We start from the raw sequence: 112,454 nt of genomic DNA, 5'->3' as shown, positions 1-112,454 counted from the left end.
GTCCGGCTCCAGCACGCGGCCTTCCTGAGCTACCGCCGGCTGGACGGCTGGGGCCGGACCACGCGGAACGCGGCGCGGGCGCTCCTGCGCACGGTCTTCACCAGACGTTCGAGGACCAGGCGTTCGAGGAGGACGACCATCACCACGAAACGAGCGTGACATGCCAGGCGAGAAGGGCCGCCCGTCTCGCAGGCGCCGCCGTCGATTACTGCCCGCGACCCAGATCGTCGCGGCCGCGCTGGGGGTCCTCGGCGCCGAGCTGGCCGTGCTGGCCGGCTGGGTGGAGGACCCGCGGCTGCGCATCGTCCTGGCCGTCGTCACGCTGCTCATCCTGAGCGTCGCGGCCGTCCTGGGCCTCCTGGTACGCCAGAGCCTGCGCCCGGCCGACCGGTTCGCGCTGCCCCTGTTCGCCGGCCGGCAGAAGGAGCTGGACGACCTGGTCACCATGTACGACCAGCACCGGGCCCGCCTCCGCGGCGAACGGCCCGGCCGCCCCCTCGTCATCCTCATCCACGGCCGGCCGGGCATCGGGAAGACCGCGCTGGCGCACCGGTTCGCCGCCGAGATCGAGGAGCAGTATCCCGACGGCCGGCTCTACCAGAACCTGGGCACGGCGGGCGAGGCCAGGGCGCCCAGGGACATCCTGCTCTCTTTCCTGCGGGAGCTGGGCTGGAACGACGAGAACGTGCACGCCCAGAGCGCCGACGAGCTGGCCGGGGTGTTCCGCGCGAAGACGGCCGAGAAGCAGATGCTCATCGTGCTGGACGCCGCCCGCAGCGCGGAGCAGATCAAGGCGGTGCTGCCCAGCGGCGAGCAGTGCACCGTGCTCATCACCAGCCGGGCGAACTACCTCCTGGGTGACAACGAGGACTCCCCGCAGACGCGGTCGTACCGGCTCGGACCGATGCGGGAGGACGACGCGTGGCTGACCTTCCGCTCGGTCTGCCCCGTCGGGTTGCCCGCGGAGATGCTCGCCGAGATCACGGAGCTGTGCGACGGCCAGCCCAACGCGCTGCTCGCCGTGGGGGAGCGGGCCCGCGACGTGCTCACCTTCAGCGGCCGCCCGCCCGCGGCGGCGCTCCAGCCGCTCATGGCCGAGCTGCGCGATGGCCGCACCCGGCTGGCCGCGCTCAAGCACGGCGGGCGCGACGTCGCCGATCGTTTCGAGAGCGAGTACGCCGTCCTCGAACCCGAGGTGAGGAAGGCGTTCGTGTTCCTGACCCTGTCGCAGTCGGACACGTTCACGCCCTGGGTGCTGCAGCCGATGCTCGACATCGGCACCGTCGAGGCGTCGAATCTGATGGACCGCCTGTGCCGCGTGGGCCTGCTGGACGGCAAGGGCCGCGACCCCTCCGGCTTCGTCCGCTACCGGATGAGCCCGCTGATCAGGCTGTTCGCCGAGCAGCAGCGACGCGAGCCGGCCTGGGAGGAGGAGATCGGCGCGGCGCGGTCCCGGTTCCGGCTCGCCTATCTGGCGGGCACGGCGCAGGTGCTGTCGGTCCTGTACGGGGGCCGCCGGCTCGCGCTCGACCAGGAGGTCCCGGCGGAATGGCTGCCCCAGTTGCCCGGCTGGGAGCGGCAGGTGGCGGCCAACGTCGGCTTCTGGCTGCGGGCCGAGTTCGGCAACCAGGTCGAGACCGTGCTGGAGGCCGAACGGCAGCGGCAGCCGGTGGTCTGCTGGCGGCTCGCGGCCATGCTCGGTGACTGCTATACGCCGCCCGTGCGCCACGACACCGTGCGGCACGCGTTCGACCTGGCCACCAAGGCCGCCGCCCGCGACGTGAACGACCCTACGGCCGTGATCCGGGTCCGCCTGGCCAAGAGCGGCTACCTGGCCGCGGTGCAGGACTACGCGGACGCGATCGGCGAGCTCCGGCTCGTCCAGCACTCCCCGGGGACGGGCCACGCGGCGCCGCTGCGCGCCGAAGGGCTGTTCCGGCTGGCGTTCGCGCTGCACGAGATCGGGCACCACGAGGAGGCGAAGAAGGTCCTGAGCGAGGTCGACGGCCGCCCGCCACCGGCCGGGAACACGGTCGGAAACATGGCCGGGAGTACGGTCGGGAGTATGGTCGGGGGCACAGCCGGGATCGGGAGCACGGCCGAGAGCGCGGCGGAGCACTGGCCGGTGGCGTGCGCGCCCCTGCTGCTGGCCGAGAGCGCGGCGCTGAGCACGGCGGAGGGCTGGTCGGCGGCGTGCGCGGCGCGGCGGCTGCCCGGTCAGGCCCCGCCGCACGCCCGGTTCGTCGAGTCGCTGCTGCGCGCCCGCCGCGACTGCCGGCGCCGCGCCGGTGAGCGCTGCGAGACGGCGCTCGGCAGGGCGGGCGAGATCGCCGACGGCAGCCTCGCCGGGGTGGCCGCCGTCCAGCGCGAACGCCTGGCGTACCTGCTGCACTGCGGCACGGGACGCGAGGATGTCGTGTCGCGGGCGGCGCGCGGTGTCGTGACGAATGTGCGGGTCGGGCGACCGTACGGGCTGGCCCAGGCCCGCTGCGACCTCGGGCAGGCGCTGCTGCGCACCGGGGACGTGCCGGGCTGCCTGGACCAGCTCGACCTGGCCGAGTCACAGTTGCGCGGCAACCCGATGGACGGGCGGCCGGAGACGGGGCGCCTGCTCGCCCGCCTGTGGCGGTTGCGCGGGCAGGCGCGGCTGGCCGCCGGGGACCACGCCGAGGCGCTGGAGTCGCTGGGGGACGCCGACGTGTGGTTTGCCGGCCACGAGCCGTGGGCGCACGCGGAGATCCTGCTGCTGACCGGCAACGCCCAGCGCGCGGCCGGGCGGCTGGTCGCGGCGCTGGCGGCGCACGCGACGGCCCTCGACCTCTTCTGCCGCCACGGCGACCAGGCCATGGAGGAGCTCGCCCGCCAGGAGCTCACCCTCACCCTGGGGGAGATGAACGGCCGTCCCGTACGGCGCCGCCTCGTGCGCGCCCTGGCCTGCCGCCGCCCCTAGCGAACACCGTGCTCCTTCAGGTACGCCCGCAGGTTGCCCAGCTCGTAGCCACGCCGCTTGATCTTGTTCACCAGGATGCGGAAGTCTCTGGCCAGGTTGGGCCGGAAGTGCAGGAGCAGGATGTCGCCAGGGCGCAGCTTCTTGTCGGGCACCTGGTAGGCGATCTTGCCGCCCGGCTGGACGGTGGCGGTCCAGAGGAGCACGGCGTTCATGCCGCAGCTCTTGGCGGCCCTGAGCGTGTCGGTGTTGTAGTTGCCGAACGGGGGCCTGAACAGGGTCGGCCGGCCGCCCAGCTCCTTCTTGATGAGGCTCGACGAGCCGCAGATCTCACGGCGCTGGGCGTCGTAGCCGAGCAGGCTGAGGTTGGGATGGGTGAGGGTGTGGTTCTCGATGGGGACGCCGGCGTCGCGAAGCTGCCGGAAATATCCCCATTTACCAGCTCCAACGAACCGGGCCGGGCCGCCCGACTCGTCCGGCGTGCCCTTGGCCTCCACGGCGTCGCGCATCGCGAAGGCCGTGATGGGAATGCGCCGCTCCCGGATCTGCCGGACGAACCCCGGATCCTGCTCCCAGCCGTCGTCGATGGTCAGGAAGACGACCTTGCGCTTGGTCGGGATCGAGCTGATGACCGGCGGGAGCGCGCCGGGACGGGGGAGCCGGCGGACCTCGCCGTCGCGCGGCAGCGCTCCCGGCGGGCCCTGCGGGGTCGTCACCGGAGCCGGGGCCGGGGCGGACGTGGCCGGCGCGGTGGCGGGGCCGACGCTCGCCGTCCCGGCCGGGGTGCAGGCGGTCAGCGCCAGCAGGCCGGCCACGAAGGTCACGCGTCGTCTCTCGTTCCGCCCCCTGCGCATGGGGCACCATCTTGCCAGCCTTGGTCAGGTGTTGCCCTTATCCACCTGATCCGGCGCGCCTAAAGTGACGTTATGAAAGTGGCGGGCAGCGCCGTGATCGGCGTGCAGAGAGATCGGGTGTGGGCCGCGCTCCAGGACCCGGCGGTGCTGGTGCGCACCATTCCGGGGTGCGAGCGGCTGGAGGAGATCGGGCCGGACACGTACCGCATGACGGTCAACGCGGGAGTGGCCTCGATCAAGGGCGTCTACCAGGGGGAGGTGGCGCTGACCGATCCGCTTCCGCCCGAGCGCTTCACGCTCAAGGCCAGGGGGCAGGGCGCGCCGGGGACCGTGGACGCGACCGTCCAGGTACGCCTGAGCGAGGACGGCGGCGGGACCCGCGTCGACTACGACGCCGAGGCGGTGATCGGCGGGATGATCGGCGGAGTCGGGCAGCGCATGCTGGGCTCGGTTGCCAAGCGCACGGCGGGCGAGTTCTTCGCGGCCGTCGAAGAGCACCTGCGCGCACCCACGACCGTGGCCGAGCAGCCGGTCGAAGTGGGCGCCCCCGTCTATGAGCGGCCCGCCCAGCGGCAGGCGGCCGAGACACGGCCGTGGGTGATGCTGGCGTCGTTCGGCATGGGGGCCGGGGTGGCGGTCACCGGGGTCGTGGTGGGGTGGTTGCTCGGCCGGGGCCGGCGGCGTTCATGAGCGGCGGTCATTAGCGGGGCTTTGACCATAAGGGGAGGCGGCAGGGTGTCGGTGGCTCTCGCGGAAAAGGATCTCCGGGCGTAGCGTGGCGGTATGCGGCAGGCACATGCTGAAGACGCACGGACAGAAGCCAGGCGAGTCGTACGCAACCTGCTGGGTGAGGAGCGTCCGACAGCCGAGCTGCTGATCGCCGACGTGCGCCCGGTGCTCGGGGACGACCGGACCGACCGTACGCTCGGGCTCGCGCTCGGCGCCTCCCTCACCAGACGTTCGGCGGAGCTGGCCGCCATCGCCGCGCTGCTGGTCGGCACCCGCGAGCTGGGCGACGACTGGTGGAGCAGGCCCAGGGGCGGCAAGCTGCCGCCCCCCGACGAGGTGGTGCGCACGGCCGTCGCCATCGAGCCGTGGACCGACCTGACCGCACTCGAGATGCTGGCCGCCTGGATGGCCGACGACGCCGCCGACGAGATGTGGGGCCGGCCCGTCGCGCAGGTCGACCTCAACTCCTGGCAGGCCGAAGACCGCTTCGACCTGCCGCCGGGCGCCAAACCGGGCGAACGGCTCGTCGTGCACTTCGACGCCGGAGGGCGGCTCGACGCGGTCGTCGCCCGGCGGCCCGACGAGGATCTCGGATCCAACCTGGACTTCCAGTCGCTGCGCTACTCCCGTCCCGCCGAGGCGCAGTGGAGCTGGGGCGTGGCGGCCGGGCTCGGGCCGCACCGGCTGCCGGGTGAGGACCCCGACCCCTACGCCCGTGAGGTCCCCTCGGCCGCCACCGGCATCCTGCGGGCGTGGGCGCTGCGGCACGGCGCCTCCCGCGAGCAGCTCGGCGAGCGGTGGGAGACGGTCGGCGACGTGGTGGCCGCCATCGAGCGGGTCGACTGGATGTGGCGCAGCGGCGAATGGTTCGGATGGTGGCGGGGCGCCTCCGCGCTGGTGGACGACTCGGCCTATCTGCCGTACCGGCTGGAGGAGCTCGCAGCGGGGTGAGGCCGCCGAGCCAGCCCCCGCGAGGTTCGGCGTGCCTCCCCCCGGCAGCATTCTGCTGGCCGGGCCCGCGCCCGCTGAAGCCCTTGCGTCTACATGCAAACCCTTGCGGCCGGCGCGCGGAAGGGTTAGAACCTGCCTAGCCCAGCTCGCCCTTGAACAGCGCCTCGCCCAGCCTGCTCCGGATGTGCAGCACGTGCCGCCCGTGCCTGGTGGTGTGGATCAGCCCGGCGCGCCGCAGCGCCGTCGCGTGCCTGCTGGCCGCCGACACGCTCACCCCGAGCGCCTTCGCCAGCGCCGTGGTGGTGAGCCCGTCGCCCACCAGGTGCAGGGCGGCGGCCCTGGTGGGCCCGAGCAGTTCCGACAGCGCGTCCATGTGGTCCGTCCGGCCCTCCGATAACTCCCAGAACGGCGCGCGCTCGACCGGGTAGACCAGCGTCGGGCTCAGGCTCTCGTCGGCCAGCGTGATCGGGCCGTGCACGCCGAAGAAGACCGGGATGAGCAGCAGCCCCCTGCCGTCCAGGTAGAGGTCGCGGTCGACCACGTAGTCCACGCTCAGCACGGGCGGGTCCCAGCGGGCCGCCGGGTGCAGGCCGCTCAGCAGCCGGTCCACCCCGCCCATGGCCATGGCCTGCGAGCGCCGGGACAGGTCGGCGTCCACGGCCGCGGTGAGCTGGCGCGTGTAGGGGGCCAGCACCGTGTCGTGGTAGCCGCGGACGGCGTCGCCGAACCGGTCGAGCACCTCCGCCTCGCCGCCGGCCAGGGTGGCGAACCACGACGGCGGCCGCCGGTAGTCGGCCGACAGCCGTCCGAGGTCGATGCGCAGCCGCGTGACCGGCGTGGCCAGCACGGTTTCGAGGCCCTCCTCGAACAGCGGCCGCTGCCCGGCGGGGGTGAGGAAGTCAGGGAAATACGGGGTCGCGGGCATGAGCTGGGCCAGCCGCCGCACCGTGGCCTCCAGGCCCGTCTCGGTGACCGCGGCGACGGCCCGGCGCCGCCAGGTGGTGAAGAAGGGGACATATTGGTCGGGAAAGGCGAGCTGGTGCACGCTGAGCACGAACTCCCACATGGCGTCGTGCCCCGCCGCCAGTCTCACCCGCGTCAGATCCTCGCGTCCGAAGTGGATGCGCAGAGTCTTCACACGCTCACCTCCGTCACCCCCGAGCCTAGGTCCGCGAGATTGCGGTCGGATTTATGGCGTATCACCTCATGCGGAATCGGACGGGTGCGCCGGGGGTTGACCACATACATGAAGGTTGAAGTTTTTTCTGATGTCGTGTGCCCCTGGTGCTACATCGGGCACGTCAGGTTCGCGCGGGCCGCGGAGCGGTTCCGGGCCAAGGGCGGCACGATCGAGGTGACGATGCGGCCGTTCCAGCTCAACCCGGACGCCCCGGCGGAGGCCGAGCCGCTGCTCCCGGCGCTGGAGCGCAAGTTCGGGCCGAACGCCGGGCAGATGATCCAGCGGGTGATCGACACCGCCGCGGCCGAGGGGCTGGAGCTGGACTACGACCACGCGGTCAGCGCGAACACGCTGGAGGCGCACCGCCTCATCGAGGTCGCTACGCGGCAGGGGCTCGGCGAGGAGATGGCCGGCCGGTTGTTTCTGGCCTATTTCAGCCAGGGCCAGAACGTGGCCGACCCCGCCGTCCTGGCCAAGCTGGCCGCCGAGACGGGCGTCCAGGACACCGGCGAGGGCGCCGAGGAGGTGCGCGAGCAGCTCGGCAGGGCGCGGGCGCTCGGGATCAGCGGGGTGCCGCTGTTCCTGTTCGAGGGCCAGTACGCCGTGTCGGGCGCGCAGCCGGAGGAGACCTTCACCGCCGCGATCGACGAGGTGGCCGAGCGCACGGGGCAGACCCCGATCACGCAGCTCGCCGCGCCCGCCGACGGGTGCGACGACGACGGCTACTGCGCCGTCTGAGCATTTCAGGATGGGACAATCGTCGGGTGTCGAGACGCCGACTTGGTTACCTGCTCAAGCATGCCGGGCTGCGCCTGGGGGAGTTGACGGGCCCGGCGCTGGAGCCGTACGGGATCGACGGGCGTGAGTTCGCTGTGCTGTCGGTGCTGGGCGCGCGCGAGCCGCTGTCGCAGCTCGAAGCGGCCCAGCGCCTGGGGATCGACCGCACGACCATGGTCGCCATGGTCGACGCGCTGGAGCGTAAAGGGCTGGTCGGGCGCCGGCCGCACCCCGGCGACCGGCGCAAGAACATCGTGGAGCCGACCGAGCGCGGCCGCGAGGTCCTCGGCGCGGCCACGCGGGCCGTGGAGGAGGCCGAGGAGGCGTTCCTGGCCGTCCTGCCGGACCAGGACGCCCAGCGCCTCAGAGAGGCCCTGGACCGGCTGGTATGAACCTTTCAGCGGCTTTTCAGGCCATCTGCTGCGAGCCCTCGCCGAGGCGGCCCGCGCGGTGGTGGCGGCGGCACAGCACCTGATAGCGCACGTGCGCGGCGTCGGTGTCGCCGATCACCACCTGCGCCCCCGTACGCGCCATCGACCCGCCCACGACCCTGGCGTTGAGCTGCCCCGGCCGCCCGCACCAGCACAGCACCTCGACCTGCAGCCGGCAGACCTCGTCGGCCAGCTCGAACAGCCGCTGCGCCGCGGGGAACATCACCGACCTGAAGTCCGAGGCCAGCCCGAACGCGTAGACGTCCACGGCGTGCTCGTCCACCAGGTCGGCCAGTTGCTCGATCTGCTCGACCGTGTAGAAGCACGCCTCGTCGCAGATCAGATAGTCGATCCGCTCGTGCGCGGTGACCAGCCGGACGAGATCGAGGGAGTCCTCCACCTCGATCGCCTCAAGCCCGAGCCCGATCCTGCTGGTCACCTTGGGCCCGCCGGAGCGGTCGTGCTTGGTGAGCACCAGACCCCGGCGGCCCTGACGGCCGTGGTTGTAGTTCATCTGGAGCGCCAGCGTGGACTTTCCGCAATCCATGGGGCCGAAGTAGAACTTCAGTACGGCATCCCTGGCGCCAGACGGTACGGCAGACAAGGCAGACAGTTCGGTCACGGGGGGCCAGCTTAGTGGCTTGGCTTGTTCTATGACCTCGTGGGACATTTCTCCCCTGGAGTTACAGGAGGAATCTGTGGTCACCGACAATCCACCGTCCCGGCCGTCTGAGCTCGACGCGATGATGACGCAGGACGAAATCACGGCGGCCCAGGCCGACGCGACGCGCTGGCGCTACGGCTTCTTCGTCGTCGTGGCCGGCATCGTCGCGATTCTCATCGCCTTCGGCGCCGCCGTCTTCGCCACCGGAGAGTTCGCCCCGCTTTTCGCCGGTGTGGCGGGGGTGATCGGTACCATAATCGGGGCTTACTTCGGGGTGCAGGCGGGGCAGTCCGGTAAGGCCAGAGTCGAGGCGGAGCTGGCCAGGTCGCAGGAGATGGTGGTGCGGCTGGCGGCCTACGTCGGCACACAGAACGCGCCAAGAGTCATCGACGAAGTGCTCGGCCGTCGCCGAAGCTGAGGAGCCCATGCGTAGCGTCCGTATAGGTGTGGACACCGGAGGAACGTTCACCGACATCGTGGCGGTGGACGAGGAGACCGGTGAGATCCTCACCACGAAGACACCCTCGACCCCCGCGAACCCGGCGGACGGGTTCGTCGCGGGCATCGAGAAGCTGGGTCCCCTCGACGTGAGCGCCGTGGTCCACGGCACCACGGTGGCCACGAACCAGCTGCTGGAAGACCGCATCGCCAACCTCGGTTTCATCACGACCGAGGGCTTCGAGTACATCCTGGAGATCGCCAGGCAGAGCGTGCCCGATGGCTACGGCAACTCCTACTTCTGGGTGAAACCGCCCAGGATCGTTCCCGTGCACCTGGTCAAGACCGTCGGCGGGCGGCTCGACCATCGGGGCGCGGAGGTGTGGCCGTTCTCGGAGGAGCAGGCCGTCGAGGTGGCCCGCTGGTTCAAGTCCAAGGGCGTCACCGCGATCGGGGTGTGCTTCCTGCACTCCTACGCCAACCCCGAGCACGAGCGCCGGATGCGCGAGGTGCTGTGGCGCGAGCACCCGGAGGCGGTGATCTCGCTGTCGAGCGACGTGCTGCGCGAATACCGCGAGTACGAGCGCTCGGTCACCACCCTCGTCGACGCCGCCGTCAAGCCGGCCATGCGCAGCTACCTCGCGACCCTGTCCAACCGGCTCGGCATGCCGTTCTCCGTCATGAAGTCCAACGGCGGCGTCCTGTCGGCCCGCGAGGTCGTCAACCAGCCGATCACCACCGTCCTGTCGGGACCGGCGGCCGGCGCGCTGGGCGCGGCGCTCATCGCCGCCACGGCGGGCCACGAGTCGGTGATCACGCTGGACGGCGGCGGCACCTCGACGGACGTGGCCGTGGTGATCGACGGCCAGCCCTCCATCACCACCGAGGGCTCCATCGGCCGCTACCCGTGCAAGATCCCGATGATCGACATCATCACGGTCGGCGCGGGCGGCGGCTCGATCGCCTGGATCTCGCCCGAGGGCACGCTCAAGGTCGGCCCCAAGTCCGCCGGCGCCGACCCCGGCCCCCTCTGCTACGGCAAGGGCGGGACCGAGGTCACGGTGACGGACGCGCACGTGTTCCTCGGCCGGATCCCGCCGCACCTGCTCGGCGGTGAGATCCCGCTGGACGCCGACGCGGCGCGGACCGGCATCCAGGCGCTGGCCGGCAAGCTCGGGCTCACCCCCGAGCGCACGGCGACCGGCATCCTGGAGATCAGCGCGTTCAACCAGAGCAACGCGATCCGGCAGCTCACCGTCAAGCGCGGGCTGGACGTGCGGGACTTCCCGCTGGTGACGTTCGGCGGGTCGGGGCCGCTGCTGGCGTGCCGGCTGATCGACATCCTCGGCCTGCCGGCCGTCGTCGTCCCGCGCGACCCGGGCAACGTGTCGGCGTTCGGGCTGCTCACCGTGGACGTCAAGAACGACTACGTCCGTACGTACGTCACCCGCGACCTCTCCCTCGGCAAGGCCGTCGAGATCTTCCACGACCTGGAGCATCAGGCGGGCGAGGCCCTGCGCCGCGAGGGCTTCGACGACCCGGTCTACCTGCGCAGCGCCGACCTGCGCTACTACGGCCAGGCGTACGAGGTCCGCGTCACCGCGCCCGCCGGCGAGATCGACGAGGACTGGCAGGCCGACGTGGTCGGCCGCTTCCACGACGCCCACGAGAAGCTGTACGGCTACGCCTACCGCGACGATCCCCGCCACGGCGTCGAATGGGTCAACCTGCGCGTCTCCGGCATCGGCCCCATCAACCGCCCCTCCCTCCGCCGCCTGGACAAGGCCGGCGAGGGTGCCACCTCCGTGCGTCCCGTGCACTTCGACGAGACTCGCGACACCCCCATCCACCAGCGCGCCGCGCTCGGCCCCGGGGCCAAGATCGAGGGCCCGGCGGTGATCGAGGAGTACGGCTCGACGATCCCCATCCATCCGGGCTTCACCGCGACGGTGGATGAGTATGGAAATGTGGAGGTACGCCGTGACTGATCCCATCCTCGTGGAGATCGTCGAGGGCACGCTCGCGTCCGTCGAGCGGGAGGTCGAGACGGCCATCGCCCGTACGGCCCGCTCCCCGATGATCCGCGACGCGCACGACTTCCGCGCGGGCATCCACGACGTGCGGATGCGCAAGCTCACCGGCCGCTCCTACAGCGCGCTCGTCCAGCCCGTCGTGCGCGACTTCCCGATCGAGACGATGCGGCCCGGCGACGTCTACTTCCACAACGACGTCTACCTGTCGGAGGGCGGCATCGGCCACCTGCCCGACCTGTGCGTCACCGTGCCGGTCTTCCACGACGGCGCCGTCGTCGCCTTCGTCCAGGCGTTCGGCCACCACGACGACATCGGCGGGGCGGTGCCCGGCTCCATGCCCTCGCACGCCCGCTCGGTCTTCGAAGAGGGCCTGATGGTGCCGCCGATCAAGCTGTGGGACCAGGGCGTGCCCAACGAGGCGGCGCTGCGGATCATGACCCGCAACTCCCGCATGCCCGACTCGCTGGCCGGCGACCTGGACGCCGAGTGCTCGGCCTGCCTGATGGGCGCGCGGCGGCTCGGCGAGCTGTTCGATCGGTACGGCAGGCAGGCCGTCGAGGAGTGCTTCGACGCGATCATCGGCAAGACGACCGAGACGTTCCGCAGGGAGCTGCTGGCCAAGATCCCCGAGGGGACGTACGTGTGGGAGGACTACGCCGAGCACGACGGCGTGGACGAGCCCCGCCTGCACGCCCAGCGCATCACGCTCACCGTGGACCACGCGCTCGACGCGCCGCTGACCATCGACTTCACCGGCACCTCGCCGCAGGCCAAGGGCCCGATCAACCACGCGGGCGACTACGCCGACGGGGTGTTCCTGAAGAAGTGGCTGGCCCCCGTGCTCCGCAACCTGGCCGACACGCCGGAGCGGATGGCCGAGCTGGACGTCAACGAGGGCGTCGTGCCGCTCATCAAGATGGTCTTCCCGGAGAAGGGCACCCTGCTCACCCCGGTCTTCCCGGCCCCCACCAACGCCCGCACGTTCGTCATCCTGCGCCTGCTCGGTGTCCTGGCGGGCGTCCTGGCCAAGGCCACCGGCGGTCGCATGCCGGCCGACCAGGAGACGATCCGCTACACCGGTGTGTACGGCACGGACGCCGACGGCGTTCCCTACCTGATGCGCGAGGTGCTCGGCGGCGGCTCCGGCGGGCGCCGGTACGCCGACGGCGAGGACACCATCCACGTGGTGCCCGACTCGCGCAACATCCCGGTGGAGTTCGCCGAGGCGCGCTGGCCGTTCCGCGTCGAGCGCCTCGGGCTGGCCTGCGACTCCGGCGGGCCGGGGATGTTCAGGGGCGGGCTCGGCTACGACAAGCACATCAGGATGCTGCGCGACGCGTCGTACATGTCCATCGCCGACCGCTCGATCCTGTCCTGCTGGGGCGTCAACGGCGGCCTCGCCGGGCGGCCGTTCCGGGTGGAGATCGCCGGCAAGGAGATGGAAGGGCTGGTCGACGACCACCAGGTGCAGGCCGGTGACCTGATCAGGATCCGGACGACCGGGGGTGGCGGCTGGGGCTCCCCGTACGACCGCGACCCGCGTGCCGTGGCGGCCGACGTACGCGACGGCAAGGTGTCGATCGCGGGGGCGCTCGGCGACTACGGCGTGGTCCTCGACGGCGACCGCATCGACGAGCGGGGCACGGCCGAGCTGCGCGCCAACCTGCGGCCCCCGGCCGACCGCTTCTTCGACCGGGGGCCTGGCTACGCCAAGCTGTCGGGCGGGCGCTCGTTCGCGGAGGTGGACGAACTCCCCTCCTAAGGGTTGCCTCCCGCCGCGCTCGTACGAAGGCCGCGTGTGAAGATGAGGCATGGGCCCGACGCGGATCATGGCGGTGCGACACGGCGAGAGCGAGGCCAACCTGGCCTACCGGCTGGCCGGCACGACGCCCCTGGTCTACGAGCGCGGCGACGACGAGGTGACGCTGACCGAGCTGGGCCGGACCCAGGCGGCGGCTCTCGGGCGGCTGCTCGCGGCCCTGCCCTCCGGGGAGGCCCCCGAGCTGGTGTGGTGCTCGCCGTACCGGCGCGCGCTCGACACGTGGCGGTTCGCGGCGCGGTCGTGGGCGGCGCTGCCCGTGACCGTGGACGAGCGGCTCAGGGACCAGGAGGCGGGCGCGTTCGCGCACTACAACCTGGCCGCCATCGGGGAGCGGCACCCGGAGGAGCTGGCGCGGCGTGAGAAGGAGGGCGCCTACGCCTACCGGCCGCCCGGCGGTGAGTCGCTCGCCGACGTGGTCGTCCGGCTCAGGGACTTCCTGGCGGACCTGGACGGGCGCGCGGACGGGCGGCGGGTGCTGATCGTCGCCCACGACTCGGTGGTGCTGGCGCTGCGGCACGTGATCGCCCGCTCGCCCGACGCGGAGCTGGCGGCCGTGCTGGAGTTCGCGCCGGTGCTGAACGGCTCGGTGTCGAGCTGGCGCGCCGCCGGGGGCCGCCTGGACGTCGCCGGCTTCAACGACGTCAGCCACCTCTGACAGCTACCTGACCTCTGAGATTTACGTGCTGATGACGAGGTCGGCTCGCTCCCGGGTGCCGTCTTCGGCGAACCAGGCCCGTTCGGCCGCGAACCACTCCCGCCATCGCGGCTCCAGCGCGCCCCCGTCGCGCTCCAGGACCCGTTCGAACCGCACCGCCTCGGGCGCCTCCACCCAGACGCCGAACGCCAGCAGCTCCGCCACCGAGGCGCGGGCCGTACCGACGCCCTCGATGACGAGCACCGGCGCGACGGGGACGGTCACCCGCTCGGCGTATTCGCCGCGCACCCAGTCGTAGCGGCGAAAACCTCCGGGCAGCCCCTGACGGAGCGGCACCAGCACCTGTGACTCCAGCGCCGCGAACCACCCGCCGGGCCCCTCCTCCCACGGCACGGGAAAGTCGTCGCTGTGGATCACCTGGCAGCTCAGGGCCGCCCCCAGCCGCTCCGCGAACGTCGTCTTGCCCGACCCGGCGGGCCCGTCGACGGCCACCAGCCGGACCGGTCCGCACGAGGGCGGAAGGTTCCTGATGCGGGCGGCTAGCTGATACATCGAACCAGGGTAGAGGAGGTGGAGCGGGTGCCTGAAAGAATGTGCTCCCGCCCGGACGCAAGTAGGAGGCTGATCTTGCTCGGACCCCTCGGTGACATCGTCGTGCTCGATCTTTCCAGGGCCCTGGCCGGGCCGCACGCCGCGCAGATGCTCGGTGACCTGGGTGCTCGCGTGATCAAGGTCGAGCACCCGGACGGGGGTGACGAATCGCGCGGCTGGGGGCCGCCGTTCGTCGGCCCAGATCACGATATTTCGACGTATTTTCTGGCGGCCAACCGCAACAAACAGTCCATCGCGATCGACCTGAAGTCCGACGAGGGCAAGCACCTCATCGAGCGTCTCGTACGCCAGAGCGACGTCCTCGTCGAGAACTTCCGTACCGGCGTGCTCGACCGTCTGGGCTTCTCCGTCGAGCGCCTGCACGAGCTCAACCCCCGCCTCGTCATCCTGTCGATCACCGGCTTCGGCCACGACGGCCCCGAGGGCGGGCGCCCCGGCTACGACCAGATCGCCCAGGGCGAGGCGGGCCTCATGTCGCTGACCGGCCCCTCGCCCGACGAGCCCTACCGCGTCGGCGCCTCCATCGCCGACCTGCTGGCCGGCATCCACGGCGCGTACGGCGTGGCCGGCGCCCTCTACGAGCGCGAGCACACGGGCCGGGGCCGGGTCGTCCGCACCTCGCTGCTCGCCGCCATCACCGGCGTGCACTCCTACCACGGCACCGCCTGGACGGTCGGCGGCAAGGTGCCCGGCGCGAACGGCAACCACCACGCCTCCATCGCCCCCTACGGCGCCTTCCACTGCGCCGACGGCATGCTGCAGATCGCCGCCGCCAACGAGGGCCAGTGGAAGAAGGTCGCCGCGCTACTCGACATCGACCCCGATGTGGCGAAATATGCGACGAACAGGGACAGGTTCGCGCACCGGGATGAGCTGATCGCCGACATGGAGAAGGCCCTGGCCGCCCACGACCGCGCCCACTGGCTGGCCGAACTCGGTGCCGCAGGCGTGCCCGCGGGCGCGATCAGATCCCTCGACGAGGTCTACACCTGGGACCAGACCCGCTCACAGGGCCTCGTCGTCGAGGTGGAGCACCCGGTGCTCGGCACCATCGAACTGCCCGGCCCGCCGCTCCGCTTCGACGGACCGGCCGAGATCAGGCACACCGCGCCGCCCGCGCTCGGCCAGGACGGCGACGCCGTACGGGCGTGGCTCGAAGAGCGCGAACGATGATGCGGAATTCGTGGCACCGGATGGCGCGTTCGTGCGTCAACATGGCAACGTTGGCTGACATCTAGGGAGCGATAGTGAGCCGTCCGGACGCGCGCACACTGATCGAAACGGTCCTCGACCGAGGGTCGTGGAAGTCGTGGGACGCGCCGCCCGCCGATCCGGCCGAGCCCGGCTCCTCCTACGCCGACGAGCTGGCCGCGGCCCGCGTCAAGTCGGGCTACGACGAGGCCGTGATCAGCGGCGAGGGGCTGCTCGACGGCCGCAGGGTGGCCGTCGTGGCGTGCGAGTTCTCGTTCATGGCGGGCTCGATCGGGGTGGCGGCGGCCGAGCGGTTCGTGAGCGCGGTCGAGCGGGCCACCCGCGAGCGGCTGCCGCTGCTGGCCGCACCCGCGTCGGGCGGTACACGCATGCAGGAGGGCGCGCTGGCGTTCGTCCAGATGGTGAAGATCACGGTGGCGATCCAGGCGCACCGGGCCGTCGGCCTGCCCTACCTGGTCTACCTGCGGCATCCGACGACGGGCGGGGTGTTCGCGTCGTGGGGCTCGCTCGGGCACGTCACGGCGGCCGAGCCGGGGGCGCTGATCGGGTTCATGGGGCCGCGCGTGTTCGAGTCGCTGCACGGCTACCCGTTTCCCGAGGGCGTCCAGGTCTCGGAGAACCTGCACCAGAAGGGCCTGCTCGACGCGGTCGTCTCGGCCGAGGACGCGCGGGAGATCGCGATCAAGGCGCTGACCATCCTGGCCGCCGACAAGTCCGGCATCGTGGCCGGGGAACCGCCCGAGGAGGACCTGCGGCCGGTGGAGGCGTGGGAGGCGATCACCCGCTCCCGCCGCGACGACCGGCCCGGCGTCCGCACGCTGCTCAAGCTCGCCGCCACCGGCGTCACCCCGCTCAGCGGCACCGGCGAGGGGGAGAACGAGCCGGGGCTGCTGCTCGCGCTGGCGAGGTTCGGCACCGCGCCCGCGGTCGTGCTCGGCCAGGACCGGCGGCTCCAGCGGGCCAACTCACCGCTCGGCCCGGCCGGGCTGAGGGTGGCCCGGCGCGGCATGCGGCTCGCCGCCGAGCTGGGCCTGCCGCTGGTCACCGTGATCGACACCGCGGGCGCGGACCTGTCGAAGGCGGCCGAAGAGGGCGGCCTGGCCGCCGAGATCGCCCGCTGCCTGGCCGAGCTGGTCATGCTCGACGCGCCGACCGTCTGCCTGCTGCTCGGCGAGGGCGCCGGCGGGGCGGCGCTCGCGCTGCTGCCCGCCGACCGGGTGCTGTGCGCGCAGCACGCCTGGCTGTCGCCGCTGCCGCCCGAGGGCGCCTCCGCCATCCTCTACCGCTCGGTCGACTTCGCCCCCGAGATCGCTCAGGCGCAGCGCATCCGCGCCACCGACCTGCGGCGCGACGGCATCGTGGACCGGGTGATCCCTGAGCTGCCCGACGCCGCCTACGAGCCGCGGCAGTTCTGCGAGCGGGTGGGGCGGGCGCTGGAATACGAGATCGCCAACCTGCTGAAGGAGGGCCCGGCAGACCGTTTCGCGGCCCGCCAGGCCCGTTACCGCAACCTGGGCTAAGACCCGCTCCGCCACAGCTCCTCGCCGCCGGCGTCATGGCCGGTGACGACCGTCCCGGCCGAGAAGTCGGCGCCCTCGGGCGTGGCCGCCGCGAACAACGTCACCCCCTGGCCCCACTGGTCGGGCACGGCGTCGGCGGTCACGGTGACGCCGTTCGTCGTGACGGCCTTGACGGTGACCGTGCCGGCGGGCGCGTAGCCGTACCAGGTGTTCGCGCCGAGGCGCCATTGCACCCGCTGGCCGGTGCCGAGCATGTCGCTCAGTTTGCCGCCGGGCAGCGGTCCCTCCAGCGACGGGATCAGCCGGTCGTTCTGCCAGAAGGCCAGGCAGCTCGGCTCGCTCACCAGCGCGCTGATCCCCGCGGCCAGTCGCTGCCGGGCCGCGTCGGACCGCGCGGCCGTGCTCGCGCAGTCGTTTCCGGCCACCGGGATCGACCTGCTCGGCCGGTCCTTGACCTTCAGGAGGAAGCCCGCGACCTTCACCTCGCCACCCGGGACGGTGACGTGCCAGATGGAGGCAGGGGTGCCCTTGCCGCGCAGGAACGCCGCGGGGACCTTGCGCCCGTCGCCGAGCACCGCCTCGATCGACTCCCAGTCCTCGCCGGCCGGGCCGGCGTGGGTGACGATGCCCGGCTCCGGCAGGAACCTGGTCGCGTACAGGTGGACGAACGAGCCCGGCATGGTTCCGACGCAGCCGTCGCCACCCTGGTCCCCGACGGCCACGCCGCCGGAGAGGCAGAGCGTGGCCATCTTCTTGTCCTTGGCCACGTTGGTGAACCACGCTCGCATCGGGTCGCCGGAGCCGTCCGTGCCGGGGATGGTCATCACCTCGCCGATCGGCGGCATGTCCTCGCGCATCGGCTGTCCCGCCCGGTCGTCGCGCCAGACCTCCGCGCCCGACGCGTCGTAGGCGACCAGGCGATGGCCGTCCCGCCGATCGCCCGCGGGATTCTCGGCGGCGAACAGGGTGAGCCCCAGGTTCCAGGGATCGGGCCGGGTCTCCATCCGTGCCGTTTGACCGCCGTCGAACACGATCTCGACGACGGCGACGTTCGCGCGGGCGAAGCCGAAGACCATGTCCTCCCGGACGAACGTGGTCACCCCGGGAAGCTCACCGCCGAGCGCCATCCCCTGAATGTTGGCCCCGTGCCGCGTCCAGAACAGCTCCGTGCCCTGCTGCGCGCGGTGCGGCCGGACGGAGAGGCCCTGGGACAGCTCCACGGCCGCGCCGACGGGCTCTCCCACCGGCGGCGTCATCAGGTCGCGCGACCACGATCCGAGGTCCTTGCCCCGGTCGTCCGCGATCTCGATCTCGGACATCGCGTGCCGCGCCGGGTAGGTCACGGTCCAGATCCGGTACGGGGCGCCGGCCGGTCGCAGCACCGTGCCGGCGAACCTCCGCCCGTCCTTCGCCACCCCCGTGACGCCGCCGACGTCCCCGAGCGCGACCCCCCAGTCGAGCGCGGTCTCCGTACCGTCCCGCAGCGTGCTGCCGGTGAACCAGGCGTCGGCGTTCACGTCCTCCGAGACGCCCGTGCAGCCCCCGTACGGCTCCGCCTCGGCCCGTTCCATGACGAAGCACAGCTCCGGATAGCCCAGCCTGGCCTTGGCGAACCAGAGCCGCAGTGGCAGGCCCTCGGTGGGGTTGTCCACCGTCACCTCCTCGCCCGTCGCGGTCCTGTCCCGCATCAGCCGCTGGTAGATCTCGCCGGGGTCGGCCGCGGTGTTCCTGCCCAGGCCCCCGTTGAGCAGGACGGGAACGAACACGGCCAGCAGCGCCACCGGGAGGGCGGCCAGGACGAAACGGGCGGCGCGCCGCTTCGGCCCGCGCTCACGTATGCGGGCCCAGGCGTGCGGGCTCGCCTCGTACGTGCTCGCGCGGGCGTCGAACGCGGCCCTCAGACGCTCTTCCAGATCGGTCACCGGTCCTCCTCCTTGAGCGCCTTGCCCAGGGCCGCCAGGCCCCTGCTGGCGTGGGTCTTCACCGAACCGGGCGAGACGCCCATCGCGTCGGCGATCTCGCGTTCCGACAGGTCCAGCCAGTAGCGCAGGACGAGAGCCTCACGCTGGCGGCGCGGCAGGCGGTCCACGGCGGCGAGCAGCTCACGGTGCTCCTCGGAGACGAGGACGGTGTGCTCGCTGCTGCGGACCGGCTCCGGCGGGTCGGGGCGGCGCAGCCGGACGAGCCGGAGGTGGCGCAGGCGGTTGCGGGTGAGGTTGCAGACGGTCGCGCGCAGATAGGCCATCGCGGCCCCGTCGTCGCGTAACCGCCTGGTGTGCAGCCGGGCGAACGCCTCCTGGGCGATGTCCTCGGGGTCGTCGGCGCCGAGCAGCCCGGCCAGACGTACCAGGGAGTGGTACTGGGCCGCGAACAGATCGGCGAACGACGGCTGCGCCATGGTCGCTGTTTCGGTCACACCGTTAGAGACACGCGGAGCAGCCGCCGGTTGACTAGGGGACCGGAATCCTTTCGACGCGGATCGAGAAGACCTCCTCGCGGGGCACCACGACCTCGTAGGCGCCGTGGTCGACCATCCAGTAGCCCAGCGCCTCCGCCTTCATGCCGCTGTGCCCGGTGTAGGCGATGTGCAGCCCGTCGTCGTCCTCGTCGAGCACGATGCACGGCTCGCCGCCGAACGCGCCCACGGTGCGGATCAGCACCAGCCACTCCACCTTCGACCGGGGCACCACCCGCCGCCAGTAGCCGGAGGACGCCTCGAACTCCTCCAGCTCCTCCTCGCTGAACAGCACCACCTGGTCGTTGTCGGGACCGAGGGCGGCGGGCAGCGTGCGTTCGCCGAAGCGGGCCACGAAGCCGGAGGCCACCGGCGTGATGTCCTCGCTCATGCGGCGGGCCGCCAGGTCAGGCCGTCGTAGCCGGCGAAGGGACGCTCGCCCTCGCCGGAGACGTGGACGATCTCCGCGCCCGCCGGGATCGGCATCGGGACGGTGTGGAACTGCGGCACCACGTGCTCGGACGAGGTCGTGAACCCGTTGCCGGCGAACGGTGGCGCGTCGCTCCAGTCACCCCCCATGTGCGGTCCGTACGGCACCGCGTAGGTGTCGACGTCACGGGCATACCAGCGCATCATGTAGAGCTCGGGCACCTCGGCGAACAGCTCCGATCCATCGAACGACAGGTCGAGCCCGTAATAGAGCGCCTCGGGGGTGGTCAACCTGACGCAATCCTGCACCCGGTAGACGTAACCTGAGATGACCGTGCGCTTGCCCGACAGATATGGCACGAGCAGACGCGGCGGGACCACCTTCTGCATCTGCGTTCCGCTCACGACACTACTTTACGATCGGTTTACCCTCGTGCGGACCGTCGCCTAGAGCACCCGGTGCTCCAGACACGGCAGCGTGGCCCTCGCGGTGGCCGTCCACTCGTGGTCCACCTCGACGATCCGCACGCCAGGGCCGGTGCCGAGGTCGGCGCGGACCACGCCGAGCGGGTCGACCAGCATGCTCCGGCCCACCCCGAACCCGTCCGAGGACTCGGCCGGATTGGGCGCCTGGCCGACGGCCGCGGTCCACGTCGTGTTCTCCAGCGCGCGGGCCCGGACCAGGGTCACCCAGTGGTCCTCCTTGAGCGGCCCCGACCCCCAGGCCGCGATCACCGCGAACAGCTCCGCCCCCTGATCCACCAGCGCCCTGGTCAGCTCGGGGAAGCGGATGTCGTAACAGGTGACGAGCCCGACCCTGATCCCGGCCAGCTCCACCACCGCCGGCTCGGCGCCGGGCGCGACCAGGTCGGACTCCTTCGCGCCGAACGAGTCGAACAGATGGATCTTCCGGTATGCCGCCCGGATCGTGCCTCCGGCGTCGATGGCCACGGCCGTGTTGTGCACGCGGTCGTCGCCCGGCTCGAACACCCCGGCGATCACCGCCAGCCCGTGCTCCCTGGCGGCCTCGGCCAGCCCGGACACGAACGGCCCGTCGAGCGGCTCGGCGAGGCCGGCGATGCGCCTGCCGTAGCGGGTGAGCGTGGCCTCGGGGAAGATCGCGAGATCGGCACCTTCGGCGCCGGCGATGGCCTCCCTGGCCCTCTTGAGGTTGACCGAGGGGTCAGGAGACACCGGGATCTGGCAGAGGGCGATTCTGGTCACGGCCCGACTCTAACCGGTTGGGCACCCGCCGAAACCACGTCAGGCAGCGCCAGATCCATTCGAGGGGGCCGTACCGGTATCTCGCCAGCCACCACCGGCTGAGCAGGACCTGCGCGACCAGCGTGACCACGGTCACCGCCACCACCGACCACCGGGCCGGGTCGGCGTTCAGCAGCGGCGCGGCCAGGATGATCACCGCGGTGCCCGACACGTAGTTCGTCAGGGCCATCTTGCCGAGTGGCTCCAGCACCGCCGACAGCCAGGGCCGCAGGAAGAGCAGCAGGCCCAGCGCGTACGCCGCCGCGCCCGTCACGGCCGCCACCCCGCCGAGCACGCCGATGTAGGGGAAGCCGGACCAGACGTCCGGCCGCAGCCGGACCGCGTCCACCCAGGCGGCGGTCAGCAGCACGGTGGCCAGCGCAGACACCGCGAAGCCCGGCAGCAGCAGCCGCCTGGACGGCCGCAGTTGCCACAGCCCCATGCCGATCAGGAACAGCCCGGGGATCAGCAGCACCCCGCCGCCCACGTCGGGCAGCAGCGCCCACGCCAGCACGACGACGCCCAGCAGCAGCACCGGCGGGCCGCCGGGCAGGAACGAGACCGGCAGCAGCAGCGCCGCCCCGTAGAAGGCGTAGTCGGTCAGGACCTCGCCCTCGTAGTACATGTGCTGGATCTTGCCGATGCAGAACAGCCAGAACAGCCTGCTCAGCAGCGCCCAGCGGCTGTTGCCGTCCAGGAACAGCAGGAAACCGATCCCGAACAGCATCGAGAAGATCGGATAGAACCGGCCCTGGAACAGCGACTCGATCGTCCAGTCGACGCCGGTCGGGGTTCCCTTCTCGGTGTGCTGCCAGGTGTTGACCAGCATGATGCCGCCCACCGCGAAACCGCGGAGGGCGTCGAGTTCACGGATGCGCGTCATAGGAACCAGGTGAACCACCATATGAGGAATCCGCCGCTGATGACGGTTGCCAGGATTTGTGGCCATCGGCGCTCGTAGCGGAGTACGGCGATGGTCAGGACCGCCGAGGCGGCCGCGAGCCATGAGTACGGCTCGATGATGCCGGGGATCCCGACGGCCAGGGCGGTCTCGTTCCGGCCGGCCAGGGTGTAGATCGACTGGGCGACCAGCCCGGCGAACGCCACGCCCGACAGGCCCGCGAACGCGGTCAGCGCCCTGCCCTTCAGGCCGCCTATGACGAGCTGGAGCAGCGACGCGAGCACGAACAGGGCGAAGGGCGCGGCCAGCCAGGGGGACAGGGAGATCTGGTACGGCGCCGCGGTCACGCGCAGGTCGCCCGGCTTGAGGCCGGGATCGCCGGCGCAGGGGGTGGCGTCCTGCCGGTCGGGGGCGGCCAGGAACGCGGCGATCTTCTGGCGGGCGCAGGCGCTGGTCAGGAAGACGGCGTGGGAGTGGCCTGCGAACTCCTGGAAGCGGCCGGCGGGCAGGGCCTCGGCGGCGGGGCGGCTGGTGCGGATGGGGGTGGTGGTGTCGTATTCGCCGCCGGCGACGTAGACGGGGGCCTTGGTGGTGGCGTTCACGGGTGCGGACTTGGGCAGTTGCAAGGCCGTACACACCGCTTGATCACCTTTTACAGTGAAAAGTCGGGATTTAGTGGTGTTGAACGGGACTTCGTCCTGGCACTGCACCGCGTGATACAGCCCGAACTCGTGCGACACCAGCCCCTCGCCCACGGCGTCGGCCAGCGGCCGCAGCAGCTCGTCGTGCCCCTCGGCCAGCGCGCGCACCATCGCGGGCGCCACCGCCGCCACCTCGGGGTCGGCCAGCGCCTCCGCCAGGATCGTGGCCACGTCGTCACCGCTCATCAGCGCCGTGAACGCCTTGCCGAGCAGCGGATCGGTCGTCGGAACCCGGGCCGGCGCCTTGTTCAGCCGCGCCGTCATGGCCTCGAACCGGTCGCGCACGCCCAGCCGCGCCATGGTGTCCGTCAGGTTGCGTCCGGCGTCGTCGTACCAGTTGACGCTTTCGGGAAGGTACGAGTCCAGCACCACCGACCGCACCCCCTCGGGGTCGGCCGCGGCGGCGTCCACCATGACCCGGGTGGAGTAGCTGACGCCGAACAGGTTCCACTTCTCGTAGCCGAGCTGCTCGCGTAACGCGACGACGTCGGCCGCGATCTCCTTCGTGGTGTATCCCCGCAGGTCGACGCCCTGCTCCTTGAGCCGGTCGCGGCACTTTACGGCGGCGGCGCCCATGTCGGCGGGCGGCCTGCGCAACTGCCCGAGCAGCGCCTCCGCGGTCTCCGGACAGCCCAGGACCGGCCGCGAGTACCGGCTGCCCCGCTGCTCGATCGTCACCACGTCACGATCGGGGAACATCTGGCTCAGGAAGCCCGTGAGCTGCATGGACGCCGATCCGGGGCCGCCGCTCATGTAGACGACGGGGTCCGGCTTGCGGTCCTTGGCGGCCGACAGGTGCACGGCGTAGCCGACCTCGATCCTCTTCTCCGGCGCGTCCCTGCGCTCGGGAACCTCGAGGAATCCGCAGGTCGTACGGGTGGGCACGGGCACCGGGCAGGCGATCGGCGCGGCCTGATCGACCGTCATGACGGGAGGCATGGTCAGGGCGAGGGCGAGGAGGGCCCGAATGATCACGAGACGAAGACTAATAGTGTGGAGCCGTGACCGAACCACTTGTCAGCAGGATGCGCGCCTTCGGCACGACGATTTTCGCGGAGATGAGCGCGCTGGCCGTGAAGACCGGGTCGATCAACCTCGGCCAGGGCTTCCCCGACACCGACGGGCCGGCGGCGATGCTCGACCGCGCCGTGCAGGCGATCGGCGCGGGCGCGAACCAGTATCCACCGGGGCCGGGGGTGCTGGAGCTGCGGCAGGCGGTCTCCGAGCACCGCGTGGCCCACTACGGGCTCTCCTACGATCCGGTGAACGAGATCCTGGTCACCGTGGGCGCCACCGAGGCCGTGGCCGCCACGGTGATGGCGCTGTGCGAGCCGGGCGACGAGGTGATCGCGTTCGAGCCCTACTACGACTCCTACGCCGCCTCGATCGCCCTGGCCCAGGCCCGGCTGGTGGCCGTCACGCTGCGGCCGGTCGAGGGCCGCTTCACGTTCGACCCCGACGAGCTGCGCGCCGCCATCACACCGCGCACCCGGGCGATCCTGGTCAACTCCCCGCACAACCCGACGGGGACCGTGTTCACGCGCGAGGAGCTGACGTTCATCGCCGGCCTCTGCCAGGAGCGCGGGCTGATCGCCGTCACCGACGAGGTGTACGAGCACCTGACGTTCGACGGGGTCGAGCACATCCCGCTGGCCACGCTGCCCGGGATGCGGGAGCGCACGGTGATGATCTCCTCCGCCGGCAAGACGTTCTCGGTCACCGGCTGGAAGACGGGCTGGGTGTGCGCCCCTCCCGAACTGACCACGGCCGTCCAGACGGTCAAGCAGTTCCTCACGTTCACGGCCGGTGCGCCGTGGCAGCTCGCGGTGGCGTACGGGCTACGGCACGAGCTGGAGTGGGTGGCGGCGCTCAGGGCGGGCCTGCAGGACAAGCGCGACCGGCTGATGGAGGGGCTGGCGGCGGCGGGATTCGACGTGCTGCGGCCCGCGGGCACCTACTTCGTCCAGACCGACATCCGCCCGCTGGGCTTCTCGGACGGCCTGGAGCTCACCCGCCGGCTCCCTGAGCTGGCCGGGGTGGTGGCGATCCCGACCCAGGTCTTCTACGACCACGCGGAGCGGGGCCGGCACTTCGTCCGGTTCGCCTTCTGCAAGAAGGACGAGGTCATCGACGAGGCGGTCACCCGCCTCAAACGCCTATCCTCCTGACAACACCGAAGGCAACGCTGGGTAATGTATCACAAACTCAGCGTCGTGGTATCGCGGTGATACCGCCTCGGACCTACGATGGTGACATGGCCATGACCCTTCGCTTGAGCGACGAGCAGACCGAAGCCCTCCGCAAGCGCGCCGAGACCGAAGGACGGAGCATGCAGCAAATAGCACTCCGGGCGATCGACGACTACCTGCAGCGACTCTCCGACGACGAGCTCACCGACGCTCTGGCGGAGAAGGGCGCCGAGCGCTTCGCGGACCTGTTGCGAAGGCTCGGCGAGTGACTCATCACCTCACCCTGGAACAGGGGCTACGCGTCGCCCGGATCGCCGTGGGAGGCCCGATCGAGGTGCGCGACCTCGGCCTGCTCGAGGCCGCGCTGCAACGGCCGCAGACCTCGCTCTTCGGCCAGGACGCCTATCCCGGTCTCTGGGCGAAGGCCGCCGCCCTGATGCACTCGATCATCGCCAACCATCCCTTCGTCGACGGCAACAAGCGGGCGGGATGGCTCCTGACCTACGTCTTCCTGGCCAAGAACGGCATCGAGCTCGATCCCGCCGACGACGATGCCGCCTTCGACTTCGTCATCGCCGTGGCGTCCGGCAAGCTCACCGAGGTCGACGAGATCGCCGACGTCCTGCGCACCTTCAGCTAGACGGCTCGTCCAGCGGGGTCAGGGCCGCCGTGGCCTCCTCGTGGTCCATGCCCGTGGCCTGCAGCAGGTCCACCACCACCGAGCGCAGTTGCGCGATGATCACGTGCGCCGAGAACCCCAGCCCGTCCGGCCGCTCCCGTGCCGCCACCGCCAGCAGCGCCTGCCGGGCCAGGATGGGCTCCCGTCCGGCTCCCAGCTCCAGTTGCAGCAGCAGCGCCGACTCCGACACCTCCCGCATCGCCTCCGCCAGCGCGGCCGGGGGCGGGCTGGCCTCGCCGAGTGAGGCCAGCGTGCGGCGGCTCAGGACGCGCGCGTTGCGCAGGGCCAGGTCCACCGGTACGGCGGCCGTCTCGTAGCGGGCCAGGCGGGCCCGCCGGTGCCAGTGCAGCGGCGAGATCAGGGCGATCTCCTTGCTGGTCTCCAGCGCCGCCTCGAACTCCTCCACCGCCGCCTGCGTGTTGCGCGCCTCCTCCAGCGCCTCGGCCGCCAGGTCCACGTCGCGCTTCTCGATGGCCTCCGCCGCCCGCTCCAGGACGGTGGACAGCGCGTCGAGCACCCCGGACAGGTGTTTGGCCGCGATCGTGAACGGGCTCGCCGGCAGCAGCGCGACCGCCGCCATGCCGATGACGCCGCCGGTGAGCGCGTCGGCCATCCGGTCCAGGCCGCCGGCGCCCTCGCCGGGCAGCAGGGTGGCCACCAGTACGGCCGACGACCCCGCCTGCGCCACGAACAGCGCTCCGCTGTTCAGCAGCACCGCCACGGCCATGGCCAACGCCACGACCAGCGCGAGCTGCCAGCCGCCCGAGCCGATCCAGGACACCAGCAGGTCGCCCACGCCGACGCCGAGGCTCACCCCGACGACCAGCTCGACCACCCGCCGCAGCCGCTGGCCGAGGCCGACGCCCACACAGATCAGTACGGAGATCGGCGCGAAGAACGGCCGGGGATGGCCGAGCAGCTCGACGGCGATGATCCAGGCCAGGGCCGCGCCGACCGCGCACTGCGCGATGGAGGGCGCCATGAGGCCGAACGTGCCCAGCCGTTCCTTTACATGATCGCTGAGCCGGGTTCGCACCATTCCACCTTGGCGGATCTTTATGACGTTGAGGTCACGTTTGCCCCATCTAAGTCCTTTTCGCCGCGCGTTTCGTCCGGTCCCGCAGGCCCCGGACCGTCTTCAAGGGGCGGCAACGCGGCCACCGCCTCCTCACGCTCGGTGCCGGTCGCCTGCAGCAGGTCGACGGTGATCGAACGGAGCTGGGCGATCATCACGTCGGCCGAGAACCCCCACCGCTCGTTGCCCTGCCGCGAGGCCACCGACAGGATCGCCCTGACCGACTTATCGGGTGGCCGGCCGGTCGCCAGCTCGTCGCGGAGCAGCAGGGTCGCGTCGTTCAGCTCGCGCAGCGCCCCCGGCAGCCAGGGCGGCAACCGACTGGATCCGTCGAGCGCCACGATGGCACGCCTGGCCAGCACCCTGGCGTTCCGGAGGGCGTGGTCGAGGGGAACGGCCGCCTTCTCGTAGCCCTCCAGTCTGGTGCGGCGGTGGCGGTGCAGCGGCGAGATGGTGGCGATCTCCCTGCTGGTCCGCAGCGCCTGCTTGAACTCCTCGACGCTCGTCTGGGTGCCCCGCGCCGCCTCCAGCGCCGACGCCGCCAGGTCCGCGTCGGACTTCTCGATCGCCTCCGCGATCCCGCGCAGCGCGTCGGACAGCGCCCCGAACATCCCCATCGCGTGCCGTTTCGCCAGCGCCGACGGGCTGGCGGGCAGCAGCGCCACCGCGGCCAGCCCCATCAGGCCGCCGACCAGGGCGTCGAGCATGCGGTCGAGGCCACCGGTGCCCGACGGAGGCAGCAGGGTCGCGACGAGGACCGCCGAGGAGCCGGCCTGCAGCACGATCAGGGACCCGCTGTCGAGCAGCACCGCGATGGCCATCGCCAGCGCCACGACCAGCGCGATCTGCCAGACGCCGGAACCGATCCAGGACACCAGCAGGTCGCCCACGCCGACGCCCAGGCTGACCCCGACGACCAGCTCCACCACCCGCCGCAGCCGCTGCCCCAGCCCCACACCGATGCAGACCACCACCGCGATGGGCGCGAAGAACGGGCGGCTGTGACCGAGCACGTCCTTGGCCACGAGCCAGGCGAGCGCGGCGCCGACGGCGCACTGGCCGATCGGGGGCGCCATCAGCCTCAGCCTGCTCAGACGCTGGTGTACGTGCATGTCGACCACGCCCCTACCCTGGCCCCCTTACGTGACACCAGGGTTACATCCGGATGAGACCCGCCTCACGCACCGCCCAGGAAGGCGTCCACGACGCGCAGGAACTCGCCGCGGGCGTCCATGTGGACGAGGTGCCCGGCCTCGATCGTGACCAGCCTCGCCCCCGGGATCAGCGCCGCCACCGCCCCGGCGTCGAGCGGGCTCTTCTCTCCGCCGGACAGCACCAGGGCCGGCGCCGTGATCTTCGCCAGCCCCGCCGCCCACGCCGGATCGGGATCGACCAGTTGCCGCTCGGTGTCGTGCATCATCCGCCAGTCGAACCCGGTGGAGTCGTCCTCGACGAGGGGCTGACGGCCCGTGAGCGCGTACGGCTGCGGCGGATCCTCCAGCACGAGCCGCTCGACCCGGTCAGGATGGCTCATGGCCAGGTGATAGGCGACCACGCCGCCGAGCGAGTGTCCCACCAGCGTGGCCCGCCCGATCTCCAGCAGGTCGAGCAGCGCGACGATGTCCTCCGCCATGTCGGGCAGCGCGTATTCGCCCGGGTGGTCGCTGGCGCCGTGACCTCGCAGGTCCGGCGCGATCACGTGGTGGCGGGCCGCGAAGTGCTGGGTGATGCCGTTCCAGTCGTTGTGGTTCGCGGTACGGCCGTGGATGAGCAGGAGCGGGGGAGCGGACGGGTCGCCTTCCTCCCGGTAGACGAGCTTGATCCCGTTGACGTGCGCTTCGCGAATCACACCCGCGACCCTATCGCTGAGCGCACCTTGACATCGGTGACGGCGTTCGTGGGCACACATTGACCATGAACCCCGCTGACCGGCTCGGCTAGCGTCGCCAGGGCAAGGGGAATGGGAACGAGAAGGGGCGTGGCATGCCGGAGCCGATCGAAGTGCGCAAAGTACCGATCGAGAGCGTCACCGACGCCTCAGGGCTGTCGCGGCTCATCGCCGACGGCGTGATCGAGGCAAGCCGGGTGCTGGCCGTCGTCGGCAAGACCGAGGGCAACGGCGGCGTGAACGACTACACCCGCATCCTGGCCGACCGCGCCTTCCGCGAAGTGCTGGCCGAGCACGGCCATCCCGACCCTGACAGCGTCCCCCTGGTCTGGTCAGGTGGCACCGACGGCATCCTCAGCCCGCACGCCACCATCTTCGCCACCACGGCCGACGCCCCCGCCTCGGAGGAGCCGCGGCTCTCCGTCGGGGTGGCGATGAGCGAGGTCATCCTGCCCGAGGACATCGGCCGGCCCGCCATGGTGGAGAAGGTCGCCGCCGGTGTACGCGAGGCCATGAAGATCGCGGGCATCGACGACCCGCGCGACGTGCACTACGTACAGACCAAGACGCCGCTGCTCACCCTGGCCACCATCACCGACGCCAAGAGCCGCGGCCAGGACACCGCCATCGAGGAGACCGGCCCCTCCATGGACCTGTCCAACTCCACCACCGCCCTCGGCATCGCCGTCGCCCTCGGTGAGATCGAGATGCCCGCCGCCGGCCAGATCCACAAGGATCTGTCGCTGTACTCGTCGGTGGCCTCCTGCTCGTCGGGTGTCGAACTGGACCGGGCGCAGATCGTCCTGGTGGGCAACGTACGCGGCATCGGCGGCCGCTACCGCGTCGGCCACAGCGTCATGAAGGACGCGCTGGACGCGGACGGCATCTGGGAGGCCATCAAGGACGCGGGCCTCCCGCTGCCCGACCGCCCCCACGCGTCCGACCTCGGGGGACGGCTGGTCAACGTCTTCATGAAGTGCGAGGCGGACCCTTCGGGCCGGGTACGCGGGCGGCGCAACATCATGCTGGACGATTCGGACGTGCACTGGCACCGGCAGATCAAGGCGGCGGTGGGCGGGGTCGCCGCGTCGGTGACGGGGGACCCGGCGGTGTTCGTCTCCGTCGCCGCCGTCCACCAGGGGCCGTCGGGCGGCGGCCCGGTGGCGGCCATCGCGGACCTCGGGTAGGTCGTCGGGGACGATCTCGCCTTCGGCACGGAGCTCCAGCGCCGTGCTGCCGAAGGCGTCGTCCAGACTCATCGTCCTCGACGCGCCATCGCCGAACGGCCGGTAGGAGGCGAGGGCGCTCGGGCGCAGGCAGGAGGCCATGTCGCGGCGCACGGGAACCTTCCGGTTCAATACGGGCACGAACAGTGTGATGTCGGGCACCGGCGATCGCTTGTGCCGGTGATTCGAGGCTCACGGCCCGCGTCATGCCGTCGCCGTGATGTCACCGCAAGGAAAGGGGACGTCGCTTCTCTACCTATATAGAGTTCGAGACATGCCAAGCCCGCGCATGACGATGCCCACGCGGGAGGTGCTGCGCGCGCTCCTGGGCGCTCCCGAACGGGAACGGTACGGGCTGGAGCTGTGCGGGCTGGCGGGCATGCCGAGCGGCACCGTGTACCCGATCCTGGCCCGGCTGGAGCAGGCCGGGTGGGTGGAGAGTCGCTGGGAGGACCCCGAGACGCACGTGGCGGAGGGTCGCCCGCGCCGCCGCTACTACCGGATCACCACGGACGGCGCGCAACAGGCACGCGAGGCGATCGCCAGGGCCTACAGGTCACGCAGGCAGCCGGTGCCGGGCTGGCTGGCGGGGGCGGGGGGTGTCCCGTGACTCTTCGGCCTCTGCTGGACGTCGTCGGCGACTCGCTGACCGGTGAGCGCCTCCACCTTGTGCGGCGCGCCTACGTGGTGGCCGCCTACTGGCACAGGGGCCAGCTTCGCAAGAGTGGAGATCCCTACATCACGCACCCGGTCGCCGTCGCCACGATCCTGGCCGAGTGGGGCATGGATCACGAGATGCTCTGCGCGGGACTGCTGCACGACGTGCTGGCGGACACGGCCTGTCCGGAGGAGGATCTGGCCGCGGAGTTCGGAGAGCCGATCGTGAACCTGGTGCGCGAATGCGGTGCTCTCTACTACGCCGAGCGCAGGTCACCGGACTGGGAGAGCGCCACGTGCGAGCGGGTGCTGGCGCTCAAGATCGCGGATCGGCTGCACAACCAGCGCACGATCGGCTTTCTGCCTGGGGTGCGGCAACACAGGATATCCCGTGAGACGTTGGACATCATCGCTCCCATCGCCCGCCGGTTGGGGCTGGAACCGGTCGAGGAGGAGCTACGGCGGCTGTCCATCGCGAACCTGGCCGGGGAGGGCGGGGTCCAGGCCACCTTCAGCGTGATCGCGGTGGGCGCGATCATGCTTCCGCACGCGGCTCGCGGACGGTGGCTGGAGGAGTGGCTGGGCGAGTTGCACGCTCTGCCCGGAGGCAAGGCGAGGTGGGGGTTCGCCCTCCGGATGGTGGCGGGTATGCCCCGAATGTCGCTGGCCCTGCGTGGCCACTCAAGGCACCGGCCGCGCTGCGCCGGGCGGGTGGCGGTGCGGGGGCTGCGGTGGGTTCTGGCATCGGACCTGCGGACGTGGGGGCTGCTCATGCCGCTGCTCGGCTGGCTGGTGCTGGACACGGCGGCCGGGCGGATCGGGGACGCCGTGGTCGTGCTGATCACCGTGCCGCCCGTGCTGGCTGCGGGGGTGCACGCGCTGCGGGACAGATTCCGGGACGGTGACGGCCGCCGTTAGGCCGGTGGAGCACACTAGGGAAATCCCTCAACTGCTCCCCGAGGCAGCGCGTCCGCCGCCGCGACTGACCGCCCATGAGGCCGGGTAGTGTCGGGCGTTGTGCCGAGCATCCCGCAACCGCTAGATCCGCATGACGACGGCAGTGCCGCGCCCGCCGTCGCGGCCGCTCTCGCCGCCCACCAGGCCGGTACGGCCGACGCCACCGACGTCCTGACCGCTCTCAGCGGCGCCCGGCTGCTGGTGCCCGTCGTCGCGCTGCTCACCGAGTCCGAGGTCGGCGCGCACGGGCTGCGGCAGGAGAAGGAGAGCGAGATGGCCCTGCCCAAGCTCGTCGGGCAGGACGGGCGGCAGGCGGTGCTGGCGTTCACCAGTACCGAGGCGCTGACCAGGTGGCGGCCGGACGCCAGGCCCATTCAGGCGACCACGTTGCAGGTGTGCCAGGCCGCCGTGCAGGAGAAGGCGGCGGCGGTCGTGGTGGACGTGGCGGGGCCGGTGCAGTTCGTGATCGAGGGCGAGGTGCTGGAGGCGTTCGCCGCCGTCGAGTCCGGCACCGTCGAGCGGCTCAGCGGCGTGACGGTGGCCAGGGTCGAGCCCGCCCCGCCGCCCCGCAAACGCCGCTGGTTCAGCCGCCGCTGAGAGCGGCGACGCCGGTGCCGGCGCTGGGAGCGGCACCGATGCCGGTGCTGACAGCGATGCCGAGGCCGGTGCTGAGCGCGATACCGATTCGGTTGGCGAAAGCCGGTCGGGACGTGCCACCGGACTAAGGTCGCCGCGTGGTCGCAATCATGGCGCTCTTCGGCCTGCTCTGCGGACGGGCCATCAGAGCGCTGGCCGACTCCTACAGTGGCCCCGTGCCCGCCTGGCCGCCGGCGCTGGAGGCCGTGACCGCCGCCGTGGTCGCGCTCGTCGCGTGGCGCCTCGGCCCGCCTTACGTGTGCTTCGCCGTCATCGGCGTCGCCCTGGCCGTCATCGACTGGCGTACGTGCACGCTGCCCGACGCGATCACGCTACCGGCGTACCCGATCACGGCCCTGTCGCTCCTCCCGACCGGAGAGCTGCCCAGGGCGCTCGCCGGCGGGGCGGCGCTGGCGGCGGTCTACGGCGTGCTCTGGTTCGCCAGGCCCGACGCCATGGGCCTCGGCGACGTCAAGCTGGCCGGGCTCATCGGCCTGGCCGGCGGCGCCCTGGGCTGGCAGGCGCTGGTCCTGGCGGCCTTCGCCGGGCAGTTACTCGGCGCCCTCTACGCCCTCGCGCTCCTGCTGTCGAGACGCGGCACCCGGCACACCCAGTTCCCCTTCGGGCCCTTCATGCTGCTCGGCGCGTTCACGACACTCTGTCTCGCCTGGTGAACCAGGGACATCTCACTAGGCCGTACATGGAAGACTTGTACGCATGTTGCGCTGGTTGACCGCCGGAGAGTCTCACGGGCCCGAACTCGTCGCCATCCTCGAAGGCCTGCCGGCCGGGGTAGAGGTGAGCACCGCCGCCATCGACGAGGCCCTGCGCCGCCGCAGGCTCGGTTATGGCCGCGGCGCGCGGATGAAGTTCGAACAGGACCAGGTGACGATCGCCGGAGGCGTCCGCCACGGGCGCACGATGGGCAGCCCGGTCGCCATCCGCATCGGCAACACCGAGTGGCCGAAGTGGGAGAAGGTCATGGCGGCCGACCCGGTCGACGCCGACGAGCTGGCCGGCCTGGCCCGCAACGCGCCCAGGTCCCGCCCCCGCCCGGGGCACGCCGACCTGGCCGGCATGCAGAAATACGGCTTCGACGACGCCCGCAACGTGCTCGACAGGGCCAGCGCCCGCGAGACCGCCGCCCGGGTGGCGCTCGGCGAGGTCGCCAAGCGCTTCCTCAAGCAGGCGCTCGGCGTCGACATCGTCAGCCACGTCACCGAGATCGGCGGCGCCCGCACCCCGGCCGAGACCCTGCCCGGGCCGGGCGACCTGGCCAGGATCGACGACGACCCGGTGCGCTGCGCCGACGCCGAGGGCAGCGCCGCGATGGTCGCCGTGATCGACAAGGCCCACAAGGACGGCGACACGCTCGGCGGCGTCGTCGAGGTCCTCGCCTACGGCCTGCCGCCGGGCCTGGGCAGCTACACGCACTGGGACCGCAGGCTCGACTCCAGGCTCGCCGGGGCGCTCATGGGCATCCAGGCCATCAAGGGCGTCGCCGTCGGCGACGGCTTCGAGACCGCCAGGCGGCCCGGGTCGCGGGCGCACGACGAGATCGAGTACACGACCGAAGACGGCGTACGCCGCATCACCAACCGCGCGGGCGGCGTCGAGGGCGGCATGACCAACGGCGAGATCCTGCGCGTCAGCGCGGCGATGAAGCCGATCTCCACCGTGCCCAGGGCGCTGGCCACGATCGACGTCAAGACCGGCGAGGCCGCCAAGGCCCACCACGAGCGCTCCGACGTGTGCGCCGTCCCGGCCGCCGGCATCGTCGCCGAGGCGATGGTCGCGCTGGTGCTGGCCGACACGGCGATCGAGAAGTTCGGTGGCGACTCCGTCGAGGAAGTCGCCCGCAACCTGTCCGGCTACCTCTCTTCCATGGTGATCAAATGACAGCGAAGGCCGTGCTGATCGGGCCGCCCGGATCCGGCAAGACCACGCTCGGGAGGCTGCTCGCCGACCGGCTCGGCGTCGGGTTCCGCGACACCGACACCGACGTGGAGGCCGTGGCGGGCAAGCCCGTCGGCGACATCTTCGTCGAGGACGGCGAGGCCCGCTTCCGCGAGCTCGAACACGAGGCCGTACGCCGGGCGCTGGCCGAGCACGACGGCATCCTGTCCCTCGGCGGCGGCGCCGTGCTGCACGCCGAGACCCAGGCCCTGCTCGCCGGCCACCACGTCGTCTACCTGCAGGTGGGGCTCGCCGACGCGGTCCAGCGGGTCGGGCTCGCCTCGGCCAGGCCGCTGCTGGTGCTCAACCCGCGCAGCCAGCTCAAGAAGCTCATGGAGGAGCGGCGGCCGGTCTACGAGAGCCTGGCGGTGCACACCGTCGTGACCGACAAGCGGGAGCCGGAAGAGCTCGCCGACGAGATCGTGGAGGGACTGCCCGCATGACCGCGACGAGGATCCGGGTGGGCGGCGACAGCCCGTACGACGTCGTGATCGGCACCGGCGTCCCGGCCGAGCTGCCGACGCTGCTCAAGCCGGGCGTGCGCACGGTGGCGGTCATCCGCCCCGAGACGCTGCCCGGCCTGGCGGGGCCGGTCGCGGCGGCGCTGTCCGAGGCCGGCTACGAGGTGGTCGATCTGCCCGTGCCCGACGGCGAGCAGGCCAAGAGCGTCGAGGTGGCCGCCGGGCTCTGGTCCGCGCTCGGCCGCCACGGCGTGACCCGCTCCGACGCCGTGGTGGGCGTGGGCGGGGGAGCGACGACCGACCTGGCCGGGTTCGTGGCGGGCACGTGGCTGCGCGGCGTACAGGTCGTGCTCGTCCCCACGACACTCCTCGCCATGGTCGACGCGGCGGTCGGCGGCAAGAACGGCATCGACACACCCGAGGGCAAAAACCTCGTCGGCACCTTCCTGCCGCCCGCGGGCGTGCTGTGCGAGCTGTCCACGCTCGACACCATGCCGCGGCGCGACTACGTGGCCGGCCTGGCCGAGATCATCAAGGGCGGCTTCATCGCCGACCCGCGGATCCTCACGCTCATCGAGTCCGACCCCGAGGCCGCCACCCGGCCGAGCGGGCCGCACACCCGCGAGCTGATCGAGCGCAAGATCCAGGTCAAGGCCGACGTCGTGGGCGCCGACCTGCGCGAGGCGGGCCTGCGCGAGATCCTCAACTACGGCCACACGCTCGCCCACGCCATCGAACGCGACGAGCACTACGGCATCCGCCACGGCGAGGCCGTCGCCATCGGCATGGTCTACGCCGCCGAACTGTCCAGGCTGTCCGGCCGCGCCGACCTCGTCGGGCGCACCCGGTCCATCCTCACGAGCGTCGGCCTGCCGATCTCCTACCGCGCCGACGCCTGGCCGCGGCTGCGCGACCACATGCGCCTGGACAAGAAGAACCGCGGCGCCAAGCAGCGGTTCGTCGTGCTCGACGACCTCGCCAAACCCGGCCGCCTCGAAGGCCCCGCCGAAGAGCTGCTCGAAGCCGCCTACAAGGAGATCTCCGCATGATCCTCGTGCTCAACGGGCCCAACCTCGGCCGGCTCGGCACGCGTGAGCCCGACGTCTACGGGGCGGAGACGTACGCGGACCTGGTCACGCTGTGCCGCGACACCGGCGCCGAGCTCGGCCACGACGTCGAGGTGCGCCAGACCGACAGCGAGGCCGAGCTGATCGGCTGGATCCACGAGGCGTGCGACGGCCGCATCCCGGTGGTGCTCAACCCGGCCGCGTTCACCCACTACTCCTACGCGGTGCGCGACGCGATCGCCATGCGCACGGCTCCGCTGATCGAGGTGCACATCTCCAATCCCGCGGCGAGGGAAGAGTTTCGGCATACCTCCGTCGTGGCCGGGGTGGCGTCGGGCACCATCGCGGGGTTCGGACTACAGTCGTACGTCCTTGCGCTGCACGCTATCGCGGAGATGAAACCCACCTCATGAGGCACTACAAGTCCTTCGTCGCCCTCGGCGACAGCTTCACGGAAGGACTGAACGATCCCGGTCCCGACGGCCACTACCGTGGCTGGGCCGACCGGGTGGCCGAGCGGCTCGCCGCCGACGATTCGTCCTTCCGCTACGCCAACCTCGCCGTGCGCGGCAAGCTGCTCGACCAGATCGTGGCCGAGCAGGTGCCGCTGGCCGTGGAGATGGCGCCCGATCTGGTGAGCTTCTGCGCCGGGGGCAACGACCTGCTCAGGCCGGGCAGCGATCCCGACGTGATGGCCAAGAAGCTCGCCGGGGCCGTACGCGACCTGCGCGCGGGCGGGGCCGACGTGCTGCTGTTCACGGGGGTGGACCCGCGGGACACGCCGCTGATGCGGCGGTTGCGCGGCCGGTTCGCCATCTACTACCTGCACCTGCGCTCCATCGCCGACCTGTACGGGTGCCGGCTGGTGGATCAGTGGTCGATGCAGGGGCTGCGGGACTGGCGGGCCTGGAGCCCTGACCGGCTGCACTTGAACGAGGACGGCCACCGGCTGGTGGCGGCACGGGTGCTGGACGTGCTGGGGGTGCCGTTCGACGACTGGCGCAAGGACTGGCCGGAGCGGACGGTGGATCCGCGGGCGCGGCGGCGCGAGGACGCGCAGTGGCTGCGCGAGCACCTGGTGCCGTGGATGGCCCGCCGCCTGCGCGGCGTCTCCTCGGGCGATGGGCTCTCCGCCAAGCGTCCCGATCTCACACCCTGGCAATAGATCTTTTACGGCCGGCCACCTCGGCGCCACCCGCCGCACAGGGCGGGTGGCCTCCAGGGAGACGGCATCTGACCCGCACGGGGCCGGCCGCCGCAACGGCGGAAACTTGCCCCATTTCCGGGGTCTGGCCTGCCCCGGCCGCGCCCGTCAGGTGCCTTCGGCCGCCAGGCGCTTCAGGGCCGCCCTGGGGATCGCCGGGTCCGTCGTGCGCCAGAACGGCGGGAGCGAGCCCAGGAGGAAGCCGCTGTAGCGGGCCGTGGCCAGGCGGGGGTCGAGGACCGCGATGACGCCCTTGTCGTCCTGTGAGCGCAGCAGCCGGCCGACCCCCTGGGCCAGCAGCAGGGCGGCGTGGTTGGCGGCGACCGCCATGAAGCCGTTGCCGCCCTTGGCCGCCACGTGGCGCTGCCTGGCGGACGTCAGCGGGTCGTCGGGGCGGGGGAAGGGCACCCGGTCGATGATGACCAGCCGCAGCGACGGCCCGGGCACGTCCACGCCCTGCCACAGCGACAGCGTGCCGAACAGGCAGGTCGGCTCGTCCTCCGCGAACTGCTTGACCAGCAGCATCGTCGAGTCGTCGCCCTGGCACAGCAGCGGCACGTCGAGCCGCTCGCGCAGCGCCTCGGTGGCCGCCTTGGCGGCGCGCATCGAGGAGAACAGCCCCAGCGTGCGCCCGCCGGCCGCCTCGATGAGCTCGGCGATCTCGTCGAGGTATTGCTGCGGCAGCCCGTCGCGGCCCGGCTGGGGCAGGTGCTTGGCGACGTAGAGGATGCCCGCGCGCGGGTGGTCGAACGGTGAGCCGACGTCGAGGCCGTGCCAGTCCTTGCCGCCGTCGCCGAGCCCCCACTGCGCGGCGAGGGCGTCGAAGGTGCCCCCGAGCGCCAGCGTGGCCGAGGTGAGCACCACCGTGCGCTCCCCGAACAGCTTGTCGCGCAGCATGCCGCTCACGCTCAGCGGCGCCACCCGCAGCGCGGGCGGGCGCCGGTCGGTGCCGCCGTCGAGCCAGACCACCTCGGCCCGGTCGGTCTCGGAGTCGTGCCCGTAGGCCTCCAGCATGCGTACGGCCGTGTCGTGCACGTCGTCGAGGGCCGTGAACGCCGCCTTGCGCTGTCCGGCCTTGTCGGGGTCGTCCTTGTCGGCGTTGCGCGGGCCCAGGGCGCTGACGCAGCGCCAGGCCGTGTCGCGTACCAGTTGCAGGGTGAGGCCGAGCACCTGGGGCATCTCGTCGATGCGGCCGGGCGGCGCGGCGGCGAGCAGCGCCTTGAGGTCTTCGCCCGCCTCCATGAGCTGGTCGGCGAGGGGCTGCTCGATGAGGCGGCCGACGCGGCGCACGGCCAGCATCACCGACGCCTCCGACAGCTCGGCGGTCACCACCGAGGTCACCCGGTCGACCAGCTCGTGCGCCTCGTCCACGACCACGACCTCGTGCTCGGGCAGCACCGGCAGGTCGCCCATGGCGTCGATGGCCAGCAGCGCGTGGTTGGTCACCACGACGTCGACCTCGCCGGCGCGCTGCCTGGCCAACTCGGCGAAGCACTCGGGCCCGCTCGGGCAGCGCGAGGCGCCCAGGCACTCCTGGGCGCTCACCGAGAACTGCCGCCACGCCTGCTCGCTGACGCCCGGGACCAGCTCGTCGCGGTCGCCGGTCTCGGTCTCGTCGGCCCACTCCTGGATGCGCTGGACCATGCGGCCGGTCGCGCTCACCTCGCGCGGGTCGAAGAGCTGGTCCTGCTCGTCCTCCTCGGGCCAGCCCGCCGTCGCCTTGTAGCGGCACAGGTAGTTGCGGCGGCCCTTGAGTATCGCGAACGTCGGCTCGTGCGGCAGCTCCTTGGCCAGCGCCTCGGACAGCCGGGGCAGGTCGCGGTCGACGAGCTGGCGCTGGAGCGCGATGGTGGCGGTGGAGATCACGACGGGGCTGTCGCTGTCCATGGCGTGCCGGATCGACGGCACCAGGTAGGCCAGTGACTTGCCGGTGCCGGTGCCCGCCTGGACGGCCACGTGCTTCTCGTCGTCGATGGCCTGCTGGACGGCCTGGACCATGGTGACCTGGCCCTGCCGTTCGCTCCCTCCGAGAGCGCTGACCGCGATGCTGAGCAGTTCGTCCACTGACGGGAGATGGGAGTCCGGCACGGCAGTAAACGCTACCCGCATTCCGGGGTGGCCGTGCCGAACGCGGTGTGATCGGCCAGACGCATCCCGGCGTTCCCGAATCGCCGCCTTCGGTTGCGTGGCACACTGGGCGCTCGGGACTCCAGCTGGTCTTCACGCAGTGTGACCAGAGGGGTTCCCGGTGTAGATGAGAATGCCGGTTCCCTAGGGTTTTCCGGGGTTGAGTGGACGAATAAAGGCTGGTTAAAGCAGTATGTCTGCCATGTCGGAAGTTGTCCCGTTGCCGTCGTTCGGCGAAGTCTTCTTCGATGCACGAGGTCAGGAGCGGTGCCTCCGGGTCACGTGGCATGAGGGCACGCTGGTCCTCAGCCTGTGGCGCGGCGAGATGTGCACAGCGAGCTTCCGCATGCCGATGGAGGACGTCGGCCGGCTGCTCGACACCCTCGACGAGGGCTTCGCGGAGGCCACGGGCGAGCAGCCCGCCGTGCCCGCGCACGATCCCGGCACCGAGGTCATCCCGGGCACCGGAACGTACCAGCGACCTGCCCAATACTCTCCGCAACCGGCGCAGCACCAGCCGGACGAGCGGCCCACGGCGGCGCTGTCGCCCAACGACGTCCTCGTGGCCAGGGGCGCCCCGCCCGCGCACCAGGACAAGCTGGTGGCCTCCTACAGCGAGACCACGGGTCCCAGGGGCGTGGCCCCGGCGTACGAGGAGCAGCGGCCCCCCTTCACGGGCCCTCAGTACGTCGAGAACGCCGCCCCGCAGTACACGGGCGACCCCTTCAGCGGCCCCCAGTACACCGGCGACCCGCTCAGCGGCCCGCAGCCGTACGTCCAGCAGGCCGACCCCTTCACCGGGCCCCAGTACACCGTCGACAACGGCCCCGTCTACGAGCTGCCGGGCCGTCAGGCGCCGCTGAGCACCGACCCGCTGGGCTTCCCGTCCCAGGCGGCGGACCCGTACCAGCAGCAGCAGGCTCCCCAGCAGTTCCAGCCTGACCCCTACCCCTCCGACCCGTACGGAGGCAGGCGCCCGGAGACCTACCAGCAGCCGCAGCCGCAGTACCAGGCCCAGTACGAGCAGCCCCCGGTCCCTGCCGCCCCTGCCGCCCCTGCCGCCCCTGCCGCGGAGACCGGCGCGGGCCTGGGCACGCCCATGCACGGCATCCCCGGCGCCGGACGGCGGCGCTCGATGCCGCATCAGCGTCAGCCGCAGGCCCAGCCCCTCGTCGACGACTACGGGCCCTACCAGACCCCGCCGCCCAACCCGGTCGATCCGCTGATGGCCCTCGGCCAGCAGGAGCAGCAGCCGTACCAGGTGCAGCCCCAGCAGCCCTACAACGGGGACCCCATGTTCTCCACGGGCGAGCGCCTGCGTCCTGAGCAGCCGGATTACCACGAAAGAAGTGACCGCAGGGAGTGGTGACCGGCCGCACCGGCCCGGCGGGTACGCTCACCGCGGGACGATCGAACTGATCGATCGCGCGGGGTGCGGAGGGAGCGCCGGTGAATCCGACCATGGGCCTGCAGTTGCTGCTGGTGGCCGGTGGCGCCATCGGGGTGGCGGCCGTCGCGCGGCGCAAGGGCTGGCCGGCCCCGCTGCTGCTGGTGGCGGCCGGGCTGCTGATCTCGCCGCTGGTGCCCTCGGTGCCGCTGCAGCCGGAGCTCGTGCTGTTCGTGTTCCTGCCGCCGCTGCTCTACTCGGCCGCGCTCGACAGCTCCTACCTGCGCCTGCGTGACGTCAAGCGGGCCGTGGGCCTGCTGTCGGTCGGGCTGGTGGTGTTCACCACGGCGGTCGTCGGGCTGGTCGTCCACCTGCTGCTGCCGGACCTGCCGCTGGCGCTGGCGTTCGCGCTCGGCGCCATCATCGCGCCGCCCGACGCGGTGGCCGCCGTCGCGGTCGGCCGAAGGCTGGGCCTGCCGCGCCGGTCGCTGACGATCCTCATCGGCGAGAGCCTGTTCAACGACGCCACCGCGCTGACCCTCTACCGGGTGGCCATCGGGGCGTTCGTGGGCGGGGCGGTCAGCCTGTGGGAGGGGCTGGGCGAGTTCCTGTTCGCCGCCGCGGGCGGGGTGGTGATCGGGCTGGCGCTGGCGTTCGCGTTCGCGTGGCTGTTCCGGCGCACCCGCGACTCGCTGGTCGAGAACACCTTGATGCTGCTGATCCCGTTCGCCGCCTACCTGGCGGCGGAGTCCGTGCACGCCTCGGGTGTGATCGCGGTCGTGATCGTCGGCCTCTACCTGGGCAACCGCATGCATTTGCAGGGGTTCGGCACCCGGCTGGTGTCCGACGCGGTGTGGAAGGTCACCGACTTCTTCCTCGAAGCGATCGTGTTCGCCCTGATCGGGCTGCAACTCGTGCCCGTCATCGAGGGCATCACCGGCTACAGCCCCTGGCAGGTCGCGGGCTACGCCGCCGCGGTGCTGGCGGTGACGATCGTCAGCCGGTTCGTGTGGGTGTTCGCGGTCACGTCCCTGATCAAGCTGCTGGGCAGGGCGGACAAGAAACCGACCGTGCAGCAGACGGTGATCCTCGGCTGGGCCGGCATGCGCGGCGTGGTGTCGCTGGCGGCCGCGTTCGCCATCCCGCCGACGGTGCCCGAGCGGGACCGGGCGATGCTGCTGTTCCTGACGTTCACGACCGTGATCGGCACCCTGCTCATCCAGGGCACCACGTTCCCCGCCCTGATCAAGCGGCTGCGCGTGTCGAGCGAGCAGGAGCAGTACGAAGACCGCCTGGCCGAGGCGGCGGCCCAGCAGGCGGCGCTCGAAGCGGGCCTGGCCGAGCTCGAACGGCTGGTGGCCGAGCAGGACGGCGAGCCCGACGAGATCCAGAAACAGGTCATCGACCAGCTCAGGGAGAAGTCCTGGCGCCGGTCGCTGACCGCGTGGGAGCGGCTGGGCGGCGGCACCGGCCACGGCGGCGCCGAGACCCCCAGCTCCCTCTACCGCCGGCTGCGCCGCGACATGCTGCAGGCCGAACGGCAGGTGTTCGTGCGCCTGCGCGACGAGCGCCGCCTCGACGACGAGGTGCTGCGCGAGGTGATGGCCTCGCTCGACTTCGAGGAGGCGATCCTCGAACGCTAGCCCATCTGGCTGTCGACGAAGCACCAGCGCCAGTTCTCGCCGGGTTCGAACGACTGGACCACCGCGTGCGAGGTGCCGTGGAAGTGGGCGGTGGCGTGCTTGGCCGGCGAGGAGTCGCAGCACCCGACGTGCCCGCACTCCAGGCAGCGCCGCAGGTGCACCCAGCGGCCGCCCTCGGCCAGGCACTCCTCGCAGCCGTCCGGGGTCTTCGCGGGCGGGTCGCCGGCCTGGGAAAGATGCTCGCAAATTGCCATACCAGAAATCCTAGGTCCAGTGTGCCCGCGGAATTTCCGCAGGGCCTCTTGTCGGTGGCCGGGCTAGCGTGGACATTGTGGTCAACGGGGGAGTGACATAAACCACACACAGTCCCGGGGAGCCGCCGGTGCTTGAGGTTCGCAACCTCGAGGTCGTCTACGACGACGTCATGCTGGTGCTGCGCGGGGTGAGCCTCCGGGTCCCGCCCGGCTCGATCGTGGCGCTGCTCGGCGCGAACGGCGCGGGCAAGACCACCCTGCTGCGCGCCCTGTCGGGGCTGCTCGACGTACACGACGGAGAGATCACCAAGGGCGGCGTCACGCTGGAGGGCGAGCCGATCCACCGGCTCCGGCCCGCGCAGATCGTCCGGCGCGGCGTGAGCCAGGTGATGGAGGGCCGCCGCATCCTGGCCGAGCTGACCGTCGAGGAGAACCTGAAGGTCGGCGGCCACACCGCCGGCACCTCCCACCTGGACCGCGTCTACGGCCTGTTCCCGCTGCTGCGCGAGCGGCGCAAGAGCGTGTCCGGCTACCTGTCGGGCGGCGAGCAGCAGATGCTGGCCGTCGGCCGCGCACTCATGGCGGGCCCGAAATACCTGCTGCTCGACGAGCCCAGCCTGGGCCTGGCGCCGTCGCTGGTCGGCCAGGTCCGCGACCTCATCGTCGAGATCAACCGCCAGGGCACCACGGTCCTGCTGGTCGAGCAGAACGCCACGATGGCCCTGTCCATCGCCTCGCACGGCTACGTCATGGAGACCGGCAAGATCGTCATGGACAAGCCGGCGCGGGAACTGCTCGCCGACGAGGACATCAAGGAGTTCTACCTGGGGGCCGTCCGCTCGTTCCGCGAGGTCAAGCACTACAAGCGGAGAAAACGATGGCTCTCCTGACGTTCGAGGACGTGCACCTGAGCTTCGCCGGGGTCAAAGCCATCGACGGGGTCTCGTTCGAGGTGCGCCAGGCGGAGCTGCTGGCCATCATCGGGCCGAACGGCGCCGGCAAGACCTCGATCTTCAACGTGCTGTCCGGCGTCTACCGGCCGCAGCGCGGGCGGGTCACCTTCCTCGACGTCGACCTGCTGGCCAGGCGGCCGCACGAGATCGCCGCCATGGGCCTGGCCAGGACGTTCCAGAACGTCGAGCTGTTCCACAACCTGACCGTCCTGGACAACCTCATGCTCGGCCGCCACCACCACTTCCGCTACGGCGCGCTGCCGGCCCTGATCTGGTACGGGCCCGCCAGGCGCGCGGAACTGGCCGCCCGCGCCCGGGTCGAGGACATCATCGACTTCCTCGAACTGGAGGCGTGGCGGCGGCACCCCGTGCGGCTGCTCCCGTACGGGGTTCAGAAGCGCGTCGAGCTGGGCCGGGCCCTCGCCATGGAGCCCCGGCTGCTGCTGCTGGACGAGCCCGTGGCCGGCATGAACCTGGAGGAGACCGAGGACATGGCCAGGTTCGTACTGGACATCCGCGACGAACTGGGCATCCCCGTCGTGCTCGTGGACCACGACATGGCGCTGGTCATGGACCTGGCCGACCGGGTGCTCGTGCTCGACTTCGGCCGCCCGGTCGCGCTCGGCAGCCCCGCCGAGGTGCAGCAGGACCCCGCGGTGATCGAGGCGTACCTGGGAGGGACGGCATGAGCGTGTCCACCGCGACCATCGTCACAAGGGTGCGCGACCGGGCCCGCGGCGCGCCCGGGGCCGTCGCCATGCGGCACAAGGATCTCGGCATCTGGCGGGAGGTCACCTGGGCGGCATACTGGACGCAGGTCGAGCTGGTCGCCCACGCCCTGCTCGCGCTCGGCGTCGAGCCCGGCGACCGGGTGGCCGTGCACGCGGAGAACCGCCCGGAGTGGCTGTTCGCCGACCTCGGCACGGTCGCGGTCCGCGGCATCACGGTCGGCCTGTATCCCACGAACCCGCCGGCCGAGGTCGCGTACCTGCTGGCCGACTCCGGCGCCAGGATCTTGATCGCCGAGGACCAGGAGCAGGTGGACAAGGCGCTGGCCGTCCTCGACGAGTGCCCTGAGCTGCGGCGCATCGTCTATCTGGAGCCGCGCGGCATTCGCGGCCGTTACGACGACGACGTGCTGATGTCGTGGCCCGAGCTGCTGGCGCTGGGCGCCGAGCACCGGGCGGCGCATCCGGAGGCCGTTGAGCGGCGGATGGCCGAGGCCGCTCCTGGTGATGTGATGACCCTTATTTACACCTCTGGCACCACCGGGCCTCCCAAGGGTGTGATGCTCACCGTTCGGAACGTCGAGTTCGCGGTGCAGACCCTCGTTATGGGCGGCGGTTTCACGTCCCCGCCGCCGTCGGAACGTGACCTCGCGCTGTCGTACCTGCCGCTGTGTCACGTGGCCGAGCGGGCGTTCACCGTCTGGTTCAACTCGGCGGCCGGGGTGCAGGTGAACTTCGCCGAGTCCATCGACACCGTCCAGGCCAACCTGCGGGAGGTGCAGCCGACGATCCTGTTCGGGGTGCCGCGGATCTGGGAGAAGGTCCTCGCGCAGGTCAACATCAGGCTGGAGTCGGCCTCGCCGTCGAAACGGGCGCTCACCCGGTTCTGGCTGCGGGTGGCCGACCGGATCGGCGACACGCTGGTACGCACCGGCGGCCGGCACACGGCGTGGACGCGTACGGCGTACGCGGTGGGCTGGGTGTTCTGCTACCGCTCGCTGCGCGAGCGGCTCGGCATGCGGCGGGTGCGCTACGCCGCCTCGGGCGCCGCGCCCATCGCGCCCGACGTGCTCAAGTTCTACATGGGGATCGGCATCGCCATGCACGAGGTGTACGGCATGAGCGAGAACACCGCCATCGCCACCGCCAGCCGCCCAGGCCGGGTACGCCTGGGCACCGTCGGCGAGCCGCACCCCGGCGTCGAGCTGAAGATCGACGAGGCCACCGGCGAGATCATGACCAGGCACCCGGGGACCTTCGCCGGCTACTGGCGCAACCCGCGCGCCACCGCCGACGTGCTCGACGAGGATGGCTGGCTGCACACCGGCGACGTGGGCGAGTGGGACGAAGGCACCCATCTGCGGATCACCGACCGGATGAAGGACATCATCATCACGGCCGGCGGCAAGAACGTGGCGCCCAGCGAGATCGAGAACGCGCTCAAGGCGTCCCCGTACGTCAAGGAGGCCGTGGTCGTCGGGGACCAGCGGCCGTACCTGGTGGCGCTGATCGGGATCGAACCGGACACGGTGGGGGAGTGGGCGCGGCGGCGCGGCCTGCCGTACACCACCTATCGGGACCTTTCGGAGAAGCCGGAGACGCGCGAGCTCGTGCAGGGGATCGTGACCGGGGTCAACGCCAGGTTCGCGTATGTGGAGCAGGTGAAGCGGTTCGCGTTCCTGCCCAAGGAGCTCGACCACGAGGACGGGGAGCTGACCGCGACCCAGAAGGTCAAGCGCTCGGCCATCGCCAAGCTCTTCGAGGACCTGGTCGAAGGGATGTACGCCCGGTGAAGGGGCTGCTGGAGACCGTCATCAGAGGGCTGGGCAACGGCTCGGTGTACGCGCTGCTCGCCCTGGGGTTCGTGATCATTTACAAGGCGACGCGGGTGATCAGTTTCGCGCAGCCCGCGCTCATGCTGGCCGGGGCCGTCACGGTGAGTTACCTGGCCGGGATCACCGGGTTTTACGCGGCCGTTCTTCTGTCTGCGTTGCTCATCGCGGGCGTGGCGCTGGCGATCGAGCGGGTGGCGATCCGGCCCATGGTGGGGCGGCCGGTGTTCGTGGTGGCGATCATCACGCTCGGGATCGACGTCGTCGTCCGGGTGGTGGTCAACGGCTTCATCGGGCGGGACGTGCGCCAGGTCGGGGACCCGTGGGGGTTCACGCAGGTGTCGCTCGGGCCGCTGGTCGTGCAGTCGCGCTGGCTGGCCATGCTGCTCGTCACCGCCGTGCTGGTGGCGCTGCTGTTCGCCTTCTTCCGCTACACCCGTTACGGGCTGGCCATGCGGGCGGCGGCGTTCGACCAGGAGACCGCGCTGGCGCAGGGGGTCTCCGTCGGGGCGGTGTTCGCGCTGTCGTGGGGGCTGGCCGGGTTCCTGGCGGCGATCGCCGGGATGTTCGTCGGCACCGGGCAGGGGATCGAGCAGATGACCTGGGTGATCGCGCTCAAGGCGCTGCCGGCGATCATCGTGGGCGGGCTCGACTCGCTCGGCGGGGCCGTGGCGGGCGGGCTGATCGTGGGGGTGGTGGAGTCGCTGTTCCAGTCGTACCAGGGGGAGTTCGCACCGTGGCTGGGGCAGAACTTCGCGGTCGTGTCGCCGTACGTGGTGATGCTGGTCGTGCTGCTGGTCAGGCCGTACGGACTGTTCGGGACCCGGGAGGTCGAGCGGGTATGACCGATATGCGTGTCGCCCCGGACATACCGACCGGCCGGTCTCGCCGCGTACGCGGCCGGCCGCTGCTCTACACCTCCTACGCCCAGGACATGGCGCTGCTCGACACCCGGGCCAAGCGGGTGTGGACGGGGCTGCTGGTGGTGCTGGCGTTCGGGCTGTCGGTGCTGCTGCAGGACCGGTCGCTGGAGGTGCTGGCCGGGGCGTACGTGCTGGCCATCGGGGCGATCGGGCTCAACATCGTCACCGGGTACGCCGGGCAGGTGTCGCTCGGGCACGCGTTCTTCGTGGCCATCGGGGCGTACACGGCCGCCGCGCTGTCCGGACCCGCCGATGGCGAGAACCTCGGGCTCGGGATCGCCGAGCTGTGGATCTGGCTGCCCGCCGCCGGACTCGTCGCCGCCGCGGCCGGGGTGCTGGTGGCGCCGCTGGCGAGCCGGTTGCGCGGGCTCTACCTGGCCGTCGTCACCCTTGGCCTGGTCTTTCTCGGCGAGCACATCTTCAAGGAGTGGCAGGAGCTGACCGGCGGCCCAGGGGTGGGCAGGGAGGCGGCGATCCCGCAGCTCTTCGGCGTGCGCCTGGACCAGGACGGCCCGCTCGGCACCAAGGAGCAGCTCCTCTACACGCTCATGCTGGCGCTGCTCATCGTCTTCGCCGTGGCCGCGCGCAACCTGGCCCGCTCGCGCATCGGCCGCGCCTTCGCCGCCATCCGGGACCGGGACATCGCCGCCGAGGTGATCGGGGTGCCGCTGACCAGGTACAAGGTGCTGGCCTTCGGGATCTCGTCGTTCTACGCGGGGTGCGCGGGCGGGCTGCTCTACACGATCTCCGGGTACGTCGAGCCGGGGTCGTTCAGCCTGCTGCTGTCGGTGCAGTTCATCGCGATGGTGCTGATCGGCGGGGTGGCGACCGTGTCGGGGGCGATCGCGGGGGCGCTGTTCATCTCGTTGCTGCAGCCGGTGACCAGGTCGTTGCCGGGGCTGGTGCCGTTCATCAGCGGGGACACGACGCAGACGCCGAACGTGTTCCAGGTCGAGACCGTTCTGTACGGGCTGCTGATCGTGCTGTTCCTCATCTTCGAGCCGCGGGGGCTGTTCGGACTGTGGGTCCGGGTTCGCAACTACTGGAAGTCCTGGCCTTTCTCGTACTGACCAAGAAGGGAACCTCAATGAAGAGTCGCCATGTAGCCGGATTTTTCGCCATAGCGGCCCTTCTGTCCGCTTGCGGCGTCTTCCGGGGGGACGACGAGGGCAGCAAGGCCGGCGCCCAGGCGCCAGGCGTCACCGCCGAGCCCTGCCCCTCCGCGGTGGACGCCAAGAAGGGCTGCATCTACCTCGGTACGCTCTCCGACCTCACCTCCGGTCCCTTCGCCGCGCTGGCCGTACCCATCACCGACGCCCAGAAGGCGTTCTGGGCCCGGGTCAACAAGGCGGGCGGCATCGGGGGCAAATACGAGGTGGACGTCACCAAGTACGTCAAGGACAACAAGTACAACCCCGAGGTGCACCGGCAGGTCTACAACGAGATCAAGGACAACGTGCTCGGCCTGGCCCAGACGCTCGGCTCGCCGACGACGGCCGCGATCATCGGCGACCTCAAGGCCGCCAGCATCGTCTCAGCGCCGGCCTCCTGGACGTCGGCGTGGGAGTTCGAGGACGTCATCGTCGAGACGGGCTCGAACTACTGCGTCGAGGCCATGAACTCGGTGGACTACGCCATGGAGACGTACAAACCGAAGTCCGTCATGGCCGTCCACCTGGCCGGCGACTACGGCGCGGACGCCGCCGCCGGCGCCAAGATCGCCGCCGAGCGCAACAGCCTGAAGTTCACCAACGTCGAAACCCCCTCGGGCGCCACCGAACAGGGCCGCGCCATCACCGAGATCACCAAGAACAAGCCCGACCTGGTCATCCTCACCACGGGCCCCGCGGACGCCGCCACGATCGTCGGCCAGACCGCCGCGGCCGGCTACAAGGGCCGCTTCATCGGCACCGGCCCCACCTGGAACCCGGCCCTGCTGCAGTCCCCCGCCGCCCCCGCCCTGAAGGCCCTGTACGAACAGTCGGCCCCCGGCAAGCCCTGGGACGCCGACACCCCGGGCCACAAGGCCATGCGCGAGGCGCTGCCCGGCGTGACCCCGAACGACGGTTACACGTCGGGATGGGCGTGGGCGTACCCGATGAAGGCGGCCCTGGACAAAATGGTGGCCGGCGGAGACGTGACGAGAAAGGGTCTGCTGGCAGCCGTAAAGACCTTGAAGACGGTCGACTACGAGGGCATGCTTCCACCGGAGGCGGGCAATTACGCGGACGCCACAAGCGCGGCGGTCTTCAGGCAGACGCTGATCAACAAGGTAGACGACAAGGCGACGACGGGCGTAACCACGGTCAAGGACTTCTTCACCGGCCCAACAGCCCAGTCGTACACCTTCGACGGCCCCTGCTTCGCCAAACTCTAAAAGCACCCACCCGTGAGGTGATTACCGGGTGGGCCCCGTATGCCCGCCCGGAGTGGTCCTCGCTGTCGCTCGGTCTGTCTTGTTTGAGGGCGCCTGCGGCGCAACCCCCGCGGGCCACGCCGCTCTCCAGCCGATGCGCGGCGCCACGCCCTTGAGCTGCTTCTCCAGCACCTTGACCTGGTGATAAGCAGTCGGGTACGGGAAATCGGCACATGTCGTGATTCGGCTGAGATCCGGATCGGGTGCCCCGGCGAACGGCCTGGCGAACCGGCTGGCGTCACCCGCCTGCGCCTCGGCCAGCGACGCGGCCAATTCCGGCCATCCCCCCTCGAACGAGACCGTCGCACGGGAGGCGATCAGCGCCGCGCTCGCCGTGACGCCCGCTCCGGCACCGGGCGCGGGGATCGGACGTTCGGCGGCGCGGGCCATGACCTCGTCCCACACCTTGAGCGCGTCGCGGCCGTGGAGCCCGCAGGCGCGATCGGCGGCGCACCAGGCGGCGAAACGGTGCAGATTGCGCTCCAGCGTCGTCGCTCTGGGCCGCAACCAGCCGGCCCAGGACGGGTTCGTGTGATCGATCGGGCTGTCCAGGTACATGAGGCCGACCCTGGACGGGAAAGACTCGGCGTAGGCCACGCCGACGACGCCGCCGTAGGAGTTGCCGAAGTAGTTCAGCTTCCGCTCGCCCAGCGCCACCCGGACCGCCTCCAGGTCGCGGGCCCCTTGCCAGGAGTTCAGGTTGCCCGCGAGCGGGCCGGCCGCTTCGGCACAACCCAGGCCGAAGCGGCGGTTCTGCCGCGTGTACTCGGCGTAGGCGGCGCGGTCGGAGAACACCCACTCCTGGGTCCACCGCGCCGGCTCGGGGCAGCGTACCTGGGTGCTCGCCTCGAACCCGCGCGGGTCGGAGACCACCACGTCGCGTCGTACCATCGGGTCAGATCGGCGAACGTGCTCTTCACCTGGCGCAGCACGGAGATCTGCTGGGCGGGCCCGCCCAGGTTGAGCACGAGTGTCCCCTTCCTGGTGGCCGGGTCCCGGGCGGGCAGTTTGGCCAGCCCCAGCGTGATCTGCTCCCCTTTGGGGGCGGCCCAGTCGGCGGGCACACTGATCTTGCCGCACCGCAGCCCGTCTCCGCAGTCCTGCCAGGAAAGCCGGTCGGCCGCCGCCGGTGTCGTGGTGAGCAGCGTCGTGCCGAGCACGGCGAGGATCGTCATCTTCATGGCGCCTCAGCCTGGCCGAGCGGCCTACCGGCGGTCGTCCATCCTTCGATAGATCCTGGCGATGAGTATTGCCGCCGTGCCGGGTCTACAGCATGTCGAAACAGTTGGACGCAGTGTCAGACCCCACGGAGGACACCATGACGACCACACCGGACGCGCTGCCCGGCCGCCCGCCCATCGTCGACCTGGCCACCTGGCAGGCCGCCCGTGACGAACTGCTGGTACGCGAGAAGGCCCACACCCGCGCGGGCGACGCCCTCGCCGCGGCCCGCCGCCGGCTGCCGATGGTGGAGTTCGACGGGACGGCCGAAGTCGTCGGACCCGGCGGGCCGGTCCCGTTCCTGGAGCTGTTCCAGGGCCGTGACGAGCTCGTGGTCTACCAGCACATGTGGTACGACGGCGCGCCGCACCAGGGGCAGTGCGAAGGCTGCACCACCACGGCCTGGCACCTGAAGGACGCCGTCTACCTCAACGCCCGCGGTGTCTCGTTCGCCATCGTGACCACGGGCCCATGGGAGGAGGTGGCCTCCTTCGTCGCGTTCATGGGCTACACCCAGCCCTGGTACTCGGTGCGCGACGTGCCCGCGCCGGTCGGCGGCGAGATGGGCTACCTTGTCTGCTTCCTGCGCGACGGCGACCGCGTGTTCCTCACCTACTCCACGACCGGCCGGGGCAATGAGCGGGTCAACGGGTCCTTGGGCCTGCTCGACATGACGCCGTACGGTCGCGGCGAGGTGTGGGAGGACAACCCCGACGGCCGGCCCGAGGGGCACCCGGCGGCCTGGCGTACGGACGCGGATGGGAACATCGACTGGGGCCCGGCCAGCCGCCCCGTACCGCAGTGGAGCCGCCCCGGCGCGACCCCCGTGGACACCCTCGGCCGGCGCGGCCACCACCACTGACCGGCCGCCCTGCCGAAGGAGCACACCATGCCTCTCCTCCATACGGTGGGGATCTCGGTCGGTTGCGTCCTGGCCCTCGCGCCGGCTCTGCTGCCTTCCGTGCGGCCCGCCAGGAGGTGGCCGCACGTCGTCATGGCGGCCGGCATGGCGGCCGGGCATCTGGGCGGTTTGTTCCTCTCCGTCGCGGTGCTCGCGCTGGTGACCGCCGGCTGGCTCTGCGGTTCCCCCTCCCGCCGCGCGGAGACCGGTCATCACATTCCGGATTTCGTGGTCATGGCCCTCCTTTTGGTGCTGATGGCGTTCGGCGGACCCGATCCGGCTGGCGGGCACGCGCACGCGGGCGGTATGCCGGCCGCGCTGGCCCTGGTCATCGGGCTGGCGTGGACCTGCGCCCGGCTCGTCCGCGTTCTGCCCGGCCGTGGAAAGGGGATCGGCCAGGACCTGTGCTCGGCCGGAATGGCGGCCAGCATGGCCTTCATGGCCGCGCTGTCACTCTGACGCGTCGTCCTGGCGCGGCAGCCCCCTTGACCACGATCTCGATCCCGCGCCGCCCGGCGGCCAGGACGTCCTCGTTGGAGCCGCCCTGCTGCACGCGGCCAGGCCGCTGCTGACCGCCGGGCACGAGACGACCGCGAACATGCTGAGCCTCGGCACGTTCCTGCTGCTGTGCCGTCCCGGGCAGGCGGAGCTCCCGGTGTCGCGGAGAGCGCGGTCGAGGAGCTGACGCGCTACCTCAGCATCACGCCCACCGGCCCGATCCGGGTCGCCAGGGCCGACGTGCCGCTCGCCGGGCAGATCGTCGAGGTGCCGCTGCGGCCGCGGCCGCCCTGCCGGTCACCTGGTAGTCGCGCTTTACGGGCGCCACGTCGTTGGCGGACAGCAGCACGAAGCCCCTGGACGCGAAGTTCGTGACCACAGCCGCCGTCTCGATCGCCAAAGCCCTGCCCGCCGGCGACTGACCCGTCGGGTGTCAGCCGCTGACGTAGATGAGGGCCGTACGTTCTGGGCCGGCCAGGAGAAGGCAGGAATCCGTTTCACCCCACAGGACCCCTTCGAGGGGGAAATGCTTGGCGTAGGCGAGCAGGGTTCCTGACGGGCCGGCGACCTCGGTGACGATCGTGGCGTAGAGGTCACGGGCCAGCCAGGAGACCAGTTCGTCCCCGGGGATCTCGGGGAGCGCGTCGTCGAACTCCCAGAGCGTGGTCCCGGCCCGCGCCGTCTTGACCAGGTTTCGTTCCGACTCGGTCAGCGCGGCCCGCAGGGAGGTCGCGTCCAGAGGCCAGAGGACGTCGTCGTCCTCGTCGTCGCCCTCCTCCGCGATCAGCCAGTGCCCGTCCCCGGGCCAGCCCGTACGGAAGGCGGCGCCGGGATCGGCGACGTCCAGGTCGACGTCGTGGGTGCCGAAGGTCACCTCGAAGGTGACCTCATCGGTGTTGTTGATGCGGAGGAACTCGCTGAGGAGGGCCGTGAGGCAGCCGATTCGGTGTCCGGCCGGGACATCGTGGGTGGTCGAGGCAGGGGTCAGGGACAGCCGCCAAGTGGTGTCTCCGTCGCCGGCCAGCAGGTGCAGCGCCGGGCCGTCTTGGACGCGCAGCAGCTCCGTGGCGTCCACGGTGAGCTGACCGGCCAGGAATCCGGCCAGCGCCCGGCCCCGCCGGTCCAGGTCACCGCCGGCTTCCAGCGTTTCGATGAGGAACGTGTACGCCTGCTCCGCGCGCTCGGCCGGCAATCCCCAGGACGCGTGCAGGGGGCTGTCGGACGTCTCGTCCGGATCGTCGAGGTCGAAGCGCTCGACGGCTTTGATCCCCTTCTCCTCGGGAGCCTCGCCGCCGGCCACCTCCAGACGCCAGGCGGGCAGCCACCACCCGAACGGGTGCACCGCGGCCTCGAAGGGAGATAGGGCGGTCGTCAACGTTCCTCCCGAGGGACATCGCCGGCCTCGGCCGACCAGAACTGCAGCTTGAACAGGACCAGGTCGACGATGTCCGTCGGGAAATCCTCATGGCCGAGGAACTTGCGGTGGATTCTGAACCGCCACTCCTGATCCCGGCAGCCGAGATCGAACGTCTCGTGGCGCGTCCTGAATCCGGACTGCGTGCTGGTCGCGCGGACCATGCCGGAGATCAGGTGAACGCTTCCCGCCCGGCTCTCACCCCAGCCCGAGGCGAAGGGCGGCTCGCCGTCCCATAACTCGTACTTGATGAGAGCCTCCTCGCAGCGGGTGGAGTGGAGCGCGATGGCGTCGGGGCAACTGCCGGACCAGAGCTCATTGGTGGTGCCGAACTCGTGGACACGCCACTCCGCGGAGATGTCCTCGATGTCCACGATCCCGCCCAGATGGCGCTCTATCTTGTCCGGGTCGACGAGCGCTTTGATGATCTCCGTCATGCGCACCGATCATGGCGTACGGCAGTGACAGTTCAGGCGGAGAAGACCAGCCGGATCTCCGTGATCGGGTAGCCGGCCCGCTGGAACGCCGCCGCCATGGGCGCGTTGCCCAGGTCGGTGGTGGCGGTGATGCGCTGTTCGCCGTTGGCGGCGTGGATGCGGGTGATCTCGCCGAGCACCTCGTCCACGTATCCGCGCCCGCGAAACTCCGGCACAACCCCCAGATAACCGACATTCACGTTGTACGGGGTCGCCGAGGGGATCGCCAGGCCCGCCACCTCGCCCTCCGGGGTGTAGGCCAGGCGCCACCACTCCCGCTTGCCGGGCGCGTTCAGATAGAAGTCCATCTCCTCGCGGGCCGCCGCCTCGGCGCCCTTGGCGGCGACGGCGGTGCGCGTCTGCGCGTCCAGGCTGCCCTGCGCGATCTGCCGGAACACCGCGAGGAACTCCTCGTCGGACGCCTCGGCGAAGCGCAGCGCGCCCGTCGCGGCGGGCACCCCGTTCTCGGGCGTCCACGCGAACTGCAGCCGCTCCACCTCCCGGCTGAGCCCCGCCGCGTGCGCGGCCGCCCGCCGCCACTCCACCGCGGCCGCCGTGGCCGGGTCGTCGCGCCAGCCGCCCGCCACCTTGAGCAGGTATTGCACCGGCTCGGTGAACCCGGCCAGCGCCGCCCTGATCAGCTCGGTGGCGACGGCCGTGCGGTCGCCCACGGCCGGATCAACGTCCAGGCAGTCGAGCGCCACCGGGTGCGCGCCTCCCTTCGGCCCCCACCACAGCGCCCGGCCCACGAGGCGATCACCGTCTTCGGCGATCCACGTCCACTCCGGGCGGTACATGCCTTCCGCCAGCTCTTCGAGGTAGCGGCCGGCGGGGATCCAGCCGACGGGCTCGTTCACGGTCCAGGCGGTGACGCGGTCGAGGTCGGCCGGTGTGGTGGGGCGATAGGAAATCATGCTCGAAGATTAGTGCCCGTACGAGGTTCATCGGTCGGCGCGGGTGGTGACCTTGTAGAGGCCGTACAGGGCCTCCAGCCCGCCGATGACCATCAGGACCACGCCGAGCTTCGTCGGTGTGATCACCACGATCTCGATGTCGCCGCCGAAGAGCCACAGCGCGGCTCCGGCCACGAACGTGGCCAGCCCGGTGAGGAGCGTCTTGCGGGCAGAAGCCATGGGGACCTCGCTGGATCAGGTGGGGGCCGGTCGTCAGCGACTGTAGTGAAAGGCCAGGTCGTGAGGCTTCCTGCGCGTTGAGGAGATCGGGCTACATCTTTCGGGTTACGGTGCTCCCCCTGGTGGGGCGGTGGGCTGGGGCGCCGTCCAGTTGGTGAGGAACTGGAGCGCCTGGGCGGTCGCGGAGCCCGGCTCGATGTTGTAGACGCACAGGCTCTGGTCGGTGTCGCCGGGCGGCTGGAAGGACTCGTAGGAGAAGTGCAGGTCGCCGGCCAGGGGATGGTGGTAGAGCTTCGTGCCGTGCGTACGGCGCAGCACGCGGTGGTCGTTCCACCACGAGCTGAACTCGGGTGAGCGCAGGGTGAGCTCGCTGATGAGGTCGGTCAGCCGGCGGTCCTGGGGGTAGCGGCCGGCCTCCAGGCGGAGGACGGCGACGGTCTCGGCGGCGATCCGCTCCCAGTCGCCGACGCGTTCGCGGGCCTCGGGGTCGAGCAGGTAGTAGCGGGCGAGATTGCGATGCGGCACCGGCAGGGCGTCGAAGTCGGTCAGGACCTGACGGGCCAGGCGGTTGGCGGCCAGGACGTCCGTGCGGCGGCCCAGGATGAAGGCGGGCACGTGTTCGAGCGTCTGCAGCATCAGATGGAGGCCGGGCCGGACCCGCTGCGGGCTGATCGGAGCCCGGCGGGCCGGGCGGGCCAGCAGGTCGATGAGGTGCTCGCGCTCGGCGGGATCGAGCCGGAGTGCGCCCGCGAGCGCCTCGGTGACCTCGGGGGACGGGTTTCCGGCGCGGCCCTGTTCGAGACGGGTGTAGTACTCGGTGCTGACGCCGGCCAGCCGGGCGACCTCGTCGCGGCGCAGCCCTGGCACGCGGCGAGCCCGGCCGTCGGCGGTCAGCCCCGCCTGGCCGGGAGTGATCCGGGCGCGGCGTGAGCGCAGGAAGTCGGCTAGCTCGCGGCTACGGTCCATACACCCAGTGTGGACGAACCGCGGAGTGCGCCGTCCGCCGCGGGTGGCCCTGCCGGTACCTGCCTCGCCAGGGCATGGCCGGGCGCCCCGGCGAGGGTCGGCCGGCTGGTGTGCTGGTGAACGGGAAACGCGGCGACCGGCCGCGATCCCGTACCAGTCAGGAAGGTGTTCGACCATGACCACGCGAATCTCCGCCCGTCCCCTCACCGGCCGCGTCGCCGTCGTCACCGGCGCCTCCAGCGGCATCGGCGAGGCGGCGGCCGAGCATCTGGCCGAGCTGGGCGCGCAGGTCGTCGTCCTGGCGCGGCGCGCCGGGCGGCTGGACGACCTGGTCTCCAGGATCGAGAGGAACGGCGGCCAGGCGCTGGCCCTGGCGGTCGACGTGACCGACCCGGCGGCGGTGCGGGCCGCCGCGGACCGGGTGGCGGCCGGGCCGGGCGGCGCCGACCTGCTGTTCAACAACGCGGGCGTGATGCTGCCCGCCCCGGTCGAGGAGCTGGCCACCGATCAGTGGCAGCGCCAGATCGACCTCAACATCACCGGGCTGATGAACGTCATCGGCGCGTTCATCCCGCAACTGGTCGCGTCCGCCGGTGAGCGCGGGGTGGCCGACCTGATCAACACCTCGTCGATCGCGGCCCAGAACATCTTCCCCGACTTCGCCGTCTACTCGGCGACGAAGGCGTACGTCACCCATCTGTCCCGGCACCTGCGGGCCGAGCTGGGCGCGAAGAATGTACGGGTCTCGGCGATCGAACCGGGCATCGTCGGCACCGAGCTGCAGAGCCACGTCACGGACGAGGGGGCGCTGGCATGGCTGGAGGGGTCCAAGAAGGAGATGGAGTGGCTCACGCCGCAGGACGTCGCGCGGACCGTGGGGTTCGTCGCGAGCCTGCCGCCGCGGGTGAACCTGCAGCAGGTCACCATCATGCCCACCGGCCAGCCCGGTTAGCCACGTTTCCGCACGTGCTGAATCGCCACAGGCGGACCGGCCTCTCCACGTCCCCCTCTTTCAAAGACCCCGGCGGAGAGGGGAGCCACGGTGACGTGCGGAATACAGGGCTGGCCCGCCCATCCCGCCGCACTTCGCCGGAGGTCCTTCCAAGAAGGGAGAGAAGGGGTGGAGGCGCTTAGGCCGGTTCGTGAGGCCGATTCACGTGCGGCGATCCGGTACGGGCATCCGGTACGGGCGGCGATTCGGTACGGGCGGGGAGCGGGTACGGGCGGGGATCCGGCGCGGGCGGGGAGCGGCTACGGGCGAGGAACCGGCATGAGGGGGTCCGGCGCGTGCGGCGATTCGGTACGGGCGAGGAACCGGCATGAGGGGGTCCGGCGCGTGCGGCGATTTGGTATGGGCGGGGGAGCCGGCAGGTGCTGGGTCGAGGTCAGTCCGGGGTGGTGGGTGCGGTGAGGACGTCGAGGGCGAGGCGGCGGTGGGCGGCGAAGAGGTCGAGGGCTCTTGCGGCGTCGCGGGAGCGCAGCGCGGTGACCAGTCCATGGTGCTCGCTCGGCACACACTCCAGGTAGTCCTTGGCGCTGCGGCCGACCCGGGTCAGCAGGAACAGGTGAACCTGGCAGCGGATCGCCTGCCAGGCGTCCACGAGCCGCTGGTGCCGGGCGGCGGCGAAGACGGCGTCGTGGAAGGCGATGTCCAGGCGTACCATCTCGTGCTCGTCCGCGGCCCGATCCATCAGGCCGGCCGTCTTCTCGATGAAGGCGAGGTCCTCGCCGGAGGCGTGGGCGACGACCTGCCGGACGGCGAGGTCCTCCAGCGCGCCGCGCAGGCTGTCGAGCTCGGTGACGTCCTCGGGCGAGAGCGTGGTCACGGTGGTGCCCCGATGCCATTCGCAGCGCACCAGACCTTCGCGTTCCAGCAGGCGGAGCGCCTCCCGTACGGGGCCGCGGCTGACGTCCAGCGTGCCCGACAGCTCCACCTCCCGCAGGGGCGCGCCGAGCGCGTAGGCCCCGCTGAAGATGGCCTCCCGGATACGGTCCGCGACCTCCTCGGCCAGCCCTCTGCGGCGCGCGGGAGCCACGTGGTCACTCATTTCGGCCTTCACCTCCTTGGTGTCTGAATGTTAACATCCGAGAGTTGATGTCCTAATGTCAACATTCCGACATAGGCCTCCTAGGAAGGACGTTCGCGTCATGCCTTCAGTCCCGCGATTCCACCTGGCCATGCCCGTCGACGACCTGGCCGCCGCCCGGCGCTTCTACGGTGAGGTGCTGGGCCTGGAACAAGGCCGCAGCGCCGACACCTGGGTCGACTGGAACCTGCACGGCCACCAGTTCGTCACCCACCTCGCGCCGGCCCGCGCCGAGCGCGTCCACAACCCGGTCGACGGCCACGACGTCCCGGTGCCGCACTTCGGCCTCATCCTGACCGTGCCCGAGTTCCACCGGCTCGCCGACCGCCTGCGTGGCGCGGGCACCGCGTTCGTCATCGAGCCGTACGTACGCTTCGAGGGCGAGACCGGCGAGCAGTGGACGATGTTCCTGCTCGACCCGGCGGGCAACGCCCTGGAGTTCAAGGCGTTCGCCGACGACTCGCAGGTCTTCGCCACCTGACTTTCGTCAGGGACGCCGGCTGACCATCGGCAGATGCCTCACCCCGTACACAGGGGAGAGGCTCGCCCCCATGAACACCTCATTTCCCGGCCGGTGGATCGGCGGGGTGACGCTCGTCCTCGGGCCGGTCGTCTTCTGTGCTGGATTCCTGCTGCGCTATTTGGGCACGACCACCGCCCTCACCCCCGAACAGGTGGTGTGGGCCGAGAAACAGCCGTTCGCGGCCTATGGCGAGTTCGTCGCCTATGTCTCCGACCCCGCCCTGCTCACCCTCGCCTACGCGGTCTTCGCCCTGGGCGCGCTGCTGCTCTTCCCCGCCTTCGTCGCACTCGGGCAGATGGTGGGCGGCGGGCTCGCGTACTGGGGCGCCACGCTGCTGGTCGTGGGGCTCTTCGCCCGCCTGTACTTCGCCGGTGCGGACCAGACGGCCTTCCAGCTCACCGAGGCCCTCGGGCTGGACCAGGCGAGGAGCGCGGTGATGAAGGAATATGTCGACATCTCGTACGGGCCGTGGCGGGTGCCGGTCTGGGCCTCGGTCGGTCAGTACGCGGGCTCCGTCCTGCTGGCCATTGCCGCCTGGCGCACGGGCCTGTTCGGCACCGCCCGCGCCGTGATGGTGGTGCTGGCCGGGGGCGTGTGGATGGGCGTACTGAAGGGCGCCTCGCCTGGCGACGTGGTGGTCGTCACGATGCTCTGCGTGGCTCTGGTGCCGCTGGGGGTGGGGATGCTCCGTGATCGGCTGCCGGTTCAGACGGGACGGTCGAAGGTGCTGAGCTGGTGAACCGGGTGCGTCCTGGAGAAGATCCGTTGCGCCATCTCGCCATGGTTGAGAGATAGCGAGAAGGGTCGTCTTCGACGGACGTTTCGTGCTCGAACCGGTGCCCACTGCACATCGGTCCAGTGGGAGGGGTGGATGGGGGACCACGATGTCCTGTCGGACCTAGGGAAGCGGCAGGCCGGTGCCCTGGTGGCGGCGATCCGGACCGATGTCGACGGGGTCTTCAGCAGTCCCGCGCTGCGCCGCAGGCAAACGGTGGAACCGCTCGCGCGGGCTGCCGGTGGAGTGTCTGGACACGCTGGCGGAGTCCTGGGATTTCCGGCGGCCTGCGGAGTGGGCGGAAGGCGCCCACGCTCCGATGGGGCAGGTCGTGGCGGGCGCCTGGTCGGCGGGGCGCATGTTGCGTGCGGCGATGGTCGTGAGCGATCGCCGCCTGGGTGGGCGGGTGTCGGGCGGCTGGCCGTCCGGTCGGGTGACGGGTGGGTGGGCCGGTGCCTGGCGGCCCGCCGCTCGGTCGGGTGACGGGCAGGTGGGCCGGGTCCGTCTACTCCAGGATGTCTTCCGGAGTCAAAGTGACCTCGGGGGTCGGTTCGGGGGACGGTTCTTCGGGGCGGCAGTCCGCCGTGCAGCCCTCGAATCTGGCCGAGTCGATCGGGGTGAACGACGTCGGTGGCACCCGCCGCAGCGCCGCCAGCATCGTGTCGCGCCAGATTGGGCCCGGGATGCTGGCCCCCTGCACCGACCCGTAATACCGCCCCCCGATCGTCACCCCCGTCAGCTTGTGCCGCTGCGACCCCCGCGGATCCCCCAAACTCACCGCGCCCGCCAAATCAGGGGTGAAGCCGGCGAACCAGGCCGACGCGTAGTCGTCCGTGGTGCCGGTCTTGCCGGCCGCGTCGCGGCCGAGGCCGCCCACGCCGCTCATCGTGCCCTCCGTGAACACCCCCGACAGGACGTCGGCGGTCGCGTCGGCGATGGCGGGGTCGAGGGCTTCGCGGCATTTGGGGCGGTAGCGGGTGGTTTTGCCGTTCCGGTCCGTGATCTGGGTGATCGCCATCGGCGCGCAGTACGTGCCCCGCGCCGCGATCGCCGCGTACGCCCCGGCCACCGTCACCGGGTCCGACTCGTTGATCCCGAGCGTGAACGTCTCATACTCCTGCAGCTTCTGGCCGTCCGCCCGCCGGATGCCCAGCGACTTGGCCGTCTTGACCGTGTCGCACAGGCCGACCCGCTCCTCCAGCTCCATGAAGAACGTGTTCACCGAGTCCCACGTGCCGCTCCGCAGCGTCTTCCAGCCGGGGGAGCCCTCGTCGTTGGTGACCGTGTGGGCCGGGTCGCCGATGCTCTCGCCCTTGCAGTTCTTGAACGTCGAGTACGCCGGCGCCCGGTAACCCGCCCCCGCCGCCAGCCCGTCGTCCAGCTTAATGCCCTCCTGCAGGGCCGTGATCAGGGTGAACGTCTTGAACGTGGACCCGGGCTGGAAACCGATCCCGCCGCCGTGCGCGGCGTCCGCGGCCACGTTGTAGGAGATCTCGTTCCGCCCCGCGTTCCCCCCGTACCGCCTGCTGGCGGCCATGGCCTTGATCGCCCCGGTGCCGGGCTGGACCAGGGCCTGGGCGGCGACCGGCTCGTCTGAGGCGTGCACCCACTTCTTGATCGCCTGGTCGGCGGCCGTCTGCATGGCCGGGTCGAGCGTCGTCCTGATCGTCAGTCCGCCGCGGTTGAGCATCGCCAGCCGCGCCTTGGCCGTGGAGCCGAAGGCCGGGTTGCCGAGGATCTCGTGGCGGACGTACAGGCAGAAGTAGGCGTATTTGCTGGATTCACAGCCCCCGGGCAGCCGGGTGCCCTTGTAGCCCAGCTTGGTGGCCTTGGCCTTCGCCGCCTCGGCGGTGGTGATCTTGCCGAGCTCGGCCATCCGGTTGAGCACCACGTTGCGGCGCTGCAGCAGCCGGGCGCGGTGCTCCTTGCCCAGGTTGGGGTCGGTGGCGTTCGGATCCTGTACGGCCCCCGCCAGCGTCGCCGCCTGCGCCAGGCTCAGCTTGGCGGCCCCGACCCCGAAGAAGCGCCTGGCCGCCGCCTCCACCCCGTACGCGCTCGCGCCGAAGTAGGCGATGTTCAGGTATTTCTCCAGAATCTGGTCCTTGCTGTACTTCTCCTCGATCCCCATCGCGTACCGCAGCTCGTTGAGCTTGCGCGCGTAGCTGGCCTCCAGGGCCGCGTTCCGCTCCTTGACGCTGCCGGCCGAGTTGAGCAGCACCTGCTTGACGTACTGCTGCGTGATGCTCGACCCGCCCTGGCTGACCCGCCCCGACCGCAGGTTCGTGACGAACGCCCGCAGCGTGCCCTCGACGTCGATCGCCCCGTGCTCGTAGAAGCGGAAGTCCTCGATCGACACGATGGCCGTCTTCATGACGCCGGCGATCTCGTCGAAGCCGACGACCTGCCGGTATTCCTCATAGAAGCGCGCGATCTCGCCCCCCTTGGCGTCCCGCACGATCGTGACCTCGGCGGGCGGCGGCTCCGCGAGATCGGCGGGCTTGAGGTTCACCTCGTCGGCCGCCGCCACGAACCCGGCCCCCGCGCCCCCCACGGCCGGGATCGCGATGGCGGCCACCAGCGTGCCCGCCGCCGCGGCCGCGGCGGCGAGACGCAGGACCCCCGTCCCCTTGACCCCCCGTCGTGGCATCAGAGCCTGCCGAGCCCGCGGGCGAGGATCGTGGCGGTCCGCGCGATGACCTTGTCGTCCACGGGGTCGCCCGCGGTCTTGCGGTTGGTGTAGACGGCCAGGATGATCGGGGCGGCCGACCTGCCGGACGGCCAGACGACGGCGACGTCGTTGGCCAGGCCGGCGTCCCCGTTCGTGCCCGTCTTGTCGCCGATCTTCCAGGTCTTGGGCAGTCCGGCGCGGATGCGCGCGTCGCCGGTCTTGTTCGCGATCAGCCAGGCGTTGAGCCGCTCGCGGTCCTTGGCGTCGAGCGCGTCGCCGGTGGTGAGGGCGCGCAGATCACGGCCGATGGCGGCGGGCGTGGTGGTGTCGCGCCGCTCCTTGGGGGTCCAGTCGTTGAGCTCGGTCTCCCAGCGGTCCAGGCGGGAGATCGGGTCCTTGAGCGTACGGAAGTATTTCGTCAGCCCGGCCGGCCCGCCGATCTGCTTGAGCACCATGTTGGCCGCGGTGTTGTCGCTCAAGGTGATGGCCGCCTCGCACAGCTCGGCGACCGTCAGGCCGTCTTCGACGTGCTTCTCGGTGGTCGGCGAGTTGGGTTTGAGGTCGTCGGCCGTCCACTTCACGACCTTGTCCATCAGGCCGGGCTCGGTGGTGCGGGCCCGGTGCAGCGCGGCCGCGCAGAGCGGCGCCTTGAACGTGGACAGCAACGGGAACCGCTCACCCGACCGGTACGCGACCGTCCTGCCGGTCGCCGTGTCGATGGCGTACGCGCCGATCCGGCCGTTGTAGGACGCCTCCAGAGCCCGCAGCTCCTTCTTGACCTGGGCCTCGGGCGACAGGACGGCCACCGCCGAAGCGGAGGCCGCGGAGGCCGCGGAGGCTGCGGAGGCCGGGGCCGCGACCAGGGTGCCGGTCGCCAGGAGAGAGATCGTCAGAGCCGCCGCTTCGAGCCCGCGGAGGTGTCGCATGCCAGGTCCTTGCTGTCGTCGGTCAGAGGGCAGGAGCAAAGCAGATGCGATCAGCCGATGTCTAATAGCGATATCGCGAAAGAATTGATATCCGTTCAGTTATGATTCCAGGTCAGCAGGATCATCAGGCCCGCCGCGACGAGCCCGCCGGCGTGCAGGCACAGCGTCGCCACGATGCCGAGCGACCCGCCGAGCGCGCCCGCCAGCGTCATGCCCAGCAGCGCCGTGGCGGCATGGGCGCTGCCGAGCAGCCCGATGACGCCGCCCCGGCGGTCGTCGCCGGTGACGGTCTGGGCCAGCGTGGTGAGGCCCGCCATCGCGGCCGCCGCCGGCACCCCGGCCGCGCCGATCAGCACGAGGGCGGGCCACAGCGCGGGTAACGCGAGCGGCTGAAGGAACAGCGCCAGGTCCGTCAGCCCGAAGACGACCGTCCCCCAGCCCAGCAGCGTCCGCGCCGCCGCTCGCGTCCATCCGGCCGCAGCCGCACACCCCTGTCCCGCCCGGCCAGCCGCAGCAACGCGACCCACTGCCCGCCCATCGTCCCGGCGGCGGCCGGGGTGCGGCCCGGCGTCCGGATCCGGGCCTGCAGGAACGCCGAGAGCAGGAAGCTCGCCACGTCGATCAGCACGACGGCCGCCAGCCCGCCCGCGCCGACCGCGATCCCGCCCGCCATCGCCCCCACCAGCCGGGCGGCCTGGCCGCTCTGACCGTGCAGGGCGTTGGCCCGGACGAGCTGGGACTCCGCCACGAGCCGGGGGAGCAGCGCCCGCTGCGCGGGGACCAGCAGGGTGCTGAGCACGCCCGACCACAGGGCGACCGCGTAGACGATCCAGACCTGGGACGGCTCCCGTACCAGCAGGAGGGGCAGCAGCCCGGCCGCGATCAGCAGGTCCGTGGCGATCAGCGACCGGCGGCGGTCCCAGCGGTCGGCCAGCACTCCGGCCAGGGACCCGAGCACGACGTCGGGCAGCCGCCCGGCCACCAGCATGATCGCGCTGGACAGCGTCGAGCCGGTGAGCTGGTAGACGTGGTAGGCCAGCCCGGTGCTGATCGCCCAGTCGCCGGTCTGCGAGATCAGCCCGGCCATCAGCAGCCGCCGATAGTCACGATTGCGCCGAAGCGGCGGCGGGGCCTCAAGCGAGGCCTCGACCGGCGGGACCTCAGTCACCGGAGTCCGTCGGTGGCAGCGGGACCAGGAGCTGGGTGAGCAGCACCGGCCGTGCCCCGTCCGGCCGCGCCGCCGGGTCGCCCCCGCGCGCCATCAGCGGCTCCAGCAGCCCCGCGACGGCCGCCCCGAGCGCTTCCAGCTCCTCCGGCGTCGCGTAGAGGTAGTGGTTGTTCACCCCGCCGATCGCCCGCCACGGCCCCGGTTCGTCCTGACGGCGCGGCTGCCATTCGGCCAGCCGTGTCAGCGCCCGCTCGGCGATCACCTGCTCCAGCAGCCCCCGGGCCGGCGAGACGTCCCCCTCGGCCCACTCCTGGACGGCCTCGGTCACCTTCCACGGCCGCTCCCGCTCGTCCCGCGCCTCGGCCTGCTCCACGAAGCCGTATTTGGCCAGTTGCCGCAGTTTTGGATTTGCCGGAACGGCAACGGAATTCGCTCTTCCGTCACCGTGCGGCGCATGCTCTCAGTCATGTCACAGACGCTGAGCCACCACCTGGTCCCGGTGCCGGGAGGCCGGATCCATGTGGCCGAGCAGGGCGCCGGGCCGCTGGTCCTGCTCCTGCACGGCTTCCCGGAGTCGTGGTACTCCTGGCGCCACCAACTCCCCGCCCTGGCCGCGGCCGGGTTCCGCGCGGCGGCCATCGACGTGCGCGGCTACGGCCGGTCGTCGAAGCCCGCCGACGTGAGCGCGTACGGCATGCTCGCCCACGTCGCGGACAACGTCGCCGTCGTCGAGGCCCTCGGTGAGCGGTCGGCCGTGATCGTCGGCCACGACTGGGGCGCGACCATCGCCGCGAACACCGCCCTGCTGCGTCCCGGCGTTTTCCGGGCCGTCGGCCTGCTCAGCGTGCCGTACGCCGCACGCGGCCCGCACCGCCCCACCGACGCCTTCGCCGCGATGGGCGGGCACGAGGAGTTCTACGCGAGCTACTTCCAGGCCCCGGGACGAGCCGAGGCGGAGATCGAGCCCGACGTGCGCGGCTGGCTGGCCGGCTTCTACGCCGCCCTGTCGGCGGACACGATGGGGACGGGTGTGCCGTACTTCGTCTCCGAGGGCGGCCGGCTGCGCGACCGGTTCCCGCAGGGCGTCCTGCCGTCCTGGCTGAGTGAGGCGGACCTCGACATGTACGCGGGCGAGTTCGAGCGGACCGGCTTCACCGGCGCGCTCGGCCGCTACCGCAACATGGACCGGGACTGGGCGGATCTCGCCGCGTGGGACGGCGCCCCGATCACCCAGCCCGCGCTGTTCGCCGGCGGCCGGCTCGACGCCACCATGACCTGGATAGCCGGCGCGATCGCGGCCTTCCCCGAGACCATGCCCGGCCTGACCGCCACCCACCTGCTCGACGGCTGCGGGCACTGGGTCCAGCAGGAGCGGCCCGAGGAGGTCAACCGGTTGCTGACCGGCTGGCTCCGATCGATAACGCCACGTGGCCGAACCCTTGGGTAGGGTCGAAGCATGCGTAGCCTCAAGAGCCGGTTCGTGCCCCTTGCACTCTTCGCCACGTGTATCCTCGCCGCCGGTTGCAGCGAGGTGAACAGCACCATCGACAAGGCCCAGGCGTGCATCGAAGCGCCGAAGATCATCACCGAGCTGGGCGCGAAGATCACCCAGTTGACCGATGACCCCAAGGCGATGGACAAGGCCATCGACGACGCCGCGACCAAGCTCACCGGCGTGGCCGACCAGGCCGCCAACACCACGCTCAAGGAAGCCTCCGACGACCTGGCCAAGACCCTGAGCGGCATCAACGTCACCACCGTCAACGACGCCGTCGACGCGGCCCAGAAGGTGACCACCGAGGGCGCCGCCTACGTGGAGCAGGTGGCGAAGGCCTGCAGCTAATTCCATTCCCGGCTTCTCTAGGGGAAATAGGGACCAATTAGCGTTTTTCCTATGGAACCCGACCCGCGCTTCACCTTGGCCAACGAACGCACCTTTCTCACCTGGCTGAGCACGGCGCTGGCGCTCAGCGCGGGTGGGGTGGCCATGGCGGCGGTGCCGGCCGACGTGTTCGTGCCGTGGATCCGTACCGCGCTGGCCATCGCGCTCGTGACCCTCTCCGCGCTGGCGGCGGGCATGGCCTACCCGCGCTGGCGCAACATCCAGCGCGCCCTGCGCAAGCAGGACCCGCTGCCGCCGCCCGCGCTCGCGGCCGTCTTCGGCTACGGCGTCGCCGCCGTGGCCGTGGTCGCCCTCGTCCTCATCATCCTCTCGGCCTGAACGATGGAAGGCTGAACGGTGGAAGAGATCTGGGACCGGGGCCTGCAGAGCGAGCGCACCCGCCTGGCCTGGGTGCGCACGGCGGTGGCGCTGGCCACCGGCGGGCTCGGCGCGGCCGGGTTGTCGGCCCGGCACGGCCTGCCGATGCTCGCCGTCGCCGGCTTCGCGATGGCCGCGCTCTGCGGCGGCGTGCTGCTGATCAGGACCGGGGTGCGGTTCCGCCGCGTACAGGCGGCGCTGCACGCCGGTACGCCGCTGGATGCCGGGCTTGATGTGCTTTTCGCCTGGCTCGGCACGTTGAGCGTGGTCGCGGGCGCTTTCACCTTTGTGTTCACGGTTCGGTGAGTCAGGTTGCGATTTTCCGATGAGGAGGCGGACACTCGAAGGAAGGGGGGTGACCTCATTGGAAGAAGCGCACAGGAACGTGCCTTTCGAATGCCGGGGTTGCTGGCACGTGTGGGAAGAGCACTACACCGTCAGGACCATCGAGGACGATCACGGTAACGCGGGAGTGATCTGGCTGCGTGGCGGCCTGCCCGTGACGCCGCCCGCGGCGGGCACCGTCTGCCCGCACTGCGGCTGCCAGCAGGTCACGACGTTCCCGGACGGCTATCTGGCCCGGCATCCGGAGCTGATCACGCCGTCCGAGCCCGTCGTGCCCGACGCGACGCCGCTGCTGAGTCCGGTGCCGAAACCGCTTTACTGACGTCTAACATGACACATGGTAAGCATTCGGTGGCGGTCGGTGTCGGAAGCGAGCCTTGTGGGTGGCTGAGACCGGGCGGACACTCGGGACGATGACGGCGATCAACGGCCGGAGGTGGTCCTGGTGCCCGACGGATTCGACACTCGTGAGACGTGGCCCTTCGAATGTCTTCGCTGCCTGTACGTCTGGGAAGAGAATTTCGTCGTCCGGCACCTCTGCGACGCCCACGGCAACGAGGTCGACATCTGGCTCAGCTCGGGAATCCCCGTACAGCCGCCCTGGTCAGGGGCGTGCTGTCCCGACTGCGGCGCTTACCACGTGACCTGGTTCCCGGCCGGTTACCTGACCCGCCACCCGGAGCTCGTGGCCGCGCCGGAGCCGGAGCCGGAAAGGGTGCCCGTACCGGCGAAGGTGCCCGCCCAACGGCGGGCACCTTCGGCCGGTCGGCTCCTGATCGCGCTGGGAGTGCCGCTGGCCGCGTTCGTGGGGTTCGAGCTGTACGCGAACCTCGTGGCCGTGGCCCGGCCGCACCCCTGAGCGCCTAGCTGAGGCTGTCCAGCCACGCCTGGTGCAGCCCGGCGAACCGCCCCGAGGCGGCGATGAGCCGGTCGGGCGGCCCGTCCTCGACGATCTCGCCGCGCTCCATCACCAGCACCCGGTCCGCGATCTCCACGGTCGAGAGCCGGTGCGCGATGATGAGCGCGGTCCGGTCGGCGAGGATCGTGCGCAGCGCCCGCTGCACCAGCCGTTCGCTCGGCACGTCGAGGCTGGAGGTGGCCTCGTCCAGGATGAGCACCGCCGGATCGGCGAGGAACGCCCTGGCGAACGCGACGAGCTGCCGCTGACCGGCCGACATGCGCCCGCCCTGCTTGCCCACCTCGGTGTCGTAGCCCTCGGGCAGGCCGGAGATGAACTCGTGCGCGCCGATGGCCTTGGCCGCCTCGCGGACCTCGCGGTCGGTGGCGTCGGGCCGGCCGAACCTGATGTTGTCGGCGACCGTACCGTTGAACAGGAAGTTCTCCTGCGTCACCATGACCACGGCCGCCCGCAGCGCCGGCTCGTCCAGGTCGCGCAGGTCGACGCCGTCGAGCAGCACGCGGCCGCCGGTGGGGTCGTAGAAGCGGGAGATCAGCTTGGCGAGCGTCGTCTTGCCCGCGCCCGTCGCGCCGACCAGCGCCACAGTCTGCCCGGCCGGGACCGTCAGGTCCAGGTGGGGCAGGATCGGCATCTCCTCGACGTAGGCGAAGCGCACGCCCTCGAAGCGCACCTTGCCGCGCGCCCTGCCCTGGGGCAGCGCCACCGGCGTGCGCGGCTCGGGCACCGCAGGCTCCTCCTCCAGCACGCCCGACAGCTTCTCCAGCGCCGCGCCGGCCGACTGCAGCGTGTTGTAGAACTGGCTGACCTCCTGCATCGGCTCGTAGAACTGGCGCAGGTACAGCAGGAACGCGGTCAGCACGCCGACCGTGACCTCCCCGTGCAGCGCCAGCCAGCCGCCGTACAGCAGCACCCCGCCGATCGTCAGGTTGCCGATCAGCTTGATGCCGGTCATGAACGTCGCGCCGAGCTGCATGCCGCGCGCGTTCGCGCCCCGGTAGTCGTCGTTGAGCTGCTCGAAGATCTCCTGGTTGCGCGGCTCCCTGCGGAACGCCTGCACGGCTCTGATACCGGTCATCGACTCGACGAAGTGCACGATCACCAGCGCCACGGTCTCCCGCGTACGCCGGTAGACGATCACCGACTGACGCCGGAACCACCGCGTGAACAGCAGCAGCAACGGCAGCGGGATCAGCGCCACCAGCCCCAGGTGCACGTCCAGCACCAGCAGCAGCACCGCCGTGCCCGCCATCGTGAACACGGCCTTGACCAGCGCGTCGAACCCCGACTGGAGCAGCTCGGCGATGGCCTCGACGTCCGAGGTCAGCCGGGAGATGACACGCCCGGAGGTGTACTTCTCGTGGAAGCTCAGCGACAGCCGCTGGAAGTGGTCGAACACCCTCCTGCGCAGCTCCAGCAGGATGCTCTGGCCGATCGTCCCCGACAGCCGCAGGAACGCCTGCCGGGTGAGCGCCTGCGTGACGGCCGCGCCCAGGATCACCCCGACCACGGTCAGCAGGGTCCCCGTGCCCCTCCCGTCCTCGATCGGCGGGATGCCCTGGTCGATGCCGACCGAGACCAGGAAGGGGATCGACAGCCCGGCCGCGTTGGACACCACGATGATCGCCACCAGCAGCGCGATCTTCTTCCGGTACGGGCGCAGCAGGTCACCGAGCAGCCGCCGCGAGCGCGTCCGCAGCAGGATGGTGACCTTCTCCGACAGCTCGTCCTGGTCCTCGGAGGCGACGCCGCGCCAGGACGTGCCGGACTTCGCCTCGGGAGTGGTCGTCGTCATCGCAGGGCTCCTTCCGCGGCGTCGTCGAAGTCGGCGTCGGCGGCCAGCAGCTCGCGATATTCGGGCACCTCGGCCAGCAACTGGTGGTGCTGACCGACATGCGTGATCGTGCCGCCCCGCAGCAGCGCGACCTTGTCGGCCAGCAGCACGGTGGAGGCGCGGTGGGCGACCACGATGCCGGTCGCGTCGCGCAGCACGTGCCGCAGCGCCTCCTCCACCAGGGCCTCGGTCTCGACGTCGAGCGCGGACAGCGTGTCGTCGAGCACGAGGATCCGCGGCCTGCTCAGCACCGCCCTGGCCAGGGCGAGCCGCTGCCGCTGGCCGCCGGACAGCGACAGCCCCTGCTCCCCGATGCGGGTGTCCAGGCCCCACGGCAGGTCGTAGACGAACATGGCCTGCGCGGTCTGGACGGCCGCGGCCAGCTCCTCCTCGGTGGCGTCGAGCCGGCCGAGCATGAGGTTCTCGCGCACGCTCATCGAGAACAGTGTCGGCTCCTCGAACGCGGTGGCCACCACCGAGCGCAGCGTGGTCAGCTCCAGATCGCGTACGTCGTGCCCGTCGATCGTGACCCGGCCCTCGGTGGGGTCGATCAGGCGGGGCACCAGCGCGGTCAGCGTGGTCTTGCCGGCGCCGGTCGGGCCGACGATGGCCACGGTCTCGCCCGGGCGCACCTCCAGCCAGACGTCGTCCAGCACCGGCTGCTCGGAGTCGGCGAAACGGAAGCAGACACCCTCGAAGCGCAGGTGGCCGCGCGGCTCGTCGATGGTGGCGGTGCCGCCCTCGATCGCGGGGACGGTGTCCATGACCTCGACGAGGCGGTCGGCGGAGGTCATCGCCTCCTGGGCCATGGCCAGGATGTAGCCGAGGCTCGCGATCGGCCACACGAGCTGCAGCATCAGCGTGGTGAAGGCGACCAGCGCGCCCAGCGTCAGCGCGTCGGAGCCGACGGCCATCGCGCCGAGCAGCAGCACCAGGGCGAGCGTGATGTTGGGGATGATCTCCAGGAAGGAGAAGAACTTGGCCGACAGGCGCACCTTGTCCATCGACGAGCCGTAGACCTTGAGCGCGGCGTCGTCGTACCGGTCATAGACGTGGTGGCGGCGGCCGAACGCCTTGATCGTGCGGATGCCGATCGCCGACTCCTCGACGAGCGTGGCGAGGTCGCCCTGCTCGTCCTGGACCTGGCGGGAGATCTTGATGTAGCGCTTCTCGAAGCGCAGCGAGGTCCACACGATCGGCACGGCCGAGGCCAGCACCAGCAGCCCGAGCGGCCAGTACATGTTCAGCAGCAGCACCGTGACCGTGATGAGCTGCAGGATGTTCATGACCAGGAAGAGCATGCCGAAGCCGAGGAAGCGGCGGATGGTCGACAGGTCGGTTGTGGCCCGTGATAACAGCTGACCGGACTGCCAGTCGCCGTGGAAGCCCATGGGCAGGCGCTGCAGGTGCTGGTAGAGGTCGTCGCGGATGGCGGTCTCCAGGCCGAGCACCGGCTTGACCTGAGCCCAGCGCCGCAGGAAGATCAGCAGAGCTTCGAGGGCGCCGACACCGACGGCGAGCAGCCCGAGGGGGAGCAGCGCGCTCTGGTCACCGTGCTTGACGGGCCCGTCGATGACCTGCTTGATGATCAGAGGCAGGGCGATCGCGGCGGCGATTCCGACGATCGCGGCGAGCCAGATGAAGACCAGTCTGGCGACGTACGGGCGGAGATAGGACTTCATCCGCCACAGGGAGTTGGAAGACAGCAGGGGACGGCGAGGTTTCTGCGTATCGGGAGGCATCCCTTCTAGGCTAATACGGCGGATCAACCCATTTTCTGTGGCCCGCAGGTGGGGTTCCTGTACGTGACGTGCGGGAACGTGAAAGTTCATGCACTTCCGGAAGACCGTTACCTTCGTCGTGATGTGCGCGGGGATGTTCTTCGTCCTGCTCGACATCACGATCGTGAATGTCGCCCTGCCCTCCATCGGCCGCGGCACCGGCGGCTCCGGCGTGGCGGATCTGCAGTGGGTGATCGACGCCTACCAGCTCACGCTCGCGGGCCTGCTGCTGGCCGGCGGCACCCTCGGAGACCGGTACGGCCACCGGCGCGTCGTCACCCTCGGCTTCGCCGTCTTCGGCCTGGCCTCCGCCGCCTGCGCCCTCGCCCCCGGCATCGGGCCGCTCGTCGCCGCCCGCGTCCTGCAGGGCGCGGGCGCCGCGCTGCTGCTGCCCGGCACGCTCGCGGTGATCACCCGTCTGTACGCCGACCGCGAGGAGCGCGCCCGGGCCATCGGCGCCTGGGCCGCCATCGGCAGCCTGGCCCTGCCCGCCGGTCCGGTGCTCGGCGGCCTGCTGGTCGAGCTGGCCGGCTGGCCCTGGGTGTTCTGGATCAACGTGCCCGTCATCGCCGTGGTCATCGCCGTGATCGTGCGGCTGGTCGAGGAGAGCGAGCCGGAGCCCCGGCGGCTCGACGTGCCCGGCGTGGTCCTGGGCACGGTGCTGCTGGCGGCGCTCACGTTCACCGTCATCGAGGCCGGCCGGCTCGGCGTCACGGACCCGCTGGTGCTCGTGGCCGCCGCCGTCACCCTGGCCTGCGGCGTGGCGTTCGTCCTGACCGAGCACCGCCGCGCGGACCCCGTACTGCCGCTGCCGCTCCTGCGCCGCCCGCCCATCGCGGTCAGCACGATCGTGGCCGCCATCATGAACTTCGGCATCAACGGCGTGATGCTGCTGCTCACCCTCTACCTGCAGACCGTCCGGCACCGCTCGCCCATCGAGGCGGGGCTGTCGCTGCTGCCGCTCTTCGTGCCGCTGGTGCTGCTGCCCGCCCTGGCCGGGCGGATGGCGGGCCGGCACGGCCCCAAGCCGGTCATGCTCGCCGGGCTGGTCCTGCTGGTGGCCGGGTTCTGCCTGCTGCTGCCGCTTCAGACCGGCTCCGCGTACGGCCCGCTGGCGGTGGCCATGGTCGTCATCGGCGTCGGCGCGGCCCTGCTCACCCCTAGCGTCGTGGCCCTGGCCATGGGCGCCGCCCCGCCCGGCAGAGAGGGCCTGACCAGCGCGCTCAACAACACCGCCAGGCAGGCGGGCGGCGCGATCGGCGTGGCCACGCTCGGCGCCATCGCGGGCGACCCGGCCCGGCCGGGCGCGTTCGTGTCCGGCCTGCACCACGCCGCGATCGTGGCGGCCGCCGCCTACGTGGGCGCGGCCCTGCTCACCGTGGTGACGCGAACCGAGCTCTAGGATGAGGGACTCATGATCGACCCATCAGAACTGCCGTACCTGCGCCGCTGCGTCGAGCTGGCCACTGAGGCCCTCGAGGCGGGCGACGAGCCGTTCGGCTCGGTGCTGGTCTCCGGCGACGGCGCCGTCCTGGCCGAGGACCACAACCGGGTCGCCGCGGGCGACCGTACCCGGCACCCCGAGTTCGCGCTGGCCCGCTGGTCGGCGGAGCACATGACGCCGGAGGAGCGGGCGGCGGCCACCGTCTACACCTCGGGCGAGCACTGCCCGATGTGCGCCGCCGCGCACGCCTGGGTCGGGCTGGGCCGGATCGTGTACGCCGCCTCGTCGGCCCAGCTCGCGGCCTGGCTGGCCGAGCTGGACGTGCCCCCGCCGCCCGTGCGCACGCTGCCCGTCGGCGACATCGCCCCCGGCGTGGTCGTGGAGGGCCCGGTGCCCGAGCTGGCCGACGAGGTGCGCGAGCTGCACCGCCGCTTCCACGGCTGAGCTCGGTCAGAGCCGCTCCCTGGCGTCCCTCGCCAGGTCGCCCGCGAGGTCGCCGGTGTCGGCCAGCGCGCGGGACACGGCGCGCTTGAACTCGTCGGTACGGTCGTCGGTGAGCGCGACGTCGAGGCTGTGCGCGAGGGCCTCCGACCCGTCGTCATGCGGGGTCACGCACATCGCCATCATCCGCGCGTCGGAGGCCGCGATCGGGTCGCCACCCGGGCCGGTGTCCGTCATGCGCGGGAGCCTGGCCGAGCGCCCATCATGATCGGAACCGGCTCCGCGGGCCGGCGGTGGGGTTCATGTACCACGTGGTGTCAGGCTTTTCCCTCACGGGTACATGATTATCGGCTCGTACCCCATTGACCTGCGGTTTGTACGCTTCGTGGCACAGTCGGACACATGGTGCACTGCCGCTCCATCCGGGCTCGGATGACGATCGCCACCGTCATGGTGTTCGGCGTCGCCGTGTTCGCCGGAGTGGCCGCGATCACGATGACCTACCCCGTACGGGCGCGGTCCGATCTGATCGCCCAGGCCGACGCCGCCAGCCGGCGCCTGACCACGATGGTCGACACGCGGCGGTTCACCGGCCCGATCCCGCCGAACGACGGCGTCCAGATGCAGCAGATCGTGGACTCCCACGGCCGGGTCGTGGCCTCCAGCGCCGGGCTCGCCGGCCACCCGCCGCTCACTCGCGCCCGGCCCAGCGGGGGAGACTCGCGTGTCAGCGACCGGGTGTGCCTGCCTCGCGGCTGCCTGATCGTGGTGGGGACGAGCAACCGCTCGACCGCGTACGGCCCGGTCGTCGCCTACGCGGCCGTACGGGAGCCGTTCCTGCTGCGGTCGTCCTTCCTGCCGATGCTGCTGTTCGGCTTCTCCGGGGTGCTGGTGGCGCTGCTGGCCTGGGGCGCCTGGTACGGCGTCGGCCGCGTGCTGGCCCCCGTGGAGCGCATCCGTTACGGGCTCGAACGGATCAGCGCCGTGGACCTCAGCCTGCGCATCGACGTGCCCCGCACCAGGGACGAGGTGGCCGAGCTGGCCACGACCGTCAACGACACGCTGGCCCGGCTGGAGGACGCCGTCGCCCGGCACCGCCGGTTCGTGTCGGACGCCTCCCACGAGCTGCGCACCCCGATCACGGCGCTGATGGTGCGGCTGGAGGCGGGGCTCGAAGAACGCAGCGAGGCGGATTGGCGGGCGGCGCTCGACGACGTGCGACGGCTGTCCGACATCGTGCAGGACCTGCTGCTCATGGCCCGGCTGGACGCCGGGGTGACGCCCGTGACGGAGCGGATCGAGCTGGGGCGGCTCGTGGCGGACGAGATCACCCGCCGGTCCTGGCGATTGCCGGTGACCATGGAGATCGAACCCGGCGTGCACGTGTCGGGGAACCGGCTGCGGCTGGCGCGGCTGTTCACGAACCTGCTGTCCAACGCCGACCGGTACGGGGACCGCGGGGTGCGGGTCTGCGTGCGGAGGATGGGGGACGAGGCGGTGCTGGAGGTGGCCGACGACGGGCCGGGGATTCCGGAGGAGATGCGGGAGCAGGTGTTCGAGCGGTTCCGGCGGCTCGATCACACCCGGTCACGGGACACCGGGGGGAGCGGGCTCGGGCTGCCCATCGCGCGCGACATCGCCCGGGGGCACGGGGGCTCTTTGGAGGTCGGAGACGGCCCCGGCGCCCGCCTGATCCTGCGCCTTCCGCTCCTGTGAGGGAGCCAGCAGCAGCTCCAGGAAGTCCGCGACAGGGGAGACCGCGCCCGCGTCCAGAACCGGTTCCACGTGTCTCGCGTAGGGGATCAGGTTGACGAAGAGCTGGGCGAGCAGCGGGTCGTCGCGGAAGGAGATCTCGCGGGCCCAGATGTCGAGCGGGCCGCCCGACGCGATCTCGAAGTCGCGCGGGGGCGTCGCGCCGACGTCACGTGGCCAGGAATAGAAGGCCAGGTCCCGCAGATGGAAGCTCTCTCCGGTCTCTTCGCCGACCTCCATCATCCGCTTCCGGCCGTTCAGGAAGTGGCGTACGCGGACGGTGTTCGTGAGCGCCGCCCACTCGGCCCTGGTGAGCTGGGCGTGCCACAGGCGGGCGATCTTCCGCCACGACTCGTTCGCCTCCGGGCCGGTGCCGCAGAACAGCTCCGCGCCCGGAATGGGGCCGTCGGCCGCGAGCACGGACAGCAGCAGCAGGTTGGCGCTGTAGGCGGCGCACCGGGTGGGGGCGTCCGCGTGCGCCGGCTGGTAGCCGTCGTAGACCGATCCCGGGCGGGGCATCAGCGACGTGGCGAACAACTCGTGCAGGTGCTGCCGCAGTAACGAGAGCCCGTCCGCCGGGATCTGGTGGCGCATCCCGTACCGCAGGAAGTCCACGACCCGTTCGCGGACGACGAGGGCCGCGAAGGACAGCAGCGCGTACAGGAACGACTCGTCCGGTCTGGCCGGGCGGTGGCGCGAGGCGGCGAAGGCCAGCTCGTCGGCCAGGTCGGACAGCTCGCGCAGCACCAGGCGGGCGACCAGGTATTCGCTGAACGTGGCGTGCAGGAACTCGTACGTCTTGAGACGTTCCTCCTCCCGCAGGGCCTCCGTGGCGTGCACGAAGAAGAAACCGCCGATGACGGTCTCCGCCCGCGACAGGACGCGCCGGAAGCCCTGCGGCTGCGGCGTCTCCGAGGCGGCCGGGAGCAGCGCCCGCAGGTCGGCGTCCAGGTCGGCCTCCCGCACCCACTGGTGGCCGCGGTTGAACATGGCGAACGCCGTGACCGACAGCCGCAGCAGCTCGTCCTCGACGGCCCGCTCCAGGTCGGCCGCGGCCAGGCCCCGGTTCGTCTTGCGGACCTCGCGGGCCGCGAACCCGCGAAGCAGCCGCTCGTACAGATCGGCCTCGTGCAGCTCGTCCCTGGTCAGCCGGAGCGCGTTCCCGTCGGCGTCGTAGAGGGCCAGCATGAGCAGGAGCAGCGGCTGCTCGGCGAGCCTGGGGACGGCGAGTACGTGCCGCTCCTGGAGGGGTTCGAGGCCGTGCCGCTGGAAGTAGGGCCGGTTGCCGGTGTTCCAGACGGAGATCCACTGGCGGACCTGGTGCTCGGCGAAGGGCTCCATGCGCAGCACGTTCGACTCGGCGGGCACGCGCGCCCGGTCCGCCACCGCCGTGCGGGAGGTGACGATGACGATGACCGCCCGGCCGCGTTCGGCCTGGCGCTGCTGGAAGTCGGCGACCCGTTCCAGGTAGTCGGTCTGGCTGACGCCGGTGGCCTGGAGCAGCTCGTCGAAGCCGTCCAGCATGACCACGGGAAGGGCGCCGCCCGCCGCGTGCACCAGCTCGGGCCAGGACATGCTCTCGTCGAGCGCGTCCTTGATGCCGTGCTCGATCTGCGCCAGCACGTCGCTGTCGGCGGGCACGCCGCGCAGCTCCACCCGGAGCGGGAGGAACTCGGACGGAGGCAGCCGGGCGGCCAGCATGCGCGTCATCACGGACTTGCCCGCGCCCGGCTGGCCGAGCACGAGGAGCGGGGCCCGGGTCGCCGCCGGCAGCGTGAGATGCGCGGCCAGGAAGGCGTCGAGGTCGTCGCGCTGCGGCAGGTGCTCCCAGAACTCCTCCGAGATGATCCGGCGGTCGTCGCCGGGCGGGAACACACGGAAACCGGGATTGACGTAGCCGTCGCCGAGCCGGGGGATCGTCATGCCCGGCGGCGTGTCGGCCGAGGTGACGATCGGGCGGTGGAGAGTGGCCCGGTTCGCCTGGATCAGCGCCGCCAGCCGCTCGGACGGGCCGCGCCCGGAGGCGATCCGGGACAGTTGCTCCTGGAGACCGGCCAGGCCGCGCGCGACCTGCGCGCGGGTGGCCTGCTGGCCGACCATCGCCGACCAGCAGGCGACCTCGGGGAAGTCGGTGGCCAGCCGCAGGAACAGCTCCTCGTAGCGGCGCACGGCCCGGCCGGGCAGCTCGCGGGCCAGCCGGTCGCGCCGGGTCTCGTCCCAGGCGTCCCAGCAGGCCAGGCCCTCCAGCAGGCGGACCAGCGAGTCGGTGACCAGCACGTAGTGGCTCGACAGGTTGCCGAGCACGTCCTCGTACGCGAGGTGCGGCGCGGGCATGGGCAGCGCCGCGCCGATCAGGCCGTCCCCGGCGTCCGCCAGGCCGAGCAGCCGGTTCTGGTCGTCCTTGGTCAGCTCGGGCAGCACGCCGGACTCGCCCAGCACCTCCAGGTACGCGCTCATCACGATGACCGCGTGGGCCGCCGCCAGCCGCTGCGTCCTGTCGTACCGGCTCAGGCCCTTGGTCTTGTCGCGCAGGCGGCGGATCAGGTCGTCGCCGAGCCGCACCGCCTCGGCGCGGGCGTCGAACAGGTCGATGCCGCCCAGCCCGAACAGGGCCACGGACGACGCCTTGTCCAGCACCTGGGTGAGCGCGCTCTCGCCGCCCAGCAGGACCACGGCGTCGCGATAGCTGAGTACTGCGCGCAAACGGGGCTCCCTGACGTGAACAACCGGTCCCCCCGTAGTCTGCCGGAGTCTAGGGTTCGGTGCCCATCGCGATCGTGTCGGCGACCTCCGCGTGCCGTTCGGCCTCCTCCTCGGCGAAGCGGGCCTCGTCGAGCTTGTCGGCGATCTCCTCGTCCTGCCTCATGAGCGCCTCCAGCGACTGGCCGGCCATCTCCAGGACGCCCATTTCCGCGTACGCCTGCCGCAGCCGCGGGCTCCACAGCCCGATGTCCTTGACGCACGGCACGATCCGGCTGAACAGCAGCGACCTGAACAGCCGCAGGTACTCCGACTTGTCCGTGGCCTCCATGGCCTCCTCGACCTCGGCCTTCGACAGGCCCAGGTTCTCCCACGTCTCCCGGCCGCGCAGCCGGTCGCGCATCAGGTAGCAGCCCTCGATGACGAAGTCCTCGCGCTCGTGCCGCTCCGCCTCCGACAGGTTGGCGTAGTAGTCGCGCAGCGCCATCCGGCCGAACGCGACGTGCCGGGCCTCGTCCTGCATCACGTACGCGAGGATCTGCTTGGGCAGCGGTTTGGTGGTGATGTCGCGCATGACCCCGAACGCCGCCAGCGCCAGCCCCTCGATGAGCACCTGCATGCCGAGATAGGGCATGTCCCAGCGCGAGTCGCTCAGCGTGCTGTCGAGCAGCGCCTTGAGGTGCTCGTTGATGGGGTAGGCCAGGCCCACCTTCTCCTGCAGGAACCGGGCGTAGGTCTCGGCGTGGCGGGCCTCGTCCATCGTCTGGGTGGCCGCGTAGAACTTCGAGTCGAGGTCGGGCACCGACTCCACGATCTTGGCCGAGCAGATCATCGCGCCCTGCTCACCGTGCAGGAACTGGGAGAACTGCCAGGCCGCGCCGTGTAACCGCACGTCCTGACGGGTCCGCTCGTCCATCCGGTCCCAGAGCGGGGTGCCGTAGATGGCGATGGTCTGGTCGGGGATCCCGAGCACGTTGTACGGATCCACCTCCAGGTCCCAGTCGATGCGCTTGGTGGAATCCCACTGCTTGTCCTTGCCCTTCTGGTACAAGGCCAGCATGCGATCCCTGCCGTCGTCGTACTCCCAGGTGAACCGGCTGGCCCCGGCCATCTCGACGTTCCACGTGGAGAGGCCGGCGGGGATGGTGTAGAGATCGTGGGTCGACATGGGACCTCCGGGGGGCTTACGTACACCGTACGTCCGTGGTTCGAGCTTGCACGTACGCCGTACGTCAGTCAATAGAATGAGCTATGCGCACCGAGCCGCTCTCCCGAGGCCGCATCGTCACCGCGGCCATCGACCTGATCGAGCGCGAGGGCGCCGACGCCGTCTCCATGCGGCGCATCGCGGCCGAGCTGGGTTTCGGCGTGATGTCGCTCTACAACCACGTGCCCAACAAAGACTCCCTGCTCAGCGGGGTGGCCGAGACGGTGCTGAGCCAGATCGAGTTCACCGACGACCCCGACGCCCACTGGACCGACCGGGTGCGCATGCAGGCGCGGGCGTTCCGGCAGATCGCGCACCACTATCCGCGCTGCACGATGCTCGTCGTCAGCCGCCAGCTCTACTCCTCGGCCGGGCTGCTGCCCGTCGAGCGAGCGCTGGCCACGCTGCGCAGCGCCGGGTTCGACGGGGCGGACGCGGTCCGGATGTTGCGGATGTTCATCGCCTACATCGTGGGCTCGCTGCTGCGGGAGGTGGGGGTGACGCCCACTTTCGCGCCGGTCCACCACACCAGGACGGTCATGGCGGAGGGGGTCGACGCGGCGCTGTTTCCCGAGGTGAGCTCGTTGTCGGCGCTGCTCGGCGAGTGCGACCACGAGGCGGAGTTCGACTTCGGCCTCGAACTGCTGATCAAGGCGATCGAAGCCCACGCGGCACGTCGGGAGGGCACCAGATAATCGGTGCCCTCCCGCGTATATCGCCGCGCTCCGCGAGGATCGCTCGCTTTGAGGCTCCCTCCTGTCAATACCAGTTGTGTGATCTCCAGTGCCCCCAGGCGCCGCAAGGCCGGCCGTACCTCCCCTTGATGTAGCTCAGGCCCCAGCGGATCTGTGTCTCCGGATTGGACTTCCAGTCGCGGCCCGCGCCGCGCATCTTGCCGGCGGGCAACGCCTGCGGGATGCCGTACGCGCCGGACGAGCGGTTGAGCGCCCGGTGGTTCCAGTTGCTCTCCCTGGTCCACAGGTTGTCCAGGCAGCGGAACTCCTGCACGTTCCAGGCCCGCTGGACGACCTGGCCCAGGGCGATCTTCTTGTTCATGTTGGCCGGCCGTACGGCCGACATCTTCGGTTGCGCCGACGTGGTCCAGACCCGGGTCCTGACCGGTGGCCCGGACTCGGCCCAGGCCGGTGTGATGGCGCCGATCGCGGTGAATGCGCTGACAGAAATGAGAGTGCCGCTCAGGGCACGTTTGCCGTCCAAGACGATCCTCGCTGTCGGGTCGCGTGCGGACGGGCACCCGCATCTCTGCGGGCGCCCTGCCGGTCCGCGTCCGTGGCTCGGACGTGGAGGGTCCGCGCGGCCCTCAGGGATCCTGTTCCGCCCGATCGTGCTGGGCGGCCCGGAGGGCTCCACGACGTGTCCTCTAGCACGATTCCTATTACGCCCGGTCAGCGCGGGTCGTACATCTCGACACGCCTAGGACAGGTGTTTGCCGGGTACTTGCGGATAAAGGGCCCTCTCGCAGGGCCTGGATTGCCCGGTCCGCCGCCTGTTTGGGCGGGCCTTGCCGGAAAGAGCGGGCGAATCTGGGGTTCGGCTCAGGTTTGGCTCAGTACCAGCCGTGGGATCGGAAATGACCCCACGCGCGGCACGGCGAGCCGTAGCGCAGCTTGATGTAACCGAGGCCCCAGGCGATCTGTGTACGCGGATTCGTCCGCCAGTCGCGGCCCGATGAGGCCATCTTGTGTCCCGGGAGCGCCTGGGGGATTCCGTAGGCGCCCGAGCGGTTGCCGGCGCGATGGTTCCAGCCGCTCTCTCTGGCCCAGAGCCTTTCCAGGCACCTGAACTGGGCCTTGTCCCAGCCTCGCTTGGCCACCATGGGCTTGGCGATGGACTTGTTCCTGCTGGTCTGGGAGCTCTGCGCCTGTGCGGCCGAGGCGCCGCCCGCCGCCACCAAGGTGGCGGTCAGGACCACGGCGCCCGTACGGCGGAGCATGGGCATGCGGGTTCCCTTTCGAGGGGGTTCATGGACCGCGCCACCCTGCCCGACTTGCTCCCTTTACTGCGAATTGACCATGGAAATGTAGATCGTCAGTAAAGATTCCGATATATCCGTGTTCAGCGTGTTTGTCAGAAAAATGAGGACTACGTCACAATTCTCGTCCTGACTCGTTCTGTAGGGTCGGTGCATGAGCCTCAGCGACATCCCGCTCCGCACCATCACCGACGCCCCCACCACGTGGGGCGAGCTCGCGGCCGGCAAGGCCGCCCTCATCGTCAACGTGGCCTCCCGATGCGGCCTGACCCCGCAGTACGCGACCCTGGTCGAGCTCCAGCGCCAGTACGGCGAGCGCGGCTTCACCGTGGTCGGCATGCCCTGCAACCAGTTCGCCGGCCAGGAGCCGGGCTCGGCCGAGGAGATCCAGGAGTTCTGCGCGGCCACGTACGGCGTGGACTTCCCGCTCCTGGAGAAGGCGGACGTGAACGGCGAGCACCGCCACCCGCTCTACGAGCGGCTCACCCAGACGCCCGACGCGGAGGGCGAGTCCGGCGACGTGCAGTGGAACTTCGAGAAGTTCCTGGTCGACAGGGAGGGCGAGGTCGTGGCCCGGTTCCGCCCCCGCACCACCCCTGACGACCCGGCCGTCACGGCGGCCATCGAGAAACTCCTCTGACTAACCCGCCGTGTGCGCGAGGACGGCCGTGGCCAGCTCCTCGTGCACCTCGGGCGGCAGCGTGTGGCCCATGCCCTCGATCATCATCAGCCGGGCCCCCGGGATCTGCGCCGCGATGATCGCGCTGTGGCCGCCCTTACAGGGCTCGTGCGTGCCCTCGATGACCAGCGTGGGCGCCTTGACCTGGTGCAGGACGCCCACCGGCTCGAAGTCGGGCCGCGCCATCGCGGCCCGGCGGTGGTTGACCACGGCGTCGAGGTCGCGGGCCCGGTCGTAGACGCGCTCCTGCAGCCTGCGGGCGTCGTCCTCGTCGAACGGCAGCCCGGTGCCGTGCAGCAGCCGCTGCTCCGCGATCATGCCGTCGATCCGCTCACGCCGGGTCGCGGGCGGCGGGGCGGCCATCAGCGCGCGGTAGAAGGCCACGAACTCCAGCGAGGGCTCCGGCAGGCTGCCCTCGGGCTGCGGCTCGCCCATCAGCGCCCGCATGATCACGCCGCCCTCACCGCCGCCGAGCGGCGAGGAGCCGATGACGGTGAGCGTCCGCACGCGCTCCGGCCGCTCCACCGCGATCAACTGGCCGAGCAGCCCGCCCGCCGAGTGGCAGACCAGATGCGCGCTGTCCAGTCCGTGCGCGTCCATCACCCTCAGCACGTCGTTCTTGATGTCGTCCCATGTGTACGGGTCCTTGTCGAAGTCGATGGTCTCCGAACGGCCGGTGTCGCGGTGGTCGTACCGGACCACGCGCCGGCCGCCCGCCGTCAGCCTGCCCACGAACTCGTCCGGCCACAGGATCCCCTGCGACATCGAACCCATGATCAGCAGGATCGGCTCGTCGGTCTCGGCGCCGAACTCTTCACTCCAGATGTCGTTTTGCATGCTCACAGCATGTCCTGCGCGGCTACTGGCGCCTTCCGTAGAACTACTAGGCGCGTCAGTTCGGTACGGGTGCCGATGCCGAGCTTCGGATAGATCTTGTACAGGTGGTACTCGACCGTGCGGGGGCTGAGGAAGAGCTGGGCGGCGATCTCCTTACTGGACAGGCCATCGGCGACCAGGCCGGCGATCCGCAACTCCTGCGGCGTCAGCACATCCAGCACCGACCGCCCCTCGACCGGCGGCTCGCCACTCCCACCGGGCGACATGCCCTGCGACCGTGCGCTTGGGGTCGGCGCGCCTCCGCACGGGGCCTGCGGCCGTGCGCCTGACGTCAGCGCGCCGCCGTGCGGAACCTGGGGCCCTGTGTCCGGGGCCGGCGCGTTGCCGTGCGGGGACTGCGGCCGTGCGCCCGCACTCCGGCCGCCCGTGATCCGGGTGTCGCCGGGCGGGACCTGGACGCCGTTGTCCGTGGTCGGCGGCCCGCTCGGGCTCCGGCCCGGCGCGCTCTCGGCCGATGGCCCGCTCGGGGTTCGCACGGGCCCGCTCGGGGGCCGTACAGGTCCGCTCGGAATCCGTTGGGTTTCGCCCGCCGCGCGCAGTTCGCCGTGCGCGCGGCGGGCCCATGGGGTCGCGCCCGCCCATTGGAACGTCTCCAGCGCCATCCTCAGGTGCGCCCGCGCCTCGCCGGGCCGGTGCGTACGCCGCAGGCGCTCGCCCAGCAGCAGCGCGGTCCTGGCCGCCTCGAACGGGTTGGCATGCAGCCGCAGCGCCTCGGCAAGCCCCTCGGGGCCGCCTTCTGGGCGTACCAGGGCCCGGCAGCGGCCGAGCAGCGCCCGTGACTCCACCGTCCCCGCGTGCGCCGACCACCGCTCGTACGCCTCCAGCGCCGCCCCCGCCGACTCCATCTCGCCCGCGCCCACCGCGGCCTCGATCCGGTCCGGGGTCGAGCGCCACACCACCGTCGGATGCCCGGCGCCCGGGCCCGCCGTCACCAGCGCCGCGAACCGGTCGTGCGCCGAGGCGAACCGGCCCAGCCCGAGATCGAGCATGGCCAGCGCGTACGAGGCCACGCCGGCGCGCAGGCCCACCCGGTGCGGTACGGCGATGGCCAGCGCCTCCTTGGCGTGTCCGCGGCACTGCTCCTCGTCGCCCCGCAGGGCGGCCAGGACGGCGAGGTTGGCCAGGTGGGCGGCGACGGTGTTGGCGTACCCGGCCTCGCGGGCCAGCTCCAGGCCCTCCTCGGAGACCGCCTGGCTCTCGGCCAGCCGCCCGGCGATCCGCTCGGCGGTGGCCACGTACTCCAGCACTACAGGCAGTTGTCCCACCATGCCCGACATTCGGGCCACCCGCCCGGCCCGGCCGATCAGCTCGGCCGACAGATCCGCCTCGCCCAGGTAGCTCGCCGCCGCCGCCCCCCACAGGAACCCGGCCGCCTCCCGCACCTCCCCGACGCGGCCCAGGGCCCGCCGGAGCAGGTCGTGGCCGGTTCCGTCGGACAGCATCGCACCGACGCCCACGATCACGTCCCGCAGAAACCCTTCGGGGAACTCCGCTGCCCGCCGCCCGATCTCGACGATGGCCGCGGTATCACCCACGTTGGAGGCCGCCTCCCAGGCATCGGCCAGCATGCCGAGCGTCACCCCCGGCACGACCGGCGGCACGACTTGCGGGCCGTCGCCGGGCGCGCCCGCTGATGCGCCAGAGGTGTGCGCGGGCTCGCCTGATGACATGCCGGGGGTGCGTTCGGGTTCGCCTGATGACATGCCGGGGGTGCGTTCGGGCTCGCCCGATGACACGCCAGGGGCGTGCCTGGGCTCGCTCGCTGGTGTGCCAGGAGTGCGACCGGGCTCGCTCACAGGCGTGCCGGGCTCGGTCGGTGGGGTGGCGGACCCGTGCGGCGGGGTGAGGGGTGCGTCGGCGGTCAGGATGCGGAGGGCTTCGGCGGCGTTGCCGGAGTTCAGCTCGAAGCGGCCCCTCAACTGAGCGATCTCCGTCGCCAGCGCGGCGTTCCGGCCCGCGTGTTCGCGGGACTCGGCCAGCAGGGACTCCGCCTGGCCGGGGCGGCCGCCGAGCCAGGCGGCGATGGCGGCGTCCTTGAGGCGTACGGCCCTGGTCAGGGGGTCCGGGGTGAGTTCGGCGGCTCTGACCAGGGCGGTGGCGGCGTCACCGAACCCGCCACGGTCGCGGGCCCGGGCGGCGGTGCCGGCGAGGGCGGCGGCGACGGTCTCGTCCTGGCCGAGCGCGGCCCCGGCCAGATGCCAGGCGCGCCGGTCACCGTCCGCCAGCCCGGCCAGCACCCTGTGCGCCTCCCGCCGCCCGGCCGGGGTGGCCGCCTCGTACACCGCCGACCGGATGAGCGGATGCCGGAACCGCACGCTGGCGCCGGAAACCCGCGCGATCCCAGCCGCCTCCAACTCCCCCAACGCCTGCAGCCCGCCCAGCGCCTCCACATCGTGCGGCGTCTCCAGTGCGTGGCGCGTCCCCGGCTCGGGGGGCGGTTCCGGGCCGTCCGGTGCCTGCGGACGATGCGATGCGCGCCATGCCGTGCTCAGTTGGGCGGCGGCTCGGGTGATCAGGTCGAGGTCGCTTTCGAGGGCCGCCAGCAGGGCGACCAGCCGGGCCGGGGCCGACAGGGCGGCCACCTGGTCGCCGAAGAGGCGGATGCCGCCGGGCAGCGGATCGGGCAGCGCCTCCCGGCCGGCGAGCTGTCCGGGCGTGAGCAGGCGCGCGGTCTCGCGCAGCGCCAGCGGGTTGCCCGTCGTCAGCGCGACCAACTCCCGCCGCACCCCCGCCGCCATCGCCCCGTGCGCCCGCGAGGCGGGAACCGCCGTTCCGGAGGCGTGTTCCCGGCGGGCATGTGCCACATGAGCCAGACTGGCGTCCAGGAGTTCGGCGGCCGCCGCCTCAGGAAGCCCGCTCACCTGCACCGACGGCACACCTTTCACCGGCGCGGCGTCGTCCCGTACGGCGAAGAGCATCGCGATCGGTTCCGTGCCCAGCCGCCGCGCGGCGAACAGCAGGGCGTCGGCGGAGGCCCGGTCCACCCACTGGAAGTCGTCCACCACGCACACCAGCCCGCCCGGCGCGGCCGCCTCCGCGAGCAGGGACAGCACCCCGGCCGCCAGCAGGAACCGGTCGCCCGAGGCGGTGGCGGCCAGCCCGAGGGCCCCGCGGACGGCGTCCCGTTGCGGGACGGGCAGCGGTTCGAGGAGGCCGGCGACCGGCCGCAGCAGTTGGTGCAGAGCGGCGAAGGCCAGGTCGGACTCCGGTTCGACCCCGGCGGTCCTGAGCACCCGCATGTCCCCGCCCCGCGTGGCCGCCAGGTCGAGCAGGGCCGTCTTGCCCGCGCCCGCCTCCCCCCGCAGCACCAGGGCGGCGCCAGCGCCGGTGCGCGCCCGCGCGATCAGAGCGTCGATGGTGGCGATTTCCGCAGTTCTGCCGTAAAGCACACAGGGACTGTATTAGCCGGTCAGCGAGTAAAAGCCATCGACGTCACCATGGCGATCGACGACGATGGCCCGATGATGGATGACAAGGTCGCGGTGGTGACCGGAGTGAGCAGGCGGGCGGGCATCGGGTACGCCATCGCCCGCGAACTGCTGGCCCAGGGCGCGAAGGTCCTGGTGCAGTCGTGGACTCCGCACGACGCCGAGCAGACGTGGGGCGAGGATCCCGGAGGCATGGAGGCCGTGCTGGCGGGGCTGGGCGGTGACGGCGACCGGCTGCGGCACGTGGCGGCCGACTTCGCCGATCCCGAGGCGCCGGCCCGGGTGATGGAGCGGGCGGTGGCCGCGTACGGGCATGTGGACGTGCTGATCGCCAACCACGCGCGCAGCGTCAGGCAGTCACTGACGGAGGTGACGGCGGCCGAGCTCGACCTGGCCTGGGCGGTCAACGGCCGGGCCAGCGTGCTGCTGACCCAGGCGTTCGCCGCCCAGTACGACGACCGGCGGCCCGGCGGCAGGGTGATCCTGTTCACCTCCGGTCAGCATCTGGGGCCGATGCCGGGCGAACTGCCGTACGCGATCAGCAAGGGCGCGATCCAGCAGATGACGCTCAGCCTCGCCGACGCGCTCGCCGACCGGGGCATCACGGTCAACACCGTCAATCCCGGACCGGTCGACACGGGCTGGGCCGACGCCGAGCTCACCGCGCACGTGAGCCGTTCCCTGCCGGCGGGCCGCTGGGGGCGGCCGGAGGAGGTGGCGCGGCTGGTCCGCTGGCTGGCCTCGGACGAGGCGAACTGGATCACCGGGCAGGTGATCAACTCCGAGGGCGGGTTCCGCCGCTGGGTCTCGTAGGGGCGCCTTCGAAGAGTAACGGGCCGGATGCGGTACGCGCTCGCCCGCCCTGGGTATCGATCTACGCTGCGGGCTGGTCGGCCGCCAGCCCGGGAACAGGGAGCGCGCGATGACGATCAATCCGTACGCAGGATCGCCTTTCAGTTATGTCGACCAGCCGTCGGCGGGACCGTACTCGATCGTCGAGTTGATGCCCGGGGTGCGCAACCTGTTCGAGTACGTGCGGCTGGCCGAGGGCGAGCGGGTCCTGCTGCTCATGGAGCACACCGTGGACCCGGTGGTCGTCCAGGCCATCGCCGCCGCCGCGGCCTTGCGCGACACCGACGTCCGCATCCTGTCGGTGCCGCCGTTCAGCCCCGGAGGGTGGGACCGGGAGGCGTCGTACGTGATCGAGACGGCCGCCTTCCACGAGGCCGACGTCGTGATCAGCGGCACCTGGTGGGGCGAGGTGCACACGGCGCCGCTGTTCTTCGACCAGATCAAGTCGCGTTCGTCCCGTTTCCTGTCGCTCCACATGACCGCCACGGCGGGCGCGCTGCTGACCGGCGGACGGCTGCCCGCCGCCGTCTTCTACGCGCTGCTGGAGCGGGCGCTGCGGCAGTTGTCGGCGGCCGCGAAGATCCGGGTGACGTCCGCGCGGGGCACCGACGTGACGTTCGGCGGCCTGGCCTTCGACCCCGACCCCGGCGCCATGCGGCCGGGAGACTGGCGGCCCTTCCCGTACGGGGGCGCCAACTTCTGGCCCGCGGACACCGAGGGCGTGATCGTCGTCGAGGACTGCACGGTCACCGGCGTGCCGGAGGAGCCCCTGCGCATCACGCTGGAGGGCAACCTGGTGCGCAAGATCGAGGGCGGGGCCGCCGCCGAACAGCTCCGCCGCTACGCGCCCGGCGGCTACTACATGCGGCACGGTCTGTTCGGGCTCAACCCGAAGGTCCGGATCGCCGGAGGTACGCAGTTCGAGCGGGAGAAGCACGCCGGGTCCTTCTACTGCGGGATCGACGGCCTGACCGACGGCGAGCCGGTCAGGTCGGGGCCCGGGTTCGCGCACTGCGACTGCCAGGTGGACCGGCCGACCGTGGTCGTGGACGGCGAGACGTTCATCGAGGAGGGGCGGCTGCTGCTGCTCGACGAGCCGGAGATCAGGCAGGTCGCGGCGCAGTTCGGGCCGCCGGACGTGATCCTCGACGACAACCCGGTGATGATCCTGCCGCGCCGCTACACGGGAGCGTGATAGAGGGCCTCGATCAGTGAGCGCACCCTGAAGTCGCCGCCCTCCAGCAGTTCGGAGCCGCGGTTGGGCACATACCCGAAGGCCAGGCCGCGGCCGGGGTCGGCGAAGGCGAAGGAGCCGGTGGCGCCGCTCTGGCCGAACAGCCCGGTCAGGTGCTCCGGCGCGGGCCAGAACGGGCCGCCGGGCACGGCGAAGCCGACTCCCCAGGCCGTACGCACCCGCAGGACCTGGTCGACGCCGTCGGCCTGCGGGCGGCGTACCAGATCGAGCAGTTCGGGGGCGAGCAGCCGGATGCCGTCCACCTCGCCGATCAGGGCGGCGAAGTAGCGGGCCAGGGAGTGGGCGGAGGCGACGCCGTCCATCGACGGGCTTTCGACCTGGTACGTCCGGGGATCGTTGGTCATGTCCCAGCCGAGGGCGACGCTGCCGTACAGGGCCCGGTACGACAGGCTCCCCGGATCGTTCAGCGCCTCGACGAAGCCGGCCAGTTCGGGCACCTCCATCCCGAGACGTACCGACTCCTGGTCCGGGACCACCATCGTCGCCATGCGCGCCATCGCGGCGTCGGGCACCCGCACGTAGCAGTCCAGCCCGAGCGGCCCGGCGACCTCCCGCGCCAGGAACTCGCTCAGCGTCCCCCCGGACACCCGGCGGACGATCTCGCCGGCGAGGTGGCCGATGCTGACCCCGTGGTAGCCGTGCGCGGTGCCGGGCTCCCATTCGGTGGCCGCCGCCGCGAGGGCCTCGGTGATCGGCGTCCAGTCCCGCAGGTCCTCCCACGTGATCGGCCGCATGTGCAGGCTCGGCAGGCCGGCGCGGTGGGAGAGCAGCGTGCGCACGGTGATGCCGCCCTTGCCGCGCTGCGCGAACTCCGGCCAGTAGCGCGCCACCGGGGCCTCCAGGTCCACCTCGCCGCGCCCGGCCAGCACCAGGACCGCGCCGGTGGCGAAGGTCTTGCAGGTGGAGGCCAGGGGCGCGATGGTGTCGCGGCGCCAGGGACGCCCGGTCTTCTCGTCGGCGTGACCGCCCCAGAGGTCGACGACCGGCTCGCCGTGCCGGTAGACGGTGAGCCCAGCGCCCACCTCGCCGCCGGGGCGGAAGTTGCGCTCGAACGCCTCCCGTACCGGCTCGAACCCAGACGCCACCGTGCCTTGGACCATCATCGTTTTCTCCTTCCCCCTACCTTCCGGTCGGTAGGGTGGTCTGACCGTAGCCTACCGACCGGAAGGTAGGCAACCCCTGCTAGGCTGTGGCGATCACACGCCGCCGGAGGAGCCGTTGACCAGGGAAGAGCCGGGCGACACGAGGTCGCGCATCATCGAGACCGCACGGGAGCTGTTCACCGCGCAGACCTACCGCGCCGCCTCCATGCGCGACATCGCCGCCCGCGTCGGCATCACGAAGCCGTCGCTGTACCACCACTTCCGCAGCAAGAGCGAGCTGCTGGCGAGCCTGATCGGGCCGCCGATCGACGAACTGGAGGCGGCCGTCGACGCCGCCGCGGCCCGCCAGGACCCGGCGGAGCGCCGCCTGCGGGTGCTGGAGGGCTGCCTCGACGTCATGCTGGCCCACCGGGCGACCATGGCCCTGCTCCTCCGCGACGCCTCGGTCTACGGCGACGAGACGACGGAGGTCATGTCACGGGTGGTGGACCTGATGAACCGGGCGGTGGGCCTGCTGGCGGGCCCGGACCCGGACTGGCGGCACCGCGTCCGCGCGGCCCAGGCGTTCGCCGCCGTCACGGACCCGATCTCCCAGCTCCCGGACGTCCCCACGGCCGACCTGCGCACCGAACTCCTCCACGGCGCGACCACCCTGCTCGGGCTCTAGCGGTGGGGGCCGCAGCTGCCTCTGATGATGAGTTCGGTGGGCAGGACGATGCCGCGGGGGCGGCGGGTGCCGGAGCGGAGGACCAGTTCGGCGGCGCGGTAGCCCATGTCGCGGCCCGGCTGGGCGATCACCGTCAGGGGCGGGGCGCACAGTTCGGCCCACGGGACGTCGTCGTACATGATCAGAGAGACGTCTCTGGGCACCCGCAGGTCGAGTTCCCTGGCGGCCAGGACCGCCGCCTCCCCGAGGACGTTGCCGCCGGCCACCACCGCCGACAGATCCGGGCGGCTCTGGAACAGGCCCGAGGCGGCCGCGTAGGCCGAGTCGCGGCTGCCGGTGCCGAACACGACCAGTTCCTCGTCCACCGGCGCCCCCACCGCCTCCCTGAACGCCGCCACCCGCCGGTCGTGCCCTGGCCCGCCCAGGAAGGCGATGCGCCGGTGGCCCAGGCCGCGCAGGTAGCGGACCGCCGTGCGGATGCCGGCCCGGTCGTCGGCCAGCACCGAGGGGACGTCCGGCGGCCGGGGCGGCGTCGCGGCGGCGGGGAGGCCGTCCATGCGCAGGAGGTCGTTCACGCCCGCCGCGGCCGGGCCGGTCTCCGTGCCCGCCATGGCCGGGAGGCGGTCGGCGAAGACCACCGTCATGCCCGCCCGCACGGCCGGGGTCCAGGTGTCGGAGTCGCCCGACGGCACCGCGATCAGGCGGTCGACGCTCTGCTCCAGCAGCATGCCGATCAGGTCGGCCTCCTGCTCCGGGTCGTCGCCCGTGGAGCCGAGCACGACCGGCTCGCCGGCCGAGCGGGCGCAGGCGAGCACGCCCTCGGCGAGCTGCCCGTAGAAGGTGTCGGTCAGGTCGGGGACGAGCAGGCCCATGCCGCCGGTACGGCGCTGGCGCAGGTTGCGCCCCAGCGCGCTGGGCCGGTAGTCGAGCTGCGCGGCGACGGCCAGCACGCGCTCTCTGGTCTGCGGGCTGGCCGAGCCGCCCGACAGCACCCGGGACACGGTCGCGACGCCCACACCGGCCGCCTCGGCCACATCCTTGATCGTCGCCCGCTTCTCCATGGAAACGATTCCATCATGGTTCCGCGGAAACAGGAAGACGCCCGCGCCCACAAGGGCTGGTCACGCCGTAACCCTTGACACCGATGTCCGTTTCGGGTGAGATGCTTGAAAACGTATCCACGCGAGTGGGCACACGGTAACAACGTCCGGGCCACAGCCCTGGAGCGCGAAGGAATGTCATGGCATCCATCGTTCTGACGAACGTCGACAAGATTTACGCCGGTGGCGTGAAGGCCGTGAACGGGCTCAACCTTGAGATCAAGGATGGCGAGTTCATGGTGCTGGTCGGCCCATCCGGTTGCGGTAAGTCGACCGCGCTCCGGATGATCGCCGGCCTTGAGGACATCTCCGGCGGCGAGATCGCCATCGGTGACAAGGTGGTCAACCACCTGCCGCCCAAGGACCGCGACATCGCGATGGTCTTCCAGAACTACGCGCTCTACCCGCACATGACGGTCGAGGAGAACCTCGCCTTCGGCCTCAAGCTGCGCAAGATGCCCAAGCCGGAGATCCAGAAGCGCGTCAACGACGCCGCCAAGATGCTCGGTCTCGAGACCTACCTCAAGCGCAAGCCGGCCGCCCTCTCCGGTGGTCAGCGCCAGCGTGTCGCCATGGGCCGCGCCATCGTCCGTGAGCCGCAGGCCTTCCTCATGGACGAGCCGCTGTCCAACCTGGACGCCAAGCTCCGTGTCTCCATGCGCGCCTCGCTCAACCAGATGCACGAGCGTCTCGGCGTCACCACCGTGTACGTCACCCACGACCAGGTCGAGGCCATGACCCTCGGCGACCGCGTCTGCGTCCTGCGCGACGGCCTCCTGCAGCAGGTCGACACCCCGCAGAACCTGTTCGACAAGCCGGTCAACCTGTTCGTGGCCGGCTTCATGGGCTCGCCGTCGATGAACTTCGTCACCGCCGAGCTGGTCCGCGACGGCGGCGCCGCGGTGACCTTCGCCGACATCAAGCTGTCGATCCCGGACTCGACCTTCACCGACAAGCCCGGCCTCGACCAGTACATCGGCAAGAAGATCATCCTGGGCATTCGCCCCTCCGACTTCGAGGACGCCGCCTCGGCCGGCAACCACGCCAACGGCTGGGCCACCCTGTCCGTCAAGGCGGAGGTCACCGAGGAACTGGGCTCCGAGATCAACGTGCTGTTCCTGATCGACGCCCCGCCCGTCGAGCACAAGGACACCGTCGCCGCCGCCGACACGGGCGACGACGAAGAGGCCGCGCTGCCGCTGACGGGCGACAAGTCCCTGTGGACCGCCCGCGTCAACGCCCGCAGCCACGCCCGCCCCGGCCAGAGCATCGACCTGGTCATCGACACGCACAACCTGCACTTCTTCGACCCGACCTCGGGTCTGTCCATCGGTCACGAGGCCAACCGCTGAGTCTCTGACTCCGTGATCCCGTCTCTGACTCCGTGATCCCGGCCGTGGGCGACGCCCACGGCCGTTCGGGCCCCCACCGCGACCCCCTCCCGCGGCGGGGGCCCAACCTCTTACGGGGTCACTTGCCGATGCGGGACGAGACGAAGGTCTGCAACCCACGCGGTACGAGCCGGCCGACCGCCACGATGGCCTTGTAACGCAGGTCCGGGATCGACACCCGCTTGCCCAGCGCCAGGTCGCGCATCGCCTCCCGCACGACGTCGTCGGCCTTCAGCCAGAGGAACCCGGGAATGCCCGAGGTGTCCATCGAGGCCCGCTGGTGGAACTCGGTCCGCACGAAACCGGGGCACAGCGCCATGATCTTGATGCGCGGGCCGCCCACCTCGTTCGCGGCGGACTCACTGAAGTTGACCACCCACGCCTTCGACGCGCTGTAGGTGCCGCGCGCGAAGAACGCCGCCACCGACGCCACGTTGACGATCGCGCCCCGGTCCCGCTCCCGCATGCCGGGCAGCGCGGCCAGCGTCAGCCGCAGCACCGCCTCGCAGTGCACCTTGAGCTGGCGCACCTCCCGATCGACCGGCACGTGCGGGAAATGGCCGGCGTTGCCGAAACCGGCGTTGTTCACCAGCAGGTCGACGCCCTCGCGGATCCGCGACTCGACCCTGGCCAGGCCCTCGTCGGTGGCCAGATCGGCGGGCAGCACCTCGACGTTCACGCCGTACCTGAGCTTGAGCTGGTCGGCGGTCTGAGCGAGGCGGAGCTCGTCCCTGGCGACGAGGACGAGCGAGTACGCGTCGGCGGCCAGGCGCCGGGCGAAGGCGGCGCCGAGACCGGCGGTCGCGCCCGTGATCAATGCGGTAGGCATGCCTGAACCCTAACGTCCATGGCAGGATGAGCGACGTGCGCCTAGTCGTGGCAGTGCTCCTCCTCGTGGCCCTCACCGCGTGCTCGTCCGCCGAGCCCGCCGTCTCGGAACCGGCGGCCCCACCGACGACGGAGGCGACCACCCCCGAGTCCACTCCCGAGCCCGAGCGTGGCGAGTTGCGGTTCGAGGAGATCGCCAGGCTGGAGCAGCCGGTGGCGTTCGCCGTGCGCAAGGACGACGACCGCCTCTACGTCGCCGAGCAGACCGGCAGACTGCGCACCTCCGACGGCAAGACAGTCATCGACCTGTCCGACGAGGTGAGCGGCGGCAACGAGCAGGGGCTGCTCGGCGTCGCCTTCCACCCCACGGGCCGCTGGGTCTACCTCGACTGGACCGACGTCCAGGGCCACACCCACATCACCGAGTGGGCCTACGACGGCACCAGGGCCACCGGCCGGCGCGATGTGCTCAAGCAGGACCAGCCCTTCCCCAACCACAACGGCGGCCAGCTCGCCTTCGGCCCCGACGGCTTCCTCTACATCGCGCTGGGCGACGGCGGCAGCGGCGGCGACCCGCAGGGCAACGGCCAGGACCTGGGCACGCTGCTGGGCAAGATCCTGCGCATCGACCCGCGCGGCGAGCCGTACAAGATCCCCGACGACAACCCGTTCGTCGGCAAGAAGGGCGCGCGGGGCGAGATCTGGGCCTACGGGCTGCGCAACCCCTGGCGGTTCAGCTTCGACCGGGAGACCGGCGACCTGTGGATCGGTGATGTCGGGCAGAACGCCTGGGAGGAGGTCGACTACCAGCGCGCCGACTCCAAGGGCGGCGAGAACTACGGCTGGAACCTGCGCGAGGGCGACCAGCCGTTCGACGGCGGCAGGGGCGACGACCTGGTGGATCCGGTGATCGTCTATCCGCTGAACGAGGGCGGCAACTGCTCGGTCATCGCCGGATACGTCTACCGCGGCACGAAGATCCCCTGGCTGCGGGGCCGGTTCCTGTACGGCGACTTCTGCGCCGGATGGATCAAGGCCGCGCCCGTCGGCGAGCTGGACGGCGCGGCCGAGGTGGGCAAGGTGGAACGGCTCTCGTCGTTCGGCGAAGGGCCCGACGGCGAGCTCTACGCGCTCAGCCTGAGTGGTCGCCTCTATCGGATCGACCCCGCCTGACCTGCTCGATCAGCTCTTCCACCTGCCCGTTCAGCTTGGTCCCCCTGGACCAGCCCGCGTAGTGGGTGAGGAACACGACCACCTCCCTCAGCTCGGCCTCGCTCATGTCGCCCGCGCGCAGGGCCGCGTCGAGCTGGACCTCCGTCATGTCGTGCAACCCCTGGCCGACGAGCAGCCCGAGAAGGAGCAGACGGCGCTCCCGTACCGACAGGACCGTTCGCGACCACACGTCGGCGAACTGACGCTCGGCCGTCATGCCGAAGGAGTCGACGGTCTCCATTGCGGGTTCAGTCATTGTGCGCTCCGGGTGTCGGAAGGGGATCCTCATATCTTTCGCTACTTCCTGAGTTGAACCAATGGGGGTTGCATGAACGTTGTACCGGCCGCGCGACCACGGAGCGGCGCAGCCCCTGCACGGGCGGTTTTTTGATCTGTAACAATTAGAGCCAATGCATGGCCAAGATTTGGTCAAGATTTTCCACGGCGCATTGGATCCATTCCGCCTGAAAGCGGGCACAACAACTCCGTTGGTCCGTAAAGCGGAGGTAAGCCCTGGTGAAAAAGGCACGGGCTTTGATCGCGCTCATGGTCGCGGTCCTGACGCTGTCCGCCTGCGGGCAGCCTGAGTTCACCTACGTACGAGACAAGGCCGGCACGACCTACTTCAAGGTCCCCGCCACGTTCACGCAGCTCGACGCCAAGCCCATCGAGCTCTACCTGTCCGGCGACCACCCCGGCTCGCAGGCGGCGGCGCTGCGGGCGCAACGGGTCTGGTCGACGGCCTTCGACCAGTCCGCGGAACCGTCGGTCAACCACCTGCTGGGCTCGGCGGACCCGTTCGTCTACGCCACCGTGCACCAGCTCACCAAAGAGCAACGGGATTCGATCTCCCTCAACAGGTTGCGCGACTTCGTCCTGCCGGTGACGGAGCAGATGCGCCAGATCTACCTGCAGCAGGCGACGGCGCAAGGCCAGCCGCCGATGTTCGGCCGCTTCGAGGCCGTCAAGGACGAGGTGCTGACCCTGGGCGACGGCGCAAGAGGCGTCCGGGTCCGCTTCAACTACCAGATCGGCAACGACATTCAGACGTTCGACCACACGGCGATCCTCGACGAGAAGGGCGCCACGGTCTCCGTCATGCTCATCGGCTGCCAGTCGCTCTGCTTCAGGAAGCGCGCCGCCGAGTTCGACAAGATCGCGAGTTCTTTCAAGCTGCTCCGGCTGCCTGGATAAGGGAGCTTCATGACCACGACCACTCACCATGAGGGGCTGCGCGCCCCCGGCAGCGGGCCTTCCGACCCAGAATCCGTGACCAGGAAGAAGATGCAGTTCTGGGACCGGAGCAAGTTCCTCATCGCCCTCGTGCTGGCCTACCTCATCCTCACGTGGAAGGTGATGGCCGACTTCCAGGGCATCGCCACGTTTCCCGAGGCGGCGCAGAAGATCGCGATCGACTACCAGTGGATCTTCTGGCTGATCGGCCTGGAGCTCACCCGTCAGGCGCACTTCTTCGTCAGCGAGCACTGGTCGGCCTACCACCGCTTCTGGAGCGTCAAGGTCTTCGGCGGGTTCGAACGCTGGACGCACCGCCGCTTCGACGACTGGACGCGCTACCGCCTCTCCAGGGCACTCAAGATCGCCTTCTTCGTCACGCTGATCGCCCTCGTGCTGGGCGCGGTCCTGGACGTCAGCCCGTTCATCGCGCTGATGCAGGCCCCGGCGCTGATCTGGCAGGCGCTGCCGTTCCTGCTCCAGATCGTCTTCCTGTTCTTCGTGGTCATCATCCAGTTCGTCGGCCTGTTCTGGTTCCTGTCCAGGGGCGGCGTCGAGACGTACTTCCCCGACGACATCAAGACCCGCTTCCACGACGTCTGGGGGCAGGACCACGTGGTCGAGCGGGTCCAGGAGAACATCGTCTTCCTGGAGCGGCCCGGCGAGATCGAGCAGCGCGGCGGGTACGTCCCAAGCGGCCTGCTGCTGTGGGGCCCGCCAGGCACCGGCAAGACCCTGATGGCCGAGGCCGTGGCCGGTGAGACCGGCAAGCCGTACGTGTTCGTGGATCCGGGCGCGTTCACGAACATGTTCATGGGCGTCGGCATCCTGAAGGTGAAGGGGCTGTTCAGGAAACTACGCAAACTCGCACTCCGGTACGGCGGCGTGATCGTCTTCTTCGACGAGGCCGACTCCCTCGGCAAGCGCGGCCGCCTGGCTCAGCAGGGCCCGCCCGGTCAGGGCGGCTTTTCGGGCATGTCCGGGCACGCGGGCTGCCACGGCATGAACTACCTGTCCGAGGAGACCCGCGACCTGCTGGCCTTCCGCGCCGGACGCCGGGCCGAGGAGGAGCCCGGCCGGCGTAACCGCTTCTTCATGGGCGGGGGCATGAACGGCAGCGGCGACCCCGGCACGCTGCAGGCGCTGCTCACCGAGCTGTCCGGGCTCAAGAAGCCGCGCGGGTTCTTCAACCGGCTCGTACGGCGGCTGTTCGGCATGCGCCCCAAGCCGCCGCCCAAATACCGCATTCTCGTCATGATGGCCACCAACCGGCCCGACGCGCTGGACGAGGCGCTGCTGCGGCCGGGCCGGATCGACCGCATCTACAAGGTCGGCTATCCGTCCAAGGCCGGGCGGGTGCGGACGTACCAGGGCTACTTCGACAAGGTGTGGCACGAGCTGACCCCGCAGCAGATCGACAAGCTCGCCACGATCACCCCGTACGCCACCGGCGCCACGATCAAGGACCTGGTCAACGAGTCGCTCATCACCGCCATCAGGGACGGGCGCGAGATCATCACCTGGTCGGACGTGCTGCGGGCCAAGCGGCTCAAGCAGCTCGGCCCGCCCGAGGACGTCGAGTACATCGAGCGCGAGCGGCACGCCGTGGCCGTGCACGAGGCGTGCCACGCCGTGGTGGCCTACGTGACCCGCTTCCACCTCGAGATCGACATCGCCACGATCGAGAAGGGCGCCGACTACCTGGGCATGGTCGCCTCGATCAAGCCCGAGGACCAGTTCACCCGGTGGAAGTCCGAGCACGAGGCCGACATCATGGTCTCCCTGGCCTCGCTGGCCGGCGAGCGGATGTTCTTCGGCGAGGACAACTCCTCGGGCGTCTCTGGCGACCTGTACTCGGCCACGTACCTGACCGCGATGATGGAGTCGTACTGGGGAATGGGCTCCGGCGTCACCTCGCTGCCCGCGCTCCAGGAGCTGGAGATCATGGGCGGCAAGGCCGTGCGCAAGCGCGGCGTCGGCGGCGCCATCGGCATCACCGACAGAGAGCCGGTCAGGAGCCAGCCCGACCTGACCCCCGACGTGCTGGGGGAGCGGATCGAGTTCAACCTGGTGCGGCTGCTGGAGAAGACCGAGGAGCTGCTGCAGGAGCACCGCAGGGAGGTGCTCTGCCTGGCGCACGCGCTGGAGACGCACAAGACGCTCAACGGCGACGACGTGGTGGCGATCATCCGCGGGGAGCCGGGGCCGCTCATCGACGGCACGATCTACACCTCCGACGAGCTGTACCAGGACCTGGAGGAGTATCACCGGGACGCGGCCAGGGCGCACAAGGAGCACAGCCGGATCGAGCGCGACCTGCCCGGGCCGGTGGAGGAGCCGGTCGAGCTGGCGCCGGTCGCCTTCAACGGGCCCGGCGCCACGGCGGTCCAGGTCACGGCGCCCCCGCCGCCGGCGCTGCAGCCTCCCGCGGTGATCCAGGCGCCACCGGTCATGGGAGTGCCCGTCCAGCCCGGACAGCCCGAGTTCGTGCCATGGGCGCCCGGCCCCGTGACCCCGGTGCCCGTCGTGACGGGCGCGCCCCCTGCGGCGACCGCGGCGGCCGTCGCCCCGGCGCCCGCGCGGCGCCGGTTCGCGGGCCGGGTCTGGCTGGTCATCGCCAGCCTGCTCGGGCTCGTGGTGCTGTCCATCATCGCGGCGCTCGCGGTGACCGGAACAACGGGTGGCGGCGGCGCCGCCGGTTCGGCGGCCGCGCCCACGGTGGCCTCGCCGGGGCTGCTGCTCCTGCTGTTCGTGGTGGTGGTCGCGGTGATCGTGGGCGGCGGGCTCGCGTTCGTCGCCGTCAAGGGGGTACGCGCCTCGCAGGCCAAGGCCGAACGCGAACGCGACCAGGCCCACGCCAGGGCCCAGCTCCTGGCCGCGGCGATGGACCCCGACACGGCCATGCGCCTGCTCGGCTACGACGGCAACGGCACGGACGGCCACAACCGGTCGTGACGGGATGGACCGGTGGCCCGGGGCGTGTCAGTCGGCGACGCCCCGGAGCCGATCCTTCTCGTGCTCCTCGTGCGCCCGGCGCAGCAGCGACATCAGCTTCTCCTCCTCGCGGATGCGCCTGCGGTATTTCTCCGGCAGCTTCTTGAGCTGCTGCTCCTCGGCGCACAACTTCCCGAACAGCTCCTCGCGCAGCTCCGGGTCGTGCTCGACCTCCAGATATTCCTGGGCGTGCCGCCGCGCCGCCGAGACCGTGTTCTGCGCGCGGCCCTTCGGGCTGACCAGCGAGGCCAGGATCGTGATCAGCAGCACGCCGAGGATCACCGACAGGGACAGCCCGGTGCTGATCTCGACGACCGGCACCGGCTCGCCGTCGTTGATGAACGGCACGTTGTTCTCGTGCAGGGCGTGCAGGATCAGCTTGACCCCGATGAAGCCCAGGATGACCGCCAGGCCGTACGACAGGAAGATCAGCCGGTCGAGCAGGCCGTCGATGAGGAAGTAGAGCTGCCGCAGCCCCAGCAGGGAGAACGCGGTGGCGGTGAAGACGATGTAGACGTTCTGCGTGAGGCCGAAGATGGCCGGGATCGAGTCCAGCGCGAACAGGATGTCGGTCCCGCCGATGGCGACCATGACGAGCAGCATCGGGGTCATGACCCGCTTGCCGTCCTGGACCGTGAACAGCTTGTCGCCGTCGTAGGTGTCGGTAGTGCGCACCAGCCTGCGGGCCACGCGGACCATGAGATTGTCGGAGGAGTGGCCCTCCTCGCCCTCCGGCTTGAGCAGGTTGCCCGCCGTGATCAGCAGGATGAGGCCGAACAGGTAGAACACCCACGCGAACATGTTGATCAGCGCCGCGCCCAGCAGGATGAACCCGGTGCGCGCGATGAGCGAGAAGACGATGCCGAACAGCAGCACCTTCTGCTGGTCGGCGCGCGGCACCTTGAAGCTGGAGATGATGACGAGGAAGACGAACAGGTTGTCGACCGACAGCGCCTTCTCCGTCACGTAGCCCGCGAAATACTCGGTTCCGGCGTCGGAGCCGCCGAAGAGCCAGATGCCGGCGCCGAACAGCAGGGCGATGCCGACGTACAGGGCCGACCACGTCGCCGCCTCGCGCAGCGTGGGCACGTGCGCCTTGCGCACGTGGAAGATGAAGTCGAACAGCAGCAGCCCGACGATCCCGAGGATCGTCAGCCACCACAGGGCGGCGGATACTTCCAAGCCAGGCTCCAGGTGGGACGGGTGAGAACAGTGTGTTACCCGATCAGACGATCCCCAAGCCAGACACATACCTCCAGGCGGGCGATCGGCTCGGCCAGCTCCGCCTCCTCGTACGCGAAATGCGAGGACAGCACGTCGGCCAGCCGGTCCGCCCGGATCCTGACGAGGTCGATCCTGGCCGGGTTCCTGAGCATCTCCAGGCACGCCTCGTCGAGCCGGGTGAGCAACTCGGCGATGACCTCGTGCTCCTGCTCCAGCTTCTTGATCACCGGGGCGAGCGCCGGGTCGCGCTCCAGGAGGGCCGGGAACATGGTCTCGTTCCTGACCGTGTGGTGCACGGTCAGCAGGCGGCAGAAGGTGGCGCAGAACGTACCGAGGGTCCAGTGGTTCTGCCGCACGGTGAGCCGGTCGATCGCCGGCAGCTCGCTCGCCACCTGCTCCACCGCGTCCTGGACCTGCCGCATCTCGCGCCGGTAGCCGTCGTGCACCTCGACCAGGTGCCGTCCGAGCCGCCGCTGCTCCGGGGTGAGCGCCGCCGGGTCTCGCTTGGGCGAGCTCGGCCGGCCCTCCTCGTCGAGGTCGGCGAGTGTGACCGGGCGCTCGGCGGGCGCGGGTGCGGGGCCGCCGTGCTCCCTGGCCACCGCCTCGCGTACGGCGGGCGCGACCTCCTGGGCGAACGTCCGCAGGTCGCGCTCCGCCTCCGGCCCGGGGGCCAGCACGAAGCCGGTCATCCCCACGTCCAGGACCAGCTCGGTGAGCTGCTCGGCCCACAGCGCCGGGGGACCGTCGAGGAAACCCGGGCCTGGCAGCGGTGAGAACGTACCGCCGATGTTGTAGACCTTGCGGATCTCCGCCGCATCCCGGCCCGCGTCCGCCGCGGCCGCGTCGAGGATCCCGGCCTGCGCGGCCACCGCGCCGGGCGGGCTGCAGAAGGACGAGGCCAGCCAGCCGTCGCCCATCCGGCCGGTCAGCTCCAGCATCCGGCGCTTGATCGCGCCGATCCAGATGCCGATCGGATGCGCGGGGAACGGCCCCGGCCGGGCGCCGCCGAGCCGGTAGTGCGCGCCCTCGAACACCACGGGCTCGCCCGGCGTCCACAGCGCCCGGATGATCGTGATGGCCTCGGCCAGCGCCTCGATCGACCGCGGCGGCGAGAGCCGGCGCCCGCCCATCGCGGCGACCGCGTCCCAGAACGCGCCCGCGCCCAGGCCCAGCTCCACCCGGCCGCCGCTGAGCAGGTCGAGCGAGGCGGCCGCCCCGGCCAGCACGGCGGGCGGCCGCAGCGGCAGGTTGAGCACGTCGGGCACCAGCCGGATCCGCTCGGTACGCGCGGCGACGGCCGACAGCAGCGTCCAGGTGTCCAGGAAGCCCGCCTGGTAGGGATGGTCCTGGACGCCCACCAGGTCGAGACCGAGCCGGTCGGCCAGCGTGACGTGGCGCAGCAGGCGCTCACGCCCCGCGGCCTCAGGTGACAGGAACGCGCCGAACCAGAGATCGTGCATGTGAATCCCCCTGATCCGATGGTCGCACGCCGTGACGAACCGGTGACGGCTGGGCCGCGTCTTACGGTTGTGCTGAGACTCACCGCCATGATCCCCGCCCTGCTGTTCGCCGTCGGCTGCTCGCCCAACGTGGAGTGCACGCTGATCGGCAGTCCCGTAGGCGTGGGTGTGCAGACCGGGAAGCCCGAAGCCGAGTCCGCCGTCGTGGAGGTGTGCTGGGACGGCTCGTGCAAGCGGGCGGACGCCGAACTGCACGTGTCCAGGCGGCCGGGAGAGCAGACGTGCTCGGGGGACACCTGCTCGGTGACGGCGGCCCCGACCGGCGAGAAGAACGGCTTCGCCAACGTCACGGGGCTGCCGAAGCGGCCCGTCGAGATCCGGCTGACGCTGCGTGACGCGCGACAGGCCCCGGTCCTGGAGCGGACGATCAAGGCCACGCCGAAGGGGACCTTTCCCAACGGTCCGGGGTGTGGCGAACAGGGACCCCAGGTTCAGCTCACCGTCGCGGCCGACGGTACGGTGCGCGAAAGGTGACCCCATTCGTCGCCTCGATTAACACGGCGTTCACATTCGGGCAAAAACCGGGAAACGGGCATCCGTAAGACTCGGCGTGGCTGAGAGAAACCTGGAAAGGACCGCTGTGAGCTACAAGGCTGAGTACATCTGGATCGACGGCACCGAGCCCACGGCTCTGCTGCGCTCGAAGACGAAGATCCTGGTCGACGGCGCCGAGCCGCCGGTCTGGGGCTTTGACGGCTCGAGCACCAACCAGGCCGAGGGCCACTCGTCGGACCGCGTGCTCCGCCCGGTGTTCGTCTGCCCGGACCCGATCCGTGGTGGCGACAACAAGCTGGTCCTGTGCGAGGTCGAGGAGATCGACGGCGAGCCGCACGTCAGCAACACCCGCGCCCTGCTGCGCCCGATCGCCGAGCAGTACGCCGACCAGGAGTCCTGGTTCGGCATCGAGCAGGAGTACACCTTCTTCAAGGGCAGCCGCCCGCTCGGCTTCCCCGAGGGTGGCTTCCCCGCCCCGCAGGGCCACTACTACTGCGGTGTCGGCGCCGAGGCCGTTTTCGGCCGTGAGATCGTCGAGCTTCACCTCGACCGCTGTCTCGCCGCCGGCCTGGCGATCTCCGGCATCAACGCCGAGGTCATGCCCGGTCAGTGGGAGTTCCAGGTCGGCCCGGCGAGCCCGCTCGACGTCTCCGACCACATGTGGGTCGCCCGCTACCTGCTCTACCGGACCGCCGAGGAGTTCGGTGTCGAGGCCACCCTCGACGCCAAGCCCGCCCGCGGCGACTGGAACGGCGCCGGCGCCCACACCAACTTCTCCACCCGCGCCATGCGCGAGGGCTACGACGCCATCATCACCGCGTGCGAGTCGCTCGGCGAGGGCGACAAGCCGATGGAGCACGTCTCCCAGTACGGCGCCGACATCGAGCTGCGCCTGACCGGCCACCACGAGACCGCCCCGTGGAACAAGTACAGCTACGGCGTTTCCAACCGCGGTGCCTCCGTGCGCATCCCGTGGCAGGTCGAGGTGGAGAAGAAGGGCTACATCGAGGACCGCCGCCCCAACGCCAACGTCGACCCGTACGTGGTCACCCGCCTGCTGGTGAACACCTGCTGCGCCGCCCTGGAGAAGGCCGGCCAGGTCTGATCGTGATGAGAACCGGGGCCCGCGGGCCCCGGTTTTTTCACGCCGTTCTCACGCCCTTCTCACGCCAAGCGGAAGTCCAGATCAGGGGTGATTTCCGCCACGTCCATCTGCGCCTTCTGCAGCCGGCCCGAGTGGTCCCAGTTCATCGCCTGCCAGCGGGTGAACTGGTCGAGCACCCACACGCCGGACTGACGGCTGCCGTTGCCGGACTTGCCGTTGCCGCCGAAGGGCAGATGGGCCTCGGCGCCCGAGGTGGAGTTGTTGACGCTGACCATGCCGGCCGAGATGCCCTCGCGGAAGCGGAAGGCGTTCTTGGGGTCGGTGGTGTAGATGGAGCTCGACAGGCCGTAGCCGGGCCGGTTGGCCAGGTCGATGGCCTCGTCGAGGGTCTGGAACGTGGTCACGCCCACGATCGGGCCGAACGTCTCCTCCATGAACAGCCGGTCGCCGGGCCGGACGCCGTCGACGATGGCCGGGTGGTAGTAGAGCCCTTCGGCGCCGTCGAAGCCGCCGTGCGGGCTGTCCTTGGTGATGCGCCCGACATTTCCGGATACGACCTTGTGGTGGGGCTCGATCCAGGTCAGGTACTCCTCGTAGCGGTCGGCGAACTTCTGGTCGAGCAGCGGCCCCGCCAGCACGTCCTGCTCCGGGTCGCCGATCCTGGCCTCCCGCGCCGCCCGCGCGAACCGCTCGACGAACTCCCCGTGGACGCTCTCGTGCACGATCACCGTGCCCAGGCTGGTGCAGCGCTGACCGGCGGTGCCGAAGCCGGAGAACAGCGCGCCCTCCACGGCCAGGTCGAGGTCGGCGTCCGGCATGATCACCATCGGGTTCTTGCCGCCCAGCTCCAGGCAGGCCGACTGCAGGTGCCGCCCCGTCAGCTCGCCGATCTTCCTGCCGACCTCGCTGGAGCCGGTGAAGCCGACCTTGTGCACGGTGCCCTCGCCGAGGGCCGTCTCCAGGCCGGCGAACGTCTCGGCGCCGTCGGCGAAGACGACGTTGAGCACGCCGTCGGGCAGCCCGGACGCCTCGAACAGGCGGAACATGGCGTGCGCGGACGCGGCGGCGTACTCGGCGGGCTTCCAGACCACGGCGTTGCCGCACAGCAGGGCCGGCACCAGATACCACGACGGGACGGCGACCGGGAAGTTGCCCGCCGTCACGACCGCCGCGACGCCGATCGGGTTGCGGAACGTGAACAGGTTCTTGTCCGGCATCTCCGAGGGGACCGTCTGCCCGTAGAGCCTGCGGCCCTCGCCCAGGAAGAAGTCGCACGTGTCGACGATCTCGCGCACCTCGCCGAGCGCCTCGGCGTACGGCTTGCCGATCTCCTCGGTCACCAGCCGGGCCAGCCGCTCGGCGTTGGCCTCGACCAGCCGGCCGATGGAGGCGATCACCCGGCCGCGCACCGGGGCGGGCACCTTGGCCCACTCGCGCTGCGCCTCTTTGGCGGTGCGGCAGGCGGCGGCGAACGTGTCCGCCCCGGCCAGCCCGACCCGCGCCACGACCTCGCCCGTGCGGGCGGGGTTGGTCGATTCGTACGTGGCCACCGTCTCGGCGTCCTTGCCACCCACGACGGAAACGATTTGTCGGCTCACCGGTGCCCTCCTCATAGGTTCTGCGGCCATACGATCATCCCACCGGAAGTTCAGCCGCTCTCCGTGGCCAGCCTACGCAGCTCCGGCCCGTAGACGGGGTCGGCGAGCGCGGCGGCGAACTGGGCCCTGAGATAGTCGAGTGGCGAGCCCGTGTCCCACCAGGTGCCGTCGATGACCTGGCCGTACACCGGGTTGCCGGCGGTGGCGTGGCGGTGCAGCGCCTCGGTGAGGTAGATCTCGCCCTCGGGGCGCTCATGCCACCTGCGTGTCGCGGCCTCCAGCTCCTCGACGACGCCGGGGGTGACGACGTAGCCGCCGATGGCCGCGTACCGCGAAGGAGCCTGTTCCGGCGACGGCTTCTCCACCAGGCCCGAGATGCGCAGCCGGCCGTCGCCCAGGTCCTCCTCGACGACCGGGACGCCGTAGCGGGCGGCGTCCTCGACGGCCATCGGCATGAGGGCCAGCACGGGGGCGCGGGTGGCCTCGTACGCGGCCTTGAGCTGCTTGGCGCGCGGCACCTCGGCCACGAACACGTCGTCGGCCCACAGCACCATGAACGGCTCGTCGCCGATGACGCGGGCGGCGTTGAGCACGGGCGTGCCGTTGCCGTAGGGGCCGTTCTGGTACAGGTACGTGATGTGCGCCAGCGACGACAGCTCCGCCACGGCGCCGGCCAGGTCGTCCTTGCCCGCGGCGCGCAACTGCAGCTCAAGGTCGGCGTCGGGCGCGAAGTGCCGCTGCACGAGCTCCTTGCGGGCCGAGGTGACGATGGTGATCTCGTCGATGCCGGAGTCGACGAGCTCGCGGATGGTGTGCTCGATGACGGGTTTGTCGCCGATCGGCAGCATCTCCTTCGGCAGCGCCTTCGTCAGCGGCAGCAGACGGGTGCCCAGTCCGGCCACCGGGATCACGGCTTTGCGGATCATACGGCTCTCCTTCACGACAGGTCGGTGATCACTTCGTGTATCACGTGCCGGGCGTTGGCCGCGATCACCGGGTTCGTGCCGAGGTAGTAGGGGAGCATGATGAGCGCCATGGACAGCGCCCGGCCGCGGCCGCGTTCCCACGTCGCGTCGTCGGCGCCGAGCGCGTCGCGGAAGACGTCACGGGCGGTCGCCGGGAGCAGGTTCCAGGCCACGATCAGGTCGCAGGCCGGATCGCCCACGCCCGCCGTCGCGAAGTCGACCACCCCGGTGAGCCGGCCGTCCTCGACCAGCAGGTTGCCGGGCATCAGGTCGGCGTGCACCCACACGGGCCGGTCCGCGGCGGGCGCCCGCAGGGCCGACTCCCAAGCGGCGGTGGCGGCCGCCGTGTCGATCAGCCCGCCGAGCTTGCCGATCGCCTCGCGGGTGGCCGTGTCCTGCGTCTCCAGCGGCCCGCCCCGGTACGCCGCCGGCCCGTCCGGCAGCTCCACCCGGCGGAACGCGGCGACGAACTCCGCCAGATCCTTCGCCAGCGGCCCGGCGTCGCCGAGGCGGCCCTCGACCGGGTTGTCGCCGTCGAGCCACCGGCACACCGACCACGGCCACGGGTAACCCTCGCCCGGGACACCCCGGCCGAGCACCTCCGGGATGGGGACGGGCAGCAGCGGGGCCAGCCGGGCCGGCCATTCACGCTCCTTCTCCACGTCCCCGACGCCCCACTCGACGCGCGGCAGCCGGACCGACATGTGGCCGCCGAGCCGGTAGACCGCGTTCACCGTGCCGGAGGACGGAAATTCCTCGACCGGGAGGCGCGCCCATTGCGGGAATTGCGCGGCCAGCAGCCGGCGTACGAGATTTTCGTCGATGTCCGCTTCATCGGCGTGCAATTTCCGCATTCCCCGACCTTACATTTCCGGCACCTCGAGGATCATCTCGGCGATGCGGCGGGGCAGGCCCGGCGAGAAGAGCGAGTGGCCCATTCCGGGGATCGTCGCCAGGCGCGCCTGCGGGATCTCGGCGGCGAGCACCCGGCCGTGGGGGAGCGGGCGCAGCGGGTCGTGGGTGCCGTGGACGACCAGCGTGGGGGCCTTCACGGCGGACAGCGGGACGCGCCGGTCGGCGGTCATCACGCGGCCGGCCAGGTCGTGGTTGAGCGCCGCCGCGGGATTGTCCATCGCGTCGTGGGCCTCCTCGGCGAAGCGCCGCGCGGCCTCCTCGTCGAACGGCAGGGCGTCGCCGTTCAGCACCCGCCAGGTCTCCACGTTCGCGGCGACGATCTCCGCGCGCGTGGTCCTGGGCAGGGCCGCCGACCGTTCGAGGTGCTCCAGGAAGGCCGGCGCGGGCGGCGGCAGGTCGGCCGGGTCCGGCTCCTGCCCGGCCAGCGCCCGCGCCCAGGCGGGCCCGGCGTCGGCGCCCATCGGGCCCGTCATGATCGCGGTCAGCGCGGCGACCCGATCGGGGTGGTGCACGGCCAGCCACTGACCGACCGCGCCGCCGAGCGAGACGCCGGCGATGTGCGCCTTTTCGACGCCGTACGCGTCCAGCACGGCGAGCGCGTCGGTGGCCAGGTCCGCGAGCGTGTACGGGTGCGCGGCGAAATCGACGCAGCCGGAGCGGCCGGTGTCGCGGTGGTCGAAACGGATCACCTGGCGGCCGCCCTGGACGAGGGTGCCCACGAGCTCGGCCGGCCAGCCCGATCCCGGGGTGGACGTGCCCATGACGAGCAGCACCACCGGATTCGTCACGTCACCGAAGCGCTCGGTCCACAATCGCAAATTCCCGGATGAAATGAATTTCCCGTCGCCTTTCATGTTCATCAATATAGCGAAATGTAGAATTGCGGAATTCGTGGTATAATAGAGTTGTCGCTTTACGGTGGCGATCGCTTCCACGACATGCCCCACCCCGTGATCGGCGACCGCCGTTGCCCAGCTCGGCCCCGTAGCGCGCCGCCGCGATGGCGACCAGCTCCCCGGCCGCCCCCTCGCCCAGCCGGTGCCGTCCCGCGAACTCCTCCGCTCAGCGCACGAACGCCGCGTCCAGGTCGATCAGGGTCCTGTCGAGGTCGAAGAGGGCGAGAGGCGATGTCAGGCGGTGAAGTCGGCGAAGTCGAAGCCCGGCGACACGACGCAGCTCACCAGGACCGCCTCGTCCCCGGCCGGGCGGGCCGACTGCCACACGCCGCCCGGCACGACCGCCTGGGGCACCTGGCCGTGCTCGACGCCGGGGCCGAGGGTGACGGTGGTGTCGGCGATCGTCAGGGCCAAGGGGCCGCCGCGGTGCCACAGCCAGAGCTCCGCCGACCTGACCAGGTGCGGCACCGACTCCTCGCCCGGGTGCAGCAGGAAGTAGATGGCCGTGGCGCTCGACCTGGGACCCGGGTAGCCGTCCGGCCGGAAGGTGACCGGTGACCGCCATGTCTCTCTGAACCAGCCGCCTTCGGGGTGGGGGAGGAGGTCGAGGGCTTCGGCGATGGGCGGGCGGCGTACGAAGGCGATGGGGGCGCCTTTGACGTCCCTGCGCAGGAAGCGGTCGCCGTCGAGGACGAGCTGGCCGTCCAGCGCGCTCGCCAGGGCCGTGGCCTCGTCCGGAACCTCGGTGGACGGGCCGTCGGGGTAGATCCGTAGCTCCACGTACCCACTTTATGCCGATATTTCCGGCACCCCTCGAGCAGGCGGCGGCTCACACGCGTCACCAGCGGATGTGAGGGGCGCCGAAAATGGCCAGGTTCGGATGTTCTGGACCCGGCGCGAAATGTCGGTCCTCCTGGCTAGTCTGCGGCAAGTGATCGAACGGTGGAGCCGTGATCAGGTCCTCGCCCTCGCCCCCGACGCCTCCTCCCAGAAGGCGGCGCAGGGGGTCGCCGCGCCCGGGAAATGGTCGTTACGCGGTGCGATGGACACGGTCTTGTACGGCGAGTGCAAGGGCAGCGGTGCCAAGCCCTACCTGGCATGCGTCGACCTGACCGAGCCCGCATACCGGTGCAGTTGCCCGAGCCGGAAGTTCCCGTGCAAACACGCACTGGGCCTGCTCCTCATGTGGTCCGCCGACGAGGTCCCGGCCTCGGAGACGGCACCACAGTGGGTCACGGAGTGGATGGAGGGCCGCGCCGAACGAGCTGCGAAGTCGGCCGCCCGCATCGAAGCCGCCCGCGCCAGAGCCACCACCGAAGCGGCGGCGGAGACCCCCGACCAGACCGCCGAGGTCCCGGACTCGCCGGCCACCTCAGGCACGCCCACATCGGACGGGCCTACTTCAGGCGGGACCGGCTCGGGCGGTGTTGCGCCGGGCGGGACCGCTTCGGGCGGGACCGCTGGGGCCGGGGCCAGGTCGCAAGTGGGCACCCCGGGCGAGGCCGCGTCGGGAGGTGACACGTGGACCGGTGCCGCGTCGGATGAGGGCATGCCGGATGGGGCAGTGCCGAGCAGGACCGGTTCGGGCGGTGTTGCGCCGGCCGGAACGGGTTCAGGCGGGGCTGTTTCGGGTGGGGCCGGGTCGAGCAAGGCTGCTGTGTCGGCCGGTGCCGGGGCCGAGTCCGTGCGTCATGGGCGGGTGGCGTCCGGGCTGGCCGAAGTGGAGCGGTGGCTGGCCGACCAGGTGCGCCAAGGGCTGGCCGGGGCCGCTGAGCACGACTGGGACGGCCTGGCCAAGCGGCTCATCGACGCCCAGGCTCCCGGCGTCGCCGGCATCGTGTCCCGGCTGTCGCGGGTGCGGGCCGAGGACGACTGGCCGGGGCGGCTCCTGGAGGAGTACGCCCTCATCAACCTGCTCGCCGTCGCCTACCGCAGGCGGGCCGAACTGCCGCGCCCGCTCGCCCAGACCGTGCTGATCCGTGCCGGGTTCCCCATCCCCAGGGAAGAGGTGCTGGCCGGGGTGGCGATACGCGACCACTGGGACGTTCTGGGCAGGCGCGACGAGGAGCAGGACCGGCTGACGGCCCGCCGGGTCTGGCTGCGCGGCCGCCGCACCGGCCGGGCGGCGCTGATCCTTTCGTTCGCGCCCCAGGGACAACCGCTGGACGCCTCCCTGGTGACGGGCACGACCATCGACGCCGACCTCACGTACTACCCGGGCGCCGCCCCCTTGCGCGCCCTGGTCGCCACCCGCCACGGCATCGTGTCGTCCACCGGACCCCGCACGGGTCCGCTCACCGGCCATGGGGTCGCTGGGTCCGCCGGTCGCGAGACCGTCCCGCCAACCGGTGGTGGCACCGCTTCGCTCACCGGCCACGGGGCCGCCGCGTCCGTTGGTCGCGGGACCGCTTCGTTCGCCGGGGGCTCGTCCACCCCCAGCGCGGCGGCCGGTGCGGGGGTGCTCAAGGTGCCGCCTGGGGTGTCGGCGGAGGAGGCGCTTGACGAGGTGGCCAGGGTGCTGGCCGAGGATCCGTGGACCGAGGCATGGCCGCTGGTGCTGGCCGGGGTGGTTCCCGAGCGGGACTCCATTGGCGGCCTGCCGCTGCACCCGCGCGCCCGCGACCCCTGGCGCCTGATCGCCGTCTCGGGAGGCCGCCCGCTCACCGTCGCCGTCGAGTGGTCCCCCCAGGGCCTGCGCCCACTGACCACCTGGGATGACGAAGGCACGGCGGTGATCCTGTGACCGGCGGGGAAAGCGAGCGAGCGGTCATGGGTTCTGCGACTGGCCAGGAGGGTGGCAGGGCACCCGTGGATTCTGTGATCGGTCCCGAAGGCGCGAGGGTGGTCGTGGAGTGTGGCGGCCGTCGTGAGGGCGCGTGGGTGGTCGTGGGTCGTGGCATTGGCCGTGAGGGCGCGAAGGTGGTCGTGGATTGTGGCACTGGCCATGAGGCCGCGTGGGTGGTCGTGGGTCGTGACACTGGCTGTGAGGGCGCCTGGGCGGTCGTGGGTCGCGGTGTCGGCTGGGAGGGTGAGGGGGCGGTCGTGGTGGGTTCTGTGGCCGGTCGGGAGGAGAGAGTGGGGGTGGGGTTGTGAGTGGCTGGGAGGAGTTGGCGTCGACGGCGCTCGTGGGGACCGATCGGCGGCCGTACCAAGGTGACCTGCTTGAGGTGGCCGCCGTTGAGGTGGCGCGGCGGCGGGCGGGGCGGCGGGTGGCGGAGGTGACCGGCCGGGAGCCGGTGCCCGAGGAGGAGCGTCAGGCCGTGGGCAGGCCGGCCGGCGAGCGTCTGGGCAGGATGCTGGCCGGTGAGCACGAGCGGCTGATCCCCGAATGGCTGGCCGCGGCCGCCGCCACCGGCCGGCGCGTGCCCCCGTACGTGCTGCCCGACCTGCTTGAACACGGCCGGCGCGACCGTTCGATCCGGGTGCACCTCGGGGTGCTGGCCGGGCACCGCGGCCGCTGGCTGGCCGGGCTCAACCCCGCCTGGGGATTCCTCCTGGAGGAGCCCACGGGCGAGACGTGGGAGCTGGGCGGCCCCGCCGACCGGCTGGCGCACCTGCGCGCGCTCAGGGCCGCCGACCCGGCCGAGGCGCGGCGGCTGCTGGAGAGTACGTGGGAGCGCGAGGGGCCCGACGATCGCGCGGAGTTCGTCCAGGTGCTGAAGGACGGACTCGGGATGGAGGACGAGTCGTTTCTCGAGCAGGCGCTCGACGACCGCCGCCGCGAGGTGCGGCAGGCCGCCGCCAACCTGCTCACCCGCCTGCCCGATTCGCGCCTGGCCCAGCGCATGGCCGAGCGGCTGCGCGCCTGCGTGACGGTGAAGGGGGACATCATCGCCATCGAGGCGCCCCCGGCCTGCGACAAGGCGATGGAACGTGACGGTGTGCGCGCCAAGCCGCCCCGGGGCGCCGGTGAGCGCGCCTGGTGGCTGCAGCAGATCATCGCGCGCGCCCCGCTCTCAGTGTGGGGTCTGCCGCCCGCCCGGCTGCTCGCGATGAAGATCCCCGACTGGGACGACGAAGTGAAGGCGGCCTGGGTACGCGCCGCCGTACTGCAGAAGAACCCGGAGTGGGCGCGGGCGATGTTCGGCTGGGACCCGATCGCGGACCTGCTCGACTCGCTCCCGCCCGCCGAGCAGCAGGAGCTCGCGGCCGGATTCGTACGGAAGCACGACCTGGACAGCCAGTTGATCATGGTGCTCGGCGGCGTCTCGTCCCACTGGCGCGAGGGCCTGGCCACGGCCGTCCTGCACAAGATCGTGAAGGTGGCCACCACGCAGCCGTGGAACCTCGGCGAGCTGGTCAAGCTGGCGGGCGAGCACATCGACCCCGCCCTGTTCCCCCTCGCCGAGAGCTATTCGCCGGTCGAGTCCATCCAGCAGGTGGCCGCCCTGCTGCGTTTCCGAGCCGACATGTACAAGGAGCTGTCCCGATGACCGTTCTGCGCCCGCACGCGGAAGACCAGTACGCCGAAGAGCTGGCCCTCCTGTCCAAGGACGACGACCGGTCGCGGCCGCCGGGCTGGAAGTTGTCGCCGTGGGCCGTGACCACGTACATCCTGGGCGACGGCGACCGCGTCACCCCCAAATACGTGGGCGCGCGGCGCATCGTCGAGGTCGCCGTCGCCACCCTGGCCACCGACCGCGCGCTGCTGTTGCTCGGCGTGCCCGGCACCGCGAAGACGTGGCTGTCGGAGCACCTGGCCGCCGCCGTCAGCGGCGACTCGACGCTGCTCGTCCAGGGCACCGCCGGCACGGCCGAGGAGGCCATCCGGTACGGCTGGAACTACGCCCGCCTGCTCGCCGAGGGCCCGTCCTTCGAGGCGCTGACCCCCTCGCCCGTGATGCGCGCCATGGCCGAGGGCCGGATCGCCCGCGTCGAGGAGCTCACCCGCATGCCGTCCGACGTCCAGGACGCCCTGATCACCGTACTGTCGGAGAAGACCCTGCCGATCCCCGAGCTCAACCGCGAGGTCCAGGCCGAGCGCGGCTTCAACGTGATCGCCACGGCCAACGACCGCGACCGGGGCGTCAACGAGCTGTCCAGCGCGCTGCGCCGCCGCTTCAACACGGTCGTGCTGCCGGTGCCCGCCACCGCCGAGGAGGAGGTGGACATCGTCGCCCGCCGCGTCACCCAGCTCGGCCGCGCCCTGGAACTGCCCGAGACCTCGACGGGGATGGCGGAGATCCGCCGGGTGGTGACGGTGTTCAGGGAGCTGCGCACCGGCGTCACCGAGGACGGGCGCACGAAGGTCAAGTCGCCGAGCGGCACCCTGTCCACGGCCGAGGCCATCTCGGTGCTGACCAGCGGCATCGCACTGGCGGCCCACTTCGGCGACGGGGTGCTGCGGCCGTCCGACGTGGCCGCCGGGATCGTGGGCGCGGTGGTGCAGGAGCCGGTGTCGGACCGGGTGGTGTGGCGCGAATACCTGGAGACCGTGGTCCGCGAGCGTTCGGACTGGCGCGACTTCTACCGCGCCTGCCGCGAGGTGTCATGAGCGTCTCCGTCCTCGGCGTACGCCACCACGGCCCCGGCTCGGCCCGCGCCGTGCGGCGGGAGCTCGAACGCCTGCGCCCCGACGCCATCCTCATCGAGGGCCCGCCGGAGGCCGACGCGCTCGTCGGGCACGCCCCCGGTCTGGAGCCGCCGGTCGCGCTGCTCGCCCACGTGCCGGGGGCGCCGGCCCGCGCCGCGTTCTGGCCGTTCGCGGCGTTCTCGCCTGAATGGCAGGCCATCCTGTACGGGACTGCGGCCGGTATCCCCGTGCGCTTCTGCGACCTGCCCGCCGCCCATTCCCTGGCCGAAGACCCGGATGGCGACGATGGCCCCGATGACCCGG

The 112,454-nt window shown here is 71.2% G+C and carries 110 protein-coding genes and 1 pseudogene (2 of these 111 only partly in view); 63 read left to right on the top strand and 48 right to left on the bottom strand.

Annotated elements, in window-relative coordinates:
• Together C4V41_RS08695 and C4V41_RS08690 are read left to right on the top strand one after the other, a co-directional pair.
• Positions 1-159: the final stretch of an NB-ARC domain-containing protein gene (locus tag C4V41_RS08695; RefSeq protein ID WP_160150221.1), read on the top strand. 2,100 nt of this gene lie to the left of the window's left edge; the window shows 159 of its 2,259 coding nt (coding positions 2,101-2,259); the start codon falls outside the window, past its left edge; the stop codon is at positions 157-159.
• Position 160: 1 nt separating this feature from the next.
• The gene (locus C4V41_RS08690; protein ID WP_103955229.1) at positions 161-2,950 is read left to right on the top strand and encodes an NB-ARC domain-containing protein; all 2,790 of its coding nucleotides are present in this window, start codon (positions 161-163) and stop codon (positions 2,948-2,950) included.
• Here the strand turns inward: C4V41_RS08690 and C4V41_RS08685 are convergent.
• A complete protein-coding gene (locus tag C4V41_RS08685; protein ID WP_235029984.1) occupies positions 2,947-3,771 on the bottom strand; it encodes a polysaccharide deacetylase family protein in 825 nt (274 codons plus the stop codon). The two genes, C4V41_RS08690 and C4V41_RS08685, sit on opposite strands and share 4 nt — an antisense overlap.
• Positions 3,772-3,873: 102 nt before the next feature.
• Here C4V41_RS08685 and C4V41_RS08680 point away from each other — a divergent pair, with 102 nt between their 5' ends.
• A complete protein-coding gene (locus C4V41_RS08680; protein WP_103955227.1) occupies positions 3,874-4,491 on the top strand; it encodes an SRPBCC family protein in 618 nt (205 codons plus the stop codon).
• Between the two features lie 93 nt (positions 4,492-4,584).
• The gene (locus C4V41_RS08675) at positions 4,585-5,481 is read left to right on the top strand and encodes a hypothetical protein (protein WP_103955226.1); all 897 of its coding nucleotides are present in this window, start codon (positions 4,585-4,587) and stop codon (positions 5,479-5,481) included.
• A 136-nt stretch (positions 5,482-5,617) separates the two neighbouring features.
• Here C4V41_RS08675 and C4V41_RS08670 read toward each other — a convergent pair whose 3' ends face one another.
• Positions 5,618-6,619 (bottom strand): ArsR/SmtB family transcription factor, encoded by a 1,002-nt coding sequence (locus C4V41_RS08670; RefSeq protein ID WP_103955225.1) that lies wholly within the window; start codon positions 6,617-6,619, stop codon positions 5,618-5,620.
• A 108-nt stretch (positions 6,620-6,727) separates the two neighbouring features.
• Here C4V41_RS08670 and C4V41_RS08665 point away from each other — a divergent pair, with 108 nt between their 5' ends.
• Both C4V41_RS08665 and C4V41_RS08660 read left to right on the top strand, forming a co-directional pair.
• Complete coding sequence (locus C4V41_RS08665; protein WP_103955224.1) at positions 6,728-7,399, top strand: DsbA family oxidoreductase; 672 nt, start codon at positions 6,728-6,730, stop codon at positions 7,397-7,399.
• Positions 7,400-7,425: 26 nt separating this feature from the next.
• Positions 7,426-7,830, top strand: coding sequence for a MarR family winged helix-turn-helix transcriptional regulator (locus C4V41_RS08660; protein ID WP_200823841.1), 405 nt, complete (start codon positions 7,426-7,428; stop codon positions 7,828-7,830).
• Between the two features lie 16 nt (positions 7,831-7,846).
• Here C4V41_RS08660 and C4V41_RS08655 read toward each other — a convergent pair whose 3' ends face one another.
• Complete coding sequence (locus C4V41_RS08655) at positions 7,847-8,491, bottom strand: thymidine kinase (protein ID WP_103955223.1); 645 nt, start codon at positions 8,489-8,491, stop codon at positions 7,847-7,849.
• 76 nt (positions 8,492-8,567) lie between these two features.
• Here C4V41_RS08655 and C4V41_RS08650 point away from each other — a divergent pair, with 76 nt between their 5' ends.
• From C4V41_RS08650 to C4V41_RS08635, 4 genes are read left to right on the top strand one after another with little or no spacing between them, the layout of a single operon-like run.
• Entirely contained in the window at positions 8,568-8,951 is a 384-nt protein-coding gene (locus C4V41_RS08650) for a hypothetical protein (protein WP_103955222.1), read from the top strand.
• A 7-nt stretch (positions 8,952-8,958) separates the two neighbouring features.
• On the top strand, positions 8,959-10,959 hold the full coding sequence (locus C4V41_RS08645) for a hydantoinase/oxoprolinase family protein (RefSeq protein ID WP_103955221.1): 2,001 nt from the start codon (positions 8,959-8,961) through the stop codon (positions 10,957-10,959).
• Positions 10,952-12,766, top strand: a complete 1,815-nt coding sequence (locus C4V41_RS08640; protein ID WP_200823840.1) for a hydantoinase B/oxoprolinase family protein — start codon at positions 10,952-10,954, stop codon at positions 12,764-12,766. The genes C4V41_RS08645 and C4V41_RS08640 overlap by 8 nt, the downstream gene beginning before the upstream one ends.
• Before the next feature lie 49 nt (positions 12,767-12,815).
• Entirely contained in the window at positions 12,816-13,481 is a 666-nt protein-coding gene (locus C4V41_RS08635; RefSeq protein WP_200823839.1) for a histidine phosphatase family protein, read from the top strand.
• A gap of 21 nt (positions 13,482-13,502) precedes the next feature.
• Here the strand turns inward: C4V41_RS08635 and C4V41_RS08630 are convergent, their stop codons facing one another.
• A complete protein-coding gene (locus C4V41_RS08630) occupies positions 13,503-14,033 on the bottom strand; it encodes a uridine kinase family protein (protein WP_146103595.1) in 531 nt (176 codons plus the stop codon).
• A gap of 39 nt (positions 14,034-14,072) precedes the next feature.
• Between C4V41_RS08630 and C4V41_RS08625 the strand changes: the two genes are divergently transcribed.
• Entirely contained in the window at positions 14,073-15,266 is a 1,194-nt protein-coding gene (locus tag C4V41_RS08625; protein ID WP_200823888.1) for a CaiB/BaiF CoA transferase family protein, read from the top strand.
• Between the two features lie 74 nt (positions 15,267-15,340).
• The gene (locus tag C4V41_RS08620) at positions 15,341-16,825 is read left to right on the top strand and encodes a carboxyl transferase domain-containing protein (RefSeq protein ID WP_103955217.1); all 1,485 of its coding nucleotides are present in this window, start codon (positions 15,341-15,343) and stop codon (positions 16,823-16,825) included.
• On the opposite strand, the gene C4V41_RS08615 is transcribed toward C4V41_RS08620, so the two are convergent.
• Genes C4V41_RS08615 through C4V41_RS08585 form a run of 7 tightly spaced genes read right to left on the bottom strand, consistent with a single transcriptional unit; the run spans position 16,822 to position 23,549 of the window.
• Positions 16,822-18,747: a hypothetical protein gene (locus C4V41_RS08615; protein ID WP_103955216.1), complete on the bottom strand. Its 1,926-nt coding sequence runs from the start codon at positions 18,745-18,747 to the stop codon at positions 16,822-16,824. The genes C4V41_RS08620 and C4V41_RS08615 overlap by 4 nt on opposite strands.
• Positions 18,744-19,241, bottom strand: coding sequence for a sigma-70 family RNA polymerase sigma factor (locus C4V41_RS08610; RefSeq protein WP_235029983.1), 498 nt, complete (start codon positions 19,239-19,241; stop codon positions 18,744-18,746). Before C4V41_RS08610 ends, C4V41_RS08615 begins: the two co-directional genes overlap by 4 nt.
• Positions 19,242-19,275: 34 nt before the next feature.
• Positions 19,276-19,671 carry a hypothetical protein gene (locus C4V41_RS08605; RefSeq protein ID WP_103955214.1) on the bottom strand — a complete coding sequence of 132 codons (396 nt, stop codon included), beginning with the start codon at positions 19,669-19,671 and terminating at the stop codon, positions 19,276-19,278.
• On the bottom strand, positions 19,668-20,114 hold the full coding sequence (locus C4V41_RS08600; RefSeq protein ID WP_235029982.1) for a hypothetical protein: 447 nt from the start codon (positions 20,112-20,114) through the stop codon (positions 19,668-19,670). Before C4V41_RS08600 ends, C4V41_RS08605 begins: the two co-directional genes overlap by 4 nt.
• A gap of 42 nt (positions 20,115-20,156) precedes the next feature.
• Positions 20,157-20,933 (bottom strand): carbon-nitrogen hydrolase family protein, encoded by a 777-nt coding sequence (locus tag C4V41_RS08595; protein WP_103955212.1) that lies wholly within the window; start codon positions 20,931-20,933, stop codon positions 20,157-20,159.
• Positions 20,893-21,855, bottom strand: a complete 963-nt coding sequence (locus C4V41_RS08590) for a DUF418 domain-containing protein (RefSeq protein WP_160150220.1) — start codon at positions 21,853-21,855, stop codon at positions 20,893-20,895. Before C4V41_RS08590 ends, C4V41_RS08595 begins: the two co-directional genes overlap by 41 nt.
• Positions 21,852-23,549 carry an alpha/beta hydrolase gene (locus C4V41_RS08585; protein WP_103955210.1) on the bottom strand — a complete coding sequence of 566 codons (1,698 nt, stop codon included), beginning with the start codon at positions 23,547-23,549 and terminating at the stop codon, positions 21,852-21,854. Before C4V41_RS08585 ends, C4V41_RS08590 begins: the two co-directional genes overlap by 4 nt.
• A 26-nt stretch (positions 23,550-23,575) precedes the next feature.
• Between C4V41_RS08585 and C4V41_RS08580 the strand changes: the two genes are divergently transcribed.
• From C4V41_RS08580 to C4V41_RS08570, 3 genes are all read left to right on the top strand, one after another.
• Positions 23,576-24,742 (top strand): pyridoxal phosphate-dependent aminotransferase, encoded by a 1,167-nt coding sequence (locus C4V41_RS08580; protein WP_103955209.1) that lies wholly within the window; start codon positions 23,576-23,578, stop codon positions 24,740-24,742.
• Between the two features lie 92 nt (positions 24,743-24,834).
• Positions 24,835-25,032: a ribbon-helix-helix protein, CopG family gene (locus C4V41_RS08575; protein WP_103955704.1), complete on the top strand. Its 198-nt coding sequence runs from the start codon at positions 24,835-24,837 to the stop codon at positions 25,030-25,032.
• Entirely contained in the window at positions 25,029-25,403 is a 375-nt protein-coding gene (locus tag C4V41_RS08570; RefSeq protein ID WP_103955208.1) for a type II toxin-antitoxin system death-on-curing family toxin, read from the top strand. Before C4V41_RS08575 ends, C4V41_RS08570 begins: the two co-directional genes overlap by 4 nt.
• On the opposite strand, the gene C4V41_RS08565 is transcribed toward C4V41_RS08570, so the two are convergent.
• From C4V41_RS08565 to C4V41_RS08555, 3 genes are all read right to left on the bottom strand, one after another.
• Complete coding sequence (locus tag C4V41_RS08565; protein ID WP_235029981.1) at positions 25,396-26,481, bottom strand: FUSC family protein; 1,086 nt, start codon at positions 26,479-26,481, stop codon at positions 25,396-25,398. The two genes, C4V41_RS08570 and C4V41_RS08565, sit on opposite strands and share 8 nt — an antisense overlap.
• Before the next feature lie 17 nt (positions 26,482-26,498).
• Positions 26,499-27,593 carry an FUSC family protein gene (locus tag C4V41_RS08560; protein WP_235029980.1) on the bottom strand — a complete coding sequence of 365 codons (1,095 nt, stop codon included), beginning with the start codon at positions 27,591-27,593 and terminating at the stop codon, positions 26,499-26,501.
• Positions 27,594-27,694: 101 nt separating this feature from the next.
• The gene (locus C4V41_RS08555) at positions 27,695-28,366 is read right to left on the bottom strand and encodes an alpha/beta fold hydrolase (RefSeq protein ID WP_160150219.1); all 672 of its coding nucleotides are present in this window, start codon (positions 28,364-28,366) and stop codon (positions 27,695-27,697) included.
• A gap of 134 nt (positions 28,367-28,500) precedes the next feature.
• On the opposite strand from C4V41_RS08555, the gene bar reads away from it, so the two are divergent.
• The 10 genes from bar to C4V41_RS08500 all read left to right on the top strand — a co-directional run bounded on the left by bar (position 28,501) and on the right by C4V41_RS08500 (position 36,530).
• Positions 28,501-29,592: a barbiturase gene (bar, locus tag C4V41_RS08550; protein ID WP_103955206.1), complete on the top strand. Its 1,092-nt coding sequence runs from the start codon at positions 28,501-28,503 to the stop codon at positions 29,590-29,592.
• A gap of 313 nt (positions 29,593-29,905) precedes the next feature.
• Entirely contained in the window at positions 29,906-30,241 is a 336-nt protein-coding gene (locus C4V41_RS08545; RefSeq protein WP_235029979.1) for a PadR family transcriptional regulator, read from the top strand.
• The gene (locus C4V41_RS08540) at positions 30,238-31,206 is read left to right on the top strand and encodes an HD domain-containing protein (protein WP_160150218.1); all 969 of its coding nucleotides are present in this window, start codon (positions 30,238-30,240) and stop codon (positions 31,204-31,206) included. Before C4V41_RS08545 ends, C4V41_RS08540 begins: the two co-directional genes overlap by 4 nt.
• Before the next feature lie 99 nt (positions 31,207-31,305).
• Positions 31,306-31,842, top strand: a complete 537-nt coding sequence (locus C4V41_RS08535; RefSeq protein WP_103955204.1) for an SseB family protein — start codon at positions 31,306-31,308, stop codon at positions 31,840-31,842.
• Positions 31,843-31,979: 137 nt separating this feature from the next.
• The gene (locus C4V41_RS08525; RefSeq protein ID WP_146103594.1) at positions 31,980-32,555 is read left to right on the top strand and encodes a prepilin peptidase; all 576 of its coding nucleotides are present in this window, start codon (positions 31,980-31,982) and stop codon (positions 32,553-32,555) included.
• A 43-nt stretch (positions 32,556-32,598) separates the two neighbouring features.
• Positions 32,599-33,780 carry a chorismate synthase gene (aroC, locus tag C4V41_RS08520; RefSeq protein WP_103955202.1) on the top strand — a complete coding sequence of 394 codons (1,182 nt, stop codon included), beginning with the start codon at positions 32,599-32,601 and terminating at the stop codon, positions 33,778-33,780.
• Positions 33,777-34,280: a shikimate kinase gene (locus tag C4V41_RS08515; protein ID WP_103955201.1), complete on the top strand. Its 504-nt coding sequence runs from the start codon at positions 33,777-33,779 to the stop codon at positions 34,278-34,280. The genes aroC and C4V41_RS08515 overlap by 4 nt, the downstream gene beginning before the upstream one ends.
• Positions 34,277-35,347, top strand: a complete 1,071-nt coding sequence (gene aroB, locus C4V41_RS08510; RefSeq protein WP_103955200.1) for a 3-dehydroquinate synthase — start codon at positions 34,277-34,279, stop codon at positions 35,345-35,347. Before C4V41_RS08515 ends, aroB begins: the two co-directional genes overlap by 4 nt.
• Positions 35,344-35,778, top strand: a complete 435-nt coding sequence (gene aroQ / locus C4V41_RS08505; protein WP_103955199.1) for a type II 3-dehydroquinate dehydratase — start codon at positions 35,344-35,346, stop codon at positions 35,776-35,778. The genes aroB and aroQ overlap by 4 nt, the downstream gene beginning before the upstream one ends.
• Positions 35,775-36,530: an SGNH/GDSL hydrolase family protein gene (locus C4V41_RS08500; RefSeq protein ID WP_103955198.1), complete on the top strand. Its 756-nt coding sequence runs from the start codon at positions 35,775-35,777 to the stop codon at positions 36,528-36,530. The genes aroQ and C4V41_RS08500 overlap by 4 nt, the downstream gene beginning before the upstream one ends.
• 147 nt (positions 36,531-36,677) lie before the next feature.
• On the opposite strand, the gene C4V41_RS08495 is transcribed toward C4V41_RS08500, so the two are convergent.
• Positions 36,678-38,678: an ATP-dependent DNA helicase gene (locus C4V41_RS08495; RefSeq protein WP_103955197.1), complete on the bottom strand. Its 2,001-nt coding sequence runs from the start codon at positions 38,676-38,678 to the stop codon at positions 36,678-36,680.
• Between the two features lie 220 nt (positions 38,679-38,898).
• Here C4V41_RS08495 and C4V41_RS08490 point away from each other — a divergent pair, with 220 nt between their 5' ends.
• Both C4V41_RS08490 and C4V41_RS08485 read left to right on the top strand, forming a co-directional pair.
• Positions 38,899-40,065, top strand: a complete 1,167-nt coding sequence (locus C4V41_RS08490) for a hypothetical protein (protein ID WP_146103593.1) — start codon at positions 38,899-38,901, stop codon at positions 40,063-40,065.
• 80 nt (positions 40,066-40,145) lie between these two features.
• On the top strand, positions 40,146-41,726 hold the full coding sequence (locus C4V41_RS08485; protein WP_235029978.1) for a Na+/H+ antiporter: 1,581 nt from the start codon (positions 40,146-40,148) through the stop codon (positions 41,724-41,726).
• Here C4V41_RS08485 and C4V41_RS08480 read toward each other — a convergent pair.
• A complete protein-coding gene (locus C4V41_RS08480) occupies positions 41,723-41,980 on the bottom strand; it encodes a UBP-type zinc finger domain-containing protein (RefSeq protein ID WP_103955194.1) in 258 nt (85 codons plus the stop codon). The two genes, C4V41_RS08485 and C4V41_RS08480, sit on opposite strands and share 4 nt — an antisense overlap.
• 128 nt (positions 41,981-42,108) lie before the next feature.
• Between C4V41_RS08480 and C4V41_RS08475 the strand changes: the two genes are divergently transcribed.
• The 6 genes from C4V41_RS08475 to C4V41_RS08450 are packed head-to-tail and all read left to right on the top strand — an operon-like array spanning position 42,109 to position 48,793.
• The gene (locus C4V41_RS08475) at positions 42,109-42,870 is read left to right on the top strand and encodes an ABC transporter ATP-binding protein (protein ID WP_103955193.1); all 762 of its coding nucleotides are present in this window, start codon (positions 42,109-42,111) and stop codon (positions 42,868-42,870) included.
• Entirely contained in the window at positions 42,858-43,622 is a 765-nt protein-coding gene (locus tag C4V41_RS08470; RefSeq protein WP_103955192.1) for an ABC transporter ATP-binding protein, read from the top strand. Before C4V41_RS08475 ends, C4V41_RS08470 begins: the two co-directional genes overlap by 13 nt.
• Positions 43,619-45,454 carry an AMP-dependent synthetase/ligase gene (locus tag C4V41_RS08465; RefSeq protein WP_103955191.1) on the top strand — a complete coding sequence of 612 codons (1,836 nt, stop codon included), beginning with the start codon at positions 43,619-43,621 and terminating at the stop codon, positions 45,452-45,454. The genes C4V41_RS08470 and C4V41_RS08465 overlap by 4 nt, the downstream gene beginning before the upstream one ends.
• Positions 45,451-46,338 (top strand): branched-chain amino acid ABC transporter permease, encoded by an 888-nt coding sequence (locus C4V41_RS08460; protein ID WP_103955190.1) that lies wholly within the window; start codon positions 45,451-45,453, stop codon positions 46,336-46,338. Before C4V41_RS08465 ends, C4V41_RS08460 begins: the two co-directional genes overlap by 4 nt.
• Positions 46,335-47,486 (top strand): branched-chain amino acid ABC transporter permease, encoded by a 1,152-nt coding sequence (locus C4V41_RS08455; protein WP_200823838.1) that lies wholly within the window; start codon positions 46,335-46,337, stop codon positions 47,484-47,486. The genes C4V41_RS08460 and C4V41_RS08455 overlap by 4 nt, the downstream gene beginning before the upstream one ends.
• 17 nt (positions 47,487-47,503) lie before the next feature.
• Entirely contained in the window at positions 47,504-48,793 is a 1,290-nt protein-coding gene (locus C4V41_RS08450; RefSeq protein WP_103955188.1) for an ABC transporter substrate-binding protein, read from the top strand.
• Between the two features lie 21 nt (positions 48,794-48,814).
• Here the strand turns inward: C4V41_RS08450 and C4V41_RS08445 are convergent, their stop codons facing one another.
• Positions 48,815-49,723 carry an alpha/beta fold hydrolase gene (locus tag C4V41_RS08445; protein ID WP_103955187.1) on the bottom strand — a complete coding sequence of 303 codons (909 nt, stop codon included), beginning with the start codon at positions 49,721-49,723 and terminating at the stop codon, positions 48,815-48,817.
• Positions 49,724-50,150: 427 nt separating this feature from the next.
• On the opposite strand from C4V41_RS08445, the gene C4V41_RS08435 reads away from it, so the two are divergent.
• On the top strand, positions 50,151-50,915 hold the full coding sequence (locus C4V41_RS08435) for a DUF899 domain-containing protein (protein ID WP_103955185.1): 765 nt from the start codon (positions 50,151-50,153) through the stop codon (positions 50,913-50,915).
• Between the two features lie 27 nt (positions 50,916-50,942).
• Positions 50,943-51,413: a hypothetical protein gene (locus C4V41_RS08430; RefSeq protein ID WP_103955184.1), complete on the top strand. Its 471-nt coding sequence runs from the start codon at positions 50,943-50,945 to the stop codon at positions 51,411-51,413.
• 472 nt (positions 51,414-51,885) lie between these two features.
• Here the strand turns inward: C4V41_RS08430 and C4V41_RS08420 are convergent, their stop codons facing one another.
• The 5 genes from C4V41_RS08420 to C4V41_RS08400 form a co-directional block, all read right to left on the bottom strand.
• Positions 51,886-52,827: a hypothetical protein gene (locus C4V41_RS08420; protein WP_103955183.1), complete on the bottom strand. Its 942-nt coding sequence runs from the start codon at positions 52,825-52,827 to the stop codon at positions 51,886-51,888.
• Positions 52,824-53,303 (bottom strand): hypothetical protein, encoded by a 480-nt coding sequence (locus C4V41_RS08415; protein ID WP_103955182.1) that lies wholly within the window; start codon positions 53,301-53,303, stop codon positions 52,824-52,826. The genes C4V41_RS08420 and C4V41_RS08415 overlap by 4 nt, the downstream gene beginning before the upstream one ends.
• A 32-nt stretch (positions 53,304-53,335) precedes the next feature.
• Positions 53,336-54,256: a GNAT family N-acetyltransferase gene (locus tag C4V41_RS08410; RefSeq protein WP_103955181.1), complete on the bottom strand. Its 921-nt coding sequence runs from the start codon at positions 54,254-54,256 to the stop codon at positions 53,336-53,338.
• A 27-nt stretch (positions 54,257-54,283) separates the two neighbouring features.
• On the bottom strand, positions 54,284-54,475 hold the full coding sequence (locus tag C4V41_RS08405) for a DUF5708 family protein (protein ID WP_103955180.1): 192 nt from the start codon (positions 54,473-54,475) through the stop codon (positions 54,284-54,286).
• Between the two features lie 105 nt (positions 54,476-54,580).
• Positions 54,581-55,441: a helix-turn-helix transcriptional regulator gene (locus C4V41_RS08400; RefSeq protein ID WP_103955179.1), complete on the bottom strand. Its 861-nt coding sequence runs from the start codon at positions 55,439-55,441 to the stop codon at positions 54,581-54,583.
• A gap of 175 nt (positions 55,442-55,616) precedes the next feature.
• Here C4V41_RS08400 and C4V41_RS08395 point away from each other — a divergent pair, with 175 nt between their 5' ends.
• Positions 55,617-56,393, top strand: a complete 777-nt coding sequence (locus tag C4V41_RS08395; RefSeq protein WP_103955178.1) for an SDR family oxidoreductase — start codon at positions 55,617-55,619, stop codon at positions 56,391-56,393.
• Positions 56,394-56,826: 433 nt separating this feature from the next.
• Here C4V41_RS08395 and C4V41_RS08390 read toward each other — a convergent pair whose 3' ends face one another.
• Positions 56,827-57,489 carry a GntR family transcriptional regulator gene (locus C4V41_RS08390; protein WP_103955177.1) on the bottom strand — a complete coding sequence of 221 codons (663 nt, stop codon included), beginning with the start codon at positions 57,487-57,489 and terminating at the stop codon, positions 56,827-56,829.
• Positions 57,490-57,589: 100 nt separating this feature from the next.
• Between C4V41_RS08390 and C4V41_RS08385 the strand changes: the two genes are divergently transcribed.
• From C4V41_RS08385 to C4V41_RS66045, 3 genes are all read left to right on the top strand, one after another.
• Positions 57,590-58,009, top strand: a complete 420-nt coding sequence (locus tag C4V41_RS08385; protein WP_200823837.1) for a VOC family protein — start codon at positions 57,590-57,592, stop codon at positions 58,007-58,009.
• A gap of 70 nt (positions 58,010-58,079) precedes the next feature.
• Positions 58,080-58,790 (top strand): hypothetical protein, encoded by a 711-nt coding sequence (locus tag C4V41_RS08380; RefSeq protein ID WP_103955175.1) that lies wholly within the window; start codon positions 58,080-58,082, stop codon positions 58,788-58,790.
• Positions 58,791-58,922: 132 nt separating this feature from the next.
• Positions 58,923-59,309, top strand: a complete 387-nt coding sequence (locus tag C4V41_RS66045) for a histidine phosphatase family protein (protein ID WP_146103592.1) — start codon at positions 58,923-58,925, stop codon at positions 59,307-59,309.
• 22 nt (positions 59,310-59,331) lie between these two features.
• Here the strand turns inward: C4V41_RS66045 and C4V41_RS08375 are convergent, their stop codons facing one another.
• The 5 genes from C4V41_RS08375 to C4V41_RS08355 all read right to left on the bottom strand — a co-directional run bounded on the left by C4V41_RS08375 (position 59,332) and on the right by C4V41_RS08355 (position 63,961).
• Positions 59,332-61,473, bottom strand: a complete 2,142-nt coding sequence (locus tag C4V41_RS08375) for a transglycosylase domain-containing protein (protein ID WP_103955174.1) — start codon at positions 61,471-61,473, stop codon at positions 59,332-59,334.
• Positions 61,473-62,420, bottom strand: a complete 948-nt coding sequence (bla, locus tag C4V41_RS08370) for a class A beta-lactamase (RefSeq protein ID WP_103955173.1) — start codon at positions 62,418-62,420, stop codon at positions 61,473-61,475. The genes C4V41_RS08375 and bla overlap by 1 nt, the downstream gene beginning before the upstream one ends.
• A 95-nt stretch (positions 62,421-62,515) precedes the next feature.
• Positions 62,516-62,776 carry a hypothetical protein gene (locus tag C4V41_RS08365; RefSeq protein ID WP_103955172.1) on the bottom strand — a complete coding sequence of 87 codons (261 nt, stop codon included), beginning with the start codon at positions 62,774-62,776 and terminating at the stop codon, positions 62,516-62,518.
• 56 nt (positions 62,777-62,832) lie between these two features.
• Positions 62,833-63,588 (bottom strand): MFS transporter, encoded by a 756-nt coding sequence (locus C4V41_RS08360; protein WP_103955171.1) that lies wholly within the window; start codon positions 63,586-63,588, stop codon positions 62,833-62,835.
• A complete protein-coding gene (locus C4V41_RS08355) occupies positions 63,581-63,961 on the bottom strand; it encodes a hypothetical protein (RefSeq protein ID WP_103955170.1) in 381 nt (126 codons plus the stop codon). The genes C4V41_RS08360 and C4V41_RS08355 overlap by 8 nt, the downstream gene beginning before the upstream one ends.
• Positions 63,962-64,054: 93 nt before the next feature.
• On the opposite strand from C4V41_RS08355, the gene C4V41_RS08350 reads away from it, so the two are divergent.
• The 6 genes from C4V41_RS08350 (at position 64,055) to C4V41_RS08325 (ending at position 67,052) form a co-directional block, all read left to right on the top strand.
• Positions 64,055-65,035 carry an alpha/beta fold hydrolase gene (locus C4V41_RS08350; protein WP_103955700.1) on the top strand — a complete coding sequence of 327 codons (981 nt, stop codon included), beginning with the start codon at positions 64,055-64,057 and terminating at the stop codon, positions 65,033-65,035.
• A 9-nt stretch (positions 65,036-65,044) separates the two neighbouring features.
• Complete coding sequence (locus C4V41_RS08345) at positions 65,045-65,431, top strand: hypothetical protein (protein ID WP_103955169.1); 387 nt, start codon at positions 65,045-65,047, stop codon at positions 65,429-65,431.
• A gap of 51 nt (positions 65,432-65,482) precedes the next feature.
• Complete coding sequence (locus C4V41_RS08340; protein WP_103955168.1) at positions 65,483-65,809, top strand: YidH family protein; 327 nt, start codon at positions 65,483-65,485, stop codon at positions 65,807-65,809.
• An 18-nt stretch (positions 65,810-65,827) separates the two neighbouring features.
• Positions 65,828-66,154 carry a DUF202 domain-containing protein gene (locus C4V41_RS08335; RefSeq protein ID WP_103955167.1) on the top strand — a complete coding sequence of 109 codons (327 nt, stop codon included), beginning with the start codon at positions 65,828-65,830 and terminating at the stop codon, positions 66,152-66,154.
• Positions 66,155-66,233: 79 nt separating this feature from the next.
• On the top strand, positions 66,234-66,515 hold the full coding sequence (locus C4V41_RS08330) for a hypothetical protein (RefSeq protein WP_146103591.1): 282 nt from the start codon (positions 66,234-66,236) through the stop codon (positions 66,513-66,515).
• A 123-nt stretch (positions 66,516-66,638) separates the two neighbouring features.
• Complete coding sequence (locus tag C4V41_RS08325; protein ID WP_146103590.1) at positions 66,639-67,052, top strand: hypothetical protein; 414 nt, start codon at positions 66,639-66,641, stop codon at positions 67,050-67,052.
• A gap of 4 nt (positions 67,053-67,056) precedes the next feature.
• Here the strand turns inward: C4V41_RS08325 and C4V41_RS08320 are convergent, their stop codons facing one another.
• Together C4V41_RS08320 and C4V41_RS08315 are read right to left on the bottom strand one after the other, a co-directional pair.
• Positions 67,057-68,904, bottom strand: a complete 1,848-nt coding sequence (locus C4V41_RS08320; protein WP_103955164.1) for an ABC transporter ATP-binding protein — start codon at positions 68,902-68,904, stop codon at positions 67,057-67,059.
• Positions 68,901-70,625 (bottom strand): ABC transporter ATP-binding protein, encoded by a 1,725-nt coding sequence (locus C4V41_RS08315; protein ID WP_103955163.1) that lies wholly within the window; start codon positions 70,623-70,625, stop codon positions 68,901-68,903. The genes C4V41_RS08320 and C4V41_RS08315 overlap by 4 nt, the downstream gene beginning before the upstream one ends.
• Positions 70,626-70,773: 148 nt before the next feature.
• Between C4V41_RS08315 and C4V41_RS08310 the strand changes: the two genes are divergently transcribed.
• Together C4V41_RS08310 and C4V41_RS08305 are read left to right on the top strand one after the other, a co-directional pair.
• The gene (locus C4V41_RS08310; RefSeq protein WP_235029977.1) at positions 70,774-72,126 is read left to right on the top strand and encodes an MFS transporter; all 1,353 of its coding nucleotides are present in this window, start codon (positions 70,774-70,776) and stop codon (positions 72,124-72,126) included.
• 12 nt (positions 72,127-72,138) lie between these two features.
• Positions 72,139-72,612, top strand: coding sequence for a nucleoside deaminase (locus C4V41_RS08305; protein WP_103955162.1), 474 nt, complete (start codon positions 72,139-72,141; stop codon positions 72,610-72,612).
• Positions 72,613-72,618: 6 nt separating this feature from the next.
• Here the strand turns inward: C4V41_RS08305 and C4V41_RS08300 are convergent, their stop codons facing one another.
• On the bottom strand, positions 72,619-72,846 hold the full coding sequence (locus C4V41_RS08300; protein WP_103955161.1) for a hypothetical protein: 228 nt from the start codon (positions 72,844-72,846) through the stop codon (positions 72,619-72,621).
• A 195-nt stretch (positions 72,847-73,041) separates the two neighbouring features.
• Here C4V41_RS08300 and C4V41_RS08295 point away from each other — a divergent pair, with 195 nt between their 5' ends.
• Positions 73,042-74,325: a sensor histidine kinase gene (locus C4V41_RS08295; RefSeq protein WP_160150217.1), complete on the top strand. Its 1,284-nt coding sequence runs from the start codon at positions 73,042-73,044 to the stop codon at positions 74,323-74,325.
• Positions 74,326-76,470: 2,145 nt separating this feature from the next.
• On the opposite strand, the pseudogene C4V41_RS66040 reads toward C4V41_RS08295, so the two are convergent.
• Positions 76,471-77,064 (bottom strand): annotated as a pseudogene (locus tag C4V41_RS66040) (NACHT N-terminal helical domain 7-containing protein); the annotation flags it as partial.
• A 49-nt stretch (positions 77,065-77,113) separates the two neighbouring features.
• Positions 77,114-78,229, bottom strand: coding sequence for a ferritin-like domain-containing protein (locus tag C4V41_RS08290; protein ID WP_103955159.1), 1,116 nt, complete (start codon positions 78,227-78,229; stop codon positions 77,114-77,116).
• 83 nt (positions 78,230-78,312) lie between these two features.
• Here C4V41_RS08290 and C4V41_RS08285 point away from each other — a divergent pair, with 83 nt between their 5' ends.
• Positions 78,313-78,963, top strand: coding sequence for a TetR/AcrR family transcriptional regulator (locus C4V41_RS08285; protein WP_103955158.1), 651 nt, complete (start codon positions 78,313-78,315; stop codon positions 78,961-78,963).
• 64 nt (positions 78,964-79,027) lie between these two features.
• On the opposite strand, the gene C4V41_RS08280 is transcribed toward C4V41_RS08285, so the two are convergent.
• Both C4V41_RS08280 and C4V41_RS08275 read right to left on the bottom strand, forming a co-directional pair.
• Positions 79,028-79,486 carry an aggregation-promoting factor C-terminal-like domain-containing protein gene (locus C4V41_RS08280; RefSeq protein ID WP_200823835.1) on the bottom strand — a complete coding sequence of 153 codons (459 nt, stop codon included), beginning with the start codon at positions 79,484-79,486 and terminating at the stop codon, positions 79,028-79,030.
• A gap of 349 nt (positions 79,487-79,835) precedes the next feature.
• Positions 79,836-80,228: an aggregation-promoting factor C-terminal-like domain-containing protein gene (locus tag C4V41_RS08275; RefSeq protein ID WP_327536430.1), complete on the bottom strand. Its 393-nt coding sequence runs from the start codon at positions 80,226-80,228 to the stop codon at positions 79,836-79,838.
• A 187-nt stretch (positions 80,229-80,415) separates the two neighbouring features.
• Between C4V41_RS08275 and C4V41_RS08270 the strand changes: the two genes are divergently transcribed.
• Positions 80,416-80,901: a glutathione peroxidase gene (locus tag C4V41_RS08270; RefSeq protein ID WP_103955157.1), complete on the top strand. Its 486-nt coding sequence runs from the start codon at positions 80,416-80,418 to the stop codon at positions 80,899-80,901.
• Here C4V41_RS08270 and C4V41_RS08265 read toward each other — a convergent pair whose 3' ends face one another.
• Together C4V41_RS08265 and C4V41_RS08255 are read right to left on the bottom strand one after the other, a co-directional pair.
• Positions 80,902-81,777 (bottom strand): alpha/beta fold hydrolase, encoded by an 876-nt coding sequence (locus C4V41_RS08265; RefSeq protein ID WP_103955156.1) that lies wholly within the window; start codon positions 81,775-81,777, stop codon positions 80,902-80,904. It lies immediately after the preceding gene.
• Positions 81,778-81,779: 2 nt separating this feature from the next.
• Complete coding sequence (locus C4V41_RS08255) at positions 81,780-85,226, bottom strand: helix-turn-helix transcriptional regulator (RefSeq protein ID WP_200823834.1); 3,447 nt, start codon at positions 85,224-85,226, stop codon at positions 81,780-81,782.
• Positions 85,227-85,298: 72 nt separating this feature from the next.
• Here C4V41_RS08255 and C4V41_RS08250 point away from each other — a divergent pair, with 72 nt between their 5' ends.
• Both C4V41_RS08250 and C4V41_RS08245 read left to right on the top strand, forming a co-directional pair.
• Complete coding sequence (locus C4V41_RS08250; RefSeq protein WP_235029976.1) at positions 85,299-86,078, top strand: SDR family oxidoreductase; 780 nt, start codon at positions 85,299-85,301, stop codon at positions 86,076-86,078.
• A gap of 109 nt (positions 86,079-86,187) precedes the next feature.
• Entirely contained in the window at positions 86,188-87,312 is a 1,125-nt protein-coding gene (locus C4V41_RS08245) for a hypothetical protein (RefSeq protein ID WP_103955155.1), read from the top strand.
• On the opposite strand, the gene C4V41_RS08240 is transcribed toward C4V41_RS08245, so the two are convergent.
• Positions 87,297-88,475 carry a serine hydrolase domain-containing protein gene (locus C4V41_RS08240; protein WP_103955154.1) on the bottom strand — a complete coding sequence of 393 codons (1,179 nt, stop codon included), beginning with the start codon at positions 88,473-88,475 and terminating at the stop codon, positions 87,297-87,299. The genes C4V41_RS08245 and C4V41_RS08240 overlap by 16 nt on opposite strands.
• Positions 88,476-88,590: 115 nt before the next feature.
• On the opposite strand from C4V41_RS08240, the gene C4V41_RS08235 reads away from it, so the two are divergent.
• On the top strand, positions 88,591-89,142 hold the full coding sequence (locus tag C4V41_RS08235) for a TetR/AcrR family transcriptional regulator (RefSeq protein ID WP_146103589.1): 552 nt from the start codon (positions 88,591-88,593) through the stop codon (positions 89,140-89,142).
• Here C4V41_RS08235 and C4V41_RS08230 read toward each other — a convergent pair.
• Entirely contained in the window at positions 89,139-90,203 is a 1,065-nt protein-coding gene (locus C4V41_RS08230; protein ID WP_103955152.1) for a LacI family DNA-binding transcriptional regulator, read from the bottom strand. The genes C4V41_RS08235 and C4V41_RS08230 overlap by 4 nt on opposite strands.
• 179 nt (positions 90,204-90,382) lie before the next feature.
• Between C4V41_RS08230 and C4V41_RS08225 the strand changes: the two genes are divergently transcribed.
• A complete protein-coding gene (locus C4V41_RS08225) occupies positions 90,383-91,594 on the top strand; it encodes an ABC transporter ATP-binding protein (protein WP_103955151.1) in 1,212 nt (403 codons plus the stop codon).
• Between the two features lie 118 nt (positions 91,595-91,712).
• Here the strand turns inward: C4V41_RS08225 and C4V41_RS08220 are convergent, their stop codons facing one another.
• Positions 91,713-92,462 (bottom strand): SDR family NAD(P)-dependent oxidoreductase, encoded by a 750-nt coding sequence (locus C4V41_RS08220; RefSeq protein WP_103955150.1) that lies wholly within the window; start codon positions 92,460-92,462, stop codon positions 91,713-91,715.
• A 35-nt stretch (positions 92,463-92,497) separates the two neighbouring features.
• Between C4V41_RS08220 and C4V41_RS08215 the strand changes: the two genes are divergently transcribed.
• Positions 92,498-93,634: a PQQ-dependent sugar dehydrogenase gene (locus C4V41_RS08215; RefSeq protein ID WP_235029975.1), complete on the top strand. Its 1,137-nt coding sequence runs from the start codon at positions 92,498-92,500 to the stop codon at positions 93,632-93,634.
• Here the strand turns inward: C4V41_RS08215 and C4V41_RS08210 are convergent.
• Positions 93,594-93,929 (bottom strand): carboxymuconolactone decarboxylase family protein, encoded by a 336-nt coding sequence (locus C4V41_RS08210; RefSeq protein ID WP_146103588.1) that lies wholly within the window; start codon positions 93,927-93,929, stop codon positions 93,594-93,596. The two genes, C4V41_RS08215 and C4V41_RS08210, sit on opposite strands and share 41 nt — an antisense overlap.
• A gap of 260 nt (positions 93,930-94,189) precedes the next feature.
• On the opposite strand from C4V41_RS08210, the gene C4V41_RS08205 reads away from it, so the two are divergent.
• Positions 94,190-94,867 (top strand): LptM family lipoprotein, encoded by a 678-nt coding sequence (locus C4V41_RS08205; protein WP_146103587.1) that lies wholly within the window; start codon positions 94,190-94,192, stop codon positions 94,865-94,867.
• A gap of 9 nt (positions 94,868-94,876) precedes the next feature.
• Positions 94,877-97,861 (top strand): AAA family ATPase, encoded by a 2,985-nt coding sequence (locus tag C4V41_RS08200; RefSeq protein WP_103955146.1) that lies wholly within the window; start codon positions 94,877-94,879, stop codon positions 97,859-97,861.
• A 27-nt stretch (positions 97,862-97,888) separates the two neighbouring features.
• On the opposite strand, the gene C4V41_RS08195 is transcribed toward C4V41_RS08200, so the two are convergent.
• Both C4V41_RS08195 and C4V41_RS08190 read right to left on the bottom strand, forming a co-directional pair.
• Positions 97,889-99,082 carry a TerC family protein gene (locus C4V41_RS08195; RefSeq protein ID WP_103955145.1) on the bottom strand — a complete coding sequence of 398 codons (1,194 nt, stop codon included), beginning with the start codon at positions 99,080-99,082 and terminating at the stop codon, positions 97,889-97,891.
• Positions 99,083-99,117: 35 nt separating this feature from the next.
• Positions 99,118-100,584 (bottom strand): LLM class flavin-dependent oxidoreductase, encoded by a 1,467-nt coding sequence (locus C4V41_RS08190; protein ID WP_103955144.1) that lies wholly within the window; start codon positions 100,582-100,584, stop codon positions 99,118-99,120.
• A gap of 87 nt (positions 100,585-100,671) precedes the next feature.
• Between C4V41_RS08190 and C4V41_RS08185 the strand changes: the two genes are divergently transcribed.
• Both C4V41_RS08185 and glnII read left to right on the top strand, forming a co-directional pair.
• Positions 100,672-101,118 carry a hypothetical protein gene (locus C4V41_RS08185; RefSeq protein WP_200823832.1) on the top strand — a complete coding sequence of 149 codons (447 nt, stop codon included), beginning with the start codon at positions 100,672-100,674 and terminating at the stop codon, positions 101,116-101,118.
• 106 nt (positions 101,119-101,224) lie between these two features.
• Positions 101,225-102,244 (top strand): glutamine synthetase, encoded by a 1,020-nt coding sequence (gene glnII / locus C4V41_RS08180; protein WP_103955143.1) that lies wholly within the window; start codon positions 101,225-101,227, stop codon positions 102,242-102,244.
• Positions 102,245-102,303: 59 nt separating this feature from the next.
• Here glnII and C4V41_RS08175 read toward each other — a convergent pair whose 3' ends face one another.
• The 5 genes from C4V41_RS08175 to C4V41_RS08155 form a co-directional block, all read right to left on the bottom strand.
• Positions 102,304-103,842, bottom strand: a complete 1,539-nt coding sequence (locus tag C4V41_RS08175) for an aldehyde dehydrogenase family protein (protein WP_103955142.1) — start codon at positions 103,840-103,842, stop codon at positions 102,304-102,306.
• Positions 103,843-103,892: 50 nt separating this feature from the next.
• A complete protein-coding gene (locus C4V41_RS08170) occupies positions 103,893-104,768 on the bottom strand; it encodes a UTP--glucose-1-phosphate uridylyltransferase (RefSeq protein WP_103955141.1) in 876 nt (291 codons plus the stop codon).
• Between the two features lie 11 nt (positions 104,769-104,779).
• Complete coding sequence (locus C4V41_RS08165) at positions 104,780-105,661, bottom strand: aminoglycoside phosphotransferase family protein (protein WP_103955140.1); 882 nt, start codon at positions 105,659-105,661, stop codon at positions 104,780-104,782.
• A 9-nt stretch (positions 105,662-105,670) separates the two neighbouring features.
• On the bottom strand, positions 105,671-106,540 hold the full coding sequence (locus C4V41_RS08160) for an alpha/beta fold hydrolase (RefSeq protein WP_235029974.1): 870 nt from the start codon (positions 106,538-106,540) through the stop codon (positions 105,671-105,673).
• A gap of 312 nt (positions 106,541-106,852) precedes the next feature.
• Positions 106,853-107,398 (bottom strand): cupin domain-containing protein, encoded by a 546-nt coding sequence (locus C4V41_RS08155; protein ID WP_200823831.1) that lies wholly within the window; start codon positions 107,396-107,398, stop codon positions 106,853-106,855.
• Positions 107,399-107,549: 151 nt separating this feature from the next.
• On the opposite strand from C4V41_RS08155, the gene C4V41_RS65800 reads away from it, so the two are divergent.
• From C4V41_RS65800 to C4V41_RS08120, 4 genes are all read left to right on the top strand, one after another.
• Positions 107,550-109,361: an SWIM zinc finger family protein gene (locus tag C4V41_RS65800; protein ID WP_327536412.1), complete on the top strand. Its 1,812-nt coding sequence runs from the start codon at positions 107,550-107,552 to the stop codon at positions 109,359-109,361.
• Between the two features lie 346 nt (positions 109,362-109,707).
• Entirely contained in the window at positions 109,708-111,051 is a 1,344-nt protein-coding gene (locus C4V41_RS08130) for a DUF5691 domain-containing protein (RefSeq protein WP_235029973.1), read from the top strand.
• Complete coding sequence (locus C4V41_RS08125; RefSeq protein WP_103955137.1) at positions 111,048-112,112, top strand: ATP-binding protein; 1,065 nt, start codon at positions 111,048-111,050, stop codon at positions 112,110-112,112. Before C4V41_RS08130 ends, C4V41_RS08125 begins: the two co-directional genes overlap by 4 nt.
• Positions 112,109-112,454 carry the 5' portion of a DUF5682 family protein gene (locus tag C4V41_RS08120; protein ID WP_103955136.1) on the top strand. Its footprint extends 2,006 nt past the window's final position, so 346 of the gene's 2,352 nt are visible here — the first part of the coding sequence; it begins with the start codon at positions 112,109-112,111; its stop codon lies beyond the right edge, outside the window. The genes C4V41_RS08125 and C4V41_RS08120 overlap by 4 nt, the downstream gene beginning before the upstream one ends.

The sequence above is a fragment of the Nonomuraea solani genome (assembly GCF_900108335.1).
In the GTDB taxonomy this organism is placed as follows: Bacteria; Actinomycetota; Actinomycetes; order Streptosporangiales; family Streptosporangiaceae; genus Nonomuraea; species Nonomuraea solani.
The sequence above is the reverse complement of the archived record's forward strand: the minus strand, read 5'-3'. Positions and strand labels throughout refer to the sequence as shown.

Coding starts and splice junctions, on each gene's coding strand:
- C4V41_RS08690 (WP_103955229.1), top strand. CDS start 161: ATGCCAGGCGAGAAGGGCCGCCCGTCTCGCAGGCGCCGCCGTCGATTA.
- C4V41_RS08680 (WP_103955227.1), top strand. CDS start 3,874: ATGAAAGTGGCGGGCAGCGCCGTGATCGGCGTGCAGAGAGATCGGGTG.
- C4V41_RS08675 (WP_103955226.1), top strand. CDS start 4,585: ATGCGGCAGGCACATGCTGAAGACGCACGGACAGAAGCCAGGCGAGTC.
- C4V41_RS08665 (WP_103955224.1), top strand. CDS start 6,728: ATGAAGGTTGAAGTTTTTTCTGATGTCGTGTGCCCCTGGTGCTACATC.
- C4V41_RS08645 (WP_103955221.1), top strand. CDS start 8,959: ATGCGTAGCGTCCGTATAGGTGTGGACACCGGAGGAACGTTCACCGAC.
- C4V41_RS08635 (WP_200823839.1), top strand. CDS start 12,816: ATGGGCCCGACGCGGATCATGGCGGTGCGACACGGCGAGAGCGAGGCC.
- C4V41_RS08630 (WP_146103595.1), bottom strand. CDS start 14,033: ATGTATCAGCTAGCCGCCCGCATCAGGAACCTTCCGCCCTCGTGCGGA.
- C4V41_RS08625 (WP_200823888.1), top strand. CDS start 14,073: ATGTGCTCCCGCCCGGACGCAAGTAGGAGGCTGATCTTGCTCGGACCC.
- C4V41_RS08605 (WP_103955214.1), bottom strand. CDS start 19,671: ATGAGCGAGGACATCACGCCGGTGGCCTCCGGCTTCGTGGCCCGCTTC.
- C4V41_RS08590 (WP_160150220.1), bottom strand. CDS start 21,855: ATGACGCGCATCCGTGAACTCGACGCCCTCCGCGGTTTCGCGGTGGGC.
- C4V41_RS08575 (WP_103955704.1), top strand. CDS start 24,835: ATGACCCTTCGCTTGAGCGACGAGCAGACCGAAGCCCTCCGCAAGCGC.
- C4V41_RS08565 (WP_235029981.1), bottom strand. CDS start 26,481: ATGGTGCGAACCCGGCTCAGCGATCATGTAAAGGAACGGCTGGGCACG.
- C4V41_RS08560 (WP_235029980.1), bottom strand. CDS start 27,593: ATGGCGCCCCCGATCGGCCAGTGCGCCGTCGGCGCCGCGCTCGCCTGG.
- bar (WP_103955206.1), top strand. CDS start 28,501: ATGCCGGAGCCGATCGAAGTGCGCAAAGTACCGATCGAGAGCGTCACC.
- C4V41_RS08545 (WP_235029979.1), top strand. CDS start 29,906: ATGCCAAGCCCGCGCATGACGATGCCCACGCGGGAGGTGCTGCGCGCG.
- aroC (WP_103955202.1), top strand. CDS start 32,599: ATGTTGCGCTGGTTGACCGCCGGAGAGTCTCACGGGCCCGAACTCGTC.
- C4V41_RS08515 (WP_103955201.1), top strand. CDS start 33,777: ATGACAGCGAAGGCCGTGCTGATCGGGCCGCCCGGATCCGGCAAGACC.
- aroB (WP_103955200.1), top strand. CDS start 34,277: ATGACCGCGACGAGGATCCGGGTGGGCGGCGACAGCCCGTACGACGTC.
- aroQ (WP_103955199.1), top strand. CDS start 35,344: ATGATCCTCGTGCTCAACGGGCCCAACCTCGGCCGGCTCGGCACGCGT.
- C4V41_RS08500 (WP_103955198.1), top strand. CDS start 35,775: ATGAGGCACTACAAGTCCTTCGTCGCCCTCGGCGACAGCTTCACGGAA.
- C4V41_RS08495 (WP_103955197.1), bottom strand. CDS start 38,678: ATGCGGGTAGCGTTTACTGCCGTGCCGGACTCCCATCTCCCGTCAGTG.
- C4V41_RS08490 (WP_146103593.1), top strand. CDS start 38,899: ATGTCGGAAGTTGTCCCGTTGCCGTCGTTCGGCGAAGTCTTCTTCGAT.
- C4V41_RS08480 (WP_103955194.1), bottom strand. CDS start 41,980: ATGGCAATTTGCGAGCATCTTTCCCAGGCCGGCGACCCGCCCGCGAAG.
- C4V41_RS08470 (WP_103955192.1), top strand. CDS start 42,858: ATGGCTCTCCTGACGTTCGAGGACGTGCACCTGAGCTTCGCCGGGGTC.
- C4V41_RS08465 (WP_103955191.1), top strand. CDS start 43,619: ATGAGCGTGTCCACCGCGACCATCGTCACAAGGGTGCGCGACCGGGCC.
- C4V41_RS08455 (WP_200823838.1), top strand. CDS start 46,335: ATGACCGATATGCGTGTCGCCCCGGACATACCGACCGGCCGGTCTCGC.
- C4V41_RS08450 (WP_103955188.1), top strand. CDS start 47,504: ATGAAGAGTCGCCATGTAGCCGGATTTTTCGCCATAGCGGCCCTTCTG.
- C4V41_RS08445 (WP_103955187.1), bottom strand. CDS start 49,723: ATGGTACGACGCGACGTGGTGGTCTCCGACCCGCGCGGGTTCGAGGCG.
- C4V41_RS08435 (WP_103955185.1), top strand. CDS start 50,151: ATGACGACCACACCGGACGCGCTGCCCGGCCGCCCGCCCATCGTCGAC.
- C4V41_RS08430 (WP_103955184.1), top strand. CDS start 50,943: ATGCCTCTCCTCCATACGGTGGGGATCTCGGTCGGTTGCGTCCTGGCC.
- C4V41_RS08415 (WP_103955182.1), bottom strand. CDS start 53,303: ATGACGGAGATCATCAAAGCGCTCGTCGACCCGGACAAGATAGAGCGC.
- C4V41_RS08410 (WP_103955181.1), bottom strand. CDS start 54,256: ATGATTTCCTATCGCCCCACCACACCGGCCGACCTCGACCGCGTCACC.
- C4V41_RS08405 (WP_103955180.1), bottom strand. CDS start 54,475: ATGGCTTCTGCCCGCAAGACGCTCCTCACCGGGCTGGCCACGTTCGTG.
- C4V41_RS08400 (WP_103955179.1), bottom strand. CDS start 55,441: ATGGACCGTAGCCGCGAGCTAGCCGACTTCCTGCGCTCACGCCGCGCC.
- C4V41_RS08395 (WP_103955178.1), top strand. CDS start 55,617: ATGACCACGCGAATCTCCGCCCGTCCCCTCACCGGCCGCGTCGCCGTC.
- C4V41_RS08390 (WP_103955177.1), bottom strand. CDS start 57,489: ATGAGTGACCACGTGGCTCCCGCGCGCCGCAGAGGGCTGGCCGAGGAG.
- C4V41_RS08385 (WP_200823837.1), top strand. CDS start 57,590: ATGCCTTCAGTCCCGCGATTCCACCTGGCCATGCCCGTCGACGACCTG.
- C4V41_RS08380 (WP_103955175.1), top strand. CDS start 58,080: ATGAACACCTCATTTCCCGGCCGGTGGATCGGCGGGGTGACGCTCGTC.
- C4V41_RS66045 (WP_146103592.1), top strand. CDS start 58,923: ATGGGGGACCACGATGTCCTGTCGGACCTAGGGAAGCGGCAGGCCGGT.
- C4V41_RS08375 (WP_103955174.1), bottom strand. CDS start 61,473: ATGCCACGACGGGGGGTCAAGGGGACGGGGGTCCTGCGTCTCGCCGCC.
- bla (WP_103955173.1), bottom strand. CDS start 62,420: ATGCGACACCTCCGCGGGCTCGAAGCGGCGGCTCTGACGATCTCTCTC.
- C4V41_RS08350 (WP_103955700.1), top strand. CDS start 64,055: ATGTCACAGACGCTGAGCCACCACCTGGTCCCGGTGCCGGGAGGCCGG.
- C4V41_RS08345 (WP_103955169.1), top strand. CDS start 65,045: ATGCGTAGCCTCAAGAGCCGGTTCGTGCCCCTTGCACTCTTCGCCACG.
- C4V41_RS08340 (WP_103955168.1), top strand. CDS start 65,483: ATGGAACCCGACCCGCGCTTCACCTTGGCCAACGAACGCACCTTTCTC.
- C4V41_RS08320 (WP_103955164.1), bottom strand. CDS start 68,904: ATGACGACGACCACTCCCGAGGCGAAGTCCGGCACGTCCTGGCGCGGC.
- C4V41_RS08315 (WP_103955163.1), bottom strand. CDS start 70,625: ATGAAGTCCTATCTCCGCCCGTACGTCGCCAGACTGGTCTTCATCTGG.
- C4V41_RS08310 (WP_235029977.1), top strand. CDS start 70,774: ATGCACTTCCGGAAGACCGTTACCTTCGTCGTGATGTGCGCGGGGATG.
- C4V41_RS08305 (WP_103955162.1), top strand. CDS start 72,139: ATGATCGACCCATCAGAACTGCCGTACCTGCGCCGCTGCGTCGAGCTG.
- C4V41_RS08300 (WP_103955161.1), bottom strand. CDS start 72,846: ATGACGGACACCGGCCCGGGTGGCGACCCGATCGCGGCCTCCGACGCG.
- C4V41_RS08295 (WP_160150217.1), top strand. CDS start 73,042: ATGACGATCGCCACCGTCATGGTGTTCGGCGTCGCCGTGTTCGCCGGA.
- C4V41_RS08290 (WP_103955159.1), bottom strand. CDS start 78,229: ATGTCGACCCACGATCTCTACACCATCCCCGCCGGCCTCTCCACGTGG.
- C4V41_RS08285 (WP_103955158.1), top strand. CDS start 78,313: ATGCGCACCGAGCCGCTCTCCCGAGGCCGCATCGTCACCGCGGCCATC.
- C4V41_RS08275 (WP_327536430.1), bottom strand. CDS start 80,228: ATGCCCATGCTCCGCCGTACGGGCGCCGTGGTCCTGACCGCCACCTTG.
- C4V41_RS08270 (WP_103955157.1), top strand. CDS start 80,416: ATGAGCCTCAGCGACATCCCGCTCCGCACCATCACCGACGCCCCCACC.
- C4V41_RS08265 (WP_103955156.1), bottom strand. CDS start 81,777: ATGCAAAACGACATCTGGAGTGAAGAGTTCGGCGCCGAGACCGACGAG.
- C4V41_RS08250 (WP_235029976.1), top strand. CDS start 85,299: ATGATGGATGACAAGGTCGCGGTGGTGACCGGAGTGAGCAGGCGGGCG.
- C4V41_RS08245 (WP_103955155.1), top strand. CDS start 86,188: ATGACGATCAATCCGTACGCAGGATCGCCTTTCAGTTATGTCGACCAG.
- C4V41_RS08240 (WP_103955154.1), bottom strand. CDS start 88,475: ATGATGGTCCAAGGCACGGTGGCGTCTGGGTTCGAGCCGGTACGGGAG.
- C4V41_RS08230 (WP_103955152.1), bottom strand. CDS start 90,203: ATGGAGAAGCGGGCGACGATCAAGGATGTGGCCGAGGCGGCCGGTGTG.
- C4V41_RS08225 (WP_103955151.1), top strand. CDS start 90,383: ATGGCATCCATCGTTCTGACGAACGTCGACAAGATTTACGCCGGTGGC.
- C4V41_RS08220 (WP_103955150.1), bottom strand. CDS start 92,462: ATGCCTACCGCATTGATCACGGGCGCGACCGCCGGTCTCGGCGCCGCC.
- C4V41_RS08210 (WP_146103588.1), bottom strand. CDS start 93,929: ATGACTGAACCCGCAATGGAGACCGTCGACTCCTTCGGCATGACGGCC.
- C4V41_RS08200 (WP_103955146.1), top strand. CDS start 94,877: ATGACCACGACCACTCACCATGAGGGGCTGCGCGCCCCCGGCAGCGGG.
- C4V41_RS08190 (WP_103955144.1), bottom strand. CDS start 100,584: ATGCACGATCTCTGGTTCGGCGCGTTCCTGTCACCTGAGGCCGCGGGG.
- C4V41_RS08185 (WP_200823832.1), top strand. CDS start 100,672: ATGATCCCCGCCCTGCTGTTCGCCGTCGGCTGCTCGCCCAACGTGGAG.
- C4V41_RS08170 (WP_103955141.1), bottom strand. CDS start 104,768: ATGATCCGCAAAGCCGTGATCCCGGTGGCCGGACTGGGCACCCGTCTG.
- C4V41_RS08165 (WP_103955140.1), bottom strand. CDS start 105,661: ATGCGGAAATTGCACGCCGATGAAGCGGACATCGACGAAAATCTCGTA.
- C4V41_RS08125 (WP_103955137.1), top strand. CDS start 111,048: ATGACCGTTCTGCGCCCGCACGCGGAAGACCAGTACGCCGAAGAGCTG.